The sequence below is a fragment of the Mariprofundus erugo genome (assembly GCF_005818865.1).
Lineage (GTDB): Bacteria > Pseudomonadota > Zetaproteobacteria > Mariprofundales > Mariprofundaceae > Mariprofundus > Mariprofundus erugo.
Map to the genome: position 1 here is coordinate 1 of NZ_VBRY01000006.1, position 115,343 is coordinate 115,343.

General features: G+C 54.6%; 102 protein-coding genes, 2 tRNA genes and 1 pseudogene (1 of these 105 running past the window's edge). 79 read left to right on the forward strand and 26 right to left on the reverse strand.

Features of this window, described 5'->3' with window-relative positions; translation table 11 throughout:
• The coding region (locus FEF65_RS07060; protein WP_138239113.1) for a transposase at positions 1-1,088 on the forward strand (1,088 nt) is incomplete at its 5' end.
• Between the two features lie 145 nt (positions 1,089-1,233).
• Positions 1,234-1,458, forward strand: a pseudogene (locus FEF65_RS07065) (two-component system response regulator); the annotation flags it as partial.
• A 53-nt stretch (positions 1,459-1,511) separates the two neighbouring features.
• Here the strand turns inward: FEF65_RS07065 and FEF65_RS07070 are convergent.
• Complete coding sequence (locus FEF65_RS07070) at positions 1,512-3,296, reverse strand: oxygen-binding di-iron domain-containing protein (RefSeq protein ID WP_138239114.1); 1,785 nt, start codon at positions 3,294-3,296, stop codon at positions 1,512-1,514.
• Positions 3,297-3,591: 295 nt separating this feature from the next.
• Complete coding sequence (locus FEF65_RS07075) at positions 3,592-3,981, reverse strand: 3D domain-containing protein (protein ID WP_138239115.1); 390 nt, start codon at positions 3,979-3,981, stop codon at positions 3,592-3,594.
• A 182-nt stretch (positions 3,982-4,163) separates the two neighbouring features.
• On the opposite strand from FEF65_RS07075, the gene FEF65_RS07080 reads away from it, so the two are divergent.
• The 3 genes from FEF65_RS07080 to FEF65_RS07090 all read left to right on the forward strand — a co-directional run bounded on the left by FEF65_RS07080 (position 4,164) and on the right by FEF65_RS07090 (position 7,966).
• Positions 4,164-6,824, forward strand: coding sequence for a valine--tRNA ligase (locus tag FEF65_RS07080; RefSeq protein ID WP_138239116.1), 2,661 nt, complete (start codon positions 4,164-4,166; stop codon positions 6,822-6,824).
• A gap of 170 nt (positions 6,825-6,994) precedes the next feature.
• On the forward strand, positions 6,995-7,579 hold the full coding sequence (locus FEF65_RS07085) for a porin family protein (RefSeq protein ID WP_138239117.1): 585 nt from the start codon (positions 6,995-6,997) through the stop codon (positions 7,577-7,579).
• Positions 7,580-7,783: 204 nt separating this feature from the next.
• The gene (locus FEF65_RS07090; RefSeq protein WP_138239118.1) at positions 7,784-7,966 is read left to right on the forward strand and encodes a hypothetical protein; all 183 of its coding nucleotides are present in this window, start codon (positions 7,784-7,786) and stop codon (positions 7,964-7,966) included.
• Positions 7,967-7,978: 12 nt separating this feature from the next.
• Here the strand turns inward: FEF65_RS07090 and FEF65_RS07095 are convergent, their stop codons facing one another.
• Entirely contained in the window at positions 7,979-9,355 is a 1,377-nt protein-coding gene (locus tag FEF65_RS07095; RefSeq protein ID WP_138239119.1) for a sensor histidine kinase, read from the reverse strand.
• Between the two features lie 3 nt (positions 9,356-9,358).
• Positions 9,359-10,048, reverse strand: coding sequence for a response regulator transcription factor (locus FEF65_RS07100; RefSeq protein ID WP_138239120.1), 690 nt, complete (start codon positions 10,046-10,048; stop codon positions 9,359-9,361).
• Between the two features lie 212 nt (positions 10,049-10,260).
• Here FEF65_RS07100 and FEF65_RS07105 point away from each other — a divergent pair, with 212 nt between their 5' ends.
• From FEF65_RS07105 to FEF65_RS07145, 9 genes are all read left to right on the forward strand, one after another.
• Positions 10,261-10,770, forward strand: a complete 510-nt coding sequence (locus FEF65_RS07105) for a Spy/CpxP family protein refolding chaperone (protein WP_138239287.1) — start codon at positions 10,261-10,263, stop codon at positions 10,768-10,770.
• Between the two features lie 92 nt (positions 10,771-10,862).
• A complete protein-coding gene (locus FEF65_RS07110) occupies positions 10,863-12,776 on the forward strand; it encodes an ATP-binding cassette domain-containing protein (protein ID WP_138239288.1) in 1,914 nt (637 codons plus the stop codon).
• Positions 12,777-12,998: 222 nt separating this feature from the next.
• Complete coding sequence (locus FEF65_RS07115) at positions 12,999-13,460, forward strand: hypothetical protein (protein ID WP_138239121.1); 462 nt, start codon at positions 12,999-13,001, stop codon at positions 13,458-13,460.
• Positions 13,460-13,804 carry a hypothetical protein gene (locus FEF65_RS07120; RefSeq protein ID WP_138239122.1) on the forward strand — a complete coding sequence of 115 codons (345 nt, stop codon included), beginning with the start codon at positions 13,460-13,462 and terminating at the stop codon, positions 13,802-13,804. The genes FEF65_RS07115 and FEF65_RS07120 overlap by 1 nt, the downstream gene beginning before the upstream one ends.
• A 572-nt stretch (positions 13,805-14,376) precedes the next feature.
• A complete protein-coding gene (locus tag FEF65_RS07125; RefSeq protein WP_138239123.1) occupies positions 14,377-14,709 on the forward strand; it encodes a hypothetical protein in 333 nt (110 codons plus the stop codon).
• Between the two features lie 934 nt (positions 14,710-15,643).
• Complete coding sequence (locus tag FEF65_RS07130) at positions 15,644-16,096, forward strand: hypothetical protein (protein ID WP_138239124.1); 453 nt, start codon at positions 15,644-15,646, stop codon at positions 16,094-16,096.
• 968 nt (positions 16,097-17,064) lie between these two features.
• Complete coding sequence (locus FEF65_RS07135) at positions 17,065-17,454, forward strand: hypothetical protein (protein WP_138239125.1); 390 nt, start codon at positions 17,065-17,067, stop codon at positions 17,452-17,454.
• A 12-nt stretch (positions 17,455-17,466) separates the two neighbouring features.
• Complete coding sequence (locus tag FEF65_RS07140) at positions 17,467-17,769, forward strand: hypothetical protein (protein ID WP_009851426.1); 303 nt, start codon at positions 17,467-17,469, stop codon at positions 17,767-17,769.
• Positions 17,770-18,210: 441 nt separating this feature from the next.
• Positions 18,211-18,513, forward strand: coding sequence for a hypothetical protein (locus FEF65_RS07145; RefSeq protein WP_138239126.1), 303 nt, complete (start codon positions 18,211-18,213; stop codon positions 18,511-18,513).
• Between the two features lie 776 nt (positions 18,514-19,289).
• Here FEF65_RS07145 and FEF65_RS07150 read toward each other — a convergent pair.
• Both FEF65_RS07150 and FEF65_RS07155 read right to left on the reverse strand, forming a co-directional pair.
• Positions 19,290-20,180, reverse strand: coding sequence for a hypothetical protein (locus FEF65_RS07150; protein WP_138239127.1), 891 nt, complete (start codon positions 20,178-20,180; stop codon positions 19,290-19,292).
• On the reverse strand, positions 20,180-21,106 hold the full coding sequence (locus tag FEF65_RS07155) for a hypothetical protein (protein WP_138239128.1): 927 nt from the start codon (positions 21,104-21,106) through the stop codon (positions 20,180-20,182). Before FEF65_RS07155 ends, FEF65_RS07150 begins: the two co-directional genes overlap by 1 nt.
• A 190-nt stretch (positions 21,107-21,296) precedes the next feature.
• Here FEF65_RS07155 and arsB point away from each other — a divergent pair, with 190 nt between their 5' ends.
• Together arsB and FEF65_RS07165 are read left to right on the forward strand one after the other, a co-directional pair.
• Positions 21,297-22,337: an ACR3 family arsenite efflux transporter gene (gene arsB, locus FEF65_RS07160; RefSeq protein WP_170304430.1), complete on the forward strand. Its 1,041-nt coding sequence runs from the start codon at positions 21,297-21,299 to the stop codon at positions 22,335-22,337.
• A gap of 226 nt (positions 22,338-22,563) precedes the next feature.
• Positions 22,564-24,804: a tetratricopeptide repeat-containing sulfotransferase family protein gene (locus FEF65_RS07165; protein ID WP_138239129.1), complete on the forward strand. Its 2,241-nt coding sequence runs from the start codon at positions 22,564-22,566 to the stop codon at positions 24,802-24,804.
• A gap of 482 nt (positions 24,805-25,286) precedes the next feature.
• Here FEF65_RS07165 and FEF65_RS13800 read toward each other — a convergent pair whose 3' ends face one another.
• The 3 genes from FEF65_RS13800 to FEF65_RS07180 all read right to left on the reverse strand — a co-directional run bounded on the left by FEF65_RS13800 (position 25,287) and on the right by FEF65_RS07180 (position 26,211).
• Complete coding sequence (locus FEF65_RS13800) at positions 25,287-25,586, reverse strand: tyrosine-type recombinase/integrase (RefSeq protein WP_138239130.1); 300 nt, start codon at positions 25,584-25,586, stop codon at positions 25,287-25,289.
• Between the two features lie 417 nt (positions 25,587-26,003).
• A tRNA-Met gene (locus FEF65_RS07175) sits at positions 26,004-26,078 on the reverse strand.
• Between the two features lie 58 nt (positions 26,079-26,136).
• Positions 26,137-26,211: transfer RNA gene (locus FEF65_RS07180), tRNA-Met, on the reverse strand.
• 217 nt (positions 26,212-26,428) lie between these two features.
• On the opposite strand from FEF65_RS07180, the gene FEF65_RS07185 reads away from it, so the two are divergent.
• Positions 26,429-29,524: a hybrid sensor histidine kinase/response regulator gene (locus FEF65_RS07185; protein WP_138239131.1), complete on the forward strand. Its 3,096-nt coding sequence runs from the start codon at positions 26,429-26,431 to the stop codon at positions 29,522-29,524.
• Positions 29,525-29,594: 70 nt separating this feature from the next.
• Here FEF65_RS07185 and cpdA read toward each other — a convergent pair whose 3' ends face one another.
• Both cpdA and FEF65_RS07195 read right to left on the reverse strand, forming a co-directional pair.
• The gene (gene cpdA / locus FEF65_RS07190; protein WP_138239132.1) at positions 29,595-30,392 is read right to left on the reverse strand and encodes a 3',5'-cyclic-AMP phosphodiesterase; all 798 of its coding nucleotides are present in this window, start codon (positions 30,390-30,392) and stop codon (positions 29,595-29,597) included.
• A gap of 2 nt (positions 30,393-30,394) precedes the next feature.
• Positions 30,395-31,777 carry an adenylate/guanylate cyclase domain-containing protein gene (locus FEF65_RS07195; protein ID WP_138239133.1) on the reverse strand — a complete coding sequence of 461 codons (1,383 nt, stop codon included), beginning with the start codon at positions 31,775-31,777 and terminating at the stop codon, positions 30,395-30,397.
• 77 nt (positions 31,778-31,854) lie between these two features.
• Here FEF65_RS07195 and FEF65_RS13395 point away from each other — a divergent pair, with 77 nt between their 5' ends.
• The gene (locus tag FEF65_RS13395; RefSeq protein ID WP_161595201.1) at positions 31,855-31,998 is read left to right on the forward strand and encodes a hypothetical protein; all 144 of its coding nucleotides are present in this window, start codon (positions 31,855-31,857) and stop codon (positions 31,996-31,998) included.
• Positions 31,999-32,034: 36 nt separating this feature from the next.
• Positions 32,035-32,496 (forward strand): arsenate reductase ArsC, encoded by a 462-nt coding sequence (locus tag FEF65_RS07200; protein ID WP_161595202.1) that lies wholly within the window; start codon positions 32,035-32,037, stop codon positions 32,494-32,496.
• 162 nt (positions 32,497-32,658) lie between these two features.
• Here the strand turns inward: FEF65_RS07200 and FEF65_RS07205 are convergent, their stop codons facing one another.
• Together FEF65_RS07205 and FEF65_RS07210 are read right to left on the reverse strand one after the other, a co-directional pair.
• The gene (locus tag FEF65_RS07205; protein ID WP_161595203.1) at positions 32,659-33,390 is read right to left on the reverse strand and encodes a ZIP family metal transporter; all 732 of its coding nucleotides are present in this window, start codon (positions 33,388-33,390) and stop codon (positions 32,659-32,661) included.
• Entirely contained in the window at positions 33,387-33,836 is a 450-nt protein-coding gene (locus tag FEF65_RS07210; protein ID WP_161595204.1) for a Fur family transcriptional regulator, read from the reverse strand. The genes FEF65_RS07205 and FEF65_RS07210 overlap by 4 nt, the downstream gene beginning before the upstream one ends.
• 522 nt (positions 33,837-34,358) lie before the next feature.
• Here FEF65_RS07210 and FEF65_RS07215 point away from each other — a divergent pair.
• Positions 34,359-34,739 (forward strand): glycine zipper domain-containing protein, encoded by a 381-nt coding sequence (locus FEF65_RS07215; RefSeq protein ID WP_138239137.1) that lies wholly within the window; start codon positions 34,359-34,361, stop codon positions 34,737-34,739.
• 128 nt (positions 34,740-34,867) lie between these two features.
• Here FEF65_RS07215 and FEF65_RS07220 read toward each other — a convergent pair whose 3' ends face one another.
• Positions 34,868-35,413, reverse strand: coding sequence for an FKBP-type peptidyl-prolyl cis-trans isomerase (locus FEF65_RS07220; RefSeq protein WP_138239138.1), 546 nt, complete (start codon positions 35,411-35,413; stop codon positions 34,868-34,870).
• Between the two features lie 406 nt (positions 35,414-35,819).
• Here FEF65_RS07220 and FEF65_RS07225 point away from each other — a divergent pair, with 406 nt between their 5' ends.
• From FEF65_RS07225 to FEF65_RS07235, 3 genes are all read left to right on the forward strand, one after another.
• Positions 35,820-37,715 (forward strand): hybrid sensor histidine kinase/response regulator, encoded by a 1,896-nt coding sequence (locus FEF65_RS07225; protein WP_138239139.1) that lies wholly within the window; start codon positions 35,820-35,822, stop codon positions 37,713-37,715.
• A gap of 54 nt (positions 37,716-37,769) precedes the next feature.
• Positions 37,770-38,192 (forward strand): hypothetical protein, encoded by a 423-nt coding sequence (locus FEF65_RS07230; protein WP_138239140.1) that lies wholly within the window; start codon positions 37,770-37,772, stop codon positions 38,190-38,192.
• A gap of 69 nt (positions 38,193-38,261) precedes the next feature.
• Positions 38,262-39,095, forward strand: coding sequence for a lytic transglycosylase domain-containing protein (locus FEF65_RS07235; protein ID WP_238701245.1), 834 nt, complete (start codon positions 38,262-38,264; stop codon positions 39,093-39,095).
• 13 nt (positions 39,096-39,108) lie between these two features.
• On the opposite strand, the gene FEF65_RS07240 is transcribed toward FEF65_RS07235, so the two are convergent.
• The 4 genes from FEF65_RS07240 to FEF65_RS07255 all read right to left on the reverse strand — a co-directional run bounded on the left by FEF65_RS07240 (position 39,109) and on the right by FEF65_RS07255 (position 42,511).
• Positions 39,109-39,885 carry an ABC transporter permease gene (locus FEF65_RS07240; RefSeq protein WP_138239141.1) on the reverse strand — a complete coding sequence of 259 codons (777 nt, stop codon included), beginning with the start codon at positions 39,883-39,885 and terminating at the stop codon, positions 39,109-39,111.
• Positions 39,882-40,799, reverse strand: coding sequence for an ATP-binding cassette domain-containing protein (locus tag FEF65_RS07245; RefSeq protein WP_138239142.1), 918 nt, complete (start codon positions 40,797-40,799; stop codon positions 39,882-39,884). The genes FEF65_RS07240 and FEF65_RS07245 overlap by 4 nt, the downstream gene beginning before the upstream one ends.
• A gap of 95 nt (positions 40,800-40,894) precedes the next feature.
• Positions 40,895-41,716 carry a DNA ligase gene (locus FEF65_RS07250; protein ID WP_138239143.1) on the reverse strand — a complete coding sequence of 274 codons (822 nt, stop codon included), beginning with the start codon at positions 41,714-41,716 and terminating at the stop codon, positions 40,895-40,897.
• Positions 41,717-41,731: 15 nt separating this feature from the next.
• A complete protein-coding gene (locus tag FEF65_RS07255) occupies positions 41,732-42,511 on the reverse strand; it encodes a ribonuclease H family protein (RefSeq protein WP_138239144.1) in 780 nt (259 codons plus the stop codon).
• 154 nt (positions 42,512-42,665) lie between these two features.
• Here FEF65_RS07255 and FEF65_RS07260 point away from each other — a divergent pair, with 154 nt between their 5' ends.
• The 4 genes from FEF65_RS07260 (at position 42,666) to arfB (ending at position 50,270) form a co-directional block, all read left to right on the forward strand.
• Positions 42,666-43,727 (forward strand): PA0069 family radical SAM protein, encoded by a 1,062-nt coding sequence (locus FEF65_RS07260; protein ID WP_138239145.1) that lies wholly within the window; start codon positions 42,666-42,668, stop codon positions 43,725-43,727.
• 171 nt (positions 43,728-43,898) lie between these two features.
• The gene (locus tag FEF65_RS07265) at positions 43,899-46,937 is read left to right on the forward strand and encodes a PAS domain S-box protein (RefSeq protein WP_138239146.1); all 3,039 of its coding nucleotides are present in this window, start codon (positions 43,899-43,901) and stop codon (positions 46,935-46,937) included.
• Positions 46,938-47,128: 191 nt separating this feature from the next.
• Positions 47,129-49,786, forward strand: coding sequence for a hybrid sensor histidine kinase/response regulator (locus FEF65_RS07270; protein ID WP_161595205.1), 2,658 nt, complete (start codon positions 47,129-47,131; stop codon positions 49,784-49,786).
• Between the two features lie 70 nt (positions 49,787-49,856).
• Complete coding sequence (arfB, locus tag FEF65_RS07275; RefSeq protein WP_138239148.1) at positions 49,857-50,270, forward strand: alternative ribosome rescue aminoacyl-tRNA hydrolase ArfB; 414 nt, start codon at positions 49,857-49,859, stop codon at positions 50,268-50,270.
• 244 nt (positions 50,271-50,514) lie between these two features.
• Here arfB and FEF65_RS07280 read toward each other — a convergent pair whose 3' ends face one another.
• Positions 50,515-51,309 carry a dienelactone hydrolase family protein gene (locus FEF65_RS07280; RefSeq protein ID WP_138239149.1) on the reverse strand — a complete coding sequence of 265 codons (795 nt, stop codon included), beginning with the start codon at positions 51,307-51,309 and terminating at the stop codon, positions 50,515-50,517.
• A gap of 103 nt (positions 51,310-51,412) precedes the next feature.
• Here FEF65_RS07280 and nadC point away from each other — a divergent pair, with 103 nt between their 5' ends.
• The 15 genes from nadC to arsJ all read left to right on the forward strand — a co-directional run bounded on the left by nadC (position 51,413) and on the right by arsJ (position 66,702).
• The gene (gene nadC, locus FEF65_RS07285) at positions 51,413-52,261 is read left to right on the forward strand and encodes a carboxylating nicotinate-nucleotide diphosphorylase (protein WP_138239150.1); all 849 of its coding nucleotides are present in this window, start codon (positions 51,413-51,415) and stop codon (positions 52,259-52,261) included.
• Positions 52,254-53,213, forward strand: a complete 960-nt coding sequence (locus FEF65_RS07290) for a biotin--[acetyl-CoA-carboxylase] ligase (protein ID WP_138239151.1) — start codon at positions 52,254-52,256, stop codon at positions 53,211-53,213. Before nadC ends, FEF65_RS07290 begins: the two co-directional genes overlap by 8 nt.
• Positions 53,210-54,016, forward strand: coding sequence for a type III pantothenate kinase (locus FEF65_RS07295; protein ID WP_138239152.1), 807 nt, complete (start codon positions 53,210-53,212; stop codon positions 54,014-54,016). Before FEF65_RS07290 ends, FEF65_RS07295 begins: the two co-directional genes overlap by 4 nt.
• A 77-nt stretch (positions 54,017-54,093) precedes the next feature.
• A complete protein-coding gene (locus FEF65_RS07300) occupies positions 54,094-55,140 on the forward strand; it encodes a M14 family murein peptide amidase A (RefSeq protein WP_238701247.1) in 1,047 nt (348 codons plus the stop codon).
• Positions 55,141-55,170: 30 nt separating this feature from the next.
• Positions 55,171-56,664, forward strand: coding sequence for an SPOR domain-containing protein (locus FEF65_RS07305; protein WP_138239154.1), 1,494 nt, complete (start codon positions 55,171-55,173; stop codon positions 56,662-56,664).
• A gap of 96 nt (positions 56,665-56,760) precedes the next feature.
• On the forward strand, positions 56,761-58,143 hold the full coding sequence (gene radA, locus FEF65_RS07310; RefSeq protein ID WP_138239155.1) for a DNA repair protein RadA: 1,383 nt from the start codon (positions 56,761-56,763) through the stop codon (positions 58,141-58,143).
• 48 nt (positions 58,144-58,191) lie between these two features.
• Positions 58,192-58,785, forward strand: coding sequence for a CvpA family protein (locus FEF65_RS07315; protein ID WP_138239156.1), 594 nt, complete (start codon positions 58,192-58,194; stop codon positions 58,783-58,785).
• Between the two features lie 9 nt (positions 58,786-58,794).
• Positions 58,795-60,228, forward strand: a complete 1,434-nt coding sequence (purF, locus tag FEF65_RS07320) for an amidophosphoribosyltransferase (RefSeq protein ID WP_138239157.1) — start codon at positions 58,795-58,797, stop codon at positions 60,226-60,228.
• An 8-nt stretch (positions 60,229-60,236) separates the two neighbouring features.
• Positions 60,237-60,962 carry an esterase/lipase family protein gene (locus FEF65_RS07325; RefSeq protein WP_138239158.1) on the forward strand — a complete coding sequence of 242 codons (726 nt, stop codon included), beginning with the start codon at positions 60,237-60,239 and terminating at the stop codon, positions 60,960-60,962.
• A gap of 127 nt (positions 60,963-61,089) precedes the next feature.
• The gene (locus FEF65_RS07330) at positions 61,090-61,992 is read left to right on the forward strand and encodes an adenylate/guanylate cyclase domain-containing protein (protein ID WP_238701248.1); all 903 of its coding nucleotides are present in this window, start codon (positions 61,090-61,092) and stop codon (positions 61,990-61,992) included.
• An 18-nt stretch (positions 61,993-62,010) separates the two neighbouring features.
• Positions 62,011-62,334 (forward strand): 2Fe-2S iron-sulfur cluster-binding protein, encoded by a 324-nt coding sequence (locus FEF65_RS07335; protein WP_138239159.1) that lies wholly within the window; start codon positions 62,011-62,013, stop codon positions 62,332-62,334.
• Positions 62,288-63,628, forward strand: a complete 1,341-nt coding sequence (locus FEF65_RS07340; protein ID WP_238701249.1) for a M18 family aminopeptidase — start codon at positions 62,288-62,290, stop codon at positions 63,626-63,628. Before FEF65_RS07335 ends, FEF65_RS07340 begins: the two co-directional genes overlap by 47 nt.
• The gene (locus tag FEF65_RS07345) at positions 63,628-64,356 is read left to right on the forward strand and encodes a hypothetical protein (RefSeq protein ID WP_138239160.1); all 729 of its coding nucleotides are present in this window, start codon (positions 63,628-63,630) and stop codon (positions 64,354-64,356) included. Before FEF65_RS07340 ends, FEF65_RS07345 begins: the two co-directional genes overlap by 1 nt.
• A gap of 130 nt (positions 64,357-64,486) precedes the next feature.
• Entirely contained in the window at positions 64,487-65,485 is a 999-nt protein-coding gene (locus FEF65_RS07350) for an ArsJ-associated glyceraldehyde-3-phosphate dehydrogenase (protein ID WP_138239161.1), read from the forward strand.
• Complete coding sequence (gene arsJ, locus FEF65_RS07355) at positions 65,485-66,702, forward strand: organoarsenical effux MFS transporter ArsJ (RefSeq protein WP_138239162.1); 1,218 nt, start codon at positions 65,485-65,487, stop codon at positions 66,700-66,702. The genes FEF65_RS07350 and arsJ overlap by 1 nt, the downstream gene beginning before the upstream one ends.
• 12 nt (positions 66,703-66,714) lie before the next feature.
• Here the strand turns inward: arsJ and FEF65_RS07360 are convergent, their stop codons facing one another.
• The 4 genes from FEF65_RS07360 to FEF65_RS07375 form a co-directional block, all read right to left on the reverse strand.
• Entirely contained in the window at positions 66,715-68,358 is a 1,644-nt protein-coding gene (locus tag FEF65_RS07360; RefSeq protein WP_238701250.1) for a pseudouridine synthase, read from the reverse strand.
• A 75-nt stretch (positions 68,359-68,433) separates the two neighbouring features.
• Positions 68,434-68,613 carry a hypothetical protein gene (locus FEF65_RS07365; RefSeq protein WP_138239164.1) on the reverse strand — a complete coding sequence of 60 codons (180 nt, stop codon included), beginning with the start codon at positions 68,611-68,613 and terminating at the stop codon, positions 68,434-68,436.
• Positions 68,614-68,662: 49 nt separating this feature from the next.
• Positions 68,663-70,210 carry an ABC1 kinase family protein gene (locus FEF65_RS07370; protein ID WP_138239165.1) on the reverse strand — a complete coding sequence of 516 codons (1,548 nt, stop codon included), beginning with the start codon at positions 70,208-70,210 and terminating at the stop codon, positions 68,663-68,665.
• A 43-nt stretch (positions 70,211-70,253) separates the two neighbouring features.
• Complete coding sequence (locus FEF65_RS07375) at positions 70,254-71,195, reverse strand: MBL fold metallo-hydrolase (protein ID WP_238701260.1); 942 nt, start codon at positions 71,193-71,195, stop codon at positions 70,254-70,256.
• A gap of 142 nt (positions 71,196-71,337) precedes the next feature.
• On the opposite strand from FEF65_RS07375, the gene lipB reads away from it, so the two are divergent.
• The 10 genes from lipB (at position 71,338) to FEF65_RS07425 (ending at position 78,360) form a co-directional block, all read left to right on the forward strand.
• Positions 71,338-71,973 carry a lipoyl(octanoyl) transferase LipB gene (lipB, locus tag FEF65_RS07380; RefSeq protein ID WP_138239166.1) on the forward strand — a complete coding sequence of 212 codons (636 nt, stop codon included), beginning with the start codon at positions 71,338-71,340 and terminating at the stop codon, positions 71,971-71,973.
• Positions 71,974-72,130: 157 nt separating this feature from the next.
• Positions 72,131-72,502 (forward strand): RNA polymerase-binding protein DksA, encoded by a 372-nt coding sequence (gene dksA, locus FEF65_RS07385; RefSeq protein ID WP_138239167.1) that lies wholly within the window; start codon positions 72,131-72,133, stop codon positions 72,500-72,502.
• Between the two features lie 165 nt (positions 72,503-72,667).
• On the forward strand, positions 72,668-74,407 hold the full coding sequence (gene dnaX / locus FEF65_RS07390; RefSeq protein ID WP_138239168.1) for a DNA polymerase III subunit gamma/tau: 1,740 nt from the start codon (positions 72,668-72,670) through the stop codon (positions 74,405-74,407).
• Positions 74,404-74,718, forward strand: a complete 315-nt coding sequence (locus FEF65_RS07395) for a YbaB/EbfC family nucleoid-associated protein (protein ID WP_138239169.1) — start codon at positions 74,404-74,406, stop codon at positions 74,716-74,718. Before dnaX ends, FEF65_RS07395 begins: the two co-directional genes overlap by 4 nt.
• On the forward strand, positions 74,718-75,341 hold the full coding sequence (gene recR / locus FEF65_RS07400; protein WP_138239294.1) for a recombination mediator RecR: 624 nt from the start codon (positions 74,718-74,720) through the stop codon (positions 75,339-75,341). Before FEF65_RS07395 ends, recR begins: the two co-directional genes overlap by 1 nt.
• On the forward strand, positions 75,338-76,003 hold the full coding sequence (locus FEF65_RS07405; protein ID WP_138239170.1) for a YggS family pyridoxal phosphate-dependent enzyme: 666 nt from the start codon (positions 75,338-75,340) through the stop codon (positions 76,001-76,003). Before recR ends, FEF65_RS07405 begins: the two co-directional genes overlap by 4 nt.
• On the forward strand, positions 76,004-76,807 hold the full coding sequence (gene proC, locus FEF65_RS07410; RefSeq protein ID WP_138239171.1) for a pyrroline-5-carboxylate reductase: 804 nt from the start codon (positions 76,004-76,006) through the stop codon (positions 76,805-76,807).
• A complete protein-coding gene (locus FEF65_RS07415; protein WP_138239172.1) occupies positions 76,807-77,112 on the forward strand; it encodes a YggT family protein in 306 nt (101 codons plus the stop codon). Before proC ends, FEF65_RS07415 begins: the two co-directional genes overlap by 1 nt.
• A complete protein-coding gene (locus FEF65_RS07420) occupies positions 77,109-77,423 on the forward strand; it encodes a DUF167 domain-containing protein (protein ID WP_238701252.1) in 315 nt (104 codons plus the stop codon). The genes FEF65_RS07415 and FEF65_RS07420 overlap by 4 nt, the downstream gene beginning before the upstream one ends.
• Positions 77,374-78,360, forward strand: coding sequence for a lysylphosphatidylglycerol synthase transmembrane domain-containing protein (locus FEF65_RS07425; RefSeq protein WP_202978243.1), 987 nt, complete (start codon positions 77,374-77,376; stop codon positions 78,358-78,360). Before FEF65_RS07420 ends, FEF65_RS07425 begins: the two co-directional genes overlap by 50 nt.
• A gap of 20 nt (positions 78,361-78,380) precedes the next feature.
• Here FEF65_RS07425 and FEF65_RS07430 read toward each other — a convergent pair whose 3' ends face one another.
• Positions 78,381-79,037: a site-2 protease family protein gene (locus FEF65_RS07430; RefSeq protein WP_138239173.1), complete on the reverse strand. Its 657-nt coding sequence runs from the start codon at positions 79,035-79,037 to the stop codon at positions 78,381-78,383.
• Positions 79,038-79,192: 155 nt separating this feature from the next.
• On the opposite strand from FEF65_RS07430, the gene FEF65_RS07435 reads away from it, so the two are divergent.
• The 17 genes from FEF65_RS07435 to lpxB all read left to right on the forward strand — a co-directional run bounded on the left by FEF65_RS07435 (position 79,193) and on the right by lpxB (position 100,430).
• Entirely contained in the window at positions 79,193-79,891 is a 699-nt protein-coding gene (locus FEF65_RS07435) for a hypothetical protein (protein ID WP_176582342.1), read from the forward strand.
• A 206-nt stretch (positions 79,892-80,097) separates the two neighbouring features.
• Positions 80,098-85,497 (forward strand): PAS domain S-box protein, encoded by a 5,400-nt coding sequence (locus FEF65_RS07440; RefSeq protein ID WP_138239174.1) that lies wholly within the window; start codon positions 80,098-80,100, stop codon positions 85,495-85,497.
• A 488-nt stretch (positions 85,498-85,985) separates the two neighbouring features.
• Entirely contained in the window at positions 85,986-86,750 is a 765-nt protein-coding gene (gene rpsB, locus FEF65_RS07445; protein ID WP_138239175.1) for a 30S ribosomal protein S2, read from the forward strand.
• A gap of 42 nt (positions 86,751-86,792) precedes the next feature.
• Positions 86,793-87,668 (forward strand): translation elongation factor Ts, encoded by an 876-nt coding sequence (gene tsf / locus FEF65_RS07450; protein WP_138239176.1) that lies wholly within the window; start codon positions 86,793-86,795, stop codon positions 87,666-87,668.
• 5 nt (positions 87,669-87,673) lie between these two features.
• Positions 87,674-88,432: a UMP kinase gene (gene pyrH, locus FEF65_RS07455; RefSeq protein WP_138239177.1), complete on the forward strand. Its 759-nt coding sequence runs from the start codon at positions 87,674-87,676 to the stop codon at positions 88,430-88,432.
• A 2-nt stretch (positions 88,433-88,434) separates the two neighbouring features.
• Complete coding sequence (frr, locus tag FEF65_RS07460) at positions 88,435-88,980, forward strand: ribosome recycling factor (RefSeq protein ID WP_138239178.1); 546 nt, start codon at positions 88,435-88,437, stop codon at positions 88,978-88,980.
• Positions 88,980-89,735: a polyprenyl diphosphate synthase gene (gene uppS / locus FEF65_RS07465; protein WP_138239179.1), complete on the forward strand. Its 756-nt coding sequence runs from the start codon at positions 88,980-88,982 to the stop codon at positions 89,733-89,735. The genes frr and uppS overlap by 1 nt, the downstream gene beginning before the upstream one ends.
• On the forward strand, positions 89,728-90,507 hold the full coding sequence (locus tag FEF65_RS07470; RefSeq protein WP_138239180.1) for a phosphatidate cytidylyltransferase: 780 nt from the start codon (positions 89,728-89,730) through the stop codon (positions 90,505-90,507). The genes uppS and FEF65_RS07470 overlap by 8 nt, the downstream gene beginning before the upstream one ends.
• On the forward strand, positions 90,504-91,652 hold the full coding sequence (gene dxr / locus FEF65_RS07475; protein WP_138239181.1) for a 1-deoxy-D-xylulose-5-phosphate reductoisomerase: 1,149 nt from the start codon (positions 90,504-90,506) through the stop codon (positions 91,650-91,652). The genes FEF65_RS07470 and dxr overlap by 4 nt, the downstream gene beginning before the upstream one ends.
• Positions 91,649-93,007, forward strand: a complete 1,359-nt coding sequence (rseP, locus tag FEF65_RS07480; protein ID WP_138239182.1) for an RIP metalloprotease RseP — start codon at positions 91,649-91,651, stop codon at positions 93,005-93,007. The genes dxr and rseP overlap by 4 nt, the downstream gene beginning before the upstream one ends.
• A gap of 1 nt (position 93,008) precedes the next feature.
• The gene (gene bamA, locus FEF65_RS07485; RefSeq protein ID WP_138239183.1) at positions 93,009-95,339 is read left to right on the forward strand and encodes an outer membrane protein assembly factor BamA; all 2,331 of its coding nucleotides are present in this window, start codon (positions 93,009-93,011) and stop codon (positions 95,337-95,339) included.
• Positions 95,340-95,514: 175 nt separating this feature from the next.
• Positions 95,515-96,039 carry an OmpH/Skp family outer membrane protein gene (locus FEF65_RS07490; RefSeq protein ID WP_138239184.1) on the forward strand — a complete coding sequence of 175 codons (525 nt, stop codon included), beginning with the start codon at positions 95,515-95,517 and terminating at the stop codon, positions 96,037-96,039.
• A gap of 25 nt (positions 96,040-96,064) precedes the next feature.
• Positions 96,065-97,075, forward strand: a complete 1,011-nt coding sequence (gene lpxD / locus FEF65_RS07495) for a UDP-3-O-(3-hydroxymyristoyl)glucosamine N-acyltransferase (RefSeq protein ID WP_138239185.1) — start codon at positions 96,065-96,067, stop codon at positions 97,073-97,075.
• 71 nt (positions 97,076-97,146) lie between these two features.
• Entirely contained in the window at positions 97,147-97,593 is a 447-nt protein-coding gene (gene fabZ / locus FEF65_RS07500; RefSeq protein ID WP_138239186.1) for a 3-hydroxyacyl-ACP dehydratase FabZ, read from the forward strand.
• Positions 97,590-98,393 carry an acyl-ACP--UDP-N-acetylglucosamine O-acyltransferase gene (gene lpxA / locus FEF65_RS07505; protein ID WP_138239187.1) on the forward strand — a complete coding sequence of 268 codons (804 nt, stop codon included), beginning with the start codon at positions 97,590-97,592 and terminating at the stop codon, positions 98,391-98,393. The genes fabZ and lpxA overlap by 4 nt, the downstream gene beginning before the upstream one ends.
• A 3-nt stretch (positions 98,394-98,396) precedes the next feature.
• Positions 98,397-99,221: an LpxI family protein gene (locus FEF65_RS07510; RefSeq protein ID WP_138239188.1), complete on the forward strand. Its 825-nt coding sequence runs from the start codon at positions 98,397-98,399 to the stop codon at positions 99,219-99,221.
• Positions 99,222-99,302: 81 nt separating this feature from the next.
• Complete coding sequence (gene lpxB, locus FEF65_RS07515; protein WP_138239189.1) at positions 99,303-100,430, forward strand: lipid-A-disaccharide synthase; 1,128 nt, start codon at positions 99,303-99,305, stop codon at positions 100,428-100,430.
• Positions 100,431-100,534: 104 nt separating this feature from the next.
• On the opposite strand, the gene FEF65_RS07520 is transcribed toward lpxB, so the two are convergent.
• Positions 100,535-101,074 (reverse strand): hypothetical protein, encoded by a 540-nt coding sequence (locus FEF65_RS07520; protein WP_138239190.1) that lies wholly within the window; start codon positions 101,072-101,074, stop codon positions 100,535-100,537.
• 264 nt (positions 101,075-101,338) lie between these two features.
• On the opposite strand from FEF65_RS07520, the gene gatC reads away from it, so the two are divergent.
• From gatC to FEF65_RS07545, 5 genes are read left to right on the forward strand one after another with little or no spacing between them, the layout of a single operon-like run.
• Positions 101,339-101,617 (forward strand): Asp-tRNA(Asn)/Glu-tRNA(Gln) amidotransferase subunit GatC, encoded by a 279-nt coding sequence (gatC, locus tag FEF65_RS07525; RefSeq protein WP_138239191.1) that lies wholly within the window; start codon positions 101,339-101,341, stop codon positions 101,615-101,617.
• Positions 101,618-101,672: 55 nt separating this feature from the next.
• Positions 101,673-103,151, forward strand: a complete 1,479-nt coding sequence (gene gatA, locus FEF65_RS07530) for an Asp-tRNA(Asn)/Glu-tRNA(Gln) amidotransferase subunit GatA (protein WP_138239192.1) — start codon at positions 101,673-101,675, stop codon at positions 103,149-103,151.
• Positions 103,148-104,581 carry an Asp-tRNA(Asn)/Glu-tRNA(Gln) amidotransferase subunit GatB gene (gene gatB / locus FEF65_RS07535; protein ID WP_138239193.1) on the forward strand — a complete coding sequence of 478 codons (1,434 nt, stop codon included), beginning with the start codon at positions 103,148-103,150 and terminating at the stop codon, positions 104,579-104,581. The genes gatA and gatB overlap by 4 nt, the downstream gene beginning before the upstream one ends.
• A 36-nt stretch (positions 104,582-104,617) precedes the next feature.
• A complete protein-coding gene (locus FEF65_RS07540) occupies positions 104,618-107,215 on the forward strand; it encodes a glutamyl-tRNA amidotransferase (RefSeq protein ID WP_138239194.1) in 2,598 nt (865 codons plus the stop codon).
• Between the two features lie 43 nt (positions 107,216-107,258).
• Positions 107,259-108,461 carry a pyridoxal phosphate-dependent aminotransferase gene (locus FEF65_RS07545; protein WP_138239195.1) on the forward strand — a complete coding sequence of 401 codons (1,203 nt, stop codon included), beginning with the start codon at positions 107,259-107,261 and terminating at the stop codon, positions 108,459-108,461.
• Positions 108,462-108,518: 57 nt separating this feature from the next.
• Here FEF65_RS07545 and FEF65_RS07550 read toward each other — a convergent pair whose 3' ends face one another.
• Complete coding sequence (locus FEF65_RS07550) at positions 108,519-109,244, reverse strand: hypothetical protein (RefSeq protein WP_138239196.1); 726 nt, start codon at positions 109,242-109,244, stop codon at positions 108,519-108,521.
• A 239-nt stretch (positions 109,245-109,483) separates the two neighbouring features.
• On the opposite strand from FEF65_RS07550, the gene rpiA reads away from it, so the two are divergent.
• The 5 genes from rpiA to FEF65_RS07575 form a co-directional block, all read left to right on the forward strand.
• Positions 109,484-110,152, forward strand: coding sequence for a ribose-5-phosphate isomerase RpiA (gene rpiA / locus FEF65_RS07555; protein ID WP_138239197.1), 669 nt, complete (start codon positions 109,484-109,486; stop codon positions 110,150-110,152).
• 154 nt (positions 110,153-110,306) lie between these two features.
• Complete coding sequence (locus FEF65_RS07560; RefSeq protein ID WP_138239198.1) at positions 110,307-111,068, forward strand: oxygen-binding di-iron domain-containing protein; 762 nt, start codon at positions 110,307-110,309, stop codon at positions 111,066-111,068.
• Entirely contained in the window at positions 111,065-113,257 is a 2,193-nt protein-coding gene (locus tag FEF65_RS07565) for a PAS domain-containing hybrid sensor histidine kinase/response regulator (RefSeq protein WP_138239199.1), read from the forward strand. The genes FEF65_RS07560 and FEF65_RS07565 overlap by 4 nt, the downstream gene beginning before the upstream one ends.
• Entirely contained in the window at positions 113,258-114,277 is a 1,020-nt protein-coding gene (locus tag FEF65_RS07570; protein ID WP_202978244.1) for a cytochrome-c peroxidase, read from the forward strand.
• A protein-coding gene (locus FEF65_RS07575; protein WP_170304431.1) for a PAS domain S-box protein crosses the window boundary here: on the forward strand, positions 114,274-115,343 show its 5' portion. 2,035 nt of this gene lie beyond the right edge of the window; only the first 1,070 of its 3,105 coding nucleotides appear in the window; its start codon is at positions 114,274-114,276; its stop codon lies beyond the right edge, outside the window. Before FEF65_RS07570 ends, FEF65_RS07575 begins: the two co-directional genes overlap by 4 nt.

Consider the following 115,343-nt stretch of genomic DNA (forward strand, 5'->3'; position numbering starts at 1 on the left):
CGTCTCGCAAGATCGCGAAGAAATTGCATGAAGATGTGGCATTCCGTCTTCTGGCCGCGGGTAACTATCCGGCCCACCGCACGATATGCGATTTTCGTGCATTGCACCTGAAGGAGTTATCCGACCTTTTCGTGCAGGTCGTCAAGCTTGCGCAAGAATGCGGCCTGGTTCGCCTGGGCACGATCGCGGTGGATGGCAGCAAGATCAAGGCGAATGCCAGCCGTCACAAAGCGATGAGTTACAAGCGGATGCTGCAAGCTGAAACCGAGTTAAAGGCGCAGATTGAAGGCTTGCTTGAGCGTGCCGGCAAAGCGGATGCGGATGAGCGTGATGAGCCGGATGTGGATCTCCCGTCGGAGATAGCCCGCCGAGAGGATCGACTGGCCGTCATCAAGGCTGCCAGGGCACGACTGGAAGCGCGTCAGAGAAAGATCGACGAAGAATGCGGACGCCGTCCGGATGACGGACGTCAACCTCGTCACCCGGACGGATCACCCCGACGAGGCGGAAAATTCAAGCGGGACTTTGGCATTCCGGATGAGAAGGATCAGGAGAGTTTCACCGATCCGGAAAGCCGGATCATGAAGCACTCCAGCGGAGCCTTCGAGCAGAGTTACAATGGTTATACGGCCGTGGACGCGGAGCATCAAATCATCGTTGCCGCCGAACTGACCAACTGTGCTGCAGACAGCAATCGTCTGCCCGGGATGATCGAAGCTGTTCGTGACAATCTGGATGCACTGCCTGCACAGGCGCTTGCCGACGCAGGCTTTCGTGGCGAAGAATCCTTACAGGAGCTCTCTGGCTTGCCATGCAATGTGATCGTCGCGCTCGGCAGGGAGGGTCGGGAGAATGTATCTGTCAACGCTGATAAATATCCCCATACGGCGGCCATGGCAGAGCGTTTGCGGAGCGATCAGGGAAAGGCTGCCTATCGCCGGCGAAAGGCTATTGTTGAACCTCCCAACGGATGGATCAAGGCAGTCATGGGCTTCAGACAATTCAGTCTTCGCGGCCTCGAAAAGGTCGGTGCTGAGTGGAAAATGGTTTGCATGGCACTGAACTTAAGGCGAATGGCTTATTTGTGATGGCAACTGCAGCCGATGAGGCCGCTTATCGCATGACTATGCGGTCCTCTGATGCACCCTGGCAATTAAAGATGGCTGCGACCAATTTGAAAATTCGACTCGCCGATAAATATAGGCCGGCATTTGTCCTCTGCCGCGCAGACTCCTAGCTGCCCGCATTATGCAGATTTGCGATGTCTATGATGCACTGCGCAGCAAGCGGCCCTATAAGCCTGCATTCAGTCATGACAAGGCGACGGGCATCATTGTCGATGGTGATGGCCGTACCGATCCATCGCATTTTGATCCGGCGGTGCTGGCGGCATTCAGGGCCTGTGCGGATCGATTCGATGCCATTTTTACAGCCCACAGCAGGGGTGAGGTTGAATAGAGACTGCGCTGCAAACAGACGGGGCGCGATGGCGCGCCTCACTGCGGATTTACTCACTCCTGATAACATACCCGGTTGCGACCACTCTCCTTGGCCCGGTAAAGGGCTGAATCGATACGCTCGATGAAGTCGCTTAGCCCTTCACCCTTGCGGCGATGGGCGACACCGAAACTGGCACTGATCTGTTTCCCATGCATCGGCTCGGCCCATGTAAGGCCGGCAATAAGGGCGCGCAGCCGTTCGGCAAAGCGGAGGCTGTTGGCGATGTCGCTGTTCTGGGAAAAAATAATGAATTCCTCACCGCCCAGTCTGACCGGGATATCGGCAGCCCGGCAGTGATCAAGGACGCAGCGCGAAACCTCCCTGAGCACGATATCCCCCTGATTATGGCCCCATGTATCGTTGATGAGTTTGAAGTGGTCGATATCAATCATCACCCCGGCCAGCATCAGTTCCTGCTGTCGATCCTGTTGCTCGATCATTTTATGTACGAAATCCGTCATATAGATGCGGGTAAACAGGCCGGTCAGCGGGTCGCGAATGGCTCTTTGGTAGATCTTGTCCCGTTCACGGTCCATGTCCCGGTAGATCATCTCCCGTTCGATGGCGACCTGTAATGGCAGACGCATCTGCTCAACCATGCGCCCGAGCTTTTCACTGTCAAAATGGTAGTCGGCCAGATGCAACAGGATGACAGCCTGCACATGTCCTTTTTCGGGCAAATAGAGCGCGATCATGACCGCTTTCTTAATGACGCCGGTGCGATCGGTATGGTCCATGATCTGGAACTGTGAGCCCGGGTTATCGGCGGTGGCCGGCGGGGGAGAGTCGAACACTGCCTGCACATAGGCCGGCGGGGTCACCAGCTTGCCGCGATACTGGTTGCTTGCAGCCAGGTAGATCATGCCCTGATTGATATCCTGAACGTAGAACTCGAGAGAGTCTGTGGCGACTTCGCAGCGGATGATGGTGAGAAGCTGCAGGGCAATCTGTTTGAAATCACGGTAAATCGTCATCGTTTTGGTGATGCTTTTCAGCGTGTCGTTAAATGCAGACAGCTTTCTGAAATCGGTGGTGCCGCGCAGTAACAGATAAAGCCCGCAATCCAGCGATTTCAGGCCGTTGATCATGAAACGGATCAGATGCTGCGGAATGATGGACCCATGCTGGGGAGCAATCATCTTCATCGGGTATTTTTCGATCTCATGCAGGACATATTGCAGGATATCATTGCTGGGCATGTAGTGCTGGTGGAACGGCTTCATGCACTCAAGATAGCTCTCGCCTTTGGCAAACAGGGAGAACTCCTCGGTCAGACCGCCGAAAATATCGCTGGAGAACATGATTTGTGATGCCGTATCAAAGGTGGTGAAGGCTCCGGGAAAGTGGGCATATGGCGTGAAGCAGAACTCCAGTACCCGATCCTCAAGCGGCAGGCGCCAGTCGTGATCATCAAGCAGCCAGTAGGGCATCTGCATGCCGTAATGTTTAATAATCATTTTAGTACGCCAGTGTGTGACAATGACCGCATCATCACGCGTCAGCATCTTTTCGATCAGCGGCATGGCTCCGGTGATGTCGGGGTCCTGATGCTGGCAGATGAAATATTTGATCGATGAAAAAGGCGTGATCTCTTCGATTTTTTCCAGCGTGTTGGTAAATGTCAGTGTTGAGCCGGGGTCAATCAGCACCGATTGATCGCCCTGTTCGATCAGGTAAACATGGCACTGAAACGGATCATTCTCCTGCACATGGCCAACCCACCAGACGCGGGGGGCAATCTGGATGGCATGATCAGTATGATAGCTGTCATGAATGTGTATCTCTGACAATGACATGGTGCGACCCTCTGATGAGATGTTTGCGTCTTATGTTCCGTACGGAACACGTTCAGGCAAGCATCATGACGGCCACTGTGACGTAAAAATGCTGTGCGAATGTTGGTTTTTGTCTTTCCATGCGGGCCGTGATGCCGTTCAATCATGATGTGATGTGCTTAATATATTGTAAAACAATAGTTTTTTCAGTGTTGATCATTTCTTGCCGGTCAATATAAATCAGAGTTTTTCCTACAGGTGAAATCCCCGTTTACCCTCTTATGCACAGCCGCTTCCCGCCGGCATCATGCCCCGCTCACCAGCGTATGGTGACGGTACGACGGCCCCAGCGCCGGGCCGCCCTGATATCGTTTCCCATGTAGATATCGATTTTATGTTTCCAGCGCCTGTTCATCTTGTCCTTCACCCGATATGTGCCGGGCAATCCCTCTATTTTTACCACGGTGTTGTGCTTCAGGCCCAGGCGGATCAGGTCATGTGAAACGGCAATGACTTTCATGCCCGGTTTCAGCCGGTCTCCCCAGGCGGTGAGGGTTGGCCTGTTGTTGGTCTGGGCCCGCACCGAGTTATATGCGCTGGCGCTTACTCTGAGGCTGTGCGTTTCCGCAGCATCGCCATGGCAGCTGCCTGTCGCGAGGCTGGCTGCGAGCAGCAGTGCGGATAACCATACGGGAGCTTTTAACATCGGCGTACACTAACAGCATATCGGATGATGATGTGATGCCGCCACTGTTTTTTCTGAACCGGTCATGGCTTGAGCGGCAATGGTAGCGGTAGCCGATGAACGGGGGAGAATTCACCGGTTGCCCGGCCGACTGCAGCACGTAGCATGGCGGACTATTTTTTTCGTCACCCAGAGGAAGTTCCATGAGTCAGCATGAGTTAGCCAAAACCTACGACCCGCAGGCGGTTGAGCCTGCCATCAATGATCAGTGGCTCAATTCCGATGCCTTCCGCCCGAAAACGGCCAGCAGCGATCAGCCTGATGACTCCTACTGCATTGTGATTCCGCCACCGAATGTGACCGGTAGCCTGCATATGGGCCATGCCTTCACCTTTACCATTCAGGATACACTGATTCGCTGGCAGCGTTTGAAGGGGAAGTCCACGCTCTGGCAGCCGGGAACCGATCATGCCGGTATTGCCACCCAGATGGTGGTGGAACGACTGCTGGATAAGGAAGGCGTACATCGCCGCGATCTCGGACGTGACCGCTTTCTGGATCGTGTCTGGGAGTGGAAGGAGCACTCCGGTGGTACCATCGTCAACCAGCTCAAACGTTTGGGAGCATCGTGCGACTGGTCGCGCGAGCGCTTCACCCTTGATGAGGGGTTGTCTGATGCGGTGCGCGAGGTGTTTGTGCGCCTCTACGAAGAGGGGCTGATCTATCGCGGCAAGCGTCTGGTCAACTGGGATCCTGTGCTTGAAACGGCAGTTTCCGATCTTGAGGTGGCGCACGATGAAGAGCAGGGCCATTTCTGGCATATGTGCTATCCGCATGCCGATGATCCTGCACAGCATGTGATTGTGGCGACGACCCGTCCTGAAACCATGTTCGGTGACGCGGCTGTGGCAGTACACCCGGATGATGAGCGCTACAAGGCACTGATTGGCAAAGAGCTGATTTTGCCGCTGACCGGCCGCACCATTCCGGTGATTGCCGATGAATATGTCGATCCGGCATTCGGTACCGGTTGCGTGAAGATTACCCCGGCCCATGATTTTAACGACTATGAGGTAGGCAAGCGCCATAACCTGCCGCTGATCAATATCCTGACGCCGCAGGCGCATATGCTTGATTGCGAATTTGTACCACAGAAGTTCCGTGGTATGGAGCGCTACGAAGCGCGTGAGCATGTCGTCGCCGATCTTGATGCTGAAGGGCTGCTCTACAAGGTGGAGGAGCATACCCATCAGGTCGGGCGCGGTGATCGTTCGCATGCAGTGCTGGAGCCCTTCCTGACCGATCAGTGGTATGTCTCGATCAAGCCTCTGGCCGAGCCTGCGATCCGGGCGGTTGAAGAGGGCGAGATCCGCTTTGTACCGCAGTTCTGGGAGAAAACCTATTTCGAGTGGATGCGCAATATTCAGGACTGGTGCATCTCGCGTCAGCTGTGGTGGGGGCATCGTATCCCGGCCTGGTACTGTGGTGCATGTGATCATATCACCGTCAGTCGTGAAACGCCGGAGTGCTGTGGCGGTTGCGGTTCGGCTGCTATTCATCAGGACGAGGACGTGCTGGATACATGGTTCTCCTCCGGTTTGTGGCCCTTCTCAACACTGGGCTGGCCGGAAAAAACACCGGAGCTGGAGCAGTTCTATCCGACCAATGTACTGGTCACAGGCTTTGACATCATCTTCTTCTGGGTTGCCCGTATGATCATGATGGGCATGAAGTTCACCGGTCAGGTGCCGTTCAGGGATATCTATATTCATGCGCTGATCCGTGATGCACAGGGCCAGAAAATGTCCAAGTCGAAGGGCAATGTCATTGATCCGCTGGAGATGAGCAGTAAATACGGTGCGGATGCCCTGCGCTTTACGCTGGCCCATATGGCGACACCGGGCCGTGATGTGAAGCTGGATGAGTCGCGCATTGAGTCCAATCGCAACTTTATGAACAAAATCTGGAATGCTGCCCGCTTTGTGTTCATGAACCGGGGTAGTGCGGTTGCCGATGCCTCTGTTCGCCCGCAGCTGGATGTGAATCGCTGGATTCTGGCGGAGCTGGACGGCGTGGCGGTCGAAGTGGACCGGGCGCTGGTCGAATATCGTTTCAATGAAGCGGCCGGTTCCCTGTATAACTTTATCTGGGGTACCTATTGCGACTGGTATGTTGAGGCGGCCAAGGTTTCGCTCTACGGCGATGATGAAGCGGCGAAAGTGGAAACGCAGACCGTGATGCTGACTGCACTGGAGGGGTGGCTGAAACTGCTGCACCCGATCTGCCCGTTTATTACCGAAACGCTCTGGCAGGAGTTGCACGGTGCCGATGCACGACTGGTCACCGCCAGCTGGCATACGCCGCGTGAGGATCACGATATGGATGCGATGCAGCGCATGCGTCGTGTGATTGAGGTGGTGACGGCGATTCGCTCGATTCGCGGTGAGATGAATGTCAATCCGGGCAAGCGGATCGAAGCGGTGATCGCCTGTGATGCAAGCGTACAGCAGGCGCTGCAGGCTGAAGAGCGTCTGCTGATGAATCTGGCGCGGCTTGAGTCATTGAACTGGATAGCAGCAGACGGTGAGGTGGATGGTGCCGCTGTGGCACCGCTGGCGGATGCCAGGGTCTATCTGCCGCTGGCCGGTCTCGTCGATGTCGCGGAAGAGATGGCACGTCTGGGTAAAAATATTGCCCGTCTGGAGAAGGATATCGCTATGCGCGAGGGCAAGCTCGGCAATGCGAAATTCCGCGATAATGCACCGGCGGATGTCGTGGCCAAGGTGCAGGAGGAGCTGGCTGAAGCGAAGGCGAAACAGAGTGAAATGCTGGCCGGTATGGAGCGTCTGCGCGCTTTGGTCTGAGCTGTGCCGGATTGACACAGGTCGTTTGGGCAAGTGCAGCGGAACAGCACGTGGCTGATAAAATCATTCCGTTGGCAGTGGCCTGTTTTGACATTGTCGAAATATGGTCTAAAAAATCAATTCGATTGTGGCGCAAGCCGTTCAGTCTGAAAACGTTACCGGAGGTTATAATGAAAAAGATTGTTGTGGGTGCGGCCATGATGTTGATGGGAGGGGCTGCTGCTCAGGCTCAGGATATGGCTCCCTATGCCGGTGTGGGCATAGGTGCATTTGGACTGGAGTATCAGGAGCCGGGTTTAAACCAGAAGAACACTGTATTCGGTGGCTATGGCAAGTTCGGTATTGATGTGAATGATTACTTTGGCGTGGAATTGCGCCTGGGCGCAACCACAAAAGGAAGCAAATCCTATGCAGTCGGTTCGCTGGGTTCAGCCGTGCCATTCAGCCTGTCATTCAAGGATGACTATTTCCTCTCATATCTGGCCAAACTCCAGTATCCGGCATCACAGGACTTTCGTGTCTATGCCATGTTAGGTGCGACGTCAGCCAGCATCAAGCGCACCTCCGGCGCACTTGGTATTAATGACTCTGCCAAAAAGACTGCGTTCAGTTATGGTGTAGGTGCTGATTTTAACGTGACCGAACAGATTTCCGCCGGCGCTGAGTGGATGCAGTACTGGAACAATGTGACGGTCGGTTCAGGTATCAAAATGAAGATGTGGGGCGCAGTCGGAACCGCATCGTTCCACTTCTGATCGATGCTGCGACACTGACGGGATTGAAGGGAGGGGGCTTTTTAGTCCCCTCCTTTTTTATGGCGGGGCGACAGACCCGTGGCGGCGATCTGGACGCGATGGTACAGGGCTGCGGCTTTTGGCATGGCGTATGCGATAGGGAAGGTAAGACAGGTTTCAGGATGTCTTGCCGCGTGCGTATGACAGGGCATCAGGAGGTGTAGCATGGATGCTGGAAGAGCTAAAAAGATTGCCACAACCTTTACCGGCAATATGCATTTCCGGGTGCGCAGTCATGCCAACGGTTTGCTGGTTCGTTATCAGAAACATACCCACTATTTTATTCGTGAATCCTGCTTCTGGTCCTATGTTTACAAGGCGGCCGGCTTGCCTGGCCGGATTGATTAACCCGGCACAGGTTCAGGCGCTGACAAGCGGCAGTGTGATATCCACCTGCAGACCACCATCGGCATGGTTGCCGGCAGTGATTGTCCCTGCATGCAGTTCAATGGCGCGTCTGGCGATGGCAAGACCCAGGCCATACCCCGAATTATCATGCTCACGTGCGGCCGAGGCACGGAAAAAAGGTTCAAACAGATGTGCAAGTTTTTCCTCTTCCACGCCATGGCCATGATCACGGATGTGGATTGAGGCGACTGCACTTTCAACGTTCAGACTGATCTCGACACTGCTGTCGACCGGTGTATGACGAATGGCATTGCGGATCACATTTTCCAGTGCCCGTTTCAGCCAGATCCGGTCAGCCATGAAGTGGCATTCGGGCAGCTCACCGGTCTCAATGCGCCTGCCTGTGGCTTCAGCCTCGAAGGTGGCATCACAGCTGATATCCCTGATCATCTGAGCAAGGTCTATCCGGGCCAGCGCGGCGTGTACTCCCCCCTGATCAAAGCGGGCAAGCGTAAGCACCTCTCCGATCAGATCATTGAGCCGATCGGCTTCCAGCCCGATTCTGTCCAGTTCAGTTTCAGCCTGTTCACCGGCTGTATTGCGGGCCAGTTCAAGCGCGACCTGTAACCGGGCCAGCGGCGAGCGCAGCTCGTGCGAGATATCCCGTAACAACTGCTTGTGGCTGTTAATCAGCTGATCAAGCCGGTCAGCCATCTGATCGATCGTTTGCGCCAGATCGCCAAGCTCGTCGTTGCGTTCGCTGACGGCAGCTTCCACGCGTGCTGACAGTTCGCCATGGCCGAGTCGTTCGCTGGTAGCCTGCAGGCTGCGAATCGGACGGGTCAGCATGCGGGTGAGCAGAGCGCTGACAGCTGCAATCGTCAGCAATGCCGTGAACAGTTGCAGCAGGCGCATACTGCTGCCGGATTGCCGCATCTCTTCCGGAGAGAGAAGGGTGGTGGCGGCCCAGATATATTCGCCCCGGTCGCCCTGTATTTGAATGGCGATACTGAGTCTTGGCGGCTCAATCATGGTGACCGGCTGTTGCTGGTGACGCGCCTGCTCAATCAATGGATGCATAAATTCGGGCACAGGGCGGGGCGGTTCACCCGGTCGCCCGATGCGGTGGACGGGGCGACCCTCACGATCGGTTAACATGCCGAATGCATGCAGCTGGCGCAGCTCCTGATGAATGGACTGCTGATAATGCCGTGCCCCCATATCCTCATACAGACGGACGGCCGTTTCTGCCAGATCACTCATCTGGGCGAGGCGGGCTTCGATAAGCTTGTTCTCCGTGCGCCATTTCTCGCCCAGCCATTGTGACAGCGCGGCGGTCACCAGCAATGTGCAGAGAAGAAGCAAAAAAACCTTGGTAAACAGGCGCATACGTCAGGCCTGGTCGGGAACGAACAGCCAGCCGACACTGCGTACGGTCTTAATGCGCGGCTCGCCATCGGCGGCAGGGGCAAGCTTTTTACGCAGATGACCGATATGGACATCGAGTGAGCGGTCAAACGGACCGTAGCGTTTACCAAGAGCCTCTTCACTCAACTCAAATTTACTCACGACTTCACCGGCATGCTGTATCAGGGTGGCCAGAATATTGTATTCCGTGGCTGTGAGCTCAATGGCGACGCCATGCTCAAGGATTGTGCGTGACTGGGGGCGCCACTCGATACTGCCAAACAGGCAGTTCTCTTTTTCATTGCCCTCCTGGCGCGGTTCGCTGCGACGCAGAACGGCCCGGATACGGGCGGCAAGCTCTCTCGGATTACATGGTTTGGGCATATAATCATCAGCACCAAGTTCAAGGCCGAGAATACGATCCATCTCTTCGCCACGTGCGGTTAACATGATCACCGGTACGCTGGAGAACTGACGCAGTTCACGCAGCAGGTCCATACCATTTTTGCCCGGCATCATGATATCCACGATCGCCAGCTCAAAAGCCTCCTGTCGCAGACGCTCTAATCCGCTGATACCGTTGTGTTCACAGCTGACGGTAAAACCTTCGCTGGCCAGAAAGCGGCCCATCAGATCACACAGTTCACGGTCGTCATCAATCATCAATATGCTCATGCTGGTATATTGCCATGAAAACGGCCGGCTGGAAGGTGGTTTTACACATTCATTACATTGCATTGCAGAAATTTTTCACTCACGATGAGCTCTGTTGCAGATAAAAGCAGAGTGTTCGCCTTGTGCCGTAAAGGTGTTCGGAGATGGCCCGAAAAAAGTGGGGTCCCCGGGACACCACGGTGAATGAATATCTGAATGAACAGGAGAATATGATGAACCAGATCCATAAAGAGAAACGGCACTCAGGCCTGATTGTTGCTATATCGGCGGTTGCTGCCCTGTTATGTGCCAATGTGGCATATGCCTGCCCGCCGGGCGGACCGGACGGCAACGGCCCGTATATGCAGCGCATGGCCGATGAGCTGAAGCTGACCGATCAGCAGCGGCAGCAGTTTGACAAGATTCACAATGATAGCCGGGAAGAGGGAAAATCGATGCATGAAGCGATGCGCATGAATCATGATGCCATGCGCAAGCTTGATCCGGCTGCGAGCGATTATCATAAGCGTCTGGCGGCACTGGCCGAAGAAAAGGGCGAACTGGTCAAGCAGATGACGATCCATCGCGGTGAGGTGCGTGCCCGTATGCATGCGATTTTGACTCCTGAACAGCGGAAAATTGCGGCCGAGCTGAAAAAGAACGGTCGTAAAGAGGGATCGGGCCGTCGCGGGCCTGGTGGTCCGGGTGAAGGTGGCTGCTTCAATCCACCTATGGGGCGCTGATGAAGCACTGATCCATCAACGCGGCCTGGAAAACGCTCTGCTAAATGCAGGGCGTTTTTCATTTTTAACGTTATGATGCGGCCATGCCTATCATGACCCTCAACCACATCGATAAAGCTTTTGGATCCCAGGTTTTGCTGGATGATATCAGTCTGAGTATTACCCGTGGCGTACGTATTGGCCTGATCGGCCGTAACGGCGAGGGTAAATCGACACTGCTGAAGATTATCGCCGGTATAGTTGAGGCGGATGCCGGCGAAGTGACGCTGCGCAGTGGTGTGCGGGTTGCCTATCTGCCGCAGGCACCGCACTTCGATGCAGGCTTTAGTGTGTTTCATGTTGTGGCCGAAGGGCTGGGGGATGTCGCCAGAACCCTGGAGGCCTATCATGATGCATTGCACCGCCTGGAAGAGGAGGCGACACCGGCCCTGCTGAAGCAGGTGGATCAGTTACAGGCCGAGCTTGAACATGGTGGTGCATGGCAGTTTCACAGCCGCATTGAGATGGCGATTTCAAAGCTGAAGCTTGATGCGGATCGTGATGTCGGCGAGCTCTCGGGCGGCTGGTTGCGCCGGGTGGCGCTGGCCCGGGCTGTGGTGGCTGAGCCGGATATTCTGTTGCTGGATGAGCCGACCAACCACCTTGATATCGAATCGATCGAGTGGCTGGAGGATTTTGTTGCGGCATTTCCCGGCTCGGTTCTGTTTATTACCCATGACCGCTACTTTCTCGATGCAGTGGCGGAAGAAATTATCGAGCTTGATCGCGGCCACCTGACCCATTTTCCGTACTCTTATGCTGAATATCTGGATAAAAAGGCGGAGATGCTGCTGATCGAGGAGAGTCAGCATCGCAAGTTCGATCGTATGCTGGCCGGTGAAGAGCGCTGGATCAGGCAGGGAATACCGGCCCGGCGGACGCGCAATGAAGGTCGTGTACGCGGTCTTGAAGAGCTGCGTCGTCAGCGTGCAGCCCGCCGTTTGCGCAGCGGTGATGTGGAACTGCGAGTCTCCAGCGGGGTCAAACCGGGCAAGATGCTGATGGAGGCGGTGGAAGTTTCACACGCATTTGGTGATACCACGATCTGCAAGAATTTTAATCATAAAATTATGGCTGGTGACCGGGTCGGTCTGATCGGGCCGAACGGTATCGGTAAAAGTACCGTGTTGCGCATGTTGCTGGGTGAGTTAACCCCGGATGCGGGGCGGATTCGCCATGGTGTGCGTCTGGCACCGGCATTTTTAACCCAGATGCGCGAGTTGAAGCCGGAGATGCGACTGAAGGATGTACTGCTGCCGCAGGGTGGTAATTATGTGCATATCGGTGGTCATGAGCCGCGCCATATTGTCAGCTATATGCAGGACTTTCTGTTCGACAAGGAGCGCCTGAACGCACAGGTCGCCGGCCTTTCCGGTGGCGAGCGCGGCCGCCTGATGCTGGCGAAACTGTTGCTGGAACCGGCCAACGTGCTGGTGCTGGATGAGCCGACCAATGATCTCGATATCGGCACGCTAACCGTACTTGAGCAGGCACTGGCCCGTTATGAGGGTACAGTGATTCTGGTCAGCCATGATCGTGCGTTTATGGATCGGGTGGCTTCACGGGTGCTGGCCTTTGAATGCGATGGCAAAATTATCCCGATTGAAGGCGGCTATTCCGACTACCTGGCCTGGAAAACGAGGCGTCAGGAAGAGGCGCAGGAGGCTGAGCGGCAGGTGGTGCAAAAAACATCCGTCCAGAGCAGCCAGCCGAAGCCGGTGAAAAAGCAGACCAAGCTCTCTTATAAGGAGCAGCGCGAGCTGGATAACCTGCCGGCCGATATAGAAGCCATGGATGCAGAAAAGTCCATGTTGGAGGAGCGCTTCTGTGATCCGGACTATTTTACCCGCGATGCCGCCGCTTTTCAGAAAGACCAGCAGCGTCTGGCCGAGCTGGAGACGAAGCTGGCCACGGCCTATAGCCGCTGGGAAGAGCTGGAGATGTTGCAGGAGTCCCTGAACGGCTGAATTCGGTTCCTGCTTGCGGCGGAAGACTCCGCCAGATTGACCGTTTACACAAAATTCAGGACATCCTCACCATGTGAGATTGCAACTTCTTGCGGACTGCACCATTCAACGGGGAGTCGTATCCTTAAATCCGCCGATGAAAATGCGCGAAACGAGTCCTGACCCCGATCTCTTACCTCAGTCAATGCAGGTGAGGCTGGTTTCAATAGTCCTGTCGGCGAGGTGACTGCAAATACTGATGCAACGCAAGCTCAAGCTTATCTGAGGTTGAATGGTGAGATAAGCGGACAAAATAACTATCAATGGGGCACTATGGACTTTGTAAACAGATATTTCACTGGAGGGGGAGATGTGACTTTAAAATCGGTGGGATTAGGTTCAAGTTTTGAGAACGCTGCTTCCGTTCAAAGTCAGGTGAGAGATTTTATTATAGGTACAATTATTTATGCCCAAGATGGGTATAGCTTTTCGGATAGAGGAGTTAGCAACGTGACATGGGAACCCAATTTGTTTTCTGTGGGGAAAAGTTCATTTTTTAAAAGCGTTACTTGTTCAAGAGGTCTTTGCATATATAATTTTGGAATCAAAGATTGGTTTAGAGACCCAATTGACATTGGCGTTGAATTGCCTGGTGGAACCCCTTACAGGATTAGTCATTCTTGGTCGTTGAAGGTGGCGTACTGATGCGAATGATATTATTGATATTAGCTTTTATGTTTTCAGGATGCACCGATTTTAGTCGTGATATTGATGGGGACTATAGGTATATTAAGTTGGATAGCGACAATCATATTATTGCGAAAAAAAATCGACAGGTCGTATATCAAGATGTGACTAAATATGTCCAAAATAGTGAGTATATAGTCGGTCTAAAAGTGAAATCAAAGTTTTTGACTAATGCCTTTCCGGAAGTGCCTGATAAGCAGCCCTATGGTTACTTTGTAATTAAAAAAGATACAAGTGAATTGTTGTTTCTTGAAGAAAGTGAGTTCCTAAAGTTTGTAGATAAACAAAAGATAGAATGGTGAGCCACTTGCAGGCTCTTCAACGCTTTCATACGGTAAGTTAAATGGTGGTAATGCCCAGACACATCTTATAGAACATATGTTTACGACAACAAGTTGTTCGGAGGCATATCATGGGCATTACCATACCGGCAAAGATAGTCGATTTTCGCGGCCAGTGCATTGAATCTGTTAGCGTGCAACCATAGGGGTCAGGACTTGCTTTGCGCATTATTGGCGTTGGCGTTGGTGAGGAAGAAGGGGGCACCATAGACAGATCGTCGCGGATAGAGTTTGAATGTGCCGATTATCTATGACATCACGTGGTAACGCGCGCTCCGCTTTCAGCGACTGGGCGGCAAGACAGGGAGCGAGGCGACTGAATACGGGAAGCCTGCAGGAAACACGGCTATACCATGCGAGATTGCAACTTCTTGCGGACTGCACCATTCAACGGGGAGTCGTATCCTTAAATCCGCCGATGAAAATGCGCGAAACGAGTCCTGACCCCGAGGCTTGTTGGGTGGAAAATATAAAAACAGGGCAGCGAGTTGAGTATAAGAGTAAGCTTGAGAAAGGGTGGTAATATGGTGAGCATGGATCAAAAGAATAAATCTGAAGAGGAGATTGCCCGATATTCTGCATCAATTATTAGCAATGAACTTGACCCAATTGAAGGCTGTCGATTGATATTAGAGTTATGGTATGGATTGGAAGAAGAGTCTAATGATGATATTAATTACTTGATAGCCATCGAATCGGATAGTGAGCATTTTCCGTGTTCGAATAATAGAGAACTCTATTCGCCCAGCTACTTAGAAACATTAGATCTAGAGAAAGAGAAGCTTCTCGCTTCTGAATATGACAATATTAAAGAAGTATGTATTTCGTTAATGCACAAATATAGACGTGGTGAATTCAAGTTGTAAGTGCATCACTTTTAGATAAAGGGGCGCTACCCACGGTTGAGTCCCTATATTGCTGTAAATTCAGGATGGCTTGGAGGCCATCTGCTTTCCGTTAGTCTTGGTGTTACGACGCATCAAAGAGTAAGGAGAGAAAGCAGATGGCCGATTACGAGATTAGCCTGAGTTCGGAACAGGTGAAAGGACTTTAACCATAGGGGTCAGGACTCGCTTTGCGCATTATTGGCGTTGGCGTTGGTGAGGAAGAAGGGGGGCACCATAGACAGATCGTCGCGGATAGAGTTTGAATGTGCCGATTATCTATGACATCACGTGGTAACGCGCGCTCCGCTTTCAGCGACTGAGCGGCAAGACAGGGAACGAGGCGACTGAATACGGGAAGCCTGCAGGAAACACGGCTATACCATGCGAGATTGCAACTTCTTGCGGACTGCACCATTCAACGGGGAGTCGTATCCTTAAATCCGCCGATGAAAATGCGCGAAACGAGTCCTGACCCCGATCTCCCTATGTGATGAATAATCCATTCAGGTATACTGATCCATCAGGGAATGGGTGGTGGTCTAAAGCCAAAAGTACAATCCTTCAAAATAGAGCATTCCAGAAAACGGTTGGAACTGTCATCGGCGTTGTTGGGTTAGCCGCCGGAGCAGCGGGCTGTCCATATGGCGCATATATATTTGCAATTGGAGCCACATATGCCGAATCAGGAACTATAGGTGTCAGAGCAGATGCTACTGTGGGCACTTCCCCAGGAGGCGGAACGGACGTTAACATTACCAGCACTTTTGGCAGTGGCAGCTACTCATCAAGTAGTGGGTGGAGCTATAACTGGGGCTCTGGACGTGGGGGTCCAAGCTTCTCTGGCAATATTAGTTTCAATGGAATGCAGGGCGGGAGCAATCGCTCTCAGTTCTCATTAGGAGGCTCACCAGCCTTGGATTATTTGTTTGGGCAGAAGGCATTGGATGCCGCTACTTCAGCTGCATTTTCAATGGTTGGCCCTAGTACGAATACAATTGGAGTATCAATTAACTATACAAAGGGAAAGTATGCTCATGGTGGAACTGCAGGACTTCTGTTTGCTGTTGATCGCTCAGGTAGCATGGCTGCATTCGAAACTCTAGGGGGTGGAAAATTTGCTGGAAATGGAACTAGTGTTACTGTGGATCTAGAGTTAACGAATGCTTTAACAGTTGGTGATTTGAGAGGTGTAAGTGGTCAGGCAATGGTTGGATTGAGCCATAAGAATATAGCGCTAGAAGGTGGTGTGATGGCAGGACGTGGATATATAGGCGAGGTCTATGGGGCTGGAAGAGCAGGAGCTGGGACTCCAGTAACATCTGGAGTGTTTGTGGTTGATGCTATTCTTTTATGGTCAAATAAATAGTAATGGCATTTAGTGGCCTTCTTTTTGGATATGCAATCATTTCTATGGTTTCGTCGTTAATATGGAAGCTCATTAGTAATCGGACACTAAGGTTGATAAAGAAAGATGATCCAGAGTTATATGATGAGATTACTCAAGGATATAAAGAGCGCTGGACTGAACCTGGAGGTGGTTTCGATACTGTTAAAGATAAAGCAATGGTAAACAGGTTTCATGAATATATTCTAACCGGGAAATGTTCGAATTACATGAGTGAGAGGCTATATTGGACTTATAGAATTGTATGTTGGATTGCTACTCCTTTTCCATATTTACTCGGCATAGTTATATTTATTGCTCTGTGTTTAATGATTTTTTTGTTTGTTTCAAGTTAATGATTGCAAGACCCCGAGGTTCTCTATATGAACATGAAGCCTTTGAAAAAGTCGCGTAAAAAAATCCGTGCTGGAGATATATTCGCTCTGCAAGTTGATGGAGTATATCACTTTGGAAGGGTGATACGAACTGATGCTGGTTTTGGGGGAAATAAAGAGTGGAATCTTATATAATATATGAGGCCAATCTGATGTTAAAAATGAGGTTCCATATTTAGATAAACACAAGTTGCTAATACCACCTTATGTTACCAATCGACAAGCATGGCTACGTGGCTATTTTGAAGTCGTAGAAAACAGGCCAATAAAAGAAGATGAGGTTTTTCCAGTACACTGTTTCATGCGCTTTGCCGGAAGGTACTTTGATGAGGTCAGCTATTATGACGCACAAGGCAACTTGCTTTCTCAGAGGAGCGAACCCTGTAGCGAATACGGATTGGCTGGATATGAGTATATAGATGAAAAAATAGGAGAAGCATTGAAGAGATGAATAGCAACCATAGGGGTCAGGACTCGCTTTGCGCATTCCCTTCGGCCAATCGATGCACGATACGAGTCCTGACCCCGAGGCTTGCTGTTTGGGACTTGCCTGCAATGGGGTACGCATCCAGTATTATTGTTGGTTTTGGTGATGGTGTTTCAGGTGGCTATACTGCTACACTAAGGCGAGCTTTTGGTACTAATGGCTATGTAAATCAGAATGCGGCTGCATATCAAGCAGCACTCGTTGTTGGTACGGCTTGGCAGATTGGACTTACTGGTGCTTTTGGTGCCGCTAATACATTTGCTAGTTTTACTGCAAACATTTGGGAAGGTGATGCGAATAATGCTGTTGTGGATTCAATCACTTATGGAACGGCAAGAAGTATGTCAGGGTTTCCAATGGTAAAAAATCCAAGTAACAGCCTTCAGGTGTTTGGTAATGTATTTGGATATGTCTTTGGGCAAACGGCCAGTTCCACGGCGCCTACAGCGTATCCTTAATAAGGGCTAGATATGACAACCAGAGCAAAAGCCTTACTGATAAATATTTTTTTTCATTTTGTGGTGCTTGGCGTTGGGGTGAGGCTTTTATTTTTTCCAAATCTACCAGATGGACATTGGTTTGTTTTACTGGTGATGACATTTTTCATGGACCCTATTGTTGCGTATTTGTTTGGTTGGAGTATGAATATGCGAACCACAGTGGGAGCTGATGCACCGAAATCGCACAGGTTCTTTACCTTTGTTGTTGGGCTAATAAGTTATATGTTTATTTTCTTGATTTGGATGGGTGTCATAGGTCATTGGTATGATTAGGCAAGGGGCAGGCTTTCAAACCATAGGGGTCAGGACTCGCTTTGCGCATTCCCTTCGGCCAATCGATGCACGATACGAGTCCTGACCCCGAGGCTTGCTGCTACGCTAAGTCGGTCTTTCGGTACTGATGGCTATATAAATCAGAATGCAGCTGCATATCAAGCAGCACTCGTTGTTGGTACGGCTTGGCAGGTTGGAATAACGGGTGTTTTTAGTATAGCTAATACGACAGTTAGCATTATTGTAAACGTTTATGAAGGTGATGCGAATAACGCGGTTGTGGATTCAATAACTTTGGGATCATCGATGGTTATGTCAGGGTTTCCAATGGTAAAAAATCCAAGTAACAGCCTTCAGGTGTTTGGTAATGTATTTGGATATGTCTTTGGGCAAACGGCCAGTTCCACGGCGCCTACAGCGTATCCTTAATAAGGGCTAGATATGACAATAAGAACAAAGTCGTTTTTTGCTAACCTCCTGTTTCATTTTGTGGTTCTTGGATTTGGGGCAAGGCTTCTATTTTTACCAGATTTACCAGATGGGCATTGGTTCATTTTACTAGTTATGATATTTTTTATGGATCCTATTATTGCATATTTTTTTGGGTGGAGTATGAGCCTTCGCGGCACGGTGGGAGAGGATGCGCCAAAATATCAAAGGCTTATTTCCTTGGTTATAATGGTAACCGGTTACATATTCATTTTCTTGACTTGGCTGGGAGTGATTGGACATTGGTATGATTAAAGCAGAGAGGGGATGCAAATGAGGAAAGCTGGTGGCACCACATTAATATTGGTGGGAATTCTTCTTATTGCACTTGCTGCCTTGCGAGCGCTTGGTGTCCTTACGATATTTCTGAATAATGAGACCTCGGCCTATGGAGTGGGTTTTCTCGCAGGTACAGCAGTCTTCCTAATTTTGCTTTCTTTCTTGGGCGTAAAGGCCTTTAAGAAGGGGCGAGGTATGTTGAAGCCATCTGAAAACTAGGAGTCAGGGGGAAGGAGTAGAAAGGGGTCAGATACTTTCTTCAGAACTCCTGTCAACTGATCCGTTTCATCCTGCATTCTGAACAACCTTTTGCACTCTGATTCCACCGTTCGGATCGAAGGGCTCACGGTAGGTTAGCACGCCCCAAATGATGTGAATCAGCTTGTTCATATGCAACCATAGGGGTCAGGACTCGCTTTGCGCATTATTGGCGTTGGCGTTGGCGCGGAAGAAGGGGGGCACCATAGACAGATCGTCGCGGATAGAGTTTGAATGTGCCGATTATCTATGACATCACGTGGTAACGCGCGCTCCGCTTTCAGCGACTGAGCGGCAATACAGGGAGCGAGGCGACTGAATACGGGAAGCCTGCAGGAAACACGGCTATACCATGCGAGATTGCAACTTATTGCGGACTGCACCATTCAACGGGGAGTCGTATCCTTAAATCCGCCGATGAAAATGCGCGAAACGAGTCCTGCCCCCGATCTCCCATGGCCTCCACAAACCATCTGCTGCCGGTGCTGAATGCTTTACTCCTGATAGTAGTAGTCGTACATGCGCAACAGTGATTCGGTCAGATTCCATGCCTCGGTATAGGAGAGGCCGCTGTCATCCGGGAAGACAATGCGTACATACAGCTTCTTGCCATACTCTTTCTGCAGCTGATCAAGCCTGGTATGCAGGCCGGTTCCGTCGACCGGAATAAATGCAGCATCGTTTTCCGCCTTGATCTCAATGGCAAGCTGGCCGTCCTGTTTGTGGTAACGGACCATGACCACATATTTACCCAGTGATGAGCGGGCAGGGCGGATCAGCTTGTTATATTTGACCTCAAGGCTGGCATATTCAGCCTCAATCTTTTTCAGCTGATCCAGTTGGGTGGTACTAAGGCTTTTAAGCTCGGCAATCTGGTCCTGGCTGAGTTGATATTGCTGCTGACGCTCCTTCAGCTCCTGATCACGTTGCAGCAGGTTTGCAGCAAGTTCCGCTTTGTTTTTCTCCAGCTCACTTTTTTCTGCCATCAGGGTGTCATGGCGCAGGGTCAGGGCGGCAAGGGCTGCCTTCAGATCGGTGTTGGCCTGCTGGCTGGCCTGCAGTTGAGCCAGCGTATGCGTATTCTCCTCGCCCAGATCGATCAGTCGCATGCGCAGCATGGCAGCCTCTTCCTCAAGGTGCTGCAGACGCTGACTTAACTGGGTGTTGATGTCGGTGGTGGAGCGGGCCTGCATGGTGGCCGTGCGCTCGGCCTCCAGTGAGGAGCGTAACTGGGTTACCAGATCCATATTTTTCAGCAGCAGTGTCAGCATTGCCAGCAGAAAAATCAGGACGATGACCATCATAATATCGGTGAACGAGGGCCAGAAGCTCTCGTCATCCTGACTGCCATTGTTCAGGCGAAGGTCAACAAATCCCTCAGACATTATTCTTTTGGCAACCTGAATCCGTCTTTCAGCACGGATGAGAGCATACGCAGCTCCTCCAGCAGCGCCTCATGCTGTGCCCGGGATTGCTCTGCCGCCTGATCAATGCCTTCCCTGAGGCTGGCCAGATCAAGGGCATCGACGCTTTCATGGACTGACTGGACCAGCTGATGGGCCTCGCGCACCAGGTCCAGAGCCTGGCCGGTGACGGCCTCTTCGGTCACCTGGAACATCGGCAGCAGCCGGGTTGCGGTCAGTTGCTCGATATGACCAAGCAGTCTGGTTTGCAGGTTTTGTACGGCAGAAAAGAAGTAGGTCAGAAACAGATAGCAGAGTACGGCGGTCATGGTGGTGGAGAGGGCGGTCGACATGCCGTGAATTACCATGCCCATGCCAGTGGAGGAGACGGCCTGCTCCAGCAGGCTTGAGGCTCCTACCAGCGCGATCGACAGCGAGATGATTGTTCCCAGTACACCGCAGAGAATCAGGATGTTATGAATAAAGCGGATCAGGGCGGTACGTGTACTTTCATGAGCCAGCAGGGTGGCGGCCAGTGCCTGATGATGAATCTCGGCATGCCTGATACTCATCCCCTCCAGCAGATCCATGCGGCGGGCAATAATCGATGCCGGCGATACTCCCTCCAGCAGATCCTGTCGGCGTTGCTGCAGATTGTTATGGAAGCGGGCCAGTGACTCCTCTTCTCCGTGATAACTGAGCAACAGGGCCAGTATGCGGATGAGCCCGAGCATAAACAGGCCGAGAATCAGGCCGTTCAGTGCGAAACCGGCCGAAGTCTGCTGGTTGGAGAAGTAGATCATGCCCAGCACATCGGAGAAGTAGATACCGAGAACCATGACCAGCAGGGTAGTGACTGCCAGCTGAATCAGAATATTCCGGCTTTGCCTTGATTCGTGCATATACATCTGTTGCCCCCGTGATTCTGTTGTTCGGCCAGAGAACAGGAAAAGAGCATGCCGCGTTCGCAGGCGATCTTCAAGCGATAGCTGGGTATGGCATACGAATGATCTCCTGATCTCTTTTGCATGCTGAAGCACGGGGATGGCACTGCCGGTATATGCAATATGTGCTAAGATCCTCCTTCAGGGAGGCGCTATGTCATCGGATGATCACTCTATCGGCCTGTTTGCACGTTACCTGACGATATGGGTACTACTTTGTATTTTTGCCGGTATCGGTTTAGGTACATTGATTCCCGACGCGCTCCGGATGCTCGCTGGCATGGAGGTTGCGCACATCAACCTTCCCGTGGCTGTGTTAATCTGGGCGATGATTTTTCCGATGCTGCTGAAAATCGATTATTCATCCCTGCATGAGGTGTGGGAGCACCGACGGGGGATAGGGGTGACACTGGCGATAAACTGGCTGATTAAACCATTTTCCATGGCATTGCTGGGGTTCGTGTTTTTACGGCTGATATTTGCCCCGTTACTGGATGCCGGGAAAATTGATTCCTATATCGGGGGGCTGGTTTTGTTGGCCGCAGCACCCTGTACCGCGATGGTATTTGTTTGGTCAAAACTCGTGAATGGTCACCCGCAGTTTACCTTATCGCAGGTGGCGCTTAACGACGTTATTATGGTGTTTGCATTTGCACCGATTGTGGGTGTGCTTCTTGGCGTGACCTCCATTGCGGTGCCCTGGGAGACCCTGTTTCTTTCTGTTCTGCTCTACATCGTGATTCCTGTGCTGTTCGCTTACCTGGGGCGCAAGCTACTGCTTGCCAGTGGCAGGTTGAGCGATGTTCTGCACATGATGGATCCGGTCTCCATGGCGGCCTTGCTCATGACGGTGATCCTGCTGTTTGGTTTTCAGGGCCAGCAGATTATTCATCAACCGCTGGTGATTCTTCTTTTGGCGATACCTGTGACGATTCAGGTCTACTTCAACTCGATGTTAGCATATTGGCTGAATCGAAAGCTGGGGGTAGCCCATTCGGTTGCCGGGCCTTCTGCGCTGATCGGTGCATCAAACTTTTTTGAACTGGCTGTGGCGGCAGCGATTGCCCTGTTTGGACTTGAATCCGGAGCTGCATTGGCAACAGTGGTCGGGGTGCTCGTGGAGGTGCCGGTCATGCTGTCGGTTGTTGCCATCGTCAACCGTAGTAAACGCTGGTACGAAGAGGGGCTGCTTTGAAGTGATGCTGATCTGGCCCGGCAGTTCGCAATGGCATACATCGCGCGTTGGATTTTCCGGTCGCGAAGGAACGCCGGAGCACCTCATGTTTGGTTGCGGGGGCACATGTTAGTCCTTTAGCGCAACGAGCATTCAAGCAAAGACCTGATCCCATTGTTGCCTTCATCTGATGCTAAAACGTACGTAGAAACGGGGTAGAATCCGGAAGCGGTTTAATTTTTACATCGTGTTTGAACTGCTGGAGATGGTAAAAGTACATTGGGTTGAATGTCTGATGGGCTGTTATTTTCAGGTACTTACAAAATTGTGTAGAAATTGCAAACACCCTGAAAATGACTATTCTCGCATCGGCATTTTGAGTTATGGCATAATTATCAAGGAAAATGGGTCTCTCATGTTTTTCAAACCGAAGCAGCTATCCGAGGAACAGATCCAGCAATTTATGCAGTTGTTTGTCGAAGGGAAGATCAAACAATTAATCGACGAGGCCACTACCCTGTTGCGCAAGTTCCCCAAGGCACAGCGACTGCACAATATCCTGTCCGTCGGTTACTGCGCAGCCCGGAATTACGACGATGCCGCCACCTTCGCCAAGCAGGCGATCGCTCTGCAACCTGATTACACCCGTGCCTATGTCAATCTCGGCAATGCTCTGGCCAAACTTGGCAATACCGACGAAGCCGTGGCGGCCTACCGCCAGGCCGTCGAAATCGATACCGATTTTGCCGAAGGATATAACACGCTGGGGGCCTTTCTACTATCAACAGGTGAAACTGCCGAAGCGATAAAAAACCTGACCCGGGCCATCGAGGCCAATCCGGATTATTACCGAGCCCACAGCAATCTTGGTAATGCTCTCAGGGATATGGACAGACTGGACGAAGCCGAGGCTAGCTACCGGGAGGCAATTCGCCTAAAGCCCGACTATGCGGAAGCGCACAACAACCTCGGGGCTGCTCTGGGCGACCTCGGAAGACTAATCGAAGCCGAGGCTGGCTACCGGGAGGCAATTCGCCTAAGGCCCGACTATGCGGAAGCTCACAGCAATCTTGGCAATGCTCTCAGGGATATGGACAGACTGGACGAAGCCGAGGCTAGCTACCGGGAAGCAATTCGCCTAAAGCCCGACTATGCGGAAGCTCATAGCAACCTCGCGACCGTTCTCGGCGATCTCGGAAGGCTAATCGAAGCGGAGGCTGGCTGCCGGGAGGCAATTCGCCTAAAGCCCGGTTATGCGGAAGCGCACAACAACCTCGGGACTGTTCTTGGCGACCTCGGAAGGCCCATCGAAGCCGAGGCTTGCTACCGGGAGGCAATTCGCCTAAAGCCCGACTATGCGGAAGCTCACAGTAATCTCGGGACTGCTCTCGGTGATCTCGGAAGGCTAATCGAAGCTGAGGCTAGCTGCCGGGAGGCAATTCGCCTAAGGCCCGACTATGCGGAAGCGCACTACGGTCTGTCTCTCATTAAAAAGTTCACTGTGAATGATACACAGATTTCCCTCATTGAATATTGCTATCAAGGGGCGGAAACAGCGAGCCAGGATCGTATCTTTGCCAGCTTTGCTTTGGCAAAGGCTTATGAAGATACGGGACGCCTTGACGATGCTTTCCAGCTTTATCTGGAGGGGAACCGCCTTAACAAGGCCAGGCTTGATTACAATATTCAACAGGACATCAAGCTTTTTGATCACATCATAAACTCATTCGTTTATCCTGCTCAGCAGCCTGCTGGCTACCTGCCACAACGGCCCATATTTATCATTGGCATGCCCCGGTCTGGAACTTCACTTGTGGAGCAAATATTAGCCAGCCACTCCGAGGTGTTTGGCGCTGGCGAACTGCCTGATATGAACAGCGCTGTTCTAACCCATTCGTTGAAAGGGGGGATCGGATCAGGAGGGCATTTTAGTTATGCCGCAAATGTAATTAAAAAAATTAGACAAAGTTATCTTGCGAAGCTGGAGGCCCTGCCCGCCACGGAACCTTTCATCGTTGATAAAATGCCGCACAATTTCCTTTGGGTTGGACATATCCTGTCCGCTTTTCCAGACGCGCGCATCATCCATCTTTCAAGAGACCCTATGGCTGTGTGTTGGTCGATTTTTAAGCTCTATTTTCCGAGAAGCGAACTGTACTTTGCCTACGATCTTGATGCTCTGGCAGATTATTACAAACTTTATCTCAGGCTGATGGATTTCTGGCGAGATCAATTTCCGGGGAACATCTATGACCTGAGCTATGAAGCCCTGACTGAAAACCAGGAGCAGGAAACTCGCAGGTTATTGGAGTATTGCGGACTGGAATGGCAGGAGCGCTGTCTGGACTTCCATTTGAATGAACGGGCTGTCTCAACCGCAAGCAACGTACAAGTCCGTGAGAAGATGTACAAAGGCAGTTCGCAAGCATGGCGCAAATTTGAGAAGCAACTGCAGCCTCTTGTTGAGAGGCTGAGAGATGTTGCCTGAGGCCTGGGATGCACCGGGTTTTCGCTTGTTGGCGCCTTAGTAGGCTCCTACAGCTTAATTGCACACGATATACAGCTCTAAGTGCTTGAGGTGTATATCGTGTGCCGGTGCCTGGCTTAACTTATTTAGCGCAACGAGCATTCGAGCAAAGACCTGATCCCATCGCTGCCTTCATCTGATTCTTCTTATCGCTTCGCTCAGTGTCGCAATATCATGGTTGATCAATTAATTACCACAATACCGAAGCCTGGCACCGTTTTTGGTTGATCAATTAATTACCACAATACCGAAGCCTGGCACCGTTTATATCTGGCGCTGAGAAACATCAGCAAGAAATGGACGATGCCAATCCGGAATTGGAAATCGGCACTAAACCGCTTTAGCATTCAATTTGACGACAGGATGCCACGGCATTGAACCAAACTCCGTTTACACAAAAATTCTTACACCCTCACCCTACACCGCAGAAAAAACTGGCTTAGTTATAGACCAGCCCTTTCTATCGCTTCGGCCTGGCCTTGATGGGTCAGATGGGTGTACCGGTCAATCATTTGAAGCGTGGTATGCCCCGTAAAAGTCATTGCTATTGGTATGGGAATACCGGCCTCAACGAGGCGACTTGTCGCCTCGTGGCGCAGATCGTGGAACCTTAATCCTTCTATCTCAGCGGCTTCACACGCCCATTTAAAAATACGCGAGATGTTGTCCTTATGAACATCAACAATCGGATCGGTAGGCTTTGATTTTCCCCGGCTGGCGATTTGCTGCTTACAGACGGGCAAATAACTGGGTCAGGCTTGACTTATAACTGGGTCAGGCTTGACTTATGGGTATTTGATGGCTGAACCTGAAACCTGTGCATTGGTGTTATTGGTGCTTAATCGAAAGGTTTGAACCTGGTCCCATGTTGTCTTTTAGTGACGGGTTGATGTTGAGACGGGCAGTAACCACGTAACTATTTCGTTCCCCCGGATAAAATATAACTGGGTCAGGCTTGACTTATGGGTATTTGATGGCTGAACCTGAAACCTGTGCATTGGTGTTATTGGTGCTTAATCGAAAGGTTTGAACCTGGTCCCATGTTGTCTTTTAGTGACGGGTTGATGTTGAGACGGGCAGTAACCACGTAACTATTTCGTTCCCCCGGATAAAATGAAAAAGGCCCCGAAACCGGTATGTTGGTTTCAGGGCCTTATGTTTGGTTGCGGGGGCCAGATTTGAACTGACGACCTTCGGGTTATGAGCCCGACGAGCTACCACTGCTCCACCCCGCGTCAGGGTGATTTTTAGAAGGGCCGCAATCATTCGTGACGAGTGCGGCCCTTCGATGTTTGGTTGCGGGGGCCAGATTTGAACTGACGACCTTCGGGTTATGAGCCCGACGAGCTACCACTGCTCCACCCCGCGTTAGGGAGGCCGAACTATAGGGCCATATTTCGCTGTGTCAATATGTTTCCGATCAAAAATTTTATGGTGAACAGTGTGGCGGGGTGAGTGAGTGGCATCACAGGCTTTCCCGAGTGACTGTGTCATTGTCATGCTTCAGGCGGCTAACAGGGCTTGTAAGGTCTGTGATTATCGGGAGTCTGCTCCTGAACATGGCAGGAGGGTTTGATCCGGCATTATGAATGAAATGACATCAGCCAACGAAAAAATAATTCGTCGCGGTATGCGCTGGAAGTTGATGGCCGGTGTGATCATCACCATTGTTGCAATGGTGACACTGCTGACGATTTTGCAGCTCTCCAGTTACAAGAACAGTATGAATAATGCGCTGGAAACGCACATCAACTTTCTCAAGGAGGAGATGTCGAGAAAGGCTGACAAGTCGGCTGAAAATCTCTCCGGCCATGTTCAGACACTGATTGCCACCAATCGCCTTTCGCTGGTGCGCGATTTCATCAGGGATGCTGTTCAGGATATTGATGACCTGAAATATGTGGTTCTGATGAAGGGGAACGAAGCCAAGGTGGCGTTTGGCAGTAACCTGGAGCCGGCCATGCGCGAGGCGCTGACCGATGGTGATATTTCATCGTTTGCCGCCAGTCAGCGCAATAAAATGACCCGTGAATTCGTTTATGGTGGTCATCGTTTTCTGGAAACGATTATACCGATTCGCATTCAGGGGGAGCATTGGGGCGTATTGCGGCTCGGTTTTTCTCTCGATCTGCTGAACAGGCGCTTGCTGCAGTCGCAGGAGTATATCAATACTGAAACAGCGCATGTGGTTGTGCAGGCGACCGTGACGGCCGCCATATTTCTGATTCTGGGCACATTTGCCGTCTATTTTCTGGCCCGTCGATGGACCGATCCGATCCGTAAACTGGTGCAGTTCTCGCACGAACTGGCCCGAGGAAACTTCGATGCCAAGCCCCATATCAGCATGCGCAGTGATGATGAGATCGGTATGCTGGTGGCCTCGATTGAGGAGATGGCGGCAAGTCTGAGCAGCTCCTATGAGAAGCTCGCCAACCATGGCCATGAGCTGGAGTCCGAGGTTGAGAAGCGAACGCATCAGCTGGCGGAAGCGCGTGATCGGGCGTTGGCGGCCACCCGGGCCAAAAGTGATTTTCTTGCCAATATGAGTCATGAAATACGCACACCGATGAATGCGGTGATCGGTCTCTCGCATCTGGCTCTCGGCCATGCCGAGGGGCGCCAGCAGCAGGATTATCTGAACAAGATCCTGGCTGCCTCCAAGGCGCTGCTGATTATTATTAACGATATCCTCGACTTCTCGAAAATCGAGGCCGGCAAAATGAGTATGGAGACGGTGGAGTTTGATCTTGATGAGACTCTGAAGCATGTGGCCGGGGTCGGCGGCATTGAGGCGGCCAGAAAAGGACTCGATTTTCTCTTTGATGTGCCACCGGGGCTGCCGATGCTGCGAGGCGATCCGGTTCGCCTTGGTCAGGTGCTACTGAACCTGGTCAATAATGCACTGAAGTTTACCAGCCGGGGCGAAGTGGTGGTCACCATCCAGGTTCTGGAGTCGAGCGATGCCGATGCGCTGCTGAGCTTCAGCATCAGGGATACCGGTATCGGCATGGTTGCCGAGCAGCTGGTCGGAATCTTTGATGCTTTCAGTCAGGCGGATACCTCTACAACGCGCAAATTCGGTGGTACCGGCCTGGGGCTTGCGATCTGCAAGCAGCTGGTCGGTATGATGGGCGGCGAGATCGGTGTTGAAAGTACGCCGGGTGAGGGCAGCTGTTTTCACTTTACCGCCCGTCTTGCACTCTCCAGGCCCATCCGGACGGAGTCGGCCTGTATAGAGCCGCACAAGAGTGTTTATATTGTCGATGCCGGCCGTCATTCAGGAGATATTTTGCAGCGAATGCTCACCGGTGCCGGCTTTACATCGCAGTGGTTCACCACGGTGGGGGATGCCCAGGCCGCCCTGCAGGATGAAAATGTACGACAGCCCGATTTGCTGCTGGTCGACTGGCAGCTTCCCGATGCCAATACAGAAACAGCGATCAGGCGTTTACGTCAGGCGGCTGGAGAATCGTTGCCTGTGGTGCTCATTCAGCCGATCGGTCATGAAGAGAAGATGCAATATCAGGGCGTTGATGTCCGTCTGTTCAAACCGGTGATCTGTTCGGAGCTGCTTGATGGTATCGAGAGGGCTCTGAACCCTGATGCTGTGGCCTCCGCTGTGGATCAGCGGACGGTGGCCAGCATGCATCGTTTGAATGGCGTCCGCCTGCTGCTGGCTGAGGATAACGAAATTAATCGCGAGGTGGCTGAAGGGCTGCTTTTGCGGGCCGGTGTGAGCTTGCAGGTGGTTCATGATGGTCAGCAGTTGCTGGAGGCGGTCGAGCATGATGATTTTGATGCGATCCTGCTTGATTTGCAGATGCCGGTGATGGGGGGGCTTGAGGTCACCCGGATTTTGCGCAGTCAGGCTCGTTTTGATGCAGTGCCGATCATCGCCATGACGGCCAATGCGATGGCGGAAGATCGTCAGCGCTGTCTGCAGGCGGGGATGAATGATCATCTCGCCAAGCCCATTCACCCGGATAAGCTCTACGACACTCTGGTTCGCTGGATTGATGATTCCCGTCTGAGTGCGGCTGCGATCGTGCCAGCCCCGCTGGTTGAAGATGTTGCATTGCCGGAGATGCCTGAGATTGACGGGCTGGATGTGCGGGATGGATTGATGCGGATCGGTGGTGACCCGTTGCGATATGCCTCGGTACTGGAGAGCTTTCTTGGCTCCCATGCTGATGCGATGGCGAAACTGGGGGAGCTGGCCGATGCGGGGGATCTGGAGGGGGTACGAACCCGTCTGCATTTGTTGAAGGGCGTATGCGGTAATATCGGGGCAACGGCTCTGCATCAGCAGCTGGAGTTACTGGAGGTAGAGGTGGACCGGGAGGACTGCTTGCCCCCTGCCGAGATGAAGGCGTTGGCGGATTCGTTTGCGGCATTGCTGGCATCGATTGGCCAATGGCATGCCGGGCGTCGTGACGTGATCAAAGAGCATGGCCTGATGGAGGCTAAGCCATTGATCGAACAGATGCGTCTGCTGTTGAATGAATATAACGGTGATGCGGTGGATATGCTTGCCGGGCTTAGTGATGCGCTTGCCGGCAGTGAGGCGGGGCGTCTCTATCCCCAACTTCGCCAGCAGCTTTCGGCCTATGATTTCGATGCGGCACTGGCCACGCTGGACCGGATTGAGGCGCTGTGCGGGCAGGACGATGCGACGGCATAAATGGCTGAAGCCCGCCGCCGGATGAGCTGCGCAGTAGAGTTGAGTTAAGTCCGACAGGCTCCTGGCAGGGTTAATAGGGCGTGGTGTTGTTCAGGTCAGGAGGGAGAAAGCCACTGATGCGGTTGATGCCGGTCTGAATGGAGCCATCCTCCATAAGTTCAAGCCAGCGATAACCGGGCGAGAGCGCATCCAGCGTAAACTGTTCGCAGGCAGGGGCGAACTGGACTGCTGTCGACGGCGTGCCCAGTACACGCACGGTTCCGTGCATGGCATCAAATGCCTGATGGATATGGCCGCACATCACCGCCCGTACATTGGGGAACTGGTCAATGACGGCCCAAAGCGCATCCCTGTTTTCAAGGCCGATCCGATCCAGCCAGCGACTCCCGATCGGGATCGGGTGATGGTGCAGGGCGAGAAGAATATGGCTGGCAGAGCTTGCTGAGAGCTCGCTTTGCAGTCGTTGCAGCGCTTCATCCGGCAGTCGGCCGGCGATATGGCCTGCCTGATGCGAGTTGAGTGCGATTACCTGCCAGGCGTGCTGTTGCCACTGATCGGCATAGCTGCTGTGGCGATGCAGGGCGGGAATCAATGTATCATTCAGTGCTGTCATGGATGCATGGTTACCCGGTGTGATCATGACCGGGGCCTGCCACTCAGGCAGTAACCGGGCAATGGTGGCGTAGGTCGCCGGCTTCTCATCCTGAGCCATATCCCCGCCCAGAATCAGGCAGTCGATGTCGGGGAACTGCTGCCAGGCATCGGCCAGTACTGCCTTGTAGCTTTGATAGGTGCATACCCCCTTCAACAGGGCCGCCGGATCACTGTAGAGGTGAGAGTCGGAAATATGTAACAGGCGAATGCTCATATTCAGGCCACTCCTGTGATGGCTGTGGATGGCTGGATGATCGCTTCTATCTCGGCCGGCATGCTGGTCGGATGTATCAGCACCATATCGGAGTGGCCGGGGATGAGTCCGGTGACCTTGGCATAAAACTCCATATCCTGCGCCGTCAGTACAATTCTGAGGTCACTGAAGTTTTCACATGTGCCGCTCAGATGCAGCTGCATACGTCGTTTGCCTGTTTTCACGATGTGACCGGTGAGCTCGCTGGCAGCAAATTTTCCGGCCAGGACACTGATGCGAACAGGCAATGGGGGCGTGATATCGATCAGCAGGTCGTTCTCTTTTTCGGGTAGCTGATTCTCCTCATCGCTGATGATGCCGCCGATTTCATAGAGAGTGATCTCATGACTGAGTCCTTTCGGCATGACGGTCATGCGTCCATCAATACGCAGTCGGGCATCACAATCGGCCAGTGTGTTTTCCGCGATCAGAATCTGGCCTCCGATGGTATATGACTCGATGCGTGATGTGGTATTCACAACCCGGCCGACAACGCCGTATTTGCTGCGTTTGTGTGAGCCGATATTGCCGACGATGGCTTCGCCGGTGTTGATGCCGATGCCCATCTCAACGGCGGGATAGCCCTGTTTGCGGTATTGCCGGTTTACCTCAACCATGGCCATTTGCATGTCGATGGCACAGCGCACGGCACGCAGGCTGTCGTTTTCCCGCTGCAGTGGGGCGCCGAAAATAGCCAGAATGGCATCGCCGATAAACTCATCGATGGTGCCCTGGTGGCGCTGGATGACATCGGTCATGGTGCCCAGAAAGATGTTGATCATTTCGACGACGGTTTCAGCCGGCAGTCGCTCGCCGATCGAGGTGAAGCCGCGCAGGTCAGCCATCAAAATGGTGACCTTGCGCTTTTCCCCGCCGAGATTCAGTCCCTGCGGGCTGTTGACCAGGGTATCGACGATCTCCTCGGAAAGATAACGCCCGAAGGTGTCGCGGATAAAACGGTAGGCCGAGCGCAGCTTCAGGTGGGTGGCGACACGGGCCAGCACGATTGCCGGCGTAACCGGCTTGCTGATATAGTCGACTCCGCCGACATCAAAGCCCTGTATTTCATCGCGTGTTTCATTCTTCGCCGTGACAAAAATAACGGGAATGCCTTCGCTGCGCGGGTCTGCCTTAAGGCGCCGGCAGACCTCATAACCATCCATGCCGGGCATCATCACATCCAGCAGGATCAGATCGGGCAGATGATCGGATGCGCACAGCTTGAGTGCCTGCATGCCGTTGATGGCCACCTTGACCTTGTACTTGCCCTTCAGGATTCCGCGCAGCACATCAATGTTTTCCGGCGTATCATCGACGACCAGAATGGTTGCTTGCTCGTTGTTCATATCAGTCTCCAGCGATCTGTGCGGCAATCATGCGTCTTTTTCTGCCTGTATCCAAGTGACAACAGGGGCTTGCAACGATGGCTGTGTCACTTGAATTTGTTGTTTATGCCTCTTTATACTGCCCGCACAACAACAGCAGAGAGAGGGCTCTGTCGGTTGCCTGCAATATTGCTGCCATTTATGGCAGAAGCAGCAGCCCGCCTATTGCCTTTGATCTGTAGATTGCCTCGTAACAGATGTTCCGGAGGTTTGCCTGCATGACGATCAAGGTTCTTTTTCTCTCCCGCCATAATGCGGGGCGCTCGCAGATTGCGGAGCACATGCTTAATCATATGGGGGGCGGGCGATTTGACGCGGTCAGTGCCGGCATGATCCCGGCACAGGTCAACCCTCTGGCTATTGAGGTGCTTGGCGAAATGGGCATTGATGCAAGCAGGGCGCAGAGCAGGTCCCTGGCGCAGCTGGGCGAAACGAAATTTGATTTTATTATCAATATTTGCGAACACTCAACGGCAACCTGTGCGGCTCCGGGCAGTGAGACGTGCCCGGTATACCCGGGTGCGGACAGCCATGGTTGCTGGGGATTTAGCGATACGATGGCGATCGCGGAGGATCATGAGGCGATGCGTCAGCAGTTGCGTCTGGTTCGCGATCAGCTGGGGAATCGCCTGCGTATCTGGATGGCAGCGGTGGACAAGCCGAAGGTGATCCTGCGCTGATTGAGATGGCAACCCCCGGCCCGGCGCCGGATTGCGTTGATCGTCCATGCCACTGCCCGGAATTACTTCATAGTGATCAGTGCTTTTTAGCTACATGCTGATTTTTGCGAGCGGTCCATGGCCCGCTCGAAATCGCTGGATGAATTAGCAGCTCCTTAGCGCTTAGCGCAGAAATTCCAGACTGAGCGGAACCAGGGCGGCGCCGGCAATCATCATGCTTCCCTGCCATGCAAAGGAGCCATTGCCATGGCGAAGCCATGGCAAAATGCCACTCAGGGCCAGGTAAATAAAATTGGCAGCGGCAATGGCAAGTACATATGGCAGCCAGTGCGGCTCATTGGCCAGGGTCAGGTAGCCGAGGATGGCACCGATGACGCAGCCAAAGCGGGATACGGCATTCCACAGCAGGGCTTTATGATGGCTCCAGCGGGCTGATAGCAGCAGGGCAAAATCACCTGCTTCGCGCGGAATTTCATGCAACAGAACAGCCAGCGCAATGCCCCACGCCAGCAACGGATCGACGAGAAAGGTGGCTCCAAGCACCAGTCCGTCGGTGAAGATGTGCAGTGCTCCGCCAACCAGAACCATCGGAACAGGGCGGGCAAGATCATCCGTGCAGCTGGTGGCGCAGCCACCATGCAGCTTGCTTTCAAGCACAAACAGTGACAACAGTGCCACCAGCAGCAGGGTGAACAGATCATTTGCTGCCATGCCGCCTTCAAGCGCTTCGGGTAGCAGGTCAAGCAGCGCAATCGCCAGCATAAGGCCGGCGGCAAAGCTGACCATGCGGGTCAGCCAGGTCTGGCTCAGGCGTGTGGTAAAGAAAAATGCGACGATCATACTGGCAAAACCGGCTGCAGTGGCTGCGGCAATTGCCTGAATTAAGGGGCTCATGCATGTGCTCCTACGCAACGCGGGCATTCGCCGCGGATATCCAGTGCCATACCGCCAAAGCGGAATCCGCGAGGCAGCACAGGGCGCGGTGGCGGGGCCATATCGAGACAGAAGGTGCCGCCACAGCCGGTGCAACGCAGATGGGCATGTTGTTCATGCTGCCCCTCCGGTTTTGCTGCAGTGAAACGGAACACGCCACGACCATCCGCTGCTTTGTGCGCCAGCCCGGCCTCTGTCAGCCAGTCCAGCACCCGGTAAATGGTGACGCGATCCATCGCAGGCAGAGGTTCGCTCTCAATGAGGTTCTCAATGTCTGTCTGACAGAGCGGCTCTCTGGCTGACTGAAGCAGATCAAGCAGGCGTACGCGGGATGCCGTAACACGGCCACCGGCGTTACGGATGGCGGCCTCTATCATGGCAATGCGGGGATCAGTGGAGTGTTTCATGAGGCGGCGCATACAAACACAACAGGTTTGCTTATGCAATATGGTTGCATTAAGCGAGATACTGACTGATTGCCCTCCTGGCAAACATCAGTTCGCAAAGACAAACGCGTGACAACGAGGCAGGAAGCCGATTGGACGGCCAACGGCCGCCCGCAGGGCGAGGGCATGATGCCCGAGTCATTTTGCCTTTGCTTGCAAATCAGGCACTGACGCGTCTGCTTTGATTCGCTGCATCCTGCAGCTCACCTGGCGGCGGCAAAACCGTCCAATCCGGCTATCCTGCCGGATTGTGGCGTCCGTCCATGGCTCGCTCGGAAGCGCCGACACATCAGCGCCTCCTTAAGGGGGCGGGCGGGATTAACAGCGCTTTGGGGTCTGAGTGTGGTCATCCTGTGACGTGAAGTATCTGATTTTACAATCTCTTTACGAATTGTTGAGTGACATTTACCCATGGCATGCACTTTAAAACAGCATGGCGATTAGCCTTCTCATCAGCGGGAAACCATCCCCAAGGAGAATATCATGAAACGTATATTGATTGTTACCGCCCTGACGACAGCCATGTTTGCTGCTTCTGTTGCACAGGCGGCTTCCTATCAGGATCGCAGCATGGCAACGGGGGCAGTGGTTGGCGCCACTACAGGTGCGGTGGTTGGTTCCGCCAGTCATCAGGTTGTGGAAGGAGCCGTGTTCGGAGCCGTACTTGGTACTATTGCCGGGGCTGTGATTGCCAGCCAGCACGAGCCGGTTTATGTGGCCCGTAATGATGTCCGTCCCCATTACAGGCCGGTTGCACATGTGTATCAACCGCGTCACCACGCCTATGTACAGCGTGATCACCACCGGTCGATGAGGCCATCAGTCTATGCCTGGGATCGCCACGAACATCGTGAGCGCAGGTGAAGTGACCCTTTGTCGGCACCTGAAACAGGGATAGAACGATATCTGCCTGCCGTGAGCAGGCAGATATCACTTCATCGTGGTGCGCAGAGGTTTTTCACCTGGCAATCGCAGGCATGACCATGATTTGATCAGTTACAGCAGCCACCGCCGCAGCACTCATCCTCATCGCAATCTTCTTCGCAGCAGCCTTCATCACCGTGGACATGGCCGTGCTCAATCTCTTCCTCGGTTGCTTCGCGAATTGCTTCGATGGTGACATCGAAATGCAGGCGCATACCGGCAAACTGATGGTTGCCGTCGACCGTGATCTGGTCGCCATCGACACGGGTTACACGCACAAACTGAAAGTCTGCATCCTCATCTTCATCGTCTTCAGGTGCGGCCTGAAACTCCATGCCAACCTCAATGTTCTCAACGCCGGGGAACATCTCGCTGGATACGACTTCAACCAGCTCAGGATCATATTCACCATAGGCATCATCCGCTTCGAGAGACACCTTCAGCTTGTCACCTACACTCTTGCCTTCAAGCGCACGCTCAAGGCCGGGGATAATATTTTCTTCACCATGCAGATAAACCAGCGGATCTCCTGCTTCGGATGCATCGAGAATCTCTCCTGCGTCATTGCTCAGGCTGTATTGAAATGAAACGACTTTATGGTGGTCGATCTTCATATTGTTTTCTCCCTTCAACAGGTGAAGTTTATTGATATCAATGTATTGATGGTGCGGCAGCATACCTGTGCACCGGCGGATAACAATCGAAACTGCTCGTTTTATGATGCTGAGCAAAAAAATGCCGGCTGGCTGGTGCTCTCTTGTGGTCACGGGCAGTCGGTGGCAATACGGCATAAGCGGCGGATTGCTCAAGAGTGCCGGCGCCTGATGTCAGGGGAGAGTGACTCCTTTTGTCGTTGTCTTCTGATTGCAGGCGTGCAATCAGAGGCTCCCGGAAACGGGTGCAAAACGGGGCGTGGAACCGCACTGGTCATCGTTTGGCCTGATTTATGCTCGGTGTTGTGAATCTAAATTCCGGAAGGAGAGCTGGAATTTAAGGTGTATTGGCTGGCAGGGAGGGGCGATGTTCCACAGGGTGAAAGCCAGATTGCGGCTGATGCTATCGGGCTACCAGCAATATAGTCCGGATGAAAACAGTCTGAGTTCGGTGGTTTCGCTGCTGCTTGTACTGGCGATGTTGATTTCAGCTTTTTTTTCGATCGTGAATTTCATGCATGGACATCGCTGGCTTGCCCTGACCCAGATAGTGCTGGCATTTCTTTTTGTCCCGCTGCTGATCCGAAGTTATCGTCGATGTTGTCCTGAGCGGGTGCGAAAAGCCTTTATCGGCCTCGCATTTGTCTCATTTTCCGTGTTGGTCATGGATGGCGGTATCGGTCAGACAGGTATTTACTGGGCACTGCTGTTTCCTTTTCTTGCCTTTCTGTTGATGGGCGTGCGCCTGGGGTGGCGATGGGTTGCCCTGTTTACGTTGTTTAATGGTGTGTTATTGGCATTGCATGGTGAAGGTATCGTCCCTGACCCCGGTTACAGCAGCGATATTATGCATTTTATGCCGGTCATGTTTTTCTGCTTTACCATTATTGCCTGTGCCTTTCAGCTGCAGCAGGAGCACTGGCAGACGGAATTGCAACAAACCAATCGTGAGTTAAAAGTCAGTCAGGATGAGTTGCTGGATACACGCGATCATCTTGAGCAGAAGGTGCAGGAACGCACCAGTCAGATCCGGAAAATCAACGATCAGCTCAGTCGTGAAGTGGATGAGAAGATCGAGGCCCTTCAGAAGAAGGAGCTGGCTGAGATGAAATATGAGCATGCACAGAAAATGGAGTCGATGGGGACACTGGTGGGTGGTATTGCTCATGATTTCAACAATATGCTGGCCGGTATCAGTGGCCATCTTTACCTGATTCAGCGACAGATTGACGCCGATGATGTGCAAAAGCGGCTGGACAAGATCGGTGATTTGACCATGTACGCGGCAGATATGATCCGTCAGCTGATGACCTTTGCCCGCAAGGATGAGGTCCGCATGTCCGACTTTGATCTGCGCGCATTCATCAACGAGGCCTATAAGCTGGCTCGCGTATCGGTTCCGGCCCACATCCGTTGTGAATTGATTCTGGTTGACGGGTGCATGATGATCCATGGCAACTGCACCCAGATTCAGCAGGTGGTGATGAATCTGATGAATAATGCACGTGATGCCCTGTCAGGGGTGGATGAGCCATTTATGCAGATCTCATTGACCCGCAGTGAGGGTGGGGATGCGTTTGCGAAAAACTTTCCCGATGCTGCTGAGGGCGCATATGCCATTCTGACCGTGCAGGATAATGGTTGTGGAATCCCGCAGGATAAGCTTAACCGGATTTATGAACCGTTTTATACCACCAAGGAGCCCGGTAAAGGGACCGGGCTGGGGCTGTCGATGGTTTATGGCGCGATTAAATCACATGGCGGCTTTATCGATGTGGCCAGCTATCCGGGTAAGGGAACCCGCTTCAGCGTCTACTTCCCCCTGGTGCTGCGCAGTGGGGCGGATGGCAGTGCCATCGAGCGACAGGTTGAAGAGGGTATGGGGGAAACGATTCTGCTGGTGGATGATGACCAGACCGTGCTGGAGGTGCATGAGCATTTGCTCGACACACTTGGCTACACAGTGTTGACGGCATCAAACGGGCAGCAGGCGGTTGATATGTATGCTGAGCATATGGATCACATCGATCTTGTCCTGACTGATATTGTGATGCCTGTTCTGGGTGGCAAGGGGGCGGCGGATTGTATCCGCCAGTTGAATCCGAAAGCGAAAATTCTGTTTTTTTCCGGTTATGCGCGGGATCATGATGCGAGTCCTGAAATGGAACATGACTGGCACCTGGTGATGAATAAACCGATGCCGATAGATGAACTGAGCCGGGTGATCCGGAGGCAATTGCAGGCGGATGTATCCGGTGTGTGAGTGTTTGGAGAGGCGCTGATTGAACTGTGCATGGATGCGATTACAATCGGGAACATGGCAATCGAGCGAATATTTTTCAGGGAAGATAATTTTGTACTTACGGTCATTTATGGCCGTTTAACCAATGCTGAAATCGGCGAGCATGTCATTCAGATGAACCGTGAATATGCCGCGTGCAGTGCGCTGGTCGAGTTGGCGGATTGTCGCTATCTGCATGATATCTCCGCTCTCAGTTCCGATGGTCTGATGATATCGGCCGGTATGGAAAAGGGGCAGTTGCGCACAGCCGGCAGTAAGGGCGCGATTGTTGTGGCGAACGATGTGGTGTTCGGTCTGGCCCGGGTGTATGCCGCGATAGCAGCGCAATCACGCATTGATTCACGTGTTTATCGTGATCTGGATGAGGCTGTTGACTGGCTCGGTATGGGGCATTTGAAGCAAGCCATTCACACAGAGGCGGAAGCCAGAAACGTATAGGGATACTCTGACTTATTCAGCCTGCCCATAGCAAATTCCTGCACAGGTTGTCAGCAAAGGGGTTCTGGCATGTCTGTTGCTCTCATCAATGATATGAATATTCCCTCTGCAATCGCTCAAGCGGGCATGCGTGATGCAGCGATGGTATCATCACCTGCCTCCGGCCCTGTCACAGCGTCTGCCGGAATATTTCGTCGTTATCTGGATACGAACAGCGCGTCCCCGTCTCTTTCTGAAAAATTGACACCCGATACCATTCGAACGCTGGCACTCTCTCTGATCTCGGCGCTGGATCGCAGCAGTATGCAGGCGTTGTTCTCCGATCAGACGGGGCGCATGGGAAGCGGGGCAATGGATGCGTTATCGACTGATCTGTTTATGGCGATGCGCCAGGCTTCCCGGCCACCACAATTACCCTCACCCGATCAGGTGGTGATTCCTCCTGTTGTGACAACGCAAGCTCCGCCTGTCGGGTCTGTCGTTGAAAAGCAGCCGGCAGCCGTGGAGGTGAGCGGCTCTGCCCGGGAGCAATACAGACCGATCATTGCCCGCGCTGCAGAGCAATATGGACTTGATCCGAAGCTGATAGAGGCTGTGGTACAGACAGAAAGTGATTTTAACGCGCAGGCGGTTTCACCTGTGGGAGCGCAGGGGTTGATGCAACTGATGCCCGGGACTGCTGCCGATCTTGGCGTGAAGGATGCATTCAATCCTGAGCAGAATATCATGGCCGGCAGCAAATACCTGAAGCAGTTGATGAATCGCTATGATGGTGATACGAAACTGGCGCTTGCCGCATACAACTGGGGCATGGGCAATCTTGAACGAAACCCTGATAAAATGCCCCGCGAAACGGTCAACTACGTGGCAAAAATTACCGGTCTTCTTGCCAACGTTGGGTGATTGGTTCTTCTGTCTAGTGTAACAGCCGGCGGGCGGCGAGATGAGCGGCAAGAAAAAATCCGCTGATGGCATAAGCAGCCAGCACAGTCACATGCAGCCATGGCATGGTGAGCGGCATATCGGTCAGTAGCGGCCGGATCAGTGCCACGGCATGGGTCAGCGGCAGGGCCTGTGCCATGATCTGGGCTGTGGCCGGCAGAGTGTCGAGCGGATAAAAAACACCGCAGAAGAGAAACATCGGCGTAATGGCCAGCGTAAAATAATAGAGGAAGAAGTCATAGCTCGGCGCAATGGCGCAGATGGCCAGAGCCGGGCCGGCGAAGGCCAGACCGGTCAGGAAAATCACCGGCAGGGCCAGGAGCGCACTATCCCACTGCTGGATGCCGCCGAGCAGGCCGGCGACGATAAAGATCGCTGCGCCGCTGATCAGGCTTTTGGTGGCGGCCCAGATCTGTTCTGCAGCGATGATCTCCTGAATACGGATAGGGGTGGCCAGGATCGATTCCCAGGTGCCCTGCTGGTTCATGCGCGTAAAGGCTGAATAGAGCCCCTCAAAGGTGGCGGTATTCATTGCACTCGAGCAGAGAATACCACTGGCAAGAAAGGCCATGTAGGGGATGCCTCCCATGTCGCCGATATAGTGGCCGAGGCCATAGCCAAGGCCGAGCAGGTAGAGGAACGGGTCACCGAAATTACCCAGCATGGAGACGCCGGCAAGTTTTTTCCAGACAAGAAAATTGCGTCGCCATACGGCAGCAACCCGGGCGGGGGCAAGGTTGAATACATTCATCCCTCATCCCTCATATCGCGACCGGTTAATTTAAGAAACAGATCCTCCAGTGAGGCCGGGCGATGGATAAAGGTCAGTTCAGGGCGCTCGATGCAGCGGGCCACCAGTGGTCTGGCATCATGGCCATAGCAGAACCATGTATCTCCGACATGATCCAGTCGCAGGTCTAGCCCTGCGCATAAGCTGGTTGCATCCGTCTCATCCGCAAGGCCTCTGATGGCAACAACCTCCGGCTCTACGTGTTCGGCAATCAGATTACGCGGCGTGCCACGTGTGAGAATGTGGCCGTGATCAAGAATGATCAGCTCATCACACAGCTCAGCCGCCTCCTCCATGTAGTGGGTGGTCAGAATCAGTGTTTTTCCCTGCTTCTTCAGTGAGCGCAATCTTTGCCAGATCAGATGTCTGGCCTGCGGGTCGAGACCGGTGGAGGGCTCATCCAGCACAATCAGGTCCGGATTATTGATCAGTGCCCGTGCCACCATCAGTCTCCGCCGCATGCCTCCGGACAGGCTGGAAACCTGATCATGGCCACGACCGGTCAGGGCCGAGAACTCCAGCAGCTCATCGATACGGGACTCGGCCATCGCGGCTGAAACACCGAAATAACCGGCATAGACCTTCAGATTCAGGCGTACCGAGAAATCGGGATCAAGATTGTCCTGCTGAGGTACCACGCCAACCCGGCTGTGAACTGCGTGCGATGAAACAGGTTGTCCGAACAGCATATATTCACCGCTGCTGATCGGGGAGAGCCCGAGCAACATACGCATCAGTGTCGTTTTTCCTGCGCCGTTCGGCCCCAGAATGCCGAAGCAGATGCCCGGACGGATATCGAAATCGACACCGCAGATGACATCGCGGTCGCCGAATCGTTTGCGTACGCCACTTGCTGTTACCACTGCATCACTCATCGCTCCATTCTCCTGCACGCTGGCAGGAGTTCAACCGCCAAATGATGATGGGCCGTCACAAAGGCCTGTTCCTTAAACGTGATCGGTACGGCCTGTTATGGCATATCCTGTCGCGGACGCAGAAACACCGGGTGGCGCGGCACTCCTTTGGCAGTCAGGCCATAGTATTTGAATGTAATGCGTTGCCCTTGTGGCGGCGGGGCGGTACGCAACTGTTGATGCAGACCGCTGCCAATGCTGATCTCCACACCGTTATCCAGCCGGCATAACAGCGAGCCTGTTTGTCCTGCCGGCAAGGCCTTTCCCGGTTTGTAATCGATCACGGTACATTCCTGATCAAAATAGGGTTTTACCTTCAGTGCACCGTTGCTGCGTCCGGTTTGGTAGGGGGCGAGCGGGTTTCTGACCACCACGCCCTCAGCGCCACGGGCGACAAGCTGCTGCATAAACCGTTGCAGGTGGCGGTTGTCTTTGCAAGGCAGCTGCCGGATAATCTTCAGATAGGGGGAGGGGTGAGCGGTCAGGTGGTTCGTCAGTCGTTGCAGGCGTTCAGGCAGGCCTCCAGCTTGATCGGGTACCTCAAATACATGCAGTGCCAGTTGTTTCCAGCCATCATGCGGGTGCTGCCTGAGCACGATAGAAAGAATCTGCTCAAAATCGCCCCGTTTACTCCACAACTCGCCATCCACAGCAAACGGGGGAAAGTCTTTGGTGAACCATGCCGGTGCATGATATCGGTGGCCGCCGCGACTGATAAGGTGTTGCCCGTCCCAGCGGGCACGAACCCCGTCCAGTTTTTCACTCATCAGCCAGCCGCTGACATCCTGATCCGGCTGCCATGTTTTCAACAACAATATCTCCTCTGCGGCCTGCAGGGAGGAGGGCAACAGCAGCAGAAGTAAAAGCCATGAGCGCATATTTTCAAGCGCAGGTTATCCCGCCCGCATGGCGAGCAGGGCGCTGACATCGAGGGTTTCGCTATAGCGTTTGAACTCAGCCGTTTTCGTTTCAATAGTCAGGATCGACATGCGATCGGCCAGCTCATTGCCCTCGACACCGACGTGGCCGTTGACATGCAGCACCTGCACCTTCTCCTTAAGCTGTTGATGCAGCGCAAACATCTCCTTGATCAGCTCAAGGTTTTTGATTTCACCGCCGGCTTTTTTCCATCCCTTTTTCTGCCAGCCGATGGCCCACTGGGTAATGCACTGGATGGCATATTTGGAGTCACAGAAGATGGCCACAGAGCGTCCTTGTTCGAGCTCCTTTCTGGCCATCAGCAGCGCCTGATGCAGGGCATTCAGCTCAGCCGTATTATTGGTGCCTTTGGGGTTGAACAGGCCGTACCAGAGTTCGGCAACGATGCCATCCCGATAGACGGCAACACCGGAGCCGGCCTTGCCCGGATTGGGTTCGCAGCCGCCATCGGTGAATATTTTTGTATCGATTCGCATCGCGGCGATCTCAGCCGCATCATAGGTTTTCACCGTTTGTGCGGTGGTTCGTTTTCTGGCCGGTGTGGTGGTGGCCGGATCGCTAGCGCGACCGGTTCCTGCCGGTTTGCCGTGAAAGGCTGCTTCCGCCTCCGCCCGGGTTGGAAATGATTTGTAGCGGGCACCGGTGAATTGATCGACCTGTTTTTTACAGGTCGCCCAGTCGGTGAAAATGCCGGTTTCCCGGCCATGCCATACAACGTAAAACTTCTGCGCCACGTCCAGCCCCTTGTCTTGATAGTGCCGCAAGCATAGCGGCAAGTCGCAGGCTTTCGAGGCTTGTGATGATCATACGGGGCCAACATGAGGACATGATCCGGTGCGGTTCTTCTGCATGCTTCCCAACGGGATGATCAGCGCAAACAATGCGGCCATGAAAAAGAGACCGTTCACAGGACGCGGCACGCTGGCCAATCCGGTCGGTCGTTTTGCCGGTGAGCAGCGTGAAACATTTGATGATGGCTGGTGGCAGGAGGAGGAGCCGGCGCCGCTCACGCGGTTGCTGATCGATTCTGCCCGTACGATCATCAATTATAATGATTCCCCAGATCTGCCGTTTGACCGTTCAATCAACCCGTATCGCGGTTGCGAACACGGTTGTCCCTACTGTTTTGCCCGCCCGACTCACAGCTATCTTGATCTGTCACCGGGGCTCGATTTTGAGTCGGTGATTCTGCACAAGCCGGGTGGCCCGGAGCTGTTACGCCGGGAACTTTCACGGCCGAATTATCGGGTAGCCCCTGTGGCACTGGGTATCAACACCGATGGCTGGCAACCGCTGGAAAAACGGTTGCAGTTGACCCGCCGCCTGCTGGCGGTGCTGGCTGAATTCAATCATCCGGTCTCGATTGTCACCAAGTCGGCATTGATTGTGCGGGATCTCGATTTGCTGGCGCCGATGGCTGCAAAGGGGCTGGTATCGGTTGCTATTTCACTCTCCACCCTCGAAGGTGAGCTGGCCAGGCGTATGGAGCCGCGTGCTGCCACGCCTGCCCGCCGTTTGCAGACGATGCAGAAGCTTGCCGGAGCGGGGGTACCGGTGGGGGTGCTGGTGGCACCGGTGATTCCGCATCTCAACGATCATGAAGTGGAAAAGGTGTTACAGGCAGCATGCGAGCATGGTGCAAGCTGGGGTGCACATGTGCTGCTGCGGCTGCCGCATGAGCTGAAAGAGCTGTTTCCGGCCTGGCTTGAGGAGAATTATCCGGCACGCGCGGCTGCAGTTTTGCGGCAGTTGCGCGAGATGCGCGGGGGCGAACTGTATGAATCGGCTTTCGGCACACGCATGGGAGGGCAGGGCATCATGGCTCAGCTGCTGGCAAGGCGTGTGCGTGCGGCATGCACACGGCTGGGGATGGATGATGGTGAGCAGTGGCGGCTGCGCAGCGATCTTTTTCGTGTGCCGGGGCGGGGGGAGCAGCAACAGCTGTTTTGATCGCTGCGATCAGGGCCCCGGTCTTGCTTGTATATGCGAAACAGGTTACAACATCTGTGAATCTGGCCAGGCGGGGTGTGTGGTCGATTCAGTGTGACGGATTGATATCCGCCGGTTTCAATTGCGAAATTTTTTCCGGTCTGCGGGGAGGCAGGGAGCGAGGAGAGGGCCGTGACTGATAGCGCTGTATTGAATGAGGGTGATTTTAGTTTTGATCTGAATGAGTTTTTTCAGAATAGCCCGGATATGATTCTCATCATAGGGCTGGAAGGATATATCCTGTATGCCAATGCGGCGGCAGAAAGGTGCTACGGGTATCATCTGGCGGAGCTGACCTCAATGCATGTCAGGGATTTGGCAGCACCGGATTTGCGTTCTCATGTGTCAGAAAAACTCAGGGACGCGATTGCAATCCCGACGTTTTTTGAATGGAGACATCGTCGAAAGGATGGCAGTGAACTGCCGGTTGAGATCTTTGCCCAGCCGATCTTTTTTCGTGGTGAAAAAGCCCGTCTCGCCAGTATTCGGGATATCAGTGAACGTTCGCAGGCCCATGCCGCATTGCGGAAAAGTGAGGCCCGATTTCGAGCCTATATGGAGCAGGCTGCAGAGGCGGTGTTTGCCCATGATTTTCAGGGGCGGTTTCTTGATGTGAACAGGGAGGCTTGCGAAAGCCTCGGTTACAGTCACGACGAGCTGCTGTCCATGTCGGTGATGGATATTGATGAGAATTTTGATCTTGCCCGTGCCCGTACGTTTTGGGGAGGGATCGATCCGGGTCAGACCGTTACCGTGCAGGGAAAGCACAGGCGCAAAGATGGCTCCAGCTTTCCTGTTGAGATCAAGGTCGGCTGTTTTGACTTTGATGGTGAACGCCGCTATCTCGTATTCGTCCGTGATATCAGCGAGCGGGAGCTTGCACATGCGGCTTTGACGGAGAGTGAAAATATCTTTCGCTCTATTTTCGAGCAGGCAGCGGTCGGGGTGGCGCAGGTTCACAGCAGAAGCGGGCGTTTTGTTCGCATCAATCAGAAATATTGCGATATCGTCGGGTATTCCCGTGCCGAGATGGAGAAGCTCGACTTTCAAACCATCACGCATCCGGATGATTTGACCGAAGATATGGAGAACATGGCCAGGCTGATAGCCGGTGAAGTGCGCCAGTTTCATATGCAGAAGCGTTACTACCGCAAGGATGGCAGACTTACATGGGTCAACCTGAGTGTGTCGGCACTATGGAAAGAGGGGGATGCAGCTGATTTTCATCTTGCCATCGTTGAGGATATTACCGCCAGTAAACAGTTGCAGACGGTCTTGCAGCTGAGTGAAGAAAAATATCGCACATTGTTTGAAAATATGCTCAATGGTTTTGCTTATCATGAGCTTGTCACCGATAGCAGTGGCAAGCCGGTTAACTTCCGCTTTCTGGAAGTAAATCAGGCATTTGAACGATTGACCGGGCTGAAACGCGAAGCGGTCGAAGGTCGCCTGGCGACCGAGGTGATTCCGGGAATCGCAGATGATCCGGCTGACTGGATCGGTCGTTATGGCAGGGTGGTGCTGAGTGGGGAAGGTGAGCGTTTTGAAAGTTATTCGGAGCCATTGGGGCGCTGGTATACGGTGTTTTGCTTTCGCACATCACCGGGGCATTTTGCTACCACGTTTGATGATCTCACCGAGCGTAAGCAGAGCGAACTGCGATTGCAGGAGAGCCGCCAGTTACTGGCCGAGACAGAGCAGGTTGGCCATCTGGGGGGATGGTCGTTTGATATTGATAGCGCCGCATGGGTGTGGACCGACGAGGTATATCGCATTTATGATGTAGGGCCTGATTTTGTGCCGACACCGGATCGCGTGTTCTCATTCTGTACTGCTGCATCACGACAACAGGCGAAAGAGGCCTTTCAGGCCCTGGTGAAACAGGGCACTCCTTTGGATATTGAGCTGGAGCTGGTGACTGCAGCGGGAAAGCATCGCTATGTGCGCAGTATTGGCCGGCTGGATCGGGAGCACCATCGGGCCTATGGTTTTATTCAGGATATTACCGAACTGAAAGAGCTGGAGTCACAGTTCCGGCAGGCTCAGAAAATGGAGGCGATCGGTACGCTGGTCGGTGGTATTGCTCATGATTTTAATAATATGCTGGCCGCCATCATGGGTAACCTTTACCTGGCCAGGGGACATGCCCGGGGCAATCAGACACTGACCGGTGAGCTGGGAGTGATTCAGATGATGTGCGAGCGTGCAGCTGACATGATCCGGCAGTTACTGACCTTTGCCAGGCGGGACTCGATCGCCATGCAGAAAATTGCGCTCAGCTCGTTTCTGAAGGAGGCAATGAAACTGACGGCTGCGAGTGTGCCGGAGGACATGACCCTTTCATTCAATTTCCCAAGGCACGAGCTGTGGGTGGATGCTGATATTACCCAGTTGCAGCAGGTGTTGATGAATCTGGTCAATAATGCCCGTGATGCATTGAAGGATCGGCAGGGGGGAGAAATTCACTGTTCGCTGAAGAGCTGCAGGGTGGATGCCGCCTTCAGAAGCAGGCACCCGCAATGTGAGGGTGACCGGTTTGCCAGGTTGTCCGTTCAGGACAATGGATGCGGCATTCCGACCAGTATTCGTGAAAATATTTTCGATCCGTTTTTTACGACCAAGGAGGTGGGCAAAGGGACCGGCCTGGGACTGGCGATGGTGTATGGTGCGATACAGGGCCACCACGGCGTTGTTGAGGTGGAAAGTGATCCGCACAGAGGAACCAGATTTGATGTCTATTTGCCATTGTCTGATCAGCAGTCGGAAGAGCAGGGGGAGGGGGCGGATGCTGTGGTGAGCGGCCAGGGCGAACTGATTCTTGTCGCAGATGACAGCCAGCCATTACTCGATATGTATAAGCAATTGCTCGAGTCTCTGGGGTATCGGGTGCTGCTGGCCCGTCATGGCGATGAGGCTGTTGCGCTTTACAGGCAATACCGGGACGACATTGCATTGGTTATGCTGGATCTGGTGATGCCGTTGACGGGGGGCGTCGAGGCTGCCCGACGAATAAGGCAAATGAGCCTGAATACGCCGATAATATTCGCTACCGGATATGATTCTGAAGAGGGGTTGCGACAGTCGACCTCGTTTGACCATAGCCAGTTGCTGGCCAAGCCGGTTTCGGTTGAGCTGCTGTCGAGGGCGATTCAATCCATGTTAAACAGATAATTCCGCAAGCATTTCTGTGGGCAGAGCGGGGCATGCCGCTTTGTCAGTCATGCCTCATATCCGCTATTGCGAACGGGTGCTGTTCGGCTCATGCTTCATGGGGTGCCATGATCGACGTTGATCTCTGAATGCTTCACGTCAAACGGGCAAGGGTGGGTGCATTGAAACTAAAAACCAGATTTATTGCTCTGATGGTTTTGATTCTGCTTGGTTTTTCTCTGGCAGCCTGGCTCTATTCCGAGCATTTGATGTCGCGCATGAATGAAGAGTGGGCGCAGCAGCTGGCCGAGCGGCAGGTTAAATTCGACAAACACCGTACGCTTTCCCCGATTATTCGCGAGGTGGGTCTGGCGCTGAAAATGGCCAGTGAACCGGCCCTGATTCAGATGGCACTGCATGAAGATCAGCCGGATGTGGTCAAAGCGGGCATTGCACTGCTTGAGCAATATCGCATTGATTTTCACGATCACAGTTATTTTGCCGCATTTTCCAAAAGTGGGCATTACTACACCAACGATGCGAGCAACCAGTATCATGGCAGGGAGTTGCGCTATACCCTCTCAAAGGAAAAAGAGAGTGACACATGGTTTTTTGCCACGCTGGCCGGGCACAAGGATTATGATATCAATGTCAATGAGGATACCGAGCTTGGTGTGACCAAGGTGTGGATCAATGTGCTGATCAGGCAGGGGTCGAAGGTATTGGGCGTGATCGGTACCGGTATCGATATTTCCGAGTTTTTGAATGAGGCGGTGGATACGGTGCACCCGGGTATTCAAAACCTGCTGGTGACGCGTGATATGGCCATTCAGATCCATCCCGACAGGGAACTGATTAACTATGCCAGTGCGTTCAGGGCATCAGAAAAAAATATCAGGCTGGATGCCTTGTTCAGAAATCCGGCTGATATTAAAAATATTCAGCAGGCGATGGATCAGCTGGAAAAGAACAGCAATACGATCAGGATGTTACGGGTTGATTTCAGAGGGGAGAAAGAGCTGCTTGGCATAGCCTATCTGCCTGAAATTCAATGGTTTGATCTGACGCTGATGAATACAAGAAAGCTTTCACTGTTCCATGATATCAATTATCTGCCGTTATTATTGGTCGCCTTTTTTCTGGTTGCCGTACTGTCGGTATGGGGAGGATTGAGCCACTGGATTCTGGGGCCGCTAACACGCCTGCAGGATGCGATGGAAAAGATTGAACAGGGTAACCTGGGAACCAGTCCGCCACTGGTGGGTACGGGCGAGATTTATCACCTTTCGACCCGTTTCAGAAGTATGTTCGAGTATGTGCGCGAAACCAACAGGGCACTTGAAGATACGGTCAAAGAGCGGACCACGCTGTTGCAGAGCGTGCTCGATAATGCGCCGCTGGCGATCTGGATGGTCGATTGCAACGGCCGTATTCAGTTCGTCAACCGTACCTTCTGCAACGAGACAGGGATCGGGGAGAAAATGTTTCTGCAGGCGGCCCATTACTCCGAGGTGTTGCCCCTGGCGCAGTCGGCAAGTTATCGTCAAACAGATCGCGAATGTCTGGCTGATGGCGATGGGGTGCATGTATCAAGCGAATGGTTGACGTTCGTCGATGGTGAGGAACATCTGCTGGAGATCATCAAGGCCAGAGTGGTGGATCAGCATGGCATGGTGCTGGGGATGATCTGTCTGGGCGCCGATATCACCGAGCAGAAGCGGCTTGAAGAGCAGCTGTTGCAGTCCCAGAAAATGGAGGCGATCGGTACACTGGTGGGTGGCATTGCCCATGATTTCAACAACACGCTGGCTGCAATCAAGGGCAATATCTATCTGGCCCGGCATCAGATGAATGACCGGCTGGTAGTGGATGCCAAGCTAAACTTTATTGAAGAGCTGGCCGATCGGGCGGCCGAGATGGTGAAGCAGCTGCTGACATTTGCCCGCAAGGATATGGTCAGTACACGTCCGTTTTCGCTGACCTCGTTTATGAATGAGGAGTTCAAACTCTCCAGAAGTATTATTCCGGAAAATATCGACTACAGCATGCGGCTGAGCAATCAGGAGCTGATTATTCACGGTGATGCAACCCAGCTGCAGCAGGCATTGATCAACCTGCTCAACAATGCACGGGATGCTGTTGCTCATGTGCATCAGGCAAGGATTACCTGTGCGCTTGAGCTGTTCAGTGTCGATGCGGATTTTCTCGCCAGGCATCCGGAGATCAGGGGTGAGCAGCTGGCGCATCTGAGTGTTGAAGATAATGGTGCGGGTATCTCACCGGATGCGATCGGTCACATTTTTGAACCGTTCTTTACCACCAAGGGGGTCGGTGAAGGAACCGGGCTCGGGTTGTCGATGGTCTATGGTTCCATTCAGACTCATGGCGGCGTGATCGAAGTGGAGAGTAGCCCCGGACAGGGGACTGTGTTCCATATTTATCTGCCGCTGACGGAGGTGGGTGAATTGCCGGTGGAGCTGGAGGAGGAGGAGGCCCTGGAGGGCAGTGGTGAGACCATCCTCCTTGTGGATGATGAGGTGGCAGTACTGAATACGACAGGGGAGGTGCTGCGGGGGCTTGGCTATCATGTGCTGCTCGCCTCCAATGGTGAAGAAGGGTTGCAAACCTACCGGGATCATGCCGCTGACATTGATGTGATTATCAGTGATGCGGTGATGCCGAAAATGGGCGGTGTTGAGTTTGCCGGCCATGTTCGCCGCCTCAATCCGGATATACCGGTGATTATTATCACCGGTTACGACCGTGACTGGGCGCTGAAGACCCGGCGTGTCGAAGTGGAAACGCTGTTGAAGCCTTTCTCGATTGTGGAGCTGAGCAGGGTTTTGCACAAGGTGATCCATCCTGCATAGCCATGCGCAGGCAACGTTTCGGTTATTTGACAATGATGGCGTAGCTGCCTGACGTCGTTTGATGCGGACCATGTTGTATATCACCGGCAGTGTCTCGATTCCTGTCGACGAGATCGAAATTCACGCCATTCGGGCTCAGGGCGCCGGAGGGCAGCATGTGAACAAGGTTGCCAGCGCCATTCATCTGCGCTTTGATATTGGCGCTTCATCATTGCCGGATGTCTGTAAGCAGCGGCTGTTGGCGTGGCAGGACCAGCGCATCAGCAGTGAAGGGATTCTGATGATCAAGGCGCAGCAGTTTCGCAGCCAGCAGATGAACCGGAGTGATGCGCTGGTGCGTCTGCAGACGCTGATCAGGGCCGCGATGGCGATAGTCAGAACACGCCGTCCGACGTGTAAAACACAGGCCTCGGTAGCGCGCCGGCTGGCGCGAAAAAAACGACGCTCCGAAACCAAATCCCTGCGGAAAAAGGTGAGGGATTGACCACAGGGGCGGTCACGGATGGCCTGCCAGACCAGCGGGTGAATAACCGACTTAAGCAAGTGCTGATCTGTCGGCGCTTGCGAGCGAGCCATGGACGGATCCACAATCCGGCAGCATAGCCGGATTGGACGGCTTTGCCGCCGCCAGGAGGGCAATCAATCAGCATCTCCTTAAAGAGCGCGCGCTTTCATCCTGCATTCGGATGTCGGGCCGGAGGCCTTGTATCACGACCGCCCGGCAGATGTTACCTGCCGGGGTTGAATGTATGGCGCAGAAATTTCTGCATTGCCTGCCAGGAGTCCTCATCCGCTGCTTTATTGTAGGCCAGAGGCATACCGAAGCGGGCAGCAAACGAATCGGCATCAGGGTTGGTAAAGCTGTGCTTTGCACCCGGATAACGTTTCAGTGCGTAGTCTGCCCCGGCGGCTTTCATCTCCTGCTCGAATGCATCGACCTGTGCCGGCGGAACAAAAGGGTCATCTGCTCCGGTAAAGACCATGATGCGAGCCTTGATCTCACCCGGTTTTGCCGGCGCGGTCGTGCCCAGTGAGCCGTGAAAGGTGACCACTGCAGCCACATCAGCACCGGCGCGAGCCATGTTCAGGGCAATGCCACCGCCCATGCAGTAACCGATGACAGCAATTTTTTTCGCATCCACGCCAGGCTGCTCCAGCAGCACATTGAGGCCGGCCTGAAAGCGCTGATGTGTGACGCCGATATCGCTGGTTGCCGCCATCATCAACGCTTTTGCATCATCCGGGTGATCTGCCACGTTGCCGCTGCCGTACATATCGAGCGCGAAAGCTGTGTAGCCAAGCGCGGCCAGCATTTCTGCTCTCTTGCGTGCATAACTGTTATGCCCCCACCACTCGTGGACGATCAGTATGCCGGGGTGCTCCTGTGTCAGGGTATCATCGAAAGCCAGATAACCGGTAAAATCATTACCATCGACCTGATAGACGATCTCCCTTGTCTGGATCTCGGCATGGGCCGTCAGCGTGAACATCGATAGTAAAAGGATTGAGAATAGTTTGAACATGGCTACCCCGCGAGATCGGATGCCAGCCATGTGAGTCGATGGCATGGCAGGGGCGAATGTGCCTGCTCTTATCAACTGAAGTCAATATAGCTAGAGTTTCGGCATGAATGAGTGGGTGAATATACTGATCGCGCAGGCACTGCGTGAAGATGCCGCAGGGGACGATCTGACCGCGCAGGCAACGATTTCTGCGACGACCATGGCAACGGCCCGGATTACGGCCAAACAGTGTGGTGTCATCTCCGGCATGGCCGTGGCCGATGCCGTGTTTGAGGCTCTTGATGCATCCATTGGTCGCCAGTGGCATGTGGCGGATGGTGATCGCGTGCAGACAGGGGATGTGATTTGTGAGTTGCACGGCGCGGCCCTTTCGCTGCTTTCGGCTGAACGTACGGCCCTGAATTTCCTGCAGCATTTGTCCGGTATTGCCACCGCGACACGGGCTTTTGTTGATGCTGTATCCGGAACCTCCTGTCGCGTTGCGGATACGCGTAAAACCACCCCCGGGTTTCGTCAGCTTGAGAAGCAGGCTGTGGTGCATGGCGGTGGCGTCAATCATCGCATGGATTTGCGCAGTGGCATGCTGATCAAGGAGAACCATATCGAGGCATGCGGCTCCCTTTCCGATGCCGTGCATGCCTGTTATCAGGCCGGGCACGATGTCTGGATCGAGGTCGAGTGCGAGACGCTGGATGAGGTGCGTGAGGCGGTTGCCGTTTGCCCGGATATTATTCTGCTTGATAATATGGAGCCGGCCATGGTGGCACAGGCAAGAGCGATGGTGCCTGCATCGATGATGCTTGAGGCCAGTGGCAATATCACGCTGACCAATGCCCGGGCCTATGCCGAGACAGGGGTGGATCGTATTGCTATTGGTGCTATCACCCATTCGGCACCGGTGCTGGATCTGTCGATGCGCATTCTTGCCGCTGCTGTAGCGGCCGATGCATAGCAGTCGCGCCTATATTCTTGATCGACTGGGAAACAGCCGGTTGCCGGTCTCCGGCGATCAGCTGGCCGATGAGCTGAACCTCTCCCGCGCCGCTATCTGGAAACATATTCAGGCATTGAAAAAAGGTGGCGCGATGATCAGTGCTCATCCGGGCAGGGGTTATATGCTTGAGGTACCGGTTCTGACGGAAGGGCTGCTGCGCGCACGCCTGTCGACCCGCTATATCGGCAGACGCCTGATGCTGGTGGAGGAGACAGGCTCGACCAATCAGGATGTGATGCAGCTGGCAGGGCAGGGCGAAGCTGAAGGGCTGGTACTGATTGCCGATCGTCAGACCCGGGGGCGCGGCCGTTTGGGGCGCTGCTGGCATACGATGCCGGAATCACTGGCGGTCAGTGCTCTGTTGCGTCCCCCGTTGCCACCCGAACAGGTGCCGCAACTGTCGTTACTGACAGCTGTAGCACTGCATGAGGCACTGCATATGTATGCGCCGGATATCCGCATCAAGTGGCCGAATGATCTGCTCTGCCACGGCGCAAAACTGGCCGGTATTCTGACTGAAATGCGGGCGGAGCCGGGGTGTATGCATGCGGTGGTACTGGGCTTTGGTATCAACCTGCGTGCCCCTGAAAATGGCTGGCCGGATGATATTCATCAGGCTGTGACCGATCTTGCTTCGGCAAGCGGGCGGGTTGTGTCTCGACTTGAGGTCGTTGCGGCTGTGTTGAATGCGCTTGATCGCTGGTATGAACTGTTTTTGCAGCAGGGGTTTGCGCCGGTCAGGGCGGCGTGGTGGCAGGCCCATGCCGCGAGCGGACAGCGCGTGCGCGTATATGATGGCAGGGAATATATCCATGGTGTGGCAGCAGCGCTGGAAGCGGATGGCGCCCTGCTGCTTGAAACAAATCAGGGTACCCGGCGCATTATTGCCGGGGATGTGGAACTATTATGAACAATCATGTGAACAATCACAGCTTGATGCTGGTCGCCGATGTCGGCAATACCCATATGGTATTCGGGCTGTATGGTGGCGATGCCCTGCTGGCGCACTGGCGTCTGGCCAGCGCCAGAGACTATACGCCGGATGAGCTGGCCTGGCAGTTACACGGGATGTTTACCCAGTCCGGTTATACGGCTGCCAGTGTGGCCGGTATTATGGTGGCCAGCGTGGTGCCGCATCTGGATAAGTCACTGGCGGCCGCTTGCGGGCGTATTTTCGGGCAGCAGCCTGCCTTTGTCGGCAGCAACGAGGTGAAAATCGGCATGGCCGTGGATTATAAGCATCCGCGTGAAGTGGGAGCCGACCGGATTGTCAATGCGGTTGCTGCCAGAGAACGATTTGGTGCGCCGGTGATCGTCATGGATTGTGGTACGGCGACGACGTTTGATGTGGTGTCACCGGCCGGTCACTATGCCGGTGGTTTGATTATTCCGGGGGCGGAGGTGGCGCTGGCGGCACTTTGTCAGCGGGCGGCGAAGCTGCCTGAGGTGACACTGGCACGATCAGAGGTGCTGATCGGTCGGGATACGGCCACCAGTATGCAGGCCGGCAGTTACTGGTCGGCAGTGGATGCACTGAGCGGCCTGATAACCCGTTTGCGCGGGCAAGCCGGTTATGGCGCGGCTCCGGTGGTGGCGACAGGTGGTCTGGTGCCACTGTTGATTGGTGATTTGCCTGCGGTTGATCATCATTTGCCATATCTGACGCTGGATGGCCTGAAGCTGCTTGCTGACCGTCATTTTCGCGCCTGCTGACGGATATGCCCCTGATTGAGCGGGTGGCGGATCGAATCGTTTGGCAGCGGGGGCCGGCAGGGCTATCGTTGCCCCCCATGCGCACGCTGTATTCCCGCTTAAAATTCGGTACCAACCTGCTGCAGACAGCTTTTTTGTTGTGTGCTCTCTGTGTGCCTGCTGCTTCAGCTGCGGTTGTGCAGCCGAATACAGCGCCGGTGGCGGATGAGTGTCACCGTATTGGTCAGAAGCTTGGCAGTGTCAGCGAGGCATCGTGTCTGGCCCGCCATCTGACCGATTCGGGCGGTCGCTCTGTCAATGGGCAGTCCATTCTGCTTAAAGAGTATCCGCCGCTTGGCGATCGTAAACCGGTTGCCCGTATCCTGCTGATTGGTGGTACGCATGCCGATGAGTACTCCTCGGTCAGTATCGTTTTCAAGTGGATGGAGACACTCGATCAGCATCACTCCGGTCTTTTTCACTGGCATGTTACGCCGTTACTCAACCCGGATGGGTTGCTGCAACGTCACTCCCTGCGTTTGAATGCGCATGGTGTTGATCTGAATCGTAATATGCTGACCCCCGACTGGTATCGGCAGACCAGTCAGTACTGGCTGGGGACCGGCAAGGATCCCCGTCGTTATCCCGGTAGTGCACCGCTCAGCGAGCCTGAGACGGCCTGGCTCTACCAGGAGGTGCGCAGTTTCAAACCGGATGCCATTGTTTCGGTCCATGCACCTTATGGTGTGCTGGATTTTGACGGACCTCCGGTCGGTCCCAGTGATCTCGGTTTTCTGCATCTGAAACTGATTGGTACCTATCCCGGTTCATTAGGTAACTGTGCCGGTGTCCAGCATGGTATTCCGGTGATTACGGTGGAGTTGCCTTACGCAGGCATCATGCCGACTGCGGCACAGATGGACCGGATGTGGACCGATCTTGTGCGCTGGTTGCGCCATAATGTGCCAAAAGAAAGTACGATCGAGGCCTACCATCGTTTCGATGAGATTACCCGCTCGCTGCAGGCATCACTGGTGCATGAGGATGGCATGCCGGATGAGAAGCGTGCTGTTGTTGCTGTGTCGGCAGATGCTCGTGCGGCACCCGCTTCGGGTGCGAATGCCACACCTGAATCAGATCGTTAATTGAGGAGTACAATGAATTTTCAGGCGCTCATGCCAGCGTTATGGCTCGCTTTGTGGTTGGTGGCAACACCGGCATTTGCCGGTATCACCCATCAGCAGGCCTATCAGATGCTCAAGACGGGCGATGCACCCATGGTGGCCACTTTGCCCAAAGGGGAGCGGGAAATTCTGATGGCCACGCTGGCAATGGAAGAGGGGCACAGCAGTGAGGTGATCGATATTCTGAGCAGTCCCAATGTCGGCAAGGATCCGGTTGCAGCCCGCCTGCGGGCAGAAGCCTATCGCAGGCAGTCGGTGAGTGCGGCCATGCGGGCCGGTCGTTATGCGCATGCCATGTCTGAAGATATCGGTAAACTCAAACAGGCTGGTATCGGGCTGGATGCCGCAAACCAGCGCTTGCAGGCTTTTCTTGATCGGGTAGATCAGCAGGGCGAGGCAGAGAGGCAGGCGGCAGAGAAGCAGGCAGCAGAGAGGCAGGCGGCAGAGAGGCAGGCAGCAGAGAGGCAGGCGGCAGAGAGGCAGGCAGCAGAGAGGCAGGCGGCAGAGAAGCAGGCAGCAGAGAAGCAGGCAGCAGAGAAGCAGGCAGCAGAGAAGCAGGCAGCAGAGAAGCAGGCAGCAGAGAAGCAGGCAGCAGAGAAGCAGGCAGCAGAGAGGCAGGCGGCAGAGAGGCAGGCGGCAGAGAGGCAGGCGGCAGAGAGGCAGGCGGCAGAGAAGCAGGCAGCAGAGAAGCAGGCAGCAGAGAAGCAGGCAGCAGAGAGGCAGGCAGCAGAGAGGCAGGCGGCAGAGAGGCAGGCAGCAGAGAGGCAGGCAGCAGAGAGGCAGGCAGCAGAGAGGCAGGCAGCAGAGAGGCAGGCTGATGCGCAGTTGCTCGATAGCGTCACTCAGGCCGTTACCGAGTGGCGCCGGGATTGGGAGTCTCGCAATACAGATGCCTATCTTCTTCACTACCACAAGGCATTCAGAAGTGGTAAATACAATTATGCGTCATGGGCTGCATACAAACGACAGGTCAATGCCGGCAAGAGCTTTATCCATATCGATATCAGCCGGATCACACTGATAAGCAGTCTGGTGAAAATCGATCAGGGCGAAGCAGTGCTGGTTGAATTCCGTCAGCAGTATAAGTCGAATAACTATACCGCCAACAGCCGCAAGCGTTTGTATCTGGTGCGCAAGAGTGCCGATCAGCCATGGCTGATCCTGGCCGAGGGCAATGGCGAACTTCGGCCGCGTGAGGCGGTTGCCCGTTCCATGGCTGGTCAGCCATCGGCATCCAGCACGGCCTGGGTGATTAATCTGGCCTCCTATGATTCCCGCTCAGCGGCTGAGAAAATGGCAGAGGCGCTCACGCTGCCCGATGAGATACAGGCATCGGTTTATACAACGGTCGCCAAAGGAAAACAGGTGCACCGGGTGCGTGCAGGCAGTTATGCCAGCAGGGCTGAAGCGAACGATGCCATGGCATCGATCTGCCCTGATCTGGGCTTTCGTGATTGCTGGCTTGAGCAGGCAGAATCAAATTAACGGCTGCTCAGCGATGCGGATTCCCCGATATTGCCGCGATATGGCGAAAGGGTTGCCGGTGATTGCGGCCGAGTCGGTTCAGCCGGGAGCGATATAGTGGCCAAGTCCCTTTTTGTATGTCAGTCGTGTGGTGCAGAACACCGCAAGTGGATGGGGCAGTGCCCGGATTGTAATGGCTGGAACTCAATTACCGAGCAGGTGATCGATGGTGTGGCAGCCAAAGCGGCCGGCAAAGGGCGGGTGTTGAATACCTCGTCAATCACCGATATCAGCAGCGAACATTGCCCCCGTCGCTCCACTTTGATTGAGGAGTTTGACCGGGTGCTTGGCGGCGGGCTGGTGCAGGGCTCGGCTGTGCTGATCGGCGGTGACCCGGGGATAGGTAAATCGACCTTGCTGTTGCAGGCCGCCTCAAAGCTGGCAGGGGCAGGTACGGTACTTTACATCACCGGCGAGGAGTCTGTGCAGCAGGTGAATTTGCGCGGGCAGCGGATTGGTGCGATGCATCAGAGTTTGCAACTGGCTTCCGCCTGTGAGCTTGAATCAATGCTGGCCACGATTGACAAGGTGAGGCCTTCGGCGGTCATCATTGATTCGATCCAGACGACGGTAAGCAACCGCCTGACCAGTGCACCCGGCACGGTATCCCAGGTTCGGGACTGCTCGGCTGCTCTGATTCAGCATGCAAAAAAATGTGGTCATGCGCTGATTCTTGTCGGCCATGTGACCAAGGATGGTGCACTTGCCGGGCCGCGCGTCCTTGAGCATATGGTGGATGCGGTGATCTATTTTGAGGGTGATCGCGGCCATGCCCACCGTATTCTGCGGGCGGTGAAAAACCGTTTCGGCCCGGCCGGTGAAATCGGTGTGTTCGAGATGACTGATGCCGGCCTGATCGGGATTCGTGATGCATCGCGCATGTTTCTTGCCGAGCGGGCCAGGGATGTGCCCGGCTCTGTCGTGCTCGCATGCATGGAGGGGACACGACCGCTGCTGGTTGAGGTACAGGCTCTGATTGCGCCGACGGTATATGCAACGCCCAAACGATCGGCTGTCGGTGTTGATGGCGGGCGGGTGGCGATGCTGACTGCAGTGCTGGAACGGCGAGTCGGTTTGCCGCTGAGTCAGCATGATGTCTATATCAACATTGCCGGTGGTGCCCGCATTGCCGAGCCGGCCGTGGATCTGGCGGTATTGCTGGCGATGCTCTCTGCATTTCAGGAGCGGCCGGTGCCGGCAGAGGTTGCTGTATTCGGAGAAGTGGGGCTGACAGGTGAGGTTCGGCCGGTTGGACAGCCGGAGGCACGGGCCCGTGAGGCAGCCAATCTCGGCTTTAGCCGCATCCTGTTGCCAAAGGAAAATCATGAGAGGGTGCAGAAGGCAGATATCATTGCTAATATGCGCGCCGACGCACAGATACCCATTGCGCTGATACCGGTCAGACAGCTTGCGGATGCCGCACAGATGCTGTTTGGCTGAAGTGTATCCGCCCTGTGGGGCAGGAGGCGGGATGGACAGAGGACGAATTTGAACTTTGTAGATTATATTCTGATTGCCATCGTCGGTTTATCGATGGTGCTGTCATTGTGGCGCGGCTTTGTGCGCGAAGTGATTTCATTGATCGGACTGGTTGCGGCGTTTTTGCTGGCCAGCCGTTTGTCAGGAATGGCGGGAGAGATGCTCGGTCAGTGGATCGGTAATGCGACCGTCGCTGATATTGCCGGATTTTCTCTTGTATTTGTTGGTGTGATGATTGTGGTCGGACTGGTCGGTGCGCTGATTCGCCGTCTGGTTGATCTGGCCGAACTAACGGCGACCGATCGCACGCTGGGCATGTTTTTTGGCGCAGCGCGCGGTACGTTGCTCATCGCCCTTTGCTTTCTCGTTTATAGTTCATATGCACGCCCTGATGCCAGCTGGCTCAAGGAGAGCAAGCTGGTTCCCTATGCCCTGAATCTCGGCGATATGCTGGGGCGCATGATTCCTGAGGGATATCCGTTTTCCAGGCAGGGCAGTGATAAATATGTGTCGCCACAGACAACCAGTGAGCGAATGCAGGATCTGATCCCCATCAAGGACAGGCAGGAATTGAAATCCATTATTCAGAACAGCAGTAAATAAGAGGGTGGCATGAAACCGGAATGTGACAAGGCTGATCATTTTCATGACGAATGCGGTGTATTCGGTGTTTTCGACCATGCGGAGGCGGCTAACCTGACTTATCTCGGGCTATACGCACAGCAGCATCGTGGACAGGAGTCGGCAGGCATCGTCAGTACAGACGGACTGAAGTTTAATACCCATCGCGGTATGGGGCTGGTCGCCGATATCTTCCAGAAATCGGATCTCAAAAAACTGGTGGGCAGGCACAGTATTGGTCATGTGCGCTACTCAACCTCAGGTGATTCGGGGCTGCGTAACTGTCAGCCATTCTGCTATCAGTATGCGCATGGTGGTATTTCGATGTGCCATAACGGCAACATCGTCAATGCACCGGAGCTGCGTTATGAACTTGAAAAGCAGGGCTCTATTTTCCAGTCCACTTCAGATACCGAGGTGCTGATTCATCTGGTGGCACGAAGCCAGGGCGCGACGATGCAGGAGCGACTTGCCGAGGCGGTCAACCGTCTTTCCGGCGCATTCTCGCTGCTGGTGCTGGTGGAAAAGCGACTGGTGGGTATCCGTGATCGCAACGGTATTCGTCCGCTGGTGCTGGGACAGCTGGATGGCTCCTGGGTGCTGGCCTCCGAGACCTGTGCCTTTGATCTGATTGGTGCAACCTATATCCGTGATGTTGAACCGGGTGAGATGGTGGTCATTGAAAACAATGAAGTGACCAGCCTGTTCCCGTTCAAGTCGACAGAAGGCAAATTCTGTGTGTTTGAGTATGTCTATTTCGCCCGTCCGGACTCGGTGCTGGAAGGGGTGAATGTCTATAATGCCCGCTACAAAATCGGCATGGAGCTGGCCCGTGAGTCGGGTGTGGAAGCGGACATTGTGGTGCCGGTACCGGATTCCGGTGTGCCACCTGCCATGGGTTTTGCCGAGGTATCCGGAATTCCGTTCCAGATGGGGCTGATTCGTAACCATTATGTCGGTCGTACCTTTATCGAGCCGAAGCAGTCGATCCGCAACTTCGGTGTGAAACTGAAGCTCAATCCCAACCGCGAGCTGATCAGGGGCAAGCGTGTGGTGCTGGTGGATGACTCGATTGTGCGCGGTACCACCAGTCGCAAGATTGTTGAGATGGTACGTGCAGCTGGCGCCAAAGAGATTCACATGCGTATCTCCAGCCCGCCGACCAGACACTCATGTTATTACGGTGTGGATACGCCGGATTCATCCGAGCTGATGGCGAACAAGATGAATCTCGAGGAGATGTGCAAAGCCATTGGCGCAGACTCGCTGGCATTTGTCTCCTTTGATGGTATGTACCGTGCTGTCGGCAAGCCGCGTTCGCAGCATTGTGATGCCTGCTTCTCGGGCGATTATCCGGTGCCGATCGAGGGGCAGCGCTCACCGCAACTGTCATTGTTGCACTTCCACAACCGCCGCAAAGAGTAAGCAGGCCATTGAAACAGCCAACGGTTGTGCTCATCCACGGTCTGTTTGGTTTTACCCGATTGCTGTGGCTTGAGTACTTCCGTGTGGCCAGGCCTTTGTATGCATCGATGGGGATGCGGGTACTGGTACCCTCACTGCCCCCCGTTGCGACCATCCGGGAGCGTGCCGCCGTACTTGCCAGGCAACTGGCCGATGAGGCGGGGCCACTGCATCTGGTGGCCCATTCGATGGGCGGGCTTGATGCCCGCTACTGGATCTCCTGCCTGGGGGGCGGGATGAAGGTGGCGAGTCTGACGACGCTGGCCACGCCGCATCACGGCTCGCCGGTGGCAGATCATGTCTGTACGTCGCTTTCGCCATTCCGCCTGTTGAAGGGCCCCCATGCCCTGACGACCAGCGCCATGCAGCAGTTTAACGATACGACCCCGGATGATCCTGCGGTCATCTACCGCAGTTATGCTGCAGTGCGGCCGCTTGCCGAGCTGCCATGGCTGGTGCGCCGCTATGCCCGTATGATTCAGCAGCATGAGGGTGATAATGACTCACAGGTTTCCGGCACATCCGCCTGTTGGGGGGAGCTGGCGGGTTGCGTACCGGCTGATCATTTTGAGCTGATCTCGCTCAATCTCTGGTTTAATCCGTTTACATCGCGCTCCGTTTATGATCCGCTGCCGCTCTATCGTGAGATTGGCGAGTGGGTGCTTGAGCAGGAAAAACAGGCTCACGCCGGCTGACATTCCCTGTATTCATCAGGGCGAAGCATGATCGGTGATGCCGGCTGCTGGCGGTTTTGGCCCGATCATTGCTGACTGATGGCGGGCATGTTTTGCTCATGTACCTATGATGAAGGAGTCTTTTCTTTTGGATAGCATCGACGAAAAGGTGATCGGGGCCGGTATCAGTGGCTTATCGGCCGGGGGCTGCGATGGTCCGCCGGCGACCGGCAAATCCAGACGGATTATCATGTTTTGCGATCTTCGTGACTCCACCGATATTCTGTCGAATTTTGAGCAGGGAAAATATGGTAAGCACACAGATGGCGGCCACTGTTTCACCTATGAGAAGTTCATTTTTGATGTGCATAAAACCTCGTATGAATATCTCTATCTGGGTCATAATAAAACGCATACGGAAATTTATGGCGATGGTCTGATGGCGATTTTTCCCGAGGACAACACCAACTATATTTTGGAAAATATCTACAGCCTGACCAAGCAGATGCGTGTGTATAACGACTCCGAAGGAGTCGGTGTGGTTCGCCCCAGTATTGATATGGGGTTCGGTATTACCGTGGCGGATATTACGCTGGTCTATTACTATCTTGATCAGCGCTACCATCCAATTGGTATGGGGGTGCATGAGGCGGCGAGAATTGAGGGTGTATCAAAGTTTTACGATGCCCGTGTACTGATTTCCGAGCGATTCTTTCACGATACCGTTGCCTATATCGATGCGGATCCGAGATTTTCGTACCGCTTTATTGACCGGGTTTGCCTGAAGAATTTTCATGAGCCGGTTTCGCTGTATGAAATTCTGGTAGATAATGATCCTCGTTTTGATCAGAAAATCAGATCGGTACCGCTTTATTCAGAGGCATATGACAAATATTGTGCAGGCGATTGGCAGCAGGCCAGGGAGCTGTTCCTCCGGGTGTATCACGATTACGGTTTGGGGACGGGGCTGGTCATGGCCAATCGTTGTGAGCTGCTGGTTCAGCACCCGCCGCAAGAGTGGTGTGGTGTCTGGAGCCTGCAGGACAAGTAGTTATCGGGCTCCATCGTCATGGACGGAAAACACATTTTTGTAGCGCCAGATCAGATGGATCCGGCATTGTCGCTCAGGGACTTGCTGGCAGGCTGCCTCACCACATTGCCGGGAGAGTGCGGCGGAGCGGGCAAATGTGGTTGTTGTCTGGTGGCGATTGTAGCCGGTGAGTGTTCGGGCCTGACCCCTGCTGAGCAGAGCATGCTTGTTGCAGATGAAATCAGCTGCGGCTGGCGTCTGGCTTGTCAGGCGATCCCCGAAGGGGAGGTCGAGCTGATCGTGATCGGGAGAGAGGATGAGTACACAGATGAAAGCAGTCGAGGTGCCTGTGCAGAACCATGATTTTGTAAGCGGATTACTGGATTTTATTACACGTTCACCGACACCGTTTCATGCCGTGGCTGTCATGGTTGAGCGCTTGCTGCAGGCAGGCTTCACCCGCCTGCAGGAGAGTGATGCATGGATGCTTGAGCAGGGGGGGCTCTGTGGTCGTTTTTTTATTACCCGCAATGACTCCTCGATCATCGCATTCCGCCTGACCGGCCCTTTGACCGAGCATGGAATTCATATGGTGGGTGCCCATACCGACAGTCCCTGCCTGCGGGTAAAGCCCAATCCGGTGCTCGCTGCAGGCAAGTATCTGCAGCTGGGGGTCGAGGTATATGGCGGCGCGCTGCTGAACCCATGGTTTGACCGCGATCTTTCGCTGGCAGGCCGTGTCAGTTTTATCGATGCAGACAACCATATCGCCCATCGTCTGATCGACTGGCACAAAGCCATTGCGGTGATTCCAAGCCTTGCCATTCATCTGGATCGTGAAGTGAATGACAAGCGTAGCATCAATCGCCAGACCGATCTTCCACCTGTGCTGATGCGGCAGGATGGCGGGATGGCTGAGGATGGTACGGCATTTCATGCGCTGCTGCTTGCCAGAGTCAATGAAGAGATGCCCGATGATCTCCCCGCAGCGGCCAGGATTCTCGACTATGAGCTGAGTTTTTATGATATGCAGGCGCCTGCCGTGGTCGGCTTGCAGGATGATTTTATTGCTGCTGCACGCCTTGATAATCTGCTCAGCTGTTATACCGGTCTGATGGCATTGATCGCGGATGAGCATGGTCATAATGCGCTGCTGGTCTGCAATGATCATGAGGAGGTGGGCAGTATGTCGGCAGCCGGCGCTCAGGGGAATTTCCTGAAGTCGGTGCTCTCCCGCCTGTGTGGCAGTGATGAAGCGATGGCGAGAATGATGGCGACTAGCATGATGATGTCGGTGGATAATGCCCATGCCGTTCACCCCAACTTTGCCGACCGTCATGATCAGAATCATGGACCGGTGATCAATGAGGGGCCGGTGATCAAGGTCAATGCCAATCAGCGCTATGCCACCAATAGTGAAACCGGTGCGATGTTCCGGCAGTGGTGTGCTGCTGCAGGTGTGCCGGTGCAGTCGTTTGTCGTCCGTTCGGATATGGCGTGCGGCAGTACAATCGGGCCGATTACAGCCAGTGAGCTGGGGGTGCGGACCGTGGATGTCGGGGTTCCAACCTGGGCCATGCATTCGATTCGTGAGCTGGCCGGCTGTCAGGATGCATACAATCTCTATCGTGTGCTGTTGCACTACTTCGCCAATTGATGACCGGAGAGCGGAGCGGGGTGGCACCGGATTGCAGCAGGGTGCTGGCAGAGCATGGCCTGAATCTGCAGGCTGTCTTTAATCTCTCTGATTTACCCGATGGGATTCGTGCATCGATTGCCGGGGTGAGAGATGTGCACACATACAGACAGATGATCGTGTTCGGCCATGGCGGCCCCGCTCTCTGGCGATCGCTGTCGGCATCCGGTTGTATGCAAGGCGAAAATCCGGTCGATCACTTTTCGGCAGAGATCGTGGCCCGCTATTTTGCCAGCGAGAATCCTGATCATCGCTATTGTCTGTTGTATCCGGACAACCAGTTACTGCTTCCTTTGCAGCAACTGGGGGAACTGGCCGGCTGGCATCACCCGTCGCCGTTCCGCCTTGGTATCAATCAGTATTGGGGATCATGGTTTGCATATCGGGCCGTTGTCCTGGCTGATAGCTCATTTCCTGCGAGCAAGCCGCTGAGCGGAGCATCGCCATGCCAGGGTTGCGCAACCACGCCGTGTATGGCGGCTTGTCCGGTGTCGGTGGATGGCAGCATATCATTGAATGACTGTATGGATGAGCGTTCCGGTGAGGGATCGGCCTGCGCTTTTACCTGTCTTGCCCGCCTTGCCTGCCCGGTTCGACAGGAGATGCGCTACGAACCGGCGCAGATGGTCTATCACTATGGCTGTTCTCTGGCGACGATCCGTAGCTATCGGGCCTCATCAGCAGAGTAGTCTCTTACTCCTTCACGGCAGGGGATTCGTGTCATACGGATGACATATCCGCATATCAGGATTCGAATATATCTCTGCTGGGATATTCGCAATATTCATGCGATTGCTGCAGTGTGGAGTGGAGGTGGCCGTGATGGCACGTATCGGTATTAACGGGTTTGGTCGTATGGGACGGCTTGCTTTACGCGCCGGCTGGGGTCGGGATGAGCTTGCCTTTGTACAGGTGAATGAGATTGCCTGTGATGCTGCGGGATCCGCTCATCTGCTCAGGTTTGATTCGGTGCACGGTATCTGGGCAGCGGAATGCGGTGCTGATCGAGACTTGATGCGGGTGGATGCGAGCTCACTGCGTTATACTTCCAACACGAACATCGCCGATACCGACTGGTCGGGTTGTGATATCGTGATTGAGGCGACAGGAAAATTCCGCGCACCTGAACAGTTGCAGGCCTACTTCGAGCAGGGGGTGAAGAAGGTGGTTGTTGCCGCTCCCGTCGATGGAGCATTGAATGTCGTCTATGGTATCAATGATGATCTCTATAACCCGGCCGGGCACCATCTGCTGACGGCTGCTTCATGTACGACCAATTGTCTTGCTCCCGTCATCAAAGTGATGCACGAGAAGATCGGTATCGTGCATGGCTCGATGACGACGCTGCACAATTTGACCAATACCCAAACCATTGTGGATAAGGGGCATAAGGATTTGCGGCGGGCGAGGGCGACGGGCGAATCGTTGATTCCGACGACGACCGGTTCAGCCAGAGCCATCACGAAAATTTTCCCCGAGCTTGCCGGCAAGCTGAACGGCCATGCAGTGCGGGTCCCCTTGCTCAATGCTTCACTGACCGATTTTGTGTTTGAGGCAGCGCGTCCGGTGACGGTTGAAGAGGTGAATGGCTACTTTAAAGAGGCATCGGAAAGCGCGCTGAAGGGGATTCTCGGGTATGAGGAGAGGCCGCTGGTCTCGGTCGATTACAAGCATGATCCGCGCTCGGCCATCATTGATGCACCCTCGACGATGGTGGTCGATGGTACTCAGGTAAAAATCTATGCCTGGTACGATAACGAGTGGGGCTATGTCAACCGGATGATCGACCTGGTCTGCAAGGTGGCATCAGCACGCTGATGGAACAGGGGTTGCGTCACTACCTGACGGTGACAGGTGGCTACTGGGCATTCACGATCACCGATGGTGCCATTCGTATGCTGGTGGTGCTCTATTTTCACCAGCTTGGTTATTCACCGCTGTCGATCGCCATGCTGTTTTTGTTTTACGAGTTCTTCGGCATTGTCACCAATCTTGTCGGTGGCTGGCTGGGCGCTCATCTGGGGCTGAATCGCTGCATGCATATCGGGATGTTGCTGCAGATTGCAGCCCTGCTGATGTTGACGGTGCCCGATGGTTGGCTCGGTGTGGCGTATGTGATGGCGGCACAGGCTCTCTCCGGTATTGCCAAGGATTTGAACAAGATGGGAGCAAAGGCCGGGGTGAAGTTGCTTGTCCCGGCCGGTAGTGACAGCCGCTTGTTCCGCTGGGTTGCACTGCTGACCGGTTCTAAAAATGCGCTGAAAGGGGCAGGCTTCTTTATCGGGGCGGCACTGCTTGCCCAGCTGGGTTTTCGCGGTGCTCTTGTGGCACTGGCGGCTATGTTGACGATTGCGTTGCTGCTTACCTGGTGGTTGTTGCCGGAGGGGCTTGGCAGAATCAGGGGCGGAGCAAAATTCTCCCGTATCTTCTCCAAAACAGCGGCGGTCAATCGTCTGTCAGCGGCCCGTTTTTTTCTCTTTGGTGCACGGGATGTCTGGTTTGTCGTGGCCTTGCCTGTATTCCTTTATGATCAGCTGGGATGGAGTTTTACCAGTGTCGGTAGTTTTCTGGCACTCTGGGTGATCGGTTACGGAATTGTGCAGAGCATGGTTCCCCTGCTGTTTCGGCGTGCGGCTCCGGTGGGTGGTCGTACACTGGCGGTGTGGGCTGCTATCCTCAGTCTGCTGCCGGCCTCAATGGCTGGCCTGTTGCTGTATGGCGTGGATGCAGAAATGGTGGTGATGGCGGGGCTGGCAGGTTTTGCCATCCTCTTTGCGATCAACTCGTCGGTGCACTCGTTTTTGATCGTGGCCTGGTCGCAGCGTGAGCAGGTTTCGATGAATGTCGGCTTCTATTACATGGCCAATGCCGGTGGTCGTCTGGCCGGTACGGTTCTTTCGGGGCTGATCTATCAGTATCAGGGGATCAGTGGCTGCCTTGGCTGGTCAGCCGCATTTATACTCATGGCCGCGCTGATCTCGATGGCGTTGCCGGAACAGGTGGACTCCGATCACCAGTCCGGCGTTTGTGGTTGAAGGGTCTCTCGTTTAAAAGGGCGCGGCCGTTTCAAAGGTCAGTGATTCACGGCTGACCGGGTGGGTAAAGCAGAGGCTTCGTGCATGCAGCAGCATCCGCTTTCCGCTATCGCCGTAGAGTCCGTCGCCGACAATGGCGGCATTCAGGCCATCCCTGTGAGCAGCATGTACACGCAGCTGATGGGTACGGCCGGTCAGCGGGTAAAAGTGAACCCGGGTGGTTTGTTGCTCCCTGGCGATGATCTTCCAGCGGGTTCTGGCCGGTTTGCCATGCATATGACAAACCATTTGACGGGGGCGGTCATCCATATCGACACGCAAGGGCAGGTTGATTTCACCGGCGGCCGGTTCAGCCGGCAGCACTTTTGACAGCAACGCTTCATAGCATTTTTCCACCCGATGTTGAATAAACTGCTTTTGCAGCTGTTTATGGGTGCGCAGCTGTTTGGCGACAAGCAACAAGCCGGAGGTGCCCATATCCAGCCGGTGCACAAGCCGCAGCTCCGGGTATTCCGGATGGCGCTGACAAAGGCGACTGTAAACAGAGTCCTCAACCTCCTTGCCGGGGGCTGACATCAGGCCGGCCGGTTTGTTGATGACCCACAGATATGGATCTTCATAGATGATTTCCAGCTCGCCGGCATGGGTCGCAGCGCCGAAGCAGGGCTCTTTTTCCACCGCGATTCCCTCCAGCATAAACGGTAAAATCGGACGGCATTTTCCCCTGCATGCCGGGTAAAAGTGGCCATGATGGCGGATGCCGGTGGCAGGTGACGGCCCCCACCAGAACTCGGCCATGGCCAGTGGCTGCAGGTTGTGTTGGTTTGCGTAGTGAATCAGTTTCGGTGCGGCACAATCGCCGCTACCGGCCGGTGGTGTACTGTCGGCAAAAAAGTGAAGGATCGTTTGCTGTCGACCGGCAAAGTTATGCAGTCTGTAGGCGCCAAATACCTGCCGGTGCAGTGCACGTGATTGCTCGCTGCGTGAGCTCTTTAAATCGAGCAGCTGTTGTTCGATGGTCTCAAGCTGTTGTTGTATGGCATCCAGCCTTTGCTCCCAGGCAAGGGCTGTATCGGTCGCTTCACGTTTGTCATGCTGACTGGCCAGGGCAAGGGCCGCCATGCGCTGCTCTCTTTCATCGCAGGCAACGGCCTGCAACTGCAGACGTTGCATTTTGCGCTGCTCTTTGTTGCTGCGGTGGCGCTGCTTTAATGCGCTGATGGCATCCTGCCGCTGTTGTTGTAATTGTGATATTTGATGTCCGAGTTGCGCGCGTAGTGGTAAGGATTCCAGCTGCGAGATCTGTTCTGTAAGCTTTGTCAGCATGGCTCTGCCGGCAGGGAGAAAACTTTGGTGCAGGCTCTCATCGAATACCGGTGGCACGAATCCCGGCACATGCCAGCTGCCGCGTGCCATGCCCGAAAAGGCGCTTAAATAGCCGATATGCCCGGCCTGATCCCGTACGACCAGTACGCCGAACATTTTTCCTGTGCCGGTTGATAGCAGTCTGTTCATGTCATCACCGGCCGATGACAAACGCTGTTGCAGCATCCGTGCCGCCCGCTCAGCCAGCGGGTGCGGATGATTCAGGAAAGGGCTGGGCATCACGGCGGGGATGTCGCCATGTGCCGGCGTTTCGGGAAACAGCGTCAACATGTGCAGATGCATAGCCGGTTTTGCGCGGGCAAAGGGAAACACAGGCGCCCCGGATGGTCATCAATCATCATCTTTCTAATGATGCTCCTGCTCTTTTTTCTCTTTTCTGTGCTCAGGCTTGCGCTGCTTCTGTTCGTTGTCCCTGTGGGGGTGTGCCGCTGCCGGAAGGTGGATGTTGACTCCCGGGAGAGGGTTGACGTTGACGCTGCAAGCTGAAAAAGCGACTGCCAGTATGGCAGCTACAAAAAGATTCATGATTCCTCCGGATGTGATGGGGCCGTGGCGACGGGTAAGCTGTACAGCGCTACTCCAGCCAGACCCGGTAATGACGCTCCTCAAGGGTAAAATCCAGCAGTGTTTGTGGCTCAAGTCCGTTCTCCTGCAGTTGCCTGCTGATTGCATGCAGATCGATATTCAGTGCCCTGATCCGGGGCAGCATATCGGCTGGCAGCAGGGAGTGCAGCTCCAGTGCACTTGCCGCCGTCAGGCTGATATCCATCGGGGTATTGTTCGGGCGGGCAATTTGAACGCGCAGGGTGGTGGCGCTGCCTGCAGGCAGTGGTGCGCTTGCAATGGCGGACTCATCCAGCTGCCAGCGCAGGCTGTAATCCAGACTCTCCCGGCTTAATGCCTGCTCAAGCATGTCAGACCAGCAGAGGGTGGTGTCCAGACATTCGATCTGGCTGACCAGTCCCTGGAAGATACGAACGACCAGAAACAGGTCCGGCGGGGCGGCCGAGCGGAATAACCAGCGCTGATCACCGAAGAGGGCCCCGACGTGATCGGAAAGTTGCCATGTGCGGGTATCAAATGGTGCATGGTAAACAAATGGCTGAAACAGAATCCGGGCCAGTTCGTCCAGCTGCCCCCGGATCGGTTGCAGCTTTTGTGCATCAAAGCCCAGCCCGACAAAGGCATCAAAGCTGTTAAGACCGGTTTTACCACGTACGCCCTGAATCAGGTTTAACAGCGCCATGCGACGGTGTTTCGGGATGCTTACCATGCAGCCATAATCGAGCAGCACCATCTGCGGACTGATCTCATCGTAACAGAACAGCAGGTTGCCCGGATGCGGGTCGCCATGCACAAGCCCCAGCTCAAACAGGCTCTGCCACAGCGTTTGCATGATGGTTTCCGCCAGCTTTCTGCGTACCTGAACGGGCCAGGTGGCAGCCTCGGCAAGCCGTTTCCCGTCGATCCACTCCTGCACCAGTATCTGCCCGGTACACAATTCCGGATAGATACGGGGAACACGCAGGCCGGGAACGTCGATGGCATGATAAAAATAGTTTTGCTGCTGCATTTCATGCAAATAGTTTAATTCGTCGAGCAGGGTCTCGCTCAGGGTGGCGTGATAACCGTCCAGATCAAAGTCCCAGCGTTTGACCGGCCCTGCTTTCGGCATCATACCGGCGATTGACAGTTCACTGGCAATGGCCGGACGAATATCGGGATATTGTACCTTGATGGCGACGGTCCGGCCGGGTGTATGTTGTCCGGCATCGGTAGATAGTCTGCCCTTGTGAACCTGGCCGAGAGAGGCGGCACTGAAGCTCTCATCAATGTCATCGAGTACGCTTTCAAGCGGTTGCTGCCACTGCTCTTCAAGCACAGGAATGATATCTTTGAGTGGCCACGCCCTGGCACTCCGGGTCAGCTGGGTCAGGGCGCCCTGATCATTCATGCCGGCCATGGCCTGACCGATTTTCATGCCGATGCCGCGGCGATCCGCCAGCAGCTCTGTTAATCGCTGCTGGGCCGCCTGCCGGGTTTCATCCTTTTTGCTGCGGCGAATCTTGCGAAGCAAAAAAGCGCTGTGCAGCAGGTAGATGGTTCGTTTGATGATATTCATCGCTGTGACTCACAAGGACCGTGGCCGGAGTTTGCTGCCCGGGTTACGGTTGATGCCCCAAATGTACCTCAATCTGCGGGTGTCTGGCGACCAGTGCCTGCAAGCGCTGTAAATTTTTGAGATTTTCGGCATGGTCTGAGGTGAAGTCCCCCGGTTCGGTGGCATGCTCCCAGCCCCAGCGGGTAATACATGTGTCGCCACTTAACAGCACCGGCCCGTGCGTGGTGCGAATGAGAAATGCGGTGCTGCCTGCTGTATGGCCGGGGACGCTGATCACAAACAGCGAGCCATCGCCGAATACATCCATGATTCCCTCAAAACGGTGTTGAGGATCGGGCTGAAACTGCCATAGCTGTAACGGTGGCATTTTTTCCAGCAGCTGGTCGGTGGCATTGCGGGTGAAGAAATTTTTGATGCCTGTTTGTACCGGTTCCGCCGAACCGGCATAGAGGGGTATATGTGCCGGTATATCGGTCATGCCCATGATATGATCAAGGTGAAGATGGGAAAGAAAGATGCCGGATAATTCGCCATCAGCCTGTTGCAGTATCTCTCCGGTGCCGGTTTTGATGTGCATGTGGTCCAGATGCATGACCTTTCTGATCAACCAGTTTAACCCCTCTTTGCCGGGGTCGGCCAGCAGTGTTTCCGATACGCCCGTGTCGATCAGGTAATGGCCGAACTTCGGATGGGTGAGAAGATAGACATAAATATGTGTCGGTTCACTCCTGTCCGTTAAGCCTGCTTCCCTGGCGGCCGGACTGTCGAGGTTCAGCATGCCCGAGAGTGGTCCCTGCCAGTCGGCGCTGTCGATGGACTCAAGCCTGATCGGTCCAGGCTGTTCAAGCCGTTGCTCCATGGCATCACTGCCCGTACTGATCCCCAGGCCGGATCGGGCTGTCGGGTGAGAGGTGGTCATGCAGCCTTGCAGCAGTACAAGCATGCTCAGGGTTGTCATCAGGCGGGGGGTATTCAGGCGTATCATCAATCAGTATCTCCGAAAAAAGGGGCCATTCTTGTGGAGGCGCAGGTGAATTGCCATCCTGGCACATGTGCACTTTTACCTGTGTGCGGCCGGTCCCTGTCATTGCTGGCAATCGGCCGGATGGCGGTGATATGCTGCGCCAATGGAACAGAGCGAATCAGAGATGTCGTTGCCGTCGTGGCAATGGCTCGGGCGGCAATCATATATGCCTTGCTGGCAACGGATGCAGCAGCGGGCAGCGGCTGTGGCTGAAGGTGTGGCCGATGAGGTGATCTGGAGCTGTGAGCATGAGCCGGTCTATACCACCGGCAGGCGAGGGGTGGATAATCGCACCGGCTCTGCCTTGCCGGCGCCGCTTTTGCAGGTTGATCGGGGAGGGGAGACGACATTCCACGGTCCCGGCCAGTTGCTGCTCTATCCGGTCATTGATTTGCGCCGGCGCGGTATCGGGGTGCGCGACTATGTGGCCATGCTGGAGCAGTCCTGTATGAATCTGCTGGCTGATATGGGGGTCGACAGTGGCCGACGCTGTGGTTTTCCCGGTGTCTGGATCGGTTCAGGCAAGGTGGCGGCACTGGGTGTACGGGTCACCCGCGGGGTGGCTTTTCATGGTATGGCGCTGAATCTTGCTGTCGAGTCGCACTGGTTTACTGCGATCAATCCGTGTGGTTTGTCGCTGGCGGCGGTCAATGTCGGTGCGTATGTTTCTGTACCGTCGATGGAGGTTATGGCCGGCCAGTGGTGTCGCTCCTTCGAGGCCCTTCTGGCCGGGCGGTAGTGTTCATTATCGCTGTTTTTTCTGTATTTTATCGATTTTTCCGAATATAATCAGACCTGTTTCGGCTTTGTTTACACCCTGCTTGTGAATCGCTATGGTTCACGCCCTTTTTGGCTGATCCGTTTTTCAGGATAGCCCTATGTTGTAGGAGAAAATCATGCCACTGACCAAGAAACAACTGTCTGAGTTTGAAAAACAACTGGTGGACTGGAAGGCTGAGCTTGAAGTGGGCCAGAGTGCAAATGTTCAGGCCATGACCGAGATGGAGCAGACCTCGTTCCCTGACCCGACTGACCAGGCAAGCATGGAAACAGATCTCGATTTTGATCTGAGAATCAAGGATCGTGAGCGTAAGCTGATCAGGAAAATTGACCAGGCGATTGCCCGCATCAAGGACGGTGAGTTCGGTGAGTGCGAATCGTGTGGCGGTGCGATCAGTGTCAAGCGTCTGCAGGCTCGTCCGGTCACCACCCTTTGTATCGACTGCAAAACAGCTCAGGAGCAGGAAGAGCGCACCCGCTCCGACTGATTTTCGGCTGACAGAGGGGATCTCTCCTCTGTAACGTCCGCTTCTGTTACCGTATCAATCACCAGGGCCCGCGCATGTCGCGGGCCTTTTTATGTTGATCCGGCAAGCGGCTGATGATGTGGCGGCAGCCATTGCAGCGCGTTGCGCAAGCCGTAGAGTGCCCGCATGAGTTATCTGGTACTGGCACGACGCTGGCGTCCGCAGCGATTTTCCGATCTGGTCGGGCAGGATGTGGTGGTTCGTACCCTGAAAAATGCCCTTTCCGGCGGTCATCTGGCTCATGCCTATCTGCTCTGCGGTATTCGCGGCGTGGGCAAAACGACGATTGCCCGCCTGATGGCGATGGCCGTAAATTGTGAACAGGCTGATCAGGGGGAGCCGTGTGGCAGTTGCAACGCCTGTCGGGGGATCGCAACCGGCTCCAACCTGGATGTGCAGGAGATGGATGCTGCCAGTCATACCGGTGTGGACGATGTACGTGAGATTCTTGACGGAGTGCGTTACCCGCCTGCCAGTCTGAAAAAGCGCGTCTACATTATCGATGAGGCGCATATGCTCTCCAAGAGTGCGTTCAATGCGTTGCTCAAAACACTGGAAGAGCCGCCTGCGCATGTCATGTTTATTCTCGCCACGACGGAGTCGGATAAGCTGCCGGTGACGGTGCGCTCGCGCTGTCAGCGCTTTGATTTACGCCGGCTTGGCCATAGTGAAATCAGCGGCTATCTGTCGCATGTGTTCGGGCGTGAGTCCGTCGATGCCGATGCCGATGCCATTGCGGCGATTGCCCGCTCGGCCGATGGCAGTGTGCGTGATGCATTGTCATTGAGTGAAAGGGTGCTGGCCTATGCCGGCAAGCGGATGGTGCTGGCCGATGTCGATGCGGCACTCGGGCAGGTAGGTACAGAGCCGGTGCGACAGCTGTCCCGGGCTCTGTTTACGGGTGATGCGGCAGAGGCCGTGCAGTTGCTGCGAACGGTCAGCGCAACAGGGCATGGTGGCCGCACACTGTTGCTGGAGCTGGCCCGTTTATGGCATCAGCTTGCCTGCCTGCAGGTGGATGAGACATTACTGGGTGAAGAGGTGGATGCTGAACAGCGTCAGTGGCTGCAGCAGTATGCGGCCAGCCTGAGCTCAGCCGCGCTTGATCTGCGTTATCAGGTATTGTTGGCAGGTATGCGGGACCTTTCGCTCGTTGATGAGCGTATGGGCGCTGAAATGATTCTGATGCGTTTATGCGGGCTGAATGCGATTTCGGCGGTCGGAGCAGTGCCGGCTATCAGTCGGGCAGCCGGTGCGGCTCCGGTGGTGGCTCCGGTGGTGGCTCCGGTGGTGGCTCCGGTGGTGGCTCCGGTGGTGGCTCCGGTGGTGAGGACTGAAGCTGTAGAGCCTGCTGTGGCAGCGCAGGAGATGCCGGCTGCGCCAGTGCAGTTGCAGCCGGCTGAACAGGAAAAGCCGGTTGCTGTACAGACACAGGAAGCGGATTTGCCACTGCATGATACGGGGGAACCGGCAGGTCATCGCTGTCGCGACTGGCGCGAGGTGGTGACGGCGCTGCATGATTTCCGACCCGGGCTTGCTGCGATGCTCGAGCATGTGATTTGTCTGGAGTTTGGCAGCCGGGTGCGTCTGGCACTGGAGAGGCATCAGCAGGCGACGATCAATGCCGCTGACCGGCGTGATTTTGCCGCATGGCTGGGGCGCGAGGTTTTCTGGGAAGCCAGACAGTCGGGCGAAGGTGAGTCCATCTCACAGCAGCGGGAACGCTTTGCCCGCGTGGAAAAGGCGCGGTTGAGAAAAAATGCGGAGGATGATCCGCATGTGCAGGCATTGATGGCCGAAATGGATGCCCAGCTGGTTAGCGTGTTGCCGGCCGGGGTGGAAGATGAGACAGGAGTGGAAGAATGAATATCGCAAAGATGATGCAGCAAGCGAAGAAGATGCAGGAAAACATGAAAAAGATGCAGGAAGAGCTTGCCGGCATGGAAGTGGGTGGTGAGTCCGGTGGTGGTATGGTCCAGGTGGTCATGAGTGGTGACCGTGTGGTTCGCCGGGTGACGATCGACCCGTCATTGTGGGGAGAGCAGGACAAGGCGCTGATCGAGGATCTTGTTGCCGCTGCCTTCAATCATGCCTCACAGAAAGCGGATGAACTTGCCAAGCAGAAGCAGCAGTCCCTGATGGCTGGTATGCCGCTGCCTCCTGGTTTTTCACTTTGATGCACTTTCCCGGCATGCCTGCGCCACTGGCACGGGTGGTGGAGATGTTTTCTACCCTGCCGGGGGTGGGGCCGAAGACTGCCATGCGTCTCGGTCTTAATCTGCTGACGCGGCCGGCCGGGGATGCGGCAGCTCTTGCGACGGCTTTGCAGTTGTTGCATGAGCAGGTGGGCTTTTGTGAATGCTGCGGTTGTTTTGCCGAGCAGGGGCACTGCCACTTCTGTGATGATCCGCTGCGCGATGCGGCGACCCTGTGTGTGGTCGAGCAGCCGGTGGATGTGCTGATGATGGAGCGGGGCCACGGCTATCGCGGTTGTTACCACGTATTGCTTGGCCGCCTGAGTCCGGTTGACGGGATCGGCCCCGAGCAGCTGCGCTTTGCCGCTCTGGATCGCCGTCTTGCCGCCGGTGGAATCGATGAGATGATTCTGGCGACCAGTGCGACGGTCGACGGAGAGGCAACGGCCCATTATCTGGCCAATCGTTACAGGGATGCAGGGATTACGGTCTCGCGCATTTCCCGTGGCGTGCCGGAAGGCGGGGAGCTGGAGTATCTGGATGAGCATACACTTAGCCGGGCTGTGGATCAGCGCGTGGCCTGGCAGCGGAGAGCCGGCGTATGAGTGAGTCCGGTATGGAAGGGCTGTTGCAGCGCTGGCGTTCTCTTGAGCATGAATTGGGCGAAGCCGGTGTGACGATGGTCGCGATCAGTAAATATGCGCCCGATGATGCGGTCGCTGTACTGATTGACGCAGGACATCGCTGCTTTGGTGAATCCCGTCCGCAACTGTTGCGCGATCGTGCTTTGCGCTGGCCGCAGTGTCAGTGGCATATGATTGGTCCGCTACAGAAGAACAAGGCGAAATATGTGGCCCGGCATGCGGCCATGTGGCATAGCTGTGACTCTGTGGCGACAGCGGCAGCGGTCGCAGCTCATCTGGATGGCCGAACCCTTCCCGTATTGATTCAGGTGAACATCTCCGGTAATCCCGATCAGCATGGTATTTCTGTGGATGAATTGCCTGCATTTGCGGCGCAGATTACAGCCATTGAAGGGTTACAGCTTTGCGGTCTGATGGCGATGGCACCGCACTTTGGTGACGTACGGCCGGCCTTTCAGGCGATGCGCAGCTTGCGGGATAAAATGTTCGATGGGAGTGTTGGCCAGCTGAGCATGGGGATGAGCGGTGATTTCCGTGAGGCTGTGGAAGAGGGAGCGACCATGGTAAGGCTTGGCTCGGTTTTGTTCGGTGAGCTGGATATACGTAACAACAGGAATGATTGAATGCAGCAACTGAAAATTTCATTTATTGGCGGCGGCAATATGGCCGAGGCACTGATTGCAGGCCTCAGACGTGCCGGCCACGAAGCAGATCATATCTGTGTGGCTGAACCCGGTGAAGAGCGCCGCAAACAGCTGGCCGGGCAGTATGGTGTGCGGGTAACGGCGGAGAACAGAGCGGCCGTGACCGATGCCGATATGGTGGTGCTTGCGGTCAAGCCGCAGCAGATGCAGGTGGCACTGCAGGGTATCAGTGATGCCATCGATGCGAATGCGACGGTGGTCAGTATCGCAGCAGGTCTTACCGTGGCAAAACTTGCGTCCATGCTTGGCGGTCAGGCCCATATTGTTCGGGTCATGCCGAATACGCCGGCGCTGGTCGGGGCTGGCGTATCGGTATTGTACAGTACGGCAGATGAGCAGCATCGTCATCGTGCCGAATACCTGATGACGGCCTGTGGCAGTGCCTACTGGCTGGATCAGGAACAGCAGATGCATGCAGTGACAGCGCTTTCCGGCAGTGGGCCTGCCTACTTTTTCCTGCTGACAGAGGTGATGGAAGCCTCCGGTGTTGCGCTTGGCCTCAGTCGCGAGCTTGCCCGTGACCTTGCAAGCCAGACGGCACTGGGTGCAGGACGCATGCTTGTCGAAAGCGGTCGGCCAGCCGATGCATTGCGTCAGCAGGTGACAAGTCCCGGGGGGACGACCCAGGCGGCACTGGATATGATGTTCAGGGAAGGGTTGCCGGATACGGTGCGCAAGGCATTGACGGTTGCCTGCAGACGCTCGCAGGAGCTGGCCTCCTGATGTACGTGCTGGGCTATTTTCTGCAGGCGCTGGCCGGTGTCATTCATGTGATCCTGATGACGGCAACGATTATCGTGATCGCCCGTGCAGTGCTGTCGTGGGTTTCTCCCGACCCGTATAATCCGATTGTACGGATCATCAATCAGATGTCCGAGCCGTTGCTGTTTCCGGTCCGGCGGCGCGTCCCCTATATCAGCGGTATTGATTTTTCGCCGATGATTGTGCTGCTGGCATTGATGTTTGTGGACAACTTTCTTGTACCCAGTCTGCAGCGGATTGCTGTCGGCCTGATTCAGGGCGGGTGAGCGTTCATCCGCTCGATGCGGTCCTGAGCGAGGGGCGTGACGGGCTGTATGTGAATATCCATGCTCAACCGGGGGCGCGTAAACCACAATTGCGCGGGTTGCACGGTGATGCGGTGAAAATTGCTGTGGCTGAGGCTGCGCAGGATGGCAAAGCCAATGCCGCGATCGTTCAGTTCGTTGCCTCTTCTCTCGGTCTGGGCAGGAGTGAGGCGGAGATTGCCTCCGGTCACACATCAAGAAAAAAACGATTGTTTTTACACGGTGATCCTGCCGACCTTCGCCTGCGGCTGGAAAAATGGCTGGCCATATGACTGGCAGTTCCGGGTGGTGCGGATGATCTGGCTGAAGATCACCCTCTCACTGCTATTGCTTGGCTATCTCGGCTGGACGCTCGATGGTGCCGCCATCGCGCATCAGTTGATGCAGGTGCAGTGGCTTCCTGTGTTGGCAGCGACAGCCTGTCTTATTGTCGGGCAGCTGTTCTCAGCATGGCGATGGGTTTGGCTGGCGCGTGCACTGGGGCTGACGGTGGATGCCGCACGCAAGATTCAACTCTATTTTCTCGGCATGTTTCTGAGTCTGTTTTTACCCTCGATTATTGGCGGTGATGTCGCCCGTGGCTGGTTGCTGGCCCGTGGTCGGGCCGGAAGTGGCTGGCTGGCGGCCGCCAGTGTGGTGCTTGAGCGGCTGAACGGTATGGTCGGTTTACTGTTACTGATCAGTTTTTGCATGCTTTATCTGGTGCTGCCCGAGTGGTGGCGGTGGTCATGGTTTGCCGGGCTGCTGCTGTTTTTGTTGTTGATGCTGGCAACGCCGAAGTGGTGGCCGTGGTTGCAGGGGTTGTCGCTGACGCCTCGCTGGTCGGGATGGCAGCAGCTGCCACTGGCCTCCCCGCAGTTTTCCAGGGCATGGATGCAATCGCTGCCGCTTTCGTTGTTGTTTCAGGGGCTGGTGGTGCAGGCGCACGTCTTGCTCGGACAGGCAGTGGGACTGGAGCTGTCGTGGTTTGCATACGGGTTTATGGTGTGTCTGGTGGCGTTGGCTTCAGCACTCCCTCTGTCATTTAATGGTTTCGGCATCAGGGAGGCCGGTTATGTCGGCTTTTCTGTCTGGTTCGGTGGCACGGCTGAAGCAGCGGGTGCGATGGCGGTGTTGTGGGTGCTGGTACTGGCTGTGGCATCGCTGCCCGGTGGTATTGTGCTGTGGCGTCTGGGGGGAGCTTCGATTCTCAGGCGTGATCAGGGATAAAGATGGTGGCTTGCCTGATGTCAGGACATGGCAAGATTGATCAGGTATTCAGCGCTGCCAAGCACCAGCGGGCCGATGATCTGCTGCAATATGCCTGTGGCCAGCAGCACAATAATGATGATAAAACCATAGGGCTCCAGACGGGAGAGCTGGTAAGCCGCCTGTCCATGCAGCAGACCTACAGCCACCCGGCCGCCATCCAGTGGTGGCAGCGGCAGCAGATTGAAAATGCATAACACCATATTAATGATAATCGAAGCCTGACACATCAGAGCCAGCGGTTGAGCGACCCATGCTGCCGATGCGGGAAGTGCTACGGTGAAAGCGAGCAGCAGGGCGGATAGTACAGCGAGGGTGAGATTGGTGAGCGGGCCTGCCAGTGCCACCAGTACCATGTCCTGTTTCGGTCTTCTCAGGTTTCTGAAGTTGACCGGTACAGGTTTGGCATAACCGAAGAGGAATGGTGAGCCGATGACAAGCAGGGCAACAGGAATCAGAATCGTACCGACAGGATCAATGTGTTTCAGCGGATTCAGGGTCAGGCGTCCCATCCAGCGTGCCGTGTTATCGCCAAGTCGCTCTGCAACCCAGCCATGAGCCACCTCGTGCAGGATGATGGCGAGCAGCACAGGCATGGCCCAGATGCTTATTTTTTCCATGATCGCAGCAATATCCATCCATGCTCTCCTTTGTCTGATCACTCAATCATGCCACTCGAGGCTCCGGCAGGGAATCCCCGATCTCCTGCTGCCAGCTGTTCGGTGCGGGCCCTTTACTACTCGCGTCGATATGTTCAGGTTTTTCACGAGCGGCAGCTATGATAAAACGAATCATGATTTCCATATCCCTCTGTTTGTGTGCCTTGCTTGCATGGTTTGCGTGGCAGCGCCCTGCTGCGGCACCGGTACAGGGCAGTGTGCGTATTCACCTGCCTGATGAAGTGTGGCAGGCGGAAGCGGCGCGTCATGCGCAATGGCGGGTGGTGACCCGCAGGCTGGTTTCCCGCGCCTCGGCAAACACATTGCATTATCGGCTCAGTCAGTTGCAGCTATCACCGATTGCCATTCTGCGGACTGAAGAGGTGGTTCTGCATGCTTTTGATGATGCTCGCTTGTACGCAAGTCGCGGGGAGGCCGTTGCTGCTGCAGTGATGTGGCGGCAGGCCGGCATTGAGGTGAATATCATACGGGTGAATCAATCACTCTATATGGTTGGTTTGGGGCGATTATATCAGGATCGCTATGCCGAGCTGTTGCAGCAACGGCTGGATCGGGAAGGGCGCCCGTATCGTTATGAGCGCAGGATTGTTCCTATTCCAACCTGGCGCTTTACCTTTGCGGCCACAGATATGGTGGCTGCCCGGGTGCTATGGAAGAAGCTTGAGGCATCAGGGGTGATGATGCCGGTGATGATGCCCGAGGTGCGTTTTCAGTTGCTGTACGGGTCTTCACTGGCAACACCCGATGAGTTTGGCCGGTCCGTGCAGCGTCCGCAGCCTGCTGCATCACCGCTGTCACCCTCTGCCGGTTAAGCGTGGCGGGTTGCTCGCCTGCGTGGGGATATTGAAGCATTGATTTCAGTCTGTATGGGGAAACAGGTATCGCAATCGGAGCAGGGATGGCTTTGTATGTGCTTTCTTTGTTGTGACATCTTGCGAAAAGGTATGTATTGAATCATGATGCAATATCTTTTTTTTAGTTGGGGTGTGGTTTGAATCGCTATTCATGAAGGGGCGTCATGAAAAAAAAATTCACTCAGCCGGCAGGTCATCACCTGTTACAGAACATTATCGAAGAGGTGCCGATCCGTATCTTCTGGAAGGATCGCGAAGGTCGCTATCTCGGTTGTAATGCTCTTTTTGCCCGTGATGCCGGGTACTCCTCTGCGCACGAGCTGATCGGTAAAAATGACTTTGATATGGGCTGGCGGGAGCAGGCTGAGGCTTATCGGAGCGATGACTTTGCCGTGATGGCATCGGGTGAGCCAAAACTCGGATTCGAGGAGCCACAGACCACGCCGGATGGCCAGACCATCTGGCTGCGTACATCCAAGGTACCTCTGCGCAATGAGCAGCAGGAAATTTGCGGTATACTGGGTATCTATGACGATATTACAGCCCAAAAACAGGCTGAGCTTCTGTTGCAACAAACACGCAAGCGCCATGAGGAAGCCCAGCGTATCGCTCACCTTGGTCACTGGCGGCTGGATCTTCTGACCCGGGAGTTGCAGTGGTCGGATGAAGTGTTTCGCATGTTCGGTGTGCAGAAGGATGGATCTCACCCCACGTACGACAGCTTTCTGGCACTGGTACACCCGGATGATCGTGCCTATGTCGACCGCGCCTATCATGATTCGCTGAGCGGTGGCGGCTTCTACGATATCGAGCACCGGTTGTGTGTACATCCGGATGTGGTGATATGGGTGAATGAGCGTTGTGAAACCACATACTCGGAGGATGGAACGCCGCTCTACTCGATTGGCACCGTTCTCGATATTACTGATCGTAAACGCATCGAAGAGCAGTTGCAGGACTCGGAGGCCCGTTTTCGCAATCTTGTTGAGCAGTCGCCACTGGCGATCCAGATTCTTTCAACCGATGGCGTGATCCTGCAGGTCAACCGTGCCTGGGAGCAGATGTGGAAGGTCCCGTTCGCGGCCCTGGCTGATTACAATATGCTTGCTGATCAGCAGCTTGTGGCGACGGGTGTGATGCCATTGCTGCAGCGGGCCTTTGCCGGTGAAGAGATCAGAATACCGGAGATGCAGTATGATCGGGAGGCAACGCCTGAGGTGCCCGGCTCCGGGGGGGACTTGTGGGTGAGGACCTATGCCTATCCACTCAGGGATGAGGCGGGTGCCGTCTGTGAAGTGGTGCTGGTTCAGGAGGATGTCAGTCTGCGCCGTCAGGTTGAAATCGAGTTGCGCGAATCACTGTCACTGCAGCAGGCGACGCTTGAGGCAACTGCAGATGGTATTCTGGTGGTCGGCAGCGATGGTAAATGGCGCGGCTATAATCAGAATTTTGTCGAGATGTGGAAATTTACACCGGAGATTCTCGCCTCCGGCGATGATGAGCGTGCCCTGCAATATGTGCTCGACCAGCTGGTTGATCCACAGGCGTTTATCGATCGGGTGATGGCGCTCTATTCCCGCCCTGATGAGATCAGTCTTGATGAAATCTGTTTCTCCGACGGCAGGGTGTTCGAGCGCTATTCGAAGGCGCAGCGTATTGATGGTGCAATCGTTGGCCGGGTGTGGAGCTTTCGCGATATTACAGACCGTTGTCGGGCGGAAGAGCGGTTGCGTGGCAGTGAGGAGCGTTTAAGGCTGGCGCTGGATGCGGCCAGACAGGCCTGGTTTGACCTTGATATTGTCAGTGGTGAGGTCGTCGTCAGCTCTGAATATGCCAGAATGATCGGTTACGAGCCGGGCGAATTTCAGACCAGCCTGCAAAACTGGCTGGACCATATCCATGAGGAAGATCGACCGGCAGTCGAGAGAGCACTGGCGAGGACGATGGATTCATGCGGTCCTGAATCCATCGAATATCGCCGCCGCCGGGGCGATGGCGGTTGGGAGTGGATCCGCAGTGTTGGCGAGATCATCGAACGCGATCAGAGCGGCAAGCCGCTGCGGATGATCGGGATTCATACCGATATCAATGCATACAAGCTGGCTGAGGCCGCCCTGAAAGGCAGTGAGGAGCGATTCGCGCTGGCCATGGCCGGGGCCAATGACGGGCTTTGGGACTGGGATTTGCAGACAGACGTTGTCTATTACTCGCCGCGCTGGTTTGGCATGCTGGGGTATGACGAGGATGAACTGCCGGCATCGATTGTTACCTGGACGCAGCTGGTGCACCCTGATGACAAGGATCGGGTATTGGCCCGGGTCAGTGACTATCTGGAGGGAAGAGAAGGCACTTTCGAGGTGGAGATGCGCATGCTTCATAAGGACGGGCATGAAGTGTATGTGCTTTCCCGGGCCTCGAAGGTGGTGCGCGATGAGGATCGCCGTCCCGTGCGTCTGGTCGGTACCCATGTTGATATTTCCGAGCGCAAGGCAGCAGAACGCAAGCTTGTTGAAAGTGAGCAGAGCTATCGGGGTATATTCAACAGTCTGCACGAAGCGGTCTACATACTTGATGAAAAGGGTATATTCCTTGATGTGAACAGGGGCGCGGAGAAGATGTATGGTTTTCCGCGTGATTATTTTATCGGCAAGAATCCCGGTGATCTGTCGGTGCCAAACCGTAATGATATGGAGCAGGTGGCAGCACAGCTGCAGCTGGCGCTGCATGGTCAGCCGCAGAGTCTCGAGTTCTGGGCTTATAACAGTCGCGGGGAGGCGTTTCCCAAGGAGGTTCACCTCTATCCGGGTAACTATTTCGGTCGCCGGGTTGTCATTGCCGTGGCAACGGACATCAGTGAGCGCAAAAAGAGCGAGATGGCACTGCATGCCAGTGAGGAGCGCTTGCAGCTGGCTCAGGAGATCGGTCAGGTAGGGATCTGGGACTGGAATCCGCAAACCGGTGTGCTCTACTGGACGGATCAGACCTTCAGGATGTTCGGTTACGAGCCGGGTGCGATTGAACCGACGTTCGAGCTCTTTTTACAGCATGTGCATCCGGATGACAGACAGATGCTGTATCATGCCGTGCAGGCAGCGCTCAGTCAGGGGGAAAAATATGATGTCGACTGTCGCTTTATGGACAGGGATGGTCATGAGTATGTGGCCTATGCGCAGGGTCAGGTGATTTTCAGCGACGAAGGGCAGCCGGTGCGCATGCTCGGTACTTTTCAGGATATTACCGGTCGTAAACAGGTTGAGGGGGCACTGCAGCGGTCGGGCGCGTTTCTCGGTAAAATTTTCGACAATGCCTCCGAAGGTATCTCTGTCTGTCAGGCCTGTGATGAGTTTCCATATGTGCGCTTTACCTTGTGGAATGGTCGTATGACCGAGATGACCGGGTATACCATCGATCAGATCAATGAACTCGGCTGGTACCAGTCCATGTATCCGGAACCTGAGCAGCAGGCGCGTGCCATTGCCCGTATGGAGCGCATGCGCGAGGGTGATAACCTTACCGGTGAAGAGTGGGAGGTGACGACGGGAGCCGGCGAAAAACGGATCTTTTCCATTTCCACATCGACCATTGTCACGGCGGAGGGGGAGCCGGCGGTGGTTGGGCTGATGCATGATGTCACCGAACGCAAACAGACTGCCGAGGCGCTGATTCAGGCGGCGGAGTTTCGTGGCAAGCTGATGGATCAGGCTTCCGAGGGTATTGTGCTCTGGCGACCGCAGGCGAGTGGTGAGCCGGAGTTTATCAGCTGGAACCCGCGCATGCAGGAAATTACCGGCTATACGCAGGAGGAGATCAACCGGCTGGGCTGGTTGCGTACGATTTATGCCAGCGAGTCAGAGCGTGACAAGGCTGGCAAAACGATGCGGATGGTGCTGGCCGGTGATATCAACAGAGGTGAGGATTTTGAGATTGTCACCCGGCAGGGGGAGAGGCGTCATGTTCATATCTCCTCTTCACTGGTCGCAGGTTCACAGCGTGAGCAGTGTGTGCTGGCTGTGGTTCAGGATATCACCGAAAGCAAGCGTCAGCAGGCTTTGCTTGAGGCCAGTCGCAAGCGCTTCAGTACATTGTTTGACTCTTCCAGTGATGCAATATTTATTCTCGATACCACGGGTAAATTTATCGACGTCAATAAAACGGCCTATACCCGTCTGGGTTACAGCAAGGATGAGATGCTGGCGATGCATGTGGCCGAACTGGATCCGCCAGAATTTGCTGTCATGGTGCCGGATCGTATGGCGAAGCTGGTCCAGACCGGCTATGCGGTTTTTGAATCGGCGCATTACAGGGCGGATGGCACGATTATGCCGGTGGAGATTAATGCCCGCCTGATTGAGCTGGACGAACAAAACGTGATTCTGAGTGTCATTCGCGATATCAGTGAGCGCAAGGAGTTTGAAGAGCAGCTACGGCAATCGCAGAAAATGGAGGCGATTGGTACGCTGGTGGGCGGCATTGCCCACGACTTTAATAATATGCTGGCGGCCATGCAGGGGAATATCTACCTGGCCAGAATGGAGATGGAGCCGTGCTCCATGGCCAGTGAGCGGCTGAATAATATCGAGAAGCTGGGGGAGCGTGCCGCTGAGATGGTGCAGCAGCTGCTGACCTTTGCCCGCAGGGATGCGGTATCACGGCGCAATCTGGTGCTGAACAGCTTTATGAAAGAGGCCTATAAGCTGGCCAGTGCCGCCATCCCGGAGAATATCGATCATCATAGTTCGGTGTGCGATGAGTTGTTGGTGATTCATGGCGATGCCACTCAGCTGCAGCAGGTGTTGATGAATTTGCTGAATAATGCTGTGGATGCGGTGGCCGGGGTTGCAGCTCCCGGGATCCGCTGTGCATTGACCGCTTATCAGGCCGACAGGGAGTTTGCCGAGCGGCACCCGGAACTGGCTGTGGATCAGTTTGCCTGTATCACTGTTGCCGATAATGGTCATGGCATTGCACCGGATGCGATGGCCAAGATCTTTGAGCCGTTTTATACAACCAAAGAGGTGGGCAAGGGGACGGGGCTTGGCCTGGCGATGCTGTACGGTGCGGTTCAGAATCATGGTGGCGTTGTTGAGGTAGAGAGTCAGCCGGGCCGGGGGACATCGTTCTCGATCTATCTGCCGTTGATGGAGGATTCGGAAGCGGCGGGTGAAGCAGGTAAATCTGTTTGCGGAGGTGGACACAGCGAGACCATATTGCTGGTCGATGATGAGGTCAGTGTGCTGGAGACCACCTGTGAGGTGCTTGAGAGCATGGGCTACAGGGTGCTGACTGCCAGCAATGGTGAAGAGGCGTTTGCTCTGTTTATGGCGCATGCCGGGGAGGTTGATCTGATTATCTCCGATGTGGTGATGCCAAAAATGGGCGGGGTCGAGTTGCTCCGGTCAGTCAGGAGGTACAATGAGCAACTGCCGTTCATGCTGGTGACCGGTTATGATCGGGATCATGTGATTGGTGTCGGTGCGCCGGGTAATCACTGTCAGATACTTAACAAGCCATTTAACTTTGATGTGCTCTCTCGCTCAATCCAGAGTCTGGTCAGGCATGGCTGATGTGTCCGCGATTCCGTGCGGGCCATGGACGGACGCCACAATCCGGCAGGATGGCCGGATTGGACGGCTCTGCCGCCGCCAGGTGAGCTGCAGGATGCGGCGAGTCAAATCAGACACATAAGTGTTTGATTTGTAAGCAAAGGGAAAATGACTCGGGCATCATACCCTCGCCCTGCGGGCTGCCGTTGGCCGTCCAATCGGCTTCCTGCCTCTTTGTCACGCTTTTGCTTTTGCGGACTGATTTTTGCCAGGAGGGCAATAAATCAGCATCTCCCTTGTTAGTCCGGAATAGCCGTGGAGTCCGGCTCGCTTTATGGTGTGATGATACTCTGTCATGGCTATCCGGACTTGCTATATTCGCACTCTTTCGTTAGAAACCGCGCCCGCTCGAACGGGCGAATTCGCACACGGACTGATCCATTGTGCCCTGTCTTTAAGCAGACCGGGTGACAGACCGTGGAGGAATAACTTAAACAACTGGAGAAAACATGTCTCAATTTACCATGAAGCAGCTGCTTGAAGCCGGCGTACATTTCGGTCATCAGACCCGTCGCTGGAACCCTAAGATGGCTCCGTATATCTTCGGAAGCCGTAACGGCATTCACATTATTGACCTGCAGAAAACCCTGCGTATGGCGAACGAAGCCTATACATTCATGCAGGAGCTGGCAGCAGCCGGTGGTCGCGTACTTTATGTTGGTACCAAGCGTCAGGCGCGTGAAGCGATCAAGGAAGAAGCTTGCCGTGCAGGCCAGTTTTATATCAATCACCGCTGGCTGGGCGGCACCCTCACCAACTTCACCACTGTACAGCAGTCTGTACGCAAGATGAAAGATCTGCAGCGCCAGAAGGACGAGGGCGTATTTGAGCTGCTGACCAAGAAGGAAGCACTGCAGATGCAGCGTGAGCTGGACAAGCTTGAGCGCTCTCTCGGCGGTATCAAGGACATGGTTAACCTGCCGGACTGTCTGTTTGTTGTTGACGTTCGCAAGGAAGAGCTGGCTATCAAGGAAGCACAGAAGCTGGGAATCCCGGTTGTTGCTGTTGTCGATACCAACTGCTGCCCGACCGGCATTGATTACATCATTCCGGGTAATGATGACGCAATCCGTGCTGTTCGTCTGTTCTGCAGCAAGATTGGTGACGCCCTGCTGGAGGGCTCCGAATCATGGCATATCGAAAATTCCGAGGATGGTGCGGATATCGTGGAAGCAATGGCAGTGGCAGAAGCAGTCGCTGTTGATGCAGCCTGATCTGCCCCGGATAAACTAAATACTGAATACGGAGAGTTGTGAATGAGCCAGATTACGGCTGCAGATGTAAAAAAACTACGTGAAATCAGTGGCGCAGGCATGATGGACTGCAAGAAGGCGCTGAGCGAGACCAACGGTGATATCGATGCGGCAGTGGATTTTCTGCGCAAGAAAGGCCTTGCTGCTGCGTCCAAGAAGGCCGGTCGCGTTGCTGCTGAAGGCGTGGTGACCGTTGCTACCGACGGCAATATCGGTGTTGTGCTGGAAGTGAACTCCGAGACCGATTTCGTGAGCAAGAACGACCAGTTTGTCGGTTTTGTGAACAAGCTTGCTGCAATTATTATTCGTGAGAATCCTGCTGATGTGGCTGCACTCAATGCACTGCCTTTCGATGCAGAGTTCAATGTTGAACAGGCTCTTTCCCAGCTGATCGCAACGATCGGTGAGAACATGAGCATCCGTCGCTTTGAGCGTGCTGAAGCGGCCGGCACTGTTGCAACCTATGTGCATGGCGCTGGCAAGATCGGTGTGCTGCTCTCCTTTGACAAGGAAGTGGATGCAGAGCTGGCACGCGGTGTGGCGATGCATGTGGCTGCGGCAAATCCAAGATTCATCAGCCGTGATGATGTGGATGAGGCGAGTGTTGAGCGTGAGCGTCAGGTTCTCAGTGAGCGTGCCATTGCAAGTGGCAAGCCAGAGGCGATTGTAGACAAGATCGTTCTGGGTCAGCTGGGCAAGTTCTATTCAGACGTTTGTCTGCTTGAGCAGGACTTCGTTATGGATACCGACAAGAAAGTCGGCGCTGCTCTTGGCGGTGCGACCGTTGTGACCATGGCCCGCTTCCAGCTGGGTGAAGGTATCGAGAAGAAGGAAGAGGACTTTGCTGCTGAGGTTGCTGCTCAGGTGCAGGGGCTCTGAAAGCGATGAGTACTGCTGCTGACGACGTCGTTGTCGGACAACAGGTGAAGCAGCACCCGTATAAACGGGTGCTGCTCAAACTCTCCGGTGAAGTGCTGATGGGCGATACCGCATTCGGTATTGATGCGGATACGATCAGCCGTCTGGCAGTCGAGCTGATTGAAGTACAGGCTTCCGGTGTCGACCTTGCGATCGTGATCGGTGGCGGCAATATCTTCCGCGGTATGAGTGGAACTGCTTCCGGTATGGATCGCGCCAGTGCTGACTATATGGGCATGCTTGCAACCATGATGAATTCGATTGCGCTTCAGGATGCGATTGAGCGTCAGGGTGGCACCGTACGTGTGATTTCAGCCTTGCATATCAAGGAAATTGCAGAGCCTTATATTCGTCGCCGTGCAGTGCGTCACCTGGAAAAAGGCCGTATTCTTATATTCGCAGCCGGTACAGGTAATCCTTACTTCACTACAGATACGGCCGCAAGTCTCCGTGCTATGGAGATTCAGGCTGATGCCGTGCTGAAGGGAACCAAGGTGGATGGTGTCTACACCGCCGACCCTGTACGCAATCCGGATGCAAAGAAATATGAAACATTGACCTTCACCGAGGCATTGAGCAAACGACTCGGTGTGATGGACGCAACGGCTATGTCACTTTGCCGTGACAATCATATGCCGATCGTTGTTTTTGATGTGACAACGCCTGGCCAGATGCTGAAGGCAGTGTCGGGCGAGGCCGTAGGTACACTGGTTCAGGAGAATTGAAAATGGCAGATACACTGGAATCCAGAATGCAGAAATCGATTGCAGCACTGAAATCAGAGCTGGCAACGATTCGTACAGGACGTGCCAATGCGGCACTGCTTGATCATGTCACAGTTCCTTACTATGGCACAGAGGTTCCATTCACCCAGGTGGGTAATATCTCGGTTCCGGAGCCACGGGTGCTGATGATTACGCCTTGGGAAAAATCGTTGATCTCGGCGATTGAAAAAGCCATTCTTAAATCTGATCTTGGCCTGAATCCGACCAGCGATGGTGATGTTGTTCGTCTGATTCTTCCCGAACTGACCGAAGATCGCCGTAAGGACCTGGTGAAGCAGGTTCGAACTGTCGGTGAGAAGGGTAAGGTCTCTATTCGCAACATTCGTCGTGACGCCAATGACGAAGTGAAAAAACAGGTGAAGGACGAAGGTCTTTCTGAAGACGAGAGCAAGCGCCTGCAGGACAGAATTCAGAAGACGACTGACAAGTTTATTGCTGAAGTCGATCATATTATCGAGCATAAAGAACGCGAAATACTGACGGTTTGATGGCTTTGTCCACTCAGATGGGCATGCAAAAGCTGCCGAATCATGTCGGTATTATCATGGATGGAAATGGACGCTGGGCCCGGGCTCAGGGTAAGCCGCGCCTTGAAGGTCATCAGAAGGGTGCGGAAGTTGCCCGGGACGTAGTCGGCTGGGCCAGAGAGCAAGGTATCCGTCAGCTTTCGCTTTATGCTTTTTCAACCGAAAACTGGGAGCGCCCCAAGCTTGAGGTCCGTGGTCTGATGGGGCTGCTCGCCATGATGTTGCCACGAAGCCTGCCTGATATGCAGAAGCACGATATTCGCTTTCGTGTGCTTGGTGATATATCGCCGCTGCCGGGTAGTGCCAGGCGCGCCGTTGAGGCTGCCTGTGAGAAAACCGCAGGCAATCGTGGAATGGATCTGATTCTCTGCCTGAACTATGGCGGCCAGCAGGAAATTGTTGCCGCTGTGAGAGAGGCTGCCCGCTGGGCAGCTGCTCAAAGTGATACGGATGCTGCACTTGCCTCGCTGACCCCCGATATGTTCCGTTCCATGATGTGGCGTCACGATGTGGAGCCTGTTGACCTGCTGATCCGTACCGGCGGTGAAAAGCGCATTTCCAATTTTCATCTCTGGGATGCGGCTTATGCCGAGCTCTATTTTACGGATGTGCTTTGGCCTGACTTTACCAGCGCAGAGTTGCAGGCTGCTCTTGATGATTATGCCGGGCGGGAGCGCCGTTTTGGCCTGACCAGCGAGCAGACCAGCGGTGAGTGAACTTAGTAAACGAGTCCTCACGGCACTGGTACTGCTGCTGCTGATCTGGGGATGGTACTTCCATCTGCCCGAGGTATGGTTCGAATCAGCACTGTCTCTGGTGATCTGTCTGGCTGCAACCTGTGAACTGGTGCTGTTGATGCGTATGCCGAAGCCTGTCTGGTTTATGCTTTCATCGTTGCCCCTGTGGTTGCTGTTCCTCGAACGGCCAGAGGTCATCTGGCTTCTGCCGGCGATGCTGGTCTGGTTTGCCATGTTTATTTTTATTCCGGACAGTGAGGCTCCCTCCTTTTCGCGGTTTTTCGCCTTTGCCTGGTTGTTTTCCTGGCTCTACCTTTTTGCGCTGGCCATCAGCGTTACCCATGCCACAGATAACGGGCGCATGCTGGTCATTGGTGCCTGTCTTGCTGTCTGGGCTTCGGATACGGCGGCCTATTTTGTCGGCAGAAAATTCGGCAAGCGCAAGCTCTGCCCTGCAGTCAGCCCCGGGAAATCGGTCGAAGGCATGTTCGGCGGGTTGTTTTTTGGTGTGCCTGTTGCGGTGATTTGCTGGACCTCTGCCGATCTTCTGTCATGGTTGCCTGCAGTGTTGCTGGCAATGGTGACGGTGTTGACCGGTGTGTTGGGTGATCTTTCCGAATCCGCAGTCAAGCGGATGCTTGGCGTCAAGGACAGTGGTCGCTGGTTACCCGGTCATGGCGGTATTTTCGATCGTATTGATGCGATCATTATGGCTGTACCGGTCACCTGGCTGCTATGGAGTATGCTATGATGCGATTAACGGTGCTTGGCGCGACGGGCTCTATCGGCTGCAGTACAGTCGATGTCATGCTGCGACACCCCGAACGTTTTTCAGCCCATGCTCTGGTGGGGCACCGTAACAGTGAAAAGATGCTCGAGCTTGCGCAGAAATTGCGGCCCGCCTGGGTGGTGATGACTGATGTGGCTGCTGCAGCCGCTCTGCAAGGGCGTCTTCCTGACGGGGTCAGGCTTGCCGAAGGGATGGATGCAGCAAGCGAGCTGGCCGCATCTTCTGAAACAGATATGGTGATGGCTGCCATGGTCGGCGCAGCCGGTCTGCCGGCGACCCTCGCTGCGGTTCGCGCCGGTAAGCGGGTGGGTCTTGCCAATAAGGAGTGTCTGGTCACAGCCGGACGCATTTTTATGGCGGCAGCTCAACGTTCGGGTGCCGCAGTTGTGCCGGTGGATTCGGAGCATGCGGCAGTCCATCAGTGTCTTGTGGGTCATGATCGTGCATCGGTGACCCGAGTTATTCTTACTGCCTCCGGGGGACCATTTCGCGATCGGGATCCCTCCACGCTTTATCATGTGACGCCGGCAGAGGCGGTTGCCCATCCGAACTGGGATATGGGCGCCAAAATCAGTATCGATTCAGCGACCATGATGAACAAGGCCCTCGAACTGATCGAGGCACGCTGGTTGTTTGATGTGCCGCCCGAAAAATTGTCCGCGATTGTGCATCCGGAAAGTATTGTACACGCAATGGTGGAGTACCTGGATGGTTCGGTGCTGGCGCAGCTGGCGATGCCTGATATGCGCATGCCGATTGCCTATGCCATGCAGGCTGAACCCAGACTAGCCACCGGGATCTCCTGGCTTGATCTGGCTCGAACCGGTTCGTTGCATTTCCAGGCTGTCGATCATGCCCGTTTTCCCGCAATGGCGCTGGTTGAGCATGTATTGCGGGGGGATGACTCGCTTTCGATCGTATTCAATGCCGCCAATGAGGTGGCCAATGCCGCCTTCCGTGCCGGTCGAATCGGATTTATGGATATCGTAGCCACGGTTGAGCAGGTGCTCTCACGCATCCCTTGCACGCCAGTGGTGACACTGGAAGAGGTGTGGCAGGTGGATGCAGATGCTCGTGCCGTCGCTGAAGAGGTGATTTGCGCATGATGGAAATTTTGCATTCATCACTTGCCTTTATTGTCGCGATTGCCCTGTTGATCGCGGTGCATGAGTATGGTCATTATACCGTTGCCCGCAGGCTTGGCATCAGGGTGGAAAAATTCTCTGTCGGTTTCGGTCCGGCACTGTTTTCATGGCGCAGCCGGGATGGCGAGGTTCAATACGTGATCGCGGCCATTCCGCTTGGCGGTTATGTCAAGATGCTCGGGGAAAATCCGGACGAGCAGGGGGCAGAGCAGCAGGCAAAGCTCACGGAAGAGGAGCGGGCGCGCGCGTTTCATCTGCAACCGGTCTGGAAACGGGCTGCTGTCGCTTTTGCCGGGCCGGCATTGAACTTTGTTTTTGCCATTTTTGCTTACATGCTGGTGGGCTGGCTCGGACAGTCTGTGTTACCGACCATTGTCGGGCATGTGACACCGGCATCGATTGCCGAACAGGCCGGTCTGCAGCCAGGCGACCGTGTACTTACTGTCGACGGTACACCTGTGCATTCATGGCAGCAGATGGAGGAGCAGTTAAAGCATGAGATCGGCAAGCACTTCAGCCTGACGATCAGCCGCGACGAGCGTCCTGTCTCTGTTGAAATGACGCTTCCTGAACAGGAGAAAGATCCGTTGCTGCTGAATGTAGCGGATAGTGTCGCCGGATTTAATCCGGGATTGACTATTCGGGTTGATGAGGTGATAGGGGGCTCTCCGGCCGAACGTGCGGGTTTGCAGTCGGGTGATATTATCCGGCAGATTAATGACTGGCCGGTTGCCAATGTAAATCAGTTTATCGAGCAGATCCGGAGCAGTGCCGGTCATGAAGTGGCGGTGGTTGTGCAGCGCGGCGAGACGCTGTTGCAGCTGCATGTGTTGCCTGTATCCGATGAGCAGAACCAGGTGCGTATCGGTGTTCGCCTCGCATCACAGGCTCAGCAGGAGGCTGAAATCTACCGCATGGGTCCGGTGGACGGCTTTGTCTATGGTTTTACCAGAACATGGGATATGACGGTCATGACGCTGTCGGTGTTCGGCAAGATGGTGACAGCTGCGATTTCTCCCGATAATCTGGGTGGCCCGATTGCCATTGCGCAGCTCGCCGGCAAGACAGCAGATCTTGGTCTGGTCTATTTTATCGGATTTCTGGCGCTTATTTCGGTCAATCTCGGCGTACTCAACCTGTTGCCTGTTCCGATTCTGGATGGTGGCATGCTGGTTTATCTTGCGCTGGAAAAGGTGCGGGGAAAAGCTCTGCCGCCGAGATTTCTCGAGATTACTCAAATGATCGGGCTGGTGCTTATTGTCGGCCTGATGGTGTTTGCATTTTATAATGATATTTCACGTTTGTTCAGGGGATAAAATGATTGCCTCCATTCGATTGCTGCTGATGTTGCTGGTGTTGGGAAGCGGCATGGTTGCCATACCTCACCAGGTCCGGGCAGCAGATGCCGCTCCGCTGATTACCTCGATTGATGTGGACGGGGTCAGGTTTGTTGAGAAACAGGCGGTGATTGCCCGTATGGGCAGTCGTGTTGGCAAGCCTCTCGATCGCCGTCAGCTCAGCCGAGATGTACGTGCCTTGTACAAGGCTGGATTCTTTTCCGATGTACGCTTTACCGGCGATCGCAGTGATAAAGGGATCAAGCTTGTTTGTCACGTGAAAGAGTATCCGTTGATTGCCAGTCTGAAAATCGAGGGTAATGACGAGCATTCAAGCAAGGATCTGGAGAAGAAGCTCAAGCTTCAGCCGGGAGGTTTTTTCAGTCCTCAGACACAGCATGCCGATCGCAACACATTGCGCAAAGGCTATTTGAAAGACGGTTTTTATCAGAACAGTGTCGAGTTTGTCAGTACGCCCAGAAAAGACGGGCGGGTTGATGTGGTGGTAAAAATCTATGAAGGTAAGGTGACTCGAATCAGTCGTATTCACTTTATTGGTAATCACTCCTTTTCTGACAGCGAATTGGCCGGTGCCATTGCATCGCGTCAGACCGATCTGGTCGCGACCCTGATGAAGCGCGATGTATTTGATAAAAAGCGGTTTGGCGCCGATGTGCAGATGCTGCAGCAGTTTTACCTGAATCACGGTTTTCTTGATATGAAGGTGGACTCGGAGCAGCTGACGCTCTCTTCCGACAAGCGCAGCTTCTCTCTGACCTTCAGTATTCACGAGGGTATTCAATATCGCGTCGATCAGCTTGATGTGCAGGGCGATGTCGTGCCGGACAAGGAGACCCTTGTCAAACTGATCGAGCTTGAGTCCGGTGAAAACTATTCGCTGAAGAAGATGGGTGATTCGATTCAGGCCATTACTGACCGTGTTGGTGATGAGGGGTTTGCCTTTGCCAGTGTGACGCCATTGATGAAGCGCGATGTGGATGCGCACACCGTGTCGATCAGTTTTGAAATTGACAAGGGCCAGGAGGTCTATGTCGAGCGCATAGAAATCACCGGTAATGAAAAGACAGAGGACGTTGTATTGCGTCGTCTGATCAGGCAATCCGAGGGGGCCCGCTATCAGGGAACCCAGGTGCAGCATTCGCGTGAAGAGCTTGGTCGTGCTGTCATGGTTGATGATGTGCGTGTATCCATGGCCAAGACCGATGTGCCGGATCAGGTCGATATGAAAGTGAACATCAAGGAGAAGAAGACCGGTACCATTACCGGCGGCATCGGTTATTCACAACGTGAAAAAATTATTCTCACGGCTAAAATCGCCGAAAATAACCTGTTTGGCAAGGGCTATCAGGCCAATGTGAATGGCCAGCTGGGCAAGGTGACGCAGAATATCAGTGGTTCCTTCACCGATCCTTACTTCCTTGATACCGATATTTCCGCATCGCTGAATTTCAGTAAGATGAAAAGTGATCCGGTTACGACGATTACCTATCGAACCGACAGTTCCTCATTTGGTGTCAGTTTCGGTCTGCCGATTACACTGCATCTGTCATACAACATGGCATACAACTACAGCCGGACCACGCTCAGTGCTGTGCCGGCCAACTCCTCCAATCTGATCAAGGCTCAGGCCGGTACAACGGTCATCGGAGAGGTGTCCAATGCGCTGACATGGGATACCCGTGACCGGTTGATGAGCCCCCGTCGTGGTACGATGGAGAGCATCAGCTTCAGCCTTGCCGGACTGGCCGGTAACAGTAAATTCTGGGAAGCGGCAGCATCCAGTGCTGTTTATATTCCATTCGATAAAGAGGGGGACTTTGTGCTTAACCCCACCATCGACTATCGCACGATCAGTTCGCTCAAGGGAACCAACGTACCATTGTGGCGCCGTTATTCGCTCGGTGGTATCGGCAGTCTGCTCGGCTTTGATATCAACGGCGTCAGTTTGCGTGACCAGGTTACCGGCGAGGCGCTCGGCGGTGACAAGCAAGTGCGTGGTGGTGTGAAGATGTTCTTCCCGCTTCCGTATATGCGGACGTCCGGCTTCAGAGGAGTGGTCTTTGCTGATGCAGGTACCGTGTGGGGACAGGCCAGTAACAAGGTGGGGAATATCGCCTTTGCGACGGTGCCGGAGCCATTCTCATTTGCTCGCGTGCGTTATTCGGTCGGTTTTGGCATGGAGTGGCTTTCTCCTATCGGGCCGGTAGGTTTTGCCTGGTCATTCCCTCTGCGTACGGTCAAGGGTGATATTACCAGAAACTTCGAATTTGCGCTGGGTAGCTCTTTCTAGGCGGCAGTGGCTGATTTGCCTGCCGCTGCTGTGGAAAAAAAACGATTTTACTTTATTGATAAATGAATAGTCTGCCGGAAATAATGGCTTTGCATTGCCAGTCACACCTTGTGCTGATCTGGCCGGAATAGATATACGATCATAGAACGATGCTGAAAGGTAAAAGGAGCAGGGCATGTATAATACGATGAAGGTTCGGATGGTTTCAGTGACACTGGGAGCAGCCATGTTGGTTGCAGCAGGTTCAGCTGAAGCGGCAGAGCTGAAGATCGGCTATGTTGATATGAAAAGTGCGGTAGAGAATACGGCAGATTATCAACAGGGAATGGCGCGCCTGCAGTCGCTTCAGGATGAAAAGATCAAGGAGCTGCGTGCTCTGAAAGAGAAAATCGACAAGGCGGAGAAGGATCTTCTTGGCCAGTCTATGGCCATGTCTCCGGACCGTCTGGCTCAGAAGCAGCAGGAGCTCAAGGAGATGAGCAAGGACTTTCAGCGCCGTCAGCAGGATGCACAGGAAGAGCTGGGGGCGGAAAAGAATCGTCTGGATGTCAGTGTGGGCGCCAAGTTTCAGAAGGTGATCAGCGAGTACGGTGCAAAGGGGCACTATGACATGATTCTGCCCAAGCCGGTCTTTCTGTATGTCAATGAGAAGCTTGATGTAACCGGTGATATTACCAAGCTTCTGGATGGCAAGAAGTAATACTGCCATGTCCATGCATGGATCGATGTCAGATGCTCTGACTGTTGCTGAGGTGGCAACGATCACCGGCGGAGTGATTGAGGGCGAACAGGCAGCTTCCACCCGTGTGGTGACGGGAATCAACACATTAATGGACGCCTCGGGTGAAGAGATCGCTTTTCTCTCCAATCAGCGTTACAAAAAAGAGCTGGCGACAACCCGTGCCGCAGCGGTGTTGCTGGCGCACAAAATGCCGGCTGATTGCGACTGCTGCGTGATCAGGGTGAAAGACCCGTATCTTGCTTTTGCACAGCTTCAGCGTCACTTCCATCCGGCAGCACAGGCGAGTGGCCAGCGCCATGCTTCGGCTGTCATTGCTGACGATGCCGTACTTGCCCCGGATGTCGAGGTGGGTGCCGGTGCTGTCATTGGTGCCGGAACGACGATTGCTGCCGGTACCATCATAGGCGCAGGCGTCGTTATTGGCAGTCAGGTGGTGATTGGTTCGTTTTGTCGTTTGCATGCCAACAGCGTGGTCATGGATCACTGTATTCTGGGGCATGCGGTGATACTGCAGCCGGGTGTCATCATCGGCTCGGATGGTTTCGGCTACGCCTGGAGTGGTGATCGCCATCTTAAGATCCCCCAGGTTGGCAGGGTCATTCTTGAAGATGATGTCGAGATTGGTGCCAATACATGTATCGACCGTGGCGCCATTGGTGACACCGTCATTGAGCGCGGTGTCAAGCTGGATAATCTTGTTCAAATTGCGCACAACGTCCGGGTGGGTGCCTATACCGTGATGGCCAGTCAGGTGGGTGTGTCCGGCTCATCGCATGTCGGTAAAGGTTGTCAGCTGGGTGGGCAGGTTGGCGTGGCCGGTCACCTGCATATCGGTGATGGCTGTCGTCTGGCAGGTCAAACCGGTGTGATGAGTGACCTGGAAGCAAAGGGTACCTATGCCGGTTCTCCGGCGATGCCGCATCGACTGTGGTTGAAGGTGTCAGCGATCATGTTGAAATTACCGGATATTTGGAAGGCTCTGCATCCTCGCTGAGCCGGTATATCTGATTAAGCGGCACCTGGGTATCATCTCTTTTCAGGATGTCTGTGTTTTTAGGAGTAACGATGTCAGTATTGAATATTGACGATATCATGCAGCACTTGCCGCATCGCTATCCATTTCTGTTGATTGATCGGGTGCTTGGTTTCGAGAAAGAGAAGAGCATTCGTGCATTGAAAAATGTCAGTATTAACGAGCCTCAGTTTATGGGGCACTTTCCTGAACATCCGGTGATGCCGGGTGTGCTGCTTGTTGAAGCAATGGCACAGGCCGGAGGCATGCTGGCTTTTCAGTCTGTGGACGATGATCGCGAATACCTGGTCTATTTTACCGGTATCGACGGTGTACGTTTCAGACGTCCTGTCCGACCGGGCGATCAGGTGATCTTTGAGTTGACCTGCCTGCGTCGCAGGGGCTTTATGTGGAAGCTCAAGGGCGAGGCGTTTGTAGACGGCAAGCTCGTATGTGAGGGGACCCTGAGTGCTACTCTTGTTCCCCGGGATGATGTATGAGCCAACTCATCCATCCGACAGCTATTGTAGATAGCAGGGCTGAAATCGGCAGTGATGTCACCATCGGCCCCTACTGTTGTATCGGACCGGATGTGGTGATTGGTGATGATTGCGAACTGCAGTCACACGTTGTCATTACCGGGCATACCAGGCTCGGATCCGCAAACCGGATTTTTCCCTTTGCCTCGATTGGCCAGATTCCTCAGGATCTGAAGTACAAGGGTGAAAACTCGCAAACCATTATTGGCAGCGGTAACCAGATTCGTGAAAATGTAACCATTAACTCCGGCACTTCCGGTGGTGGTATGGTGACCAGTATCGGTGATAATAATCTGCTGATGGCGTATACCCATGTGGCTCATGACTGCCATCTCGGCAGTCGCATTGTGCTGGCCAACTGTGCCACGCTTGCCGGCCATGTTGAGGTTGCCGATCAGGCCATTATCGGCGGGCTTACCGCGATTCAGCAGTTTGTCCGTATTGGCCGCCTGGCAATGATCGGTGGCATGAGTGGTGTGACCAAGGATGTACCTCCGTTCTGTCTGCTGGCGGGCGGCTATCGGGCCGGCCTAAGTGGTCTGAATATGGTGGGCCTGAAGCGCCACGGCTTTACGCTTGAGCGTGTCGGACGACTGAAAGAGGTGTATCGCCTGTTGTTGCAGGATGTGGGACGTCGTGAAGAGCGACTGCTTGAAGCAGAAGCGTTGATACCCGAGGATGATGAGGATGCTCTCGCCATGCTCGAGTTTATTCGTACGGCCAAGCGTGGCCTCTCCATGCACGCCCGGGACAGTGAATAGCTGATGCAGGATGTGCCCGCACGACGTATCGGTCTGATTGCAGGCTATGGTCACTTCCCGCTGGAGCTGGCACAGGCGCTCGCAGAGGCCGGGTTTGAAGTGCATACGGTAGCGGCAAAAGAGGAGACGTCGAAAGAGATTGAGGCATTGACCGCCTCCACCTGCTGGCTTCATGTCGGCCAGATCGGGGGGATGATCAAGGCTTTTAAAAAGGCGGGCGTTGAGCAGGTGGTGATGGCTGGCAAGATTCGCAAGCTGCATCTGTTCCGGAATTTCCGTCCTGATCTGACGGCGATGAAAGGATTGTTGCGCCTTAAGGATCGACGCGATGACTCCATTCTCAATACCATTGCTGATCTGTTGGCTGAAGAGGGATTAACGCTGATTGAACAGACCCTTTATGCAGGACCGATGCTTGCAGGGGAGGGGATCATCGCCGGCCCTGCAGCGGGCAAAAAGCGACTCCCCGATATCAGCTTCGGCTTTAGCCAGGCCAAGGTTATTGCCGGTCTTGATATCGGTCAGACCATTGTGGTGCAGGAGCAGGCCGTGCTTGCTGTGGAAGCCATTGAGGGGACCGATGAAGCGATCCGGCGTGGTGGCGCGCTGGGCAGTGGCAAGGCTGCCGTGATCAAGGTGGCCAAGCCGAATCAGGACTTGCGTTTTGATGTGCCGGCTGTCGGGCCGGATACCCTTGATGTGATGCGTGCAAGTGGCTGTAACCTGCTGGCAGTTGAGGCGGGGAAAACATTGATTATTGATCGCTGCCGCTTTATCGAGCTGGCGGATCAATATGGCATCAGTGTTTATGGCTATCGCGACGAATAATACTTTTTCTGCGCCACTGATGTTTGCAGGCGCATGTTTTGTGTCGATGTGGCAAATATTCCACAACCCTGATTATCGTCAATGAAGGTTTTCATCAGTGCCGGAGAGACATCGGGTGATATGCATGCCGGTGAAGTGGTCAGTGAGCTTCGGCACCGCTTTCCATCGCTGCAGATTCATGGTGTTGCCGGTCCCCGTATGCTGGCGGCCGGGTGTCTGCCGCTGCATCAGATCAGTGAGCTGAATGTGATGGGGCTTGCCGAGGTGCTCGGAGCACTGAGCCGGATACGGCGTATTGAAGAATCCCTGCTGGCCTGGTGTATACGTGAACAGCCGGATGTGGCGGTGCTTGTCGATTTTTCAAGCTTTCATATGCGTCTCGGACGTAAGTTGCGCCAGCTTGGTATCCCTGTCGTGCATTTTATTGCCCCGAAATTGTGGGCCTGGGGCGCATGGCGGGTGCGCAAGCTCAGACGATCGCAGGATGCCCTGGCATGTATTCTTCCATTTGAGCCGGCCTGGTTCTCTGATCGGGGTATTGCTGCCCGTTATGTCGGCAATCCGAGTGCGGGCTCCTGTGCCCATGGCTGGTCGCTTGAGCAGTTCAGGCAACATATCGGTGTGGCTGAAGGGCGATCTGTGCTGGCGCTGTTGCCGGGCAGCAGGCCGCAGGAATTAAAGGTGCATGTGCCTCTGCTAAGAGAAGTGCTGTTGCGACTTCAGGCTACAGAGGAGAACCCTCCTGTATGTGTGGTGCCGGTTGCACCGGGTGTGAGCATGGATGTGCTGGAGCCATTGTGGCAGGCCGGGGCCCTGCCGCTTGATCGCAATGTGGCTGATTATGCACTGCGGGCAGATGCGGCGGTGGCTGTGTCGGGAACGGCAACGCTGGAGCTGGCGCTATGGGATGTACCAACTGTGCTGATCTATCAAACATCGGCGCTGACAGTTTTTCTCGCCCGCATGCTGGTGCGGCTGAAATGCGTGGGCCTGGCAAATATTATTCTCGATGACAGGCCGGTGATGCCGGAGCTGATTCAGCATGCATGTACGGTTGAGAATATTCTCGGTCAGTTGCTGCCATTGCTGCATCAGCAGGCGGCGGCGGATGATCAGCGTCATGCTTTTGTCGAGTTAAGGCGACGTCTTGGTCAGCAGCGTGCGGCAGCAGGGGTGGCAGATATGGTGGAAGAGCTTCTCCACGGTTGATATTGCAGGCAAGGGCGAAGCCGTGTTTTTTGCCGCTGACTGTCGGGGCGGGCGCTTGTTATCGGATTGCTGCTGCCATCACTGTGGATGGCAGCAGCTCCGAGTTAACGTTCGATGCTGGCGTAAAATGCAGCGCCGGTTTTTTCATCATGAAAGAGCAGAATCCAGTTGCCCTTTTCAGCAGTGCTGACGGTAATCTTGTGTGGTGGAATGACGACGTTGCGCTTTTGGGCGCTGTCGGCTCCCTCCTCGGTGACAAAGAAGGAGCAGAGGCCGCTGATGTCGAAGTTGTTTTCATCTTCCATCGAGTAGCTGAGCTGGCAGTTGATGCCATCATCCTCAAGCTGGTTGCTGGCTGAGCTGCCGAGTACGTCCGCCTGCAGATTGACCACATCGCCCGGGTGAATGTGTGGGGTATGCACGGTCATCAATGGTTCAATGCCCTCTTTGACAGATTTGATAAGGTCTGCCATTGAGCCGGTAAATGAGGCAGGGTATGCGTTCTTGGTGTCAAGATTCTCCTCATTCTGGAATGTGATGACGTTTACGTGGTGGCCCTCGGTAGCACTGGCTTCGCCAGCCTGAAGGGTGGCGCCAAGACAGAGCAGGGTGGTAAACAGACTGCGGATGAGCGATTGACTCATGTTAAACTCCTGAATTGAAATCACCGCGATACTATCACCACATGATTGCCATGGAAGGGTTATGAAGTCTTCAAAATTATAGGGTTAAGGGTTGATTTATGCTTATAGCGGGTGGCTTGCCGGCGTTGTTGTCATATCCGGCCATCCGTTCCGTTGTCCGGATGTCGGCGGATGGCTGTTCGACGAGGGTCGTGGCAATGGCAGGGCTGCATTTGTCAAACATGCAGGTTATGCTTCGCGGAAGAAATTTCGAGGCGGATAAAGATGGATATAGATGTTAAAAAAGTTGCGATGCTGGCTCGTATCCGGTTAACCGATGCCGAGGCGGCGGAGCTTGGTCCCCAGCTTGGCGGCATTATCGGCTATATTGAAAAGCTGGCCGAGGTGAATACCGAGGGCGTTGCTCCCACAGCCCATCCCCATGATGCAGCCATGCCGCTGCGCGCCAATGTGGTGAGCAATGGCAACCGTCGTGAGCAGTTGCAGGCAGTTGCTCCCAACGTGGAGTCCGGCCTTTATGTGGTGCCGAAGGTGATTGAATGATGCCTGTTGCCCCGTTTTTGATGAACCCGAATATTTATACCGATGGAGCCCGTTAATGCCATTCAGTTCACTGTCTGAAATCAAGGCCCGCCTCGATGCCGGTGAAACCACCGCCGTTGAGGTTGCCACGCGCTATTTGCAGCGTATTGCGGCCTATAACCCGACCCTTAATGCATTTGTTCACCTGGATGCAGATCATGTTCTGGCCCAGGCCAGGGCATCCGATGCCCATCGGGCGGCGCATGGCGCCCGTCCTCTGGAAGGATTGCCTGTCGCGGTCAAGGATATCTTCTGTACCCAGGATGGACCAACCCGTTGCTGTTCGAAGATTCTTGAGGGTTTTGAGGCACCGTATGATGCGCATGTGATTACCCGCCTGAAAGAGGCCGGCGCTGTGCTCGTTGGTAAAACCAATATGGATGAGTTTGCCATGGGCTCATCGACTGAAACCTCCGCATTCGGCATTTGTCGTAATCCCTGGGATGTGGAGCGTATTCCCGGCGGTTCTTCCGGTGGTTCCGCCAGTGCGGTGGCCGCTGCACTGGCTCCGGCAGCGCTCGGCACCGATACCGGTGGTTCGATTCGTCAGCCTGCAGCCCTGTGCGGTATCGTTGGTCTGAAGCCGACCTATGGCCGTGTTTCACGTCGCGGCATTATCGCGTTTGCCTCCTCGCTTGATCAGGCAGGTCCAATGACCCGCACGGTACGTGATGCGGCGATGTTGACAGCGGCGATCTCCGGTCATGACTCGGGTGATGCCACATCGGTGGCTAACCCGCCGGTGGTCGACTGGTTGGGTGCTTGCGACAAGATGGATATGAAAGGGCTGAAAATTGGTCGCCCGAAAGAGTACTTTGTCGATGGTATGGATGCCGGTGTACGGGCCGAAGTCGAAGCGGCGCTGAAAAAATGCGAGGAGCTGGGCGCTGAGATTATCGATATTTCGCTGCCGCATACCGAGTATGCTGTGGCGGCCTATTATGTGATCGCTCCGTCCGAGGCTTCTGCCAATCTCTCCCGTTATGACGGCGTGCGTTTCGGCCATCGCTGTGAGGCGCCTGAAGATCTTCTGGATATGTATACCCGCAGCCGTGACGAAGGCTTCGGCTCCGAAGTGAAACGTCGTATTCTGACCGGTGCATTTGCACTCTCATCCGGTTATTACGATGCCTATTACCTGAAGGCACAGCAGGTGCGCACACTGATTCAGCAGGATTTTATCAAGGCATTTGAGCAGGTGGATGTGATTGCCACCCCGACCAGCCCGATTACCGCCTTTAAACTGGGTGAAAAAACCGATGATCCGCTGACCATGTATCTTTCCGATATATTTACCATTGCGCTGAACCTGGCCGGTCTGCCCGGCCTGTCGCAGCCTTGTGGTATGGTGGATGGTTTGCCTGTTGGTCTGCAGTGGATTGCACCGGCATGGCGTGAGGATTTGCTGCTGTCAACGGCGGCGGCCTATGAGGCTGCGACGGAGTGGGGAACGCTCTGCCCACAGGGCTATGCTGCTGACGGAGGTGCGCTATGAGCTGGGAAGTTGTCATCGGACTGGAAGTCCATGTACAGATCAATACGGCCACCAAGGCATTTTGTGGTTGTTCAACCGCCTTTGGTTCCGAGCCGAACAGCCAGACCTGCCCGGTCTGTCTGGGTATGCCGGGCCAGCTGCCGGTACTGAACAGTGAAGCGGTGGATAAAACGATTCTCACCGGTCTGGCTATCAATGCCCATATCAATCTTGAGTCCCGGTTTGATCGCAAGAACTATTTCTATCCGGATCTGCCGAAAGGCTATCAGATCAGCCAGTTCGCCATTCCTCTGGTGGAGGGGGGCTATCTCGATATCCCGGCCAAAGATGGCGGTGAGAAACGCATTGGTATTACCCGTATCCATATGGAAGAGGATGCCGGAAAATCGATGCATGAAGGGCTTGATGGCGTTTCACATATCGACCTGAATCGTTCCGGTGTGCCGCTGATGGAGATTGTCTCCGAACCTGATATGCGCTCTGCCGATGAAGCTGTTGCCTATCTGAAACAGTTGCATCAGCTGATTGTCTTCCTCGGTGTTTCGGGAGCGAATATGGAGATGGGGCAGTTCCGTTGTGATGCCAACGTTTCCGTACATCGGCCGGGCACGCCGTTCGGTACCCGTGCCGAGCTGAAAAACCTCAACTCATTCCGCTTTATCAAACAGGCGATTGAATATGAGGTGAATCGTCAGATTGAGCTGATTGAGGATGGCGGCAAGGTGGTGCAGGAGACCCGTCTGTTTGATTCGACGACCGGTGAATCCCGCTCTATGCGTGGTAAGGAAGAGGCACACGACTATCGCTACTTCCCTGATCCTGATCTGCCACCGCTGCGTGTATCTCAGCAGGATGTGGATGCAATCCGGGCCGGTATGCCGGAGTTGCCGGGGCAGCTCAGGCAGCGTTTTGAAACCGAATATGGGCTCTCCTCCTATGATGCGGATGTGCTGACCCAGACACGTGAGCTGGCTTGCTGGTATGAGTCGCTGGTGGCTGCTCACCCGGCCGATCCGAAGCGTTGCGCCAACTGGATGGCCAATGAGCTGCTGGGTCGTCTGAAAGAGGCTGGCTGCGAAATTGAGCAGTCACCTGTATCCGCGGCGCGACTGGCCGGATTGCTGGATCGCATTGCTGATAACACGATCTCGGGCAAAATAGCCAAGGATGTGCTGGATGCGATGATGGCTTCCGATGCCAGTGCTGATGCGATTATTGAAAGCAAGGGGCTGAAGCAGGTTTCCGACAGCGGCGAGATTGATGCGATTATTCTGGCTGTGATGGAAGAAAACCCTGATCAGGTGACCGGCTACCGGGGTGGCAAGGATCGTCTGTTCGGTTTCTTTGTCGGTCAGGTGATGAAGGCATCGCGTGGCAAGGCGAACCCGGCGCTGGTGAACGAGCGCTTGCTGGAGCTGCTCAAGGGGTGATTTTTCACTCTTCGCTTGCGTGATGAAGCAGGTGCAATGAATCGGCGATTGATTGTAGCAGTCTGCCTTTTTCTGGCGGCAGTATTGTGGTGGCGACTGGATATCAAGTCACTGCAGGCGGCCATTGAAGGGCAGACTGCCCGCCTTAGCGGCTCCCGCCTGATTGCCAAAGAGGTGAGTCTGAGTCTGATTCATGGCGTTGGTTTGCGCCTGGATCAGGTGAGTCTCAACAATCCGCTGCTCTCCATGCAGGCCGGCCATATCAATATCGGTATCCATCTGCTGCCGCTTCTGCTTGGCAAGATCGAGGTTGGTACGCTGGATATTCATGATGCGACATTGAAGCTGGATGGTGATGCAGCAGCCAACCTTTCAGCTTCATTTGCATCGCTGCCCTTTGAGCGTGTCCATCTGATACGCAGTTCTATTGAGGATATGCGGGGTATTTCGAAGCTCGAAAACATCGAGCTGGATGTCCGTAATATCGGTCCTGATCGCGAAATGCTCTGGGAAATTTCTTCCAGACAGTCCGATTACTCTCTTCATGGCCACGGCCAGATGGCCTTTCGCGCCGGTACTGTCATGTCCGGTTTCGGCAAGCTTAAACTGACATCCATTCCTGCATCACTGCTTTCGGTGGTGGCTCCGACCATGCTGTCCGACTGGTTTGCCGGGCAAAGTCAGCGGTTGAGTGGTGGTCTTACGCTTGATATTACCCGTCAGCGTGGCTGGTCCCTGTTTGGTGAAGTGGATGCGGGTGGTGATGAGCAGCATCAGCCGGTGCGGCTGAGAGGAAAACTCAGTCATCCTGCCGCCGGTGAGCTGGTGTGGCACGACAGCTTTGTCCATCTTGATGACAGGGCTGTGATCGCTCTGGATGGTCATTGTAGTCAGGGGCAGTGCGAAAGTCATCTCGATGCCCGCAGCATGCCGGTTGCGGCATGGTTGCGGCTGTTTCCCGATGCTGTGGATTTGCCCAAAACGCTGGCCGGCAAGAGCCGGCTTGAGGCCATGCTGCGATGGCATGGTGATCAGTGGGAGGCAAGTGGCAGTGTTCGTCTGAATGAGGCCTCGTTCAGTTACAGGCAGCAGTCCCGTCCACTGCCCGCTTTGCAGCTGACGGTGTCGGAACTGCATGGTGAGCGAAACGGCTGGGGCGGTCGGGCGGTGATTACGTTCCCGGGCATTGCCAGTGAGATTCTGCTGCAGGCAGACAGCAGCAGTGCCGCCAGGGTGAAGCATCAGCCGCCATCGCAGTCGTTGCTGCTTACGCTTGCCTCTACAAAGCTTGCGGATGGTGTATGGCAACCATTCGGTAATCTGCTGCTCTCCTCGCTCAATATTGCGCCGGATCTTACCGGAAGCGGTACCATGCGTGCCGCAGTCGAATTGCAGTTGCAGCCGGAGCACTCCTCGCTGCAGCTGGATCTGGGGGCGGATGAAGCCAGGGTGGCGTATGCCGGTCAGTGGGAAAAGCCGGCCGGAGTGGTGGCGTTGTGCCACGGTAAGGTTGGCTGGCGCTCGATGATCAGTCAGCCGGACGGGGTACAGCTGGACCGCTGTCGTGTGGCGGATGCGCAGCTTGATACGCTTGCGTACCATCAGAAAGAGAAACGTGAGAGCCTGGCCCTTTCAGGGCTGACGCTTGATCTGGATAAGCTCGCTGAAAGAAAGCTGTTGTTGCCCGACTGGCTGCGCCTGTATCATGGTCGCATTGAAGGTAGCGGTCAATTTGACTGGCTGGATGGCAGCGGGTTGCTGAAGAGGGCATCGGGCGACTGGAACTTGCAACAGGCAGGCACATTTGACTGGCAGCTCAGTGGCCGGGTGAAGGTGGCTGACGGGATCTTTGCCAGTGATCACCTGCAGCTGAGCGGCCCGCTCGGGCAGGCCGAGCTTAAAGGGCGTTTTCGTGCCACCGATCGCAGTGGTACCATCAATGTGCTGAGTGGTCATCTTGACTGGCAGGCATTGCCCGGTCTGCCGGCAGGCTTGGCCGATATCCATCTCGCCGGTCATATTGCTCAGGGGTATGTCACTGCGCTCGGTTATGAGTGGCAGGGCATGTCAGCCGACTATTTCATGGATCAGGGGCACCTGGTCCTGAAGCAGGGGGTGGTTCCGTTTGCAGGCGGTCAGCTGCAGGTGGATGAGTTGATGTTGACCCCTGTGGCCTCATCATTGCGGCTGGATGGCAAAATCAGGGCCAAAGAGGTGAAGCTGGAGCAGCTGCCCTGGCTGGCGGAGTGGTTGCAGGCTGATCTGTCCGGAAAACTTGGCGCCAACATCGAGGTGAAAGGGTTGTTCAACCAGGATGGTGCCGTGGCCGATATGTCTGCCTGGCAGCGCAGCAACGGTGATCTTGTCGTGTATAGCGGCAGCTGGCTGCCGCGTGACAGTGCGTTGCGCGGGTTGTCGGCACCGGGTGACTTTCGCAAGCTGCAGTTGAGATTCCGGCTGCAGGAGCAGGGGGTGGATATTCCTTCTGTGGAGTTGGTGCGCCACGGCATTCGTTACCGGGGACAGGCCGCGATTGCAGCAGATGGTGCGATCAGCGGTGGATTGAAGGGGGGCGGAGCGGTTACGCTTCAAGGGCAGTGGCCATATCCGCAATGGCAGCCACACCTGCAATAATTCTGCTTGTCATCTCTGCAGGCTTTATGGCAATATTTTTTGCATGAAACAGTTATCTATTCGTGTCCAACAAATCAAACCATCGGCAACGCTGGCCATTACAGCCAAGGCAGCCCAAATGCGGGCGGCCGGCCGAAGTGTGATCTCACTTTCTGTCGGTGAACCCGATTTTGAAACGCCACAGAGCGCGCGTGAAGCCGGCATTGCCGCCATTAACAGCGGCTTTACCCGTTATACCGATGTGGCAGGTATTCCGGAGCTGCGTCAGGCGATTGCGGATAAGTTTTCCCGTGATCACGGGCTGGAATACAGTGCATCTGATATCCTGGTCTCTTCCGGCGGCAAGCAGTGCATCTTCAACTTTCTGATGGCTGTGATGGATCCGGGTGAGCGGGCCATCATTCCTGCGCCTTACTGGGTTTCCTACCCGGATATGGTCAAGCTGACCGAAGGGATTCCTGTCATAGTGCCGACCACGGCCGAAAATCATTTCAAGGTGACGGCCGAGCAGATTGAAAAGGTGATCTGCCATCGTTGCAAGGTGCTGTTTCTCAATTCGCCTTCAAACCCGACCGGTATGGTCTATACGGCCGAGGAGCTGGTCGCGATCGGTGATGTCGTGCGCCGTCATCCCGATCTGCTGGTTGCGACCGATGATATGTATGAGAAAATCATCTTTGATGGTCGCAAGTTTGCCACCTTTGCCGAGGTTAACCCCGATCTGAAAGAGCGCACGGTGACATTTAACGGTGTGTCCAAGGCTTATTGCATGACCGGTTGGCGTATCGGTTACTGTGCCGGTTCATCGGCACTGATCAAGGCGATGGCCAAGATTCAGGGGCAGAGTACATCCAACCCGAACTCGATTGCGCAGAAAGCAGCGCTGGCAGCTCTGACCGGTCCGACGCATGCGCTGGATGAGATGGTGCGCACCTATGAGCAGCGCAGGGCATGGCTGGTGAGTGCGATCAATGCGATTGGCGGTATGCATGCGATTATGCCGGATGGCGCTTTTTATGTGTTCCCGTCTGTTGAAGGGCTGATCGGCAAAACGACTGCATCCGGTGTGACGCTTGCCGACGATGTGGTATTTTGTGAGTGGTTGCTGGAAGAGGCCGGTGTGGCGCTGGTTCCGGGTACCGAGTTCGGTGCTCCGGGATTTGTGCGCTTCTCCTATGCGGTCAGTCAGGCAACGCTTGAAGATGCTGTCAGCCGCATCGCTGACGCGGTTAAAACACTGAAGTAATCATGTGACGGGCAGGGGCGGGTATGTGTTTTCCGCTCCTGCTGTCACATCATCCGTTTATAATACCCACATGACAAAACCCATGCTGAGCATGCTCGCCGGTGCAAACCATTGCCCCGGTATGAGTGCACGCGTGGCGGATGCGGTCAGGGCGGTAATCAGCGTCGCCAGGAAGAGTGGTTGCCACTCTGTGCCATGATAGACGTGCAGACTCCAGCTCAGCATGACAATGGATATGGCGATCAGGGCCAGGTGGCCGGCAAGTGTCTGTTCCGGGTGAGCCGGGAAGCCGAGTCTGATCAGACGAGGGGTCAGATGGCCCAGGCTGTCAACCCAGTAGGCCGCCGGCAGGGCAAGACAGAGGCATAGCGCCAGTCCAAGTCCGAACTCCGGAATGTTGCGAAACCAGATCAGGGCAATGAGCAGGGCCAGCAGCTGATGGGCCAGCGGTGGCAGCTGAATACTCTTGTATATTTTAATATCGACATCGGCATTTTTACTTGTCCATGCCTGCTGCAGGTGTTGCCAGAAACGACTGTTAATCAGTGTGGCCAGCATCGATGGCAACAGCAGCGTCAGCATGCCGATCCACAGGGTTTGGCTGTCACTATAGACGGGCCACATAAGGATCCAGATCGTCAACAGGGGCAAAACAGCATGCTGGATGGTGGCAGGTGCAACGCCACGACGAAACAGCATCACGGAGAACCATGCCAGCTGCAGAATGCCGACAGCCAGTAAGATGTTAAGGGTGATATCGCCTGTGGATATATTGCTGAACATGCAGCCCAGCCTACAGGAGTCTGCCGGATTTGTGCAATTTGTGCTGTGCAGTCTCGTCATAAATATGTGGAGGGGATTTTTCTGCTATGCAGGGGATGATAAAAAAACGTCTGGCAACCCTCCTGCCGGGGTAAAACCGACAATTTTAATGTCGTTTTCATTTTGCCGAATGCGAGGGAAACAGCTAGCCTGCCTCATTGATAACAATACAGTGTTGCTGATAAGTGAAGGAGGGGAAGATGACCCAGGATGAAATGAAGAAAAAAGTGGCCGAAGCTGCCCTTGCGTATGTCAAGGCGGGTACCATTGTGGGTGTGGGTACCGGTTCAACAGCGAATATGTTCATTGATGCACTCGCCGGCATGAAGGATGAGATTGTGGGTGCTGTGGCGAGCTCCGAGGCAACAGCAGCCCGTTTGGCCGGCCATGGCATCCCGGTGATGGACTTGAATGAAGCACTGACACGGGTTGATTCACTCTCTGTTTATATCGATGGGGCTGATGAGTTTGATCCGGGCCTTAATCTGACCAAGGGGGGCGGTGGCGCCCTGACACGTGAGAAGATTGTGGCGGCTGCCTCTGACAGTTTTGTCTGCATTGTCGATGAGAGCAAGAAGGTTGAGCACCTGGGGGCGTTCCCTCTGCCAATCGAGGTGATTCCGATGGCGCGTGAGCTGGTCGCTGCTGTGGCCAGTAAGCTGGGTGGAACCCCTGTGTTGCGCAGCGGTTTTACTACCGATAACGGCAATCTGATTATTGATGTGCACGGACTGAAAGTGACCGATGCCCGCGCACTTGAAGATCATTTGAACAGTGTGCCGGGTGTTGTCACCAACGGTATTTTCTCTCACCAGGGGGCGGATGTGGTGTTGATGGGTACCCCGTCGGGTGTTGAAACGATTCGCTAAGGAATCGCTGATTTTTGCCAGGAGGGCATCAGTCAGTATCTCCTTAAACGCTGTTTTTTTGTATAAAAACAGCTGATACAGTAGCACTGGCAACTGGCGGCGTCCTTTCTGATCGTCAGTTGCCCGCTCTTTCGGCAGGGCAGGAGGTTCATTGATGCAGTCCGGGCAGTTTGAAGAGGCAATCAGGGTTGCAGATGATATCTACTGGGTGGGCTTCAGCGATGAGCAGGCCCATCTGCACTGCAATCCGTATCTGCTGATTGATGGTACAGGTGATGAGCTTGAGGCGGTGCTGTTTGATCCCGGTTCACTGACCGATTTTCCCAAGGTGATGCGCAAGGTACTTGAGCTGGTGAACCCGGCCAGAATCTCGCTGATTGTCGCCCATCATCAGGATCCTGATGTGTGCAGCAATATTCCGGTGGTCGAGGATATTATCGGCAGAAATGATCTGAAGGTTGCTGCCCATACCAATTCAATCCGCCTGATTCGCCACTACGGCATTCAGTCCGCCTTTTACGCGGTTGAGGACCACGATTATGCCATCCGACTGAAAAGCGGGCGGGTGCTGGAGTTCATGTTCACCCCTTACCTGCACTCACCCGGTGCAATCGTGACATACGATACAAAGACCCGCAGCCTGTTCACCAGTGATATCTTTGGTGCCGTATCCGGTAACTGGGATCTGTTTGCCCGCGATGATTCCTTCCTTCCCCGCATGGACAGCTTTCATCAGCTCTATATGCCATCGAACCGGGTATTGAATCACTCGCTTTGCCGGATGCAGAAACGCTGGCAGATCGATCGCATTCTTCCCCAGCACGGCTCCGTGATTGAGGGTGCCCTGGTTCCCCGCGCCTTTGAACATCTGAAAGCATTGCCGTGCGGAGTCGATTTGACGGGCGCCTTTACGTGAAGCTGCGTATGCCGGATTTCGATTCGGATCACGCAGCCACGATCAGTCGTGCACTGGTGGAGAATGCGCTGCGTATGCGCAGCATGGCTTTCTTATCACAGGTCAAGATGTCGCTGATGCTGGATACGCTCAAGTCGGATGGCGGCTCCCTGAGTTATATGCGGAAAATAAAAAACTCGGTGAGTGGCAATTTCGACGACTGGGTGACGTTGCCGGTCAAAATATCCGAGGAGGCGAGGGAGCTGCAACAGATTACGCTGACCATGGAGCGTCGGCGCGAGGAGTTGCGTTCGTTTCTGGCCGAGCAAACGCAGGCACTGCGTAAAAGCGAGAGCCGTTTTCGCCAGCTTTTTGATCTGATTCCCGATGGTGTAGGGGTCTATCGCCATGGTTGCTGGCGCTATCTTAATCCTGCTGCAGTGGCGATGTTTGGTGCCAGTGACGAAAGGCGTTTGATCGATACGGCCGTGATCGATCGATTATGTCCGGAAAATGCAGCCCTGCTTGCCGGTCAAATGGAGATGTCAAAAGGGGTGTTTGAAGAGCGCCTGCTGCGACTGGATGGCAGCGAGTTCTGGGGTGAGCTGCGCAGCTGTCAGTTTGATGACCAGGGCACCCCTTCTGTGCTGCTGGTGATGCGCGATATTACCCGTCGCAAGCAATCTGCAGAGCGCATTCATCTCTTACATGCTGCCATTATGCAGAGTGATGAGTCTGTGATGATTCTTGATGCGGCAGGCGTGGTTGAGCTGGCTAATCCGGCTGCCGCACGATTGTTTGACTGTACGCCCGAGCAGCTGGCCGGCCGGATGGCCGCAGCGTTGTGTGGCGGCGAGAGTGGCAAGGCTCTCTGCGACAGGATTGATGAGTGCGTTCAAAATGGTCAGTCATGGAATGGTGAGCTGACGCTTGGAGAAGGGGAAGACGCCCGCATGATTGCACGCCGGGTTTCTCCCGTACTTGATGCACATGGTCGGGTGTGTCATCAGATTGTAGTCGACCGCGATATTACCGAGGAGCGGCGCCGGCTTGATCGCATGGAACATGTCCAGCGCCTGGAGAGCCTGGGGGTGCTGGCAGGCGGAATTGCGCATGACTTCAATAACCTGCTGACCGTGATTATGGGCCATACGGCAGTGGCCAGAACAGGTGCCTCTGACAATGTTGTGCTTGAAAGTTTGCAGGTGATCGAGGCAACAGGGCAGCGGGCGGCCGAGTTGTGCAATCAGATGCTTGCCTACTCGGGTAAAGGGCAGTTTGTGGTCCGGCCTCTGGATCTGTCGGAGCTGGTACTCGATATGGTGCGGCTGCTTGAAATATCGATCGCCAAAAATGTGCAGCTCCGCTATGAGCTGGCGACCGCATTACCGGCGGTTGAAGTGGATCTCTCCCAGATACGACAGGTGATCATGAACCTTGTCATTAATGCCAGTGAATCGATGGATGGCGGTAATGGTGAGGTGGTGGTCGCCACCGGCGAGGCAACGCTTGATGGCAAAGCCCTGCAGGAGATGGACGGTGGTGATGATACGGCGCTGCCCGGTCGATATATCTGGCTGGAGGTAAGGGATAACGGTTGTGGCATGGATGCTGTAACCAGACAGCGCCTGTTCGAGCCGTTTTTTACCACCAAGTTTACCGGGCGGGGGCTCGGCATGAGTGCGACACTCGGTATCGTTCGTGGCCATCGCGGGGTGATCAGGATCAGTTCCCTGCCCGGGCAGGGTACCACCTTCAGGGTATGGCTGCCGGCAGCTGCCGCCAGTGCGGAGAAGCTTGCAGCTCAGGCCGAAGAGGTCGGGCTGCGGCCGGAATTACACGGGCGGTCGATTCTGGTGGTCGATGATGAGGAGGCGATACGGTCTGTGGCCGCATTGATGCTGGAACATGCCGGTTTCAGGGTATGGCAGGCTGCTGACGGCATGGAGGCGATTGCCCAGCTTGAAGCTCATCGGGATGATATTGATTGTGTTCTGCTTGATATGACCATGCCGAGAATGGGCGGGGAAGAGGCTTTTGGCGAAATGCGGCGTATCCGGCCGGATATCCGCGTGGTGCTTTGCTCGGGTTATGATCAGGAGACAGCAACGCTGCATTTTACCGGCAAGGGACTGGCCGGATTTCTTCAGAAACCGTTTACCCCTGCACAGCTGATCGCCAGATTGCATGAGATTATGGGAGACGGATAGATGCGAGGGAGATTGTGGACCGCCGGCATAGTGATGGCATTGTTATGGCCGGGCTATGGCCTGGCCCTTGAATTATCGGGCGAGCCTGTGCAGCCGATTACCCGGCTGAATGTGGATGCTCAGAAGGTCGCGCTGGGCAAAAAGCTTTTTTTCGATGTTCGCCTTTCGCAAAACCAGTCGATTTCATGTGCTCATTGTCATGATCTGGAGGAGCATGGCGGTGCGGACGGTTTAAAACATTCGTTCGGCGTCGAAGGGCGTGAGGGGGCGGTCAACTCCCCGACTGTATTTAATGCGGCATTGAATTTTGCCCAGTTCTGGGATGGTCGTGCCACGACCCTGGAAGAGCAGGTGGACGGGCCGGTGACCGGTCATGTCGAAATGGCCTCCAGCTGGCCGGAAGTGGTCAGTCGCCTTGCTGCCGATGATGTATTTCGCAACGACTTTAACCGTATCTACCCGACAGGTCTGACGGCAGACAATATCAAAAATGCCATTGCCGAGTATGAGCGCACACTGCTAACGCCCGGCTCCCGTTTTGATCGCTATCTGAACGGTGATGAGGCGGCGATTACAGCGGATGAGAAGCGCGGCTACCGGCTGTTCAAGTCATATGGGTGTGTTGCCTGTCATCAGGGGCGGAATGTCGGAGGCAATCTGTTTCAGGTATTGGGGGTGATGGGCGACTATTTCGCCGATTATCCGGCTGAAAACAGTGCCGGGCGCGGCCGCTTTAATGTGACAGGGCTGGTGGAGGATATGCATCGTTTCAAGGTGCCTTCACTCCGGCTTGCCGTGCTGACTGCTCCCTACTTTCATAACGGCAGTGCCAAAACGCTGGCCGAGGCGATCCGGGTGATGTCGAAATATCAGCTTGGCCGTGATATTCCCGACGATGATTTACGCGCTATCATTGCATTTTTATACACGCTTCCCGGCAGCTATGCCGGTCATTCACTCGAACCTTCTGATCGTGAACAGTTGAATTTTACGCCAGCGACGGCCCTGGTGACGCCATGAAGCCTGTGATGATGCGTTTGCACTTTCTGGTCCTGCTGCTGCTGTTGATGGTGGTGGTATGGCAATTCCGTCAGGTACAGGACTTTACCGACGATTTGACGCACCGGGTGCATACGGATCTTGAGCAGATCATCAGTCTGGATGCACGCAGCGAGGTGGATATGCTGCTGCTGCAAAATCATCGGGTCAGTAATTATGATCAGCTGACAGAGGATCTGATTGAACTGAACCGTGTTTACAAACAGCTGGAGATCAATCTGGCCGGCATGGCTGAGATGACCGATTCGTTACAGACGCTTAAGGCCACGATTGTATTGCAGACAAAAGCAGCCGAGGCCTTTAAAAGTGATCTGGGCATACTGCTCAATTCGCAGCGTTATCTTCCTGTTCTGATCAACCAGATCAGTGAACAGAAGCCCGGCATGCGGGTAGCCCTGACACAGCTGAATCGCGATCTGTTCGAGTGGCTGCTTGAGCCCAACAACAGTGATCTTTTCCGCTCGATCAGCCAGCAGCAGGTTGCCCTCAAAGAGGCCGGTTTGGTGCGGCTGGAGCATCATGCGGATGTGCTGCTGCATTATGCGCCGCGTATCCGTGAGCATGTGGATGCGGTTGCCCATTGCGGTACGCCGGAAAGCATTGCCCTTGTCGCGACACGCTTTGATATGCTCTATGGCCGGCAGTTGCAGGCCCACCAGACCAATCGTCTGTGGCTGACAGCGCTGGTGATGGCGCTGCTGGCCTATCTTGCCTTGCTGCTTTATCGGCTCTCTCTCTCCATGCGTAACATCCATGCCGCCAATGTGCAGCTGTCCGAATTGCAGCAACAACTTGAGCAGGATCTGCAGGCACGCACCGAGGCGGAGCAGCGTTTCCGGCAACTGTTCGAGTCTATTCCGGATGCCGTGGGTGTGCATCGGGAGGGTAAGTGGCTATATGTGAATCCGGCTGCAGTTGCCATGTTTGGGGCGAAAGCGACGGATGAGCTTGTCGGCAGCAGTGTGCTGGAGCGGGTGTATGAAGAAGACCGGCCCGCTTTTGTGCGGCAACTGCAACGCTATGTCAG

Bases quoted from the DNA above. Each gene is read 5' to 3' on its own strand.
- FEF65_RS07270 (WP_161595205.1), top strand. From the start codon at position 47,129: ATGGTTTTGATTCTGCTTGGTTTTTCTCTGGCAGCCTGGCTCTATTCC.
- FEF65_RS07430 (WP_138239173.1), bottom strand. From the start codon at position 79,037: ATGGATATTGCTGCGATCATGGAAAAAATAAGCATCTGGGCCATGCCT.
- FEF65_RS07250 (WP_138239143.1), bottom strand. From the start codon at position 41,716: ATGCGCTCATGGCTTTTACTTCTGCTGCTGTTGCCCTCCTCCCTGCAG.
- FEF65_RS07435 (WP_176582342.1), top strand. From the start codon at position 79,193: ATGATTTCCATATCCCTCTGTTTGTGTGCCTTGCTTGCATGGTTTGCG.
- FEF65_RS07360 (WP_238701250.1), bottom strand. From the start codon at position 68,358: ATGTTGACGCTGTTTCCCGAAACGCCGGCACATGGCGACATCCCCGCC.
- FEF65_RS07155 (WP_138239128.1), bottom strand. From the start codon at position 21,106: ATGTATATGCACGAATCAAGGCAAAGCCGGAATATTCTGATTCAGCTG.
- FEF65_RS07395 (WP_138239169.1), top strand. From the start codon at position 74,404: ATGAATATCGCAAAGATGATGCAGCAAGCGAAGAAGATGCAGGAAAAC.
- FEF65_RS07225 (WP_138239139.1), top strand. From the start codon at position 35,820: ATGTTCCACAGGGTGAAAGCCAGATTGCGGCTGATGCTATCGGGCTAC.
- FEF65_RS07365 (WP_138239164.1), bottom strand. From the start codon at position 68,613: ATGAATCTTTTTGTAGCTGCCATACTGGCAGTCGCTTTTTCAGCTTGC.
- FEF65_RS07090 (WP_138239118.1), top strand. From the start codon at position 7,784: ATGGATGCTGGAAGAGCTAAAAAGATTGCCACAACCTTTACCGGCAAT.
- FEF65_RS07335 (WP_138239159.1), top strand. From the start codon at position 62,011: ATGGACGGAAAACACATTTTTGTAGCGCCAGATCAGATGGATCCGGCA.
- fabZ (WP_138239186.1), top strand. From the start codon at position 97,147: ATGTCAGTATTGAATATTGACGATATCATGCAGCACTTGCCGCATCGC.
- bamA (WP_138239183.1), top strand. From the start codon at position 93,009: ATGATTGCCTCCATTCGATTGCTGCTGATGTTGCTGGTGTTGGGAAGC.
- FEF65_RS07510 (WP_138239188.1), top strand. From the start codon at position 98,397: ATGCAGGATGTGCCCGCACGACGTATCGGTCTGATTGCAGGCTATGGT.
- gatC (WP_138239191.1), top strand. From the start codon at position 101,339: ATGGATATAGATGTTAAAAAAGTTGCGATGCTGGCTCGTATCCGGTTA.
- FEF65_RS07145 (WP_138239126.1), top strand. From the start codon at position 18,211: ATGACAATAAGAACAAAGTCGTTTTTTGCTAACCTCCTGTTTCATTTT.
- FEF65_RS07205 (WP_161595203.1), bottom strand. From the start codon at position 33,390: ATGAGCCCCTTAATTCAGGCAATTGCCGCAGCCACTGCAGCCGGTTTT.
- FEF65_RS07230 (WP_138239140.1), top strand. From the start codon at position 37,770: ATGGCAATCGAGCGAATATTTTTCAGGGAAGATAATTTTGTACTTACG.
- FEF65_RS07370 (WP_138239165.1), bottom strand. From the start codon at position 70,210: ATGAATATCATCAAACGAACCATCTACCTGCTGCACAGCGCTTTTTTG.
- FEF65_RS07245 (WP_138239142.1), bottom strand. From the start codon at position 40,799: ATGAGTGATGCAGTGGTAACAGCAAGTGGCGTACGCAAACGATTCGGC.
- FEF65_RS07570 (WP_202978244.1), top strand. From the start codon at position 113,258: ATGCGAGGGAGATTGTGGACCGCCGGCATAGTGATGGCATTGTTATGG.
- gatA (WP_138239192.1), top strand. From the start codon at position 101,673: ATGCCATTCAGTTCACTGTCTGAAATCAAGGCCCGCCTCGATGCCGGT.
- rseP (WP_138239182.1), top strand. From the start codon at position 91,649: ATGATGGAAATTTTGCATTCATCACTTGCCTTTATTGTCGCGATTGCC.
- tsf (WP_138239176.1), top strand. From the start codon at position 86,793: ATGAGCCAGATTACGGCTGCAGATGTAAAAAAACTACGTGAAATCAGT.
- FEF65_RS07560 (WP_138239198.1), top strand. From the start codon at position 110,307: ATGCAGTCCGGGCAGTTTGAAGAGGCAATCAGGGTTGCAGATGATATC.
- rpiA (WP_138239197.1), top strand. From the start codon at position 109,484: ATGACCCAGGATGAAATGAAGAAAAAAGTGGCCGAAGCTGCCCTTGCG.
- lpxD (WP_138239185.1), top strand. From the start codon at position 96,065: ATGTCAGATGCTCTGACTGTTGCTGAGGTGGCAACGATCACCGGCGGA.
- lpxB (WP_138239189.1), top strand. From the start codon at position 99,303: ATGAAGGTTTTCATCAGTGCCGGAGAGACATCGGGTGATATGCATGCC.
- frr (WP_138239178.1), top strand. From the start codon at position 88,435: ATGGCAGATACACTGGAATCCAGAATGCAGAAATCGATTGCAGCACTG.
- nadC (WP_138239150.1), top strand. From the start codon at position 51,413: ATGAATGAGTGGGTGAATATACTGATCGCGCAGGCACTGCGTGAAGAT.
- FEF65_RS07070 (WP_138239114.1), bottom strand. From the start codon at position 3,296: ATGTCATTGTCAGAGATACACATTCATGACAGCTATCATACTGATCAT.
- arfB (WP_138239148.1), top strand. From the start codon at position 49,857: ATGTTGTATATCACCGGCAGTGTCTCGATTCCTGTCGACGAGATCGAA.
- FEF65_RS07215 (WP_138239137.1), top strand. From the start codon at position 34,359: ATGAAACGTATATTGATTGTTACCGCCCTGACGACAGCCATGTTTGCT.
- FEF65_RS13395 (WP_161595201.1), top strand. From the start codon at position 31,855: ATGGCTGTGTCACTTGAATTTGTTGTTTATGCCTCTTTATACTGCCCG.
- FEF65_RS07405 (WP_138239170.1), top strand. From the start codon at position 75,338: ATGAGTGAGTCCGGTATGGAAGGGCTGTTGCAGCGCTGGCGTTCTCTT.
- FEF65_RS07075 (WP_138239115.1), bottom strand. From the start codon at position 3,981: ATGTTAAAAGCTCCCGTATGGTTATCCGCACTGCTGCTCGCAGCCAGC.
- FEF65_RS07195 (WP_138239133.1), bottom strand. From the start codon at position 31,777: ATGAACAACGAGCAAGCAACCATTCTGGTCGTCGATGATACGCCGGAA.
- FEF65_RS07490 (WP_138239184.1), top strand. From the start codon at position 95,515: ATGTATAATACGATGAAGGTTCGGATGGTTTCAGTGACACTGGGAGCA.
- uppS (WP_138239179.1), top strand. From the start codon at position 88,980: ATGGCTTTGTCCACTCAGATGGGCATGCAAAAGCTGCCGAATCATGTC.
- FEF65_RS07095 (WP_138239119.1), bottom strand. From the start codon at position 9,355: ATGCGCCTGTTTACCAAGGTTTTTTTGCTTCTTCTCTGCACATTGCTG.
- FEF65_RS07545 (WP_138239195.1), top strand. From the start codon at position 107,259: ATGAAACAGTTATCTATTCGTGTCCAACAAATCAAACCATCGGCAACG.
- proC (WP_138239171.1), top strand. From the start codon at position 76,004: ATGCAGCAACTGAAAATTTCATTTATTGGCGGCGGCAATATGGCCGAG.
- FEF65_RS07105 (WP_138239287.1), top strand. From the start codon at position 10,261: ATGAACCAGATCCATAAAGAGAAACGGCACTCAGGCCTGATTGTTGCT.
- FEF65_RS07305 (WP_138239154.1), top strand. From the start codon at position 55,171: ATGCCAGCGTTATGGCTCGCTTTGTGGTTGGTGGCAACACCGGCATTT.
- FEF65_RS07345 (WP_138239160.1), top strand. From the start codon at position 63,628: ATGACCGGAGAGCGGAGCGGGGTGGCACCGGATTGCAGCAGGGTGCTG.
- FEF65_RS07100 (WP_138239120.1), bottom strand. From the start codon at position 10,048: ATGAGCATATTGATGATTGATGACGACCGTGAACTGTGTGATCTGATG.
- FEF65_RS07210 (WP_161595204.1), bottom strand. From the start codon at position 33,836: ATGAAACACTCCACTGATCCCCGCATTGCCATGATAGAGGCCGCCATC.
- FEF65_RS07415 (WP_138239172.1), top strand. From the start codon at position 76,807: ATGTACGTGCTGGGCTATTTTCTGCAGGCGCTGGCCGGTGTCATTCAT.
- FEF65_RS07110 (WP_138239288.1), top strand. From the start codon at position 10,863: ATGACCCTCAACCACATCGATAAAGCTTTTGGATCCCAGGTTTTGCTG.
- FEF65_RS07200 (WP_161595202.1), top strand. From the start codon at position 32,035: ATGACGATCAAGGTTCTTTTTCTCTCCCGCCATAATGCGGGGCGCTCG.
- FEF65_RS07520 (WP_138239190.1), bottom strand. From the start codon at position 101,074: ATGAGTCAATCGCTCATCCGCAGTCTGTTTACCACCCTGCTCTGTCTT.
- FEF65_RS07125 (WP_138239123.1), top strand. From the start codon at position 14,377: ATGGATCAAAAGAATAAATCTGAAGAGGAGATTGCCCGATATTCTGCA.
- pyrH (WP_138239177.1), top strand. From the start codon at position 87,674: ATGAGTACTGCTGCTGACGACGTCGTTGTCGGACAACAGGTGAAGCAG.
- FEF65_RS07120 (WP_138239122.1), top strand. From the start codon at position 13,460: ATGCGAATGATATTATTGATATTAGCTTTTATGTTTTCAGGATGCACC.
- FEF65_RS07295 (WP_138239152.1), top strand. From the start codon at position 53,210: ATGAACAATCATGTGAACAATCACAGCTTGATGCTGGTCGCCGATGTC.
- FEF65_RS07540 (WP_138239194.1), top strand. From the start codon at position 104,618: ATGAATCGGCGATTGATTGTAGCAGTCTGCCTTTTTCTGGCGGCAGTA.
- dnaX (WP_138239168.1), top strand. From the start codon at position 72,668: ATGAGTTATCTGGTACTGGCACGACGCTGGCGTCCGCAGCGATTTTCC.
- arsJ (WP_138239162.1), top strand. From the start codon at position 65,485: ATGGAACAGGGGTTGCGTCACTACCTGACGGTGACAGGTGGCTACTGG.
- FEF65_RS07085 (WP_138239117.1), top strand. From the start codon at position 6,995: ATGAAAAAGATTGTTGTGGGTGCGGCCATGATGTTGATGGGAGGGGCT.
- FEF65_RS07300 (WP_238701247.1), top strand. From the start codon at position 54,094: ATGCGCACGCTGTATTCCCGCTTAAAATTCGGTACCAACCTGCTGCAG.
- dxr (WP_138239181.1), top strand. From the start codon at position 90,504: ATGATGCGATTAACGGTGCTTGGCGCGACGGGCTCTATCGGCTGCAGT.
- FEF65_RS07185 (WP_138239131.1), top strand. From the start codon at position 26,429: ATGAATGAAATGACATCAGCCAACGAAAAAATAATTCGTCGCGGTATG.
- lipB (WP_138239166.1), top strand. From the start codon at position 71,338: ATGGAACAGAGCGAATCAGAGATGTCGTTGCCGTCGTGGCAATGGCTC.
- FEF65_RS07550 (WP_138239196.1), bottom strand. From the start codon at position 109,244: ATGTTCAGCAATATATCCACAGGCGATATCACCCTTAACATCTTACTG.
- arsB (WP_170304430.1), top strand. From the start codon at position 21,297: ATGTCATCGGATGATCACTCTATCGGCCTGTTTGCACGTTACCTGACG.
- FEF65_RS07080 (WP_138239116.1), top strand. From the start codon at position 4,164: ATGAGTCAGCATGAGTTAGCCAAAACCTACGACCCGCAGGCGGTTGAG.
- recR (WP_138239294.1), top strand. From the start codon at position 74,718: ATGCACTTTCCCGGCATGCCTGCGCCACTGGCACGGGTGGTGGAGATG.
- FEF65_RS07290 (WP_138239151.1), top strand. From the start codon at position 52,254: ATGCATAGCAGTCGCGCCTATATTCTTGATCGACTGGGAAACAGCCGG.
- cpdA (WP_138239132.1), bottom strand. From the start codon at position 30,392: ATGAGCATTCGCCTGTTACATATTTCCGACTCTCACCTCTACAGTGAT.
- FEF65_RS07340 (WP_238701249.1), top strand. From the start codon at position 62,288: ATGAGTACACAGATGAAAGCAGTCGAGGTGCCTGTGCAGAACCATGAT.
- FEF65_RS07440 (WP_138239174.1), top strand. From the start codon at position 80,098: ATGAAAAAAAAATTCACTCAGCCGGCAGGTCATCACCTGTTACAGAAC.
- FEF65_RS07150 (WP_138239127.1), bottom strand. From the start codon at position 20,180: ATGTCTGAGGGATTTGTTGACCTTCGCCTGAACAATGGCAGTCAGGAT.
- rpsB (WP_138239175.1), top strand. From the start codon at position 85,986: ATGTCTCAATTTACCATGAAGCAGCTGCTTGAAGCCGGCGTACATTTC.
- dksA (WP_138239167.1), top strand. From the start codon at position 72,131: ATGCCACTGACCAAGAAACAACTGTCTGAGTTTGAAAAACAACTGGTG.
- FEF65_RS07135 (WP_138239125.1), top strand. From the start codon at position 17,065: ATGGGGTACGCATCCAGTATTATTGTTGGTTTTGGTGATGGTGTTTCA.
- FEF65_RS07220 (WP_138239138.1), bottom strand. From the start codon at position 35,413: ATGAAGATCGACCACCATAAAGTCGTTTCATTTCAATACAGCCTGAGC.
- FEF65_RS07240 (WP_138239141.1), bottom strand. From the start codon at position 39,885: ATGAATGTATTCAACCTTGCCCCCGCCCGGGTTGCTGCCGTATGGCGA.
- FEF65_RS07260 (WP_138239145.1), top strand. From the start codon at position 42,666: ATGAAAAAGAGACCGTTCACAGGACGCGGCACGCTGGCCAATCCGGTC.
- lpxA (WP_138239187.1), top strand. From the start codon at position 97,590: ATGAGCCAACTCATCCATCCGACAGCTATTGTAGATAGCAGGGCTGAA.
- FEF65_RS07375 (WP_238701260.1), bottom strand. From the start codon at position 71,195: ATGATACGCCTGAATACCCCCCGCCTGATGACAACCCTGAGCATGCTT.
- FEF65_RS07235 (WP_238701245.1), top strand. From the start codon at position 38,262: ATGTCTGTTGCTCTCATCAATGATATGAATATTCCCTCTGCAATCGCT.
- purF (WP_138239157.1), top strand. From the start codon at position 58,795: ATGAAACCGGAATGTGACAAGGCTGATCATTTTCATGACGAATGCGGT.
- FEF65_RS07140 (WP_009851426.1), top strand. From the start codon at position 17,467: ATGACAACCAGAGCAAAAGCCTTACTGATAAATATTTTTTTTCATTTT.
- FEF65_RS07280 (WP_138239149.1), bottom strand. From the start codon at position 51,309: ATGTTCAAACTATTCTCAATCCTTTTACTATCGATGTTCACGCTGACG.
- gatB (WP_138239193.1), top strand. From the start codon at position 103,148: ATGAGCTGGGAAGTTGTCATCGGACTGGAAGTCCATGTACAGATCAAT.